The organism is Dysgonomonas sp. PF1-14 (genome assembly GCF_029892965.1).
Taxonomy (GTDB): domain Bacteria; phylum Bacteroidota; class Bacteroidia; order Bacteroidales; family Dysgonomonadaceae; genus Dysgonomonas.
The window spans coordinates 1-87,374 of sequence record NZ_JARXWN010000019.1 but is presented as its reverse complement, the minus strand read 5'-3'; the positions used below and the strand labels follow the sequence as shown (position 1 = coordinate 87,374).

Below are 87,374 nucleotides of genomic sequence, written 5' to 3'. Positions count from 1 at the left end.
TCTGATAAGTTAAAGGGTTAAACTTTTTGTTTATTAAGCAATACAAACTTAATTGTTTGCCCTTTAACTGTCAGATCAGATCGAAACTATTTCACTATAGATGAAGAAAAGAAAGAAGTGACTCAGATTCAATAGTACACTGAACCACTTCTAGTTGTCTGTTATTCTGTGTCTTTCGGTTCTTCACCTTCAAACTCTTCACCCTTCTCATAGTAGAATTCAGGGTCGAAGTCCTCTTCTTCGTCATCCCAGTCTTCTTCAAGGTCGTCTTCCTCGGGAATGTATTCTTCTTCCTCACTGAATTCGACAGTCTTGATGTCCAGATTGCGGTGTGAAATGTCGAATGACTTCCTGTATTCGCCATCGGCATTCAGTTCGCGCCACAGCAGGTCTTTGAGTGCTGTGATATTCTGTCCGGTAATGGATGATATGAATATGTGAGGTATCTCCGGCAGGTCGGCTGCCAGTGCTTCCATCAGTTCATCGTCCAGCATATCCGATTTGGAGATAGCCAGTACTCGGCTTTTGTCGAGCAGCTCAGGGTTATATTGAGCCAGTTCGTTGAGCAGTATCCTGTATTCCTGATGTATATCGTCCGCATCAGCAGGCACCATGAACAAGAGAAGAGAGTTACGCTCGATATGACGCAGGAAGCGCAGTCCCAAACCTTTGCCTTCGCTGGCTCCTTCTATAATGCCCGGTATATCGGCCATCACAAACGACTTGTAGTCGCGATAGCTGACAATCCCGATCTTTGGCTCCAGTGTAGTAAACGGATAGTTGGCTATTTTAGGCTTGGCAGCACTTACAACCGAGAGCAATGTAGACTTACCTGCATTAGGGAATCCTACTAGCCCTACATCGGCCAATACTTTGAGCTCGAGTATTACCCTGCGCTCTTCGTATGGCTCACCGGGCTGTGCATAGCGTGGAGCCTGATTGGTAGATGTCTTGAAGTGGTTATTTCCGCGACCGCCTTTACCACCTTTCAGCAGGATCACTTCCTGTCCGTCTTCGGTTACGTCACAGAGGTATTCACCTGTTTCGGCATCATAGGCAACAGTACCACATGGCACATCTATGATCTTCGATTCACCGCTTTTACCTGTACTTAGCCTTCCCGATCCACTTTCGCCATGCCCGGCTAGTATATGGCGTTGGAACTTCAAGTGGAGCAGTGTCCACATATTACGGTTTCCACGAAGGATTATATTTCCTCCGTTCCCTCCGTCACCTCCGTCAGGCCCGCCTTTAGGAATGTACTTTTCGCGGCGGAAGTGGGTTGAACCTCTTCCTCCTTTTCCCGAGCGGCAATATATTTTGACGTAGTCTATAAAATTCGAATCTGCCATATGCTGTGATGTCTTTTTAGATAACAAAGGAAGTTATAAGACCGCAGGCGGCTTATAACTTCCCCGATATAATTTGATATTATTATTTTACCTTATCTACGGCCTCTGCTATGAGGTTGAAGATTTCGTCAACCGTTCCCACTCCTTTTATTGAAGTCAGTTTGCCGGTTGTCTTATAATGTTCCTTAAGCGGAGAAGTCTGATTCTTGTAAACATCAAGACGGGATTTGATGGTTTCCAGATTATCGTCAGAGCGTCCCGATTGTTGTCCGCGTTTGATGAGGCGGTCTATCAGTTCGGGCTCTTCTACTTCGAGGCTTACCACAATAGATACTTCCTGTCCTCTGTCTTTCAGCATTTTCTCGAGTGCGTCGCTTTGTGCGATAGTGCGTGGAAATCCGTCGAAGATAACGCCTGCGGAACCTTTCTTACTGTCAAGCACATTTGCCAACATGCCTATTACTACATCATCGGGAACCAATTGCCCTTTAGAAATGTAGCCTTCGGCTAATTTGCCAAGTTCTGTACCGTTCTTCATTTCGGCGCGTAGGACATCTCCTGTAGAAATATGTGCAAGGTTATACTTTTTAATAAGGTTCTCACTCTGAGTTCCTTTACCGGAGCCGGGAGCTCCGAAGATTATAATATTCAGCATGATATATTGTTTTTATTGATCTTTCAGTTTATAGATGTCGGAGAGGTTACGGCCATACCCATCATAGTCAAGCCCATATCCTACAATGAAATCGTTCGGAATTTCTAAAGCTACATAATCCAGTTGTACCGGCTGTTTCAGGGCATCGGGTTTTAGCAACAGTGTCGTTACCAGTATTTGCTTTGGTTCATCGCAGACAAGTTGCTCCAGCATGAGAGTCATCGTGTGACCGGTATCTACGATGTCTTCAACAATGACTATTGTGCGGCCTTTTATATCTTCTTCGAGCCCGTATATCTCTTTTATCTTTCCGGTTGAGGAAACTCCCTTGTATGAAGATACCTTCACAAAAGAGACTTCGCAGGGAATAGTTATCCGTTTCATCAATTCTGATGCGTACATGAACGAGCCGTTCAGAATGCAGATGAATAAGGGGTCTTTGTCGGCAAGGTCTTTGTTCAGTCTTGCTGCCACCTCGTCTATAGCCTTTTCTATTCTGTCCTGTGTCAGAAATAGTTCAAATTCTTTATCTCTAATCTTCACCGTTTTCATGGGCGCTTCCTTTTCTTAAATATTATTAAACTGCAAAAGTAGTATATTTAGCTTAATTGTTCATAATGAATTGCTTTTTAAATATCCGAAAAAGGACAAAATATTTTCAAATAGTTTAAAATATGCCCGAATATGCTATGTTTATCCCGCCTTATTATATATAATACTATTAAAATAGAGGACAAAAATTTACACAATGACTAAACGTCCGGAATTAAAAAGGGATTCAATACAGAATCCCTCTCTATTATTACAATGCGTATTATTATTGTGGCACGCCGTACACTTCTTCACATGGTTGGATGATTACCCAGCCATCTCCTTCAAACATCATCTGGAAGCTCTCACCGCTTCCTCTACCGATAAATGTTTTAAGAGAAATGTCTGTTTTCATCGTAGGGGCCAGATTGCCAGACCAAGCAACTGTTGCATTAGGGTCAGTAAATACAGGCTGTCCCGGTTTTACGATCAGTGTCATCGGGTTACCATGAGTTGTGATAGCAATATGTCCTGTTCCGCTAAGACGAGCTTGGAACAGTCCGCCACCCATAATGCCGGCAACACTCTTCATCATTTTCACTTCCGATTTCACCGACTCTTCATGTGCAAGGATGTCGTTACCATTCACATTGATCGATTCGTTCTCAAGATACAGTATGCGCACTCTCTTTTCGAAATCGGCAGCATAAACTCTACCGTTACCGGTTGTTTTCATCATTGTAGTACCTTCACCCGATACAGCTTTTTTCAGCAGGTTACCAACACCTTTGCTGAGCATGCCTTCTCTCTCAAACTTTATATTTCCTGTATAAGCTACCATTGCTCCTTTTTTCAGCATTACCATTTGGTTGCTGATATTAAGTTCCAGCATGTAAGGGCTTTCGAGTTGGAAGAAATCATTTTTAGATTCATCTTGTGCAGTCTCTTCAATAAAAGCTTTAATTGAATACTTGTTCATAGGGTTAAAGTGTTTTTGATTTATAATATAATTATTGTGTGTTGTTAAATTTCAATGGATCTCTTAATTAAACGTCTAAAATAATATTTTTTCCGGTACTACAAAAAAAAGCAAATTTTTTATTTACACAAAATCTATAATAGCAAATTTATTCTTCCACCAGAGCAAAGTCTAATTGCTTCCGCTCCAGATTAGCTTTCGCTACTTTTATCTTCAACGGATCGCCCAGACTGTATGTACGTTTATTGCGACGTCCGCGTAGGCAATAATTCTTCTCATCGAACTCGTAGAAGTCATCATCCAGATCGCGAATAGGGATCATGCCTTCACATTTGTTCTCATTTATCTCAGCATATAGCCCCCATTCGGTAATACCCGAGATAACAGCATCGAATACCTGCCCCAGTTTATCGGACATGTATTCCACTTGTTTGTATTTTATAGAAGCACGTTCGGCATTAGCAGCCAGTTGTTCCATGCTCGAACTATGCTCGCATTTGCTTTCGTATATTTGTTTACTTACACTACGTTCTCCGCTCATATACTTGGTCAAAAGCCTGTGCACCATCATGTCCGGATAGCGGCGGATAGGCGAAGTGAAATGCGTATAATATTCGAAAGCAAGCCCATAGTGCCCTATATTGGCTGTAGAGTAGATTGCCTTAGCCATAGCACGAATAGCAATAGTCGATATCAGGTTCTCTTCGGGTGTACCGCCTACTTCGTCCAACAGATGGTTTATCGATTTCGATACAGCAGTTTTTGAGCCGTCTACTTTAATCTTATAACCAAAACGACGGATAAATTCGGACAGATTTTCCATCTTTTCGCTATTTGGCAGGTCGTGGATACGATAAACGAATGTCTTGGCTGTTTTGCTTTTCGGCACTTTACCTACAAATTCTGCTACGGTGCGGTTTGCCAACAGCATGAACTCCTCTATCAGTTTGTTGGATTCTTTCGCGTACTTGAAGTAAACACTCAGCGGCTTACCTTTTTCATCTATCTCAAATCTTACTTCGTGTCTGTCGAATGCAATAGCTCCACTATCGAAGCGTTTGTCTCTCAGTTTCTTTGCAAGGTCGTTTAATTTTAGTACCTCTTCTTTGAAGTCACCTTCGCCTGTTTCTATAATATCCTGAGCTTCTTCGTATGTAAATCGCCTGTCGGAATGGATAACTGTGCGTGCAATACGGTACTTTTTTATATTAGCTTCATCGTCAATGTCGAAGATGACAGAGTAGCAAAGTTTATCTTCATGCGGACGCAATGAGCACAGATTGTTACTCAGTCGTTCGGGAAGCATCGGAATAGTCCTGTCTACAAGGTAAATAGAAGTTGCACGGCTTTCCCCTTCTTTATCTATGATATCGCCTTCTTCTACATAGTGGGTAACGTCTGCTATGTGTACGCCAACTTCCCAAAGTCCCTTTTTAAGTTGTTTTACTGACAGTGCATCATCAAAGTCTTTGGCATCGCGTGGGTCGATGGTAAAGGTAGTAGTGGCACGCATATCTTCGCGTTTGGCAATTTCTTCCTTTGTGATTTCATCAGATATTTTGTTTGCAGCCTCTTCTACCCTTTCCGGATATTTATAAGGTAGTCCATACTCGGCAAGGATAGCATTCATTTCTGTATTGTTCTCTCCTGCCTGTCCGAGTATATCGATAACCTTCCCTATCGGATTCTTGGCTTTTTTAGGCCATTCTACAACTTCTACCAGTGCTTTGTCGCCATCTTTTCCGCCATGCAGCTCATCTTTCGGGATGAAAATGTCGTTAGCCAGTATTTTGCTGTCCATTACAAGGAATGCGAATTGCTTCTGCACATCCAGCGTTCCTACAAATGTATTTTGTTTACGTTCGAGTATCTCTACTACTTCTGCTTCGGGGTCACGTCCTTTGCGTTTGGCCAGCATCTGTACTTTCACTCGATCGCCGTTCATTGCATGTGCCGAGTTGCGTTCGGCTACAAATATGTGAGAAGTCTCTTCGTCTTCGCCATCTGCATTAAAGAAATTCTTACCATTGCTGCGTCTTTCAAAAACACCTTCGAGGAACAGTCCCCGATTGTTCGATTTAAACTTTCCTCTTGCAGTTTCTATGATAAAGGCATCTTCTTGCAGGTCGAAGAGTATATTGTTTATCAATTGTTTTTCTGCCGGTTTTTTATAGCCTAGCTTTTCTGCTACCTGTTTGAAACTGAACGATTCCGTAGAATTCCGGTTGAAGAAGTTTACGACTGTATTTATCAGATCAGTTTTTGTTTTTCTTTTTTCAGTTTTGTGAGTCACTTTTTTCTTACTCATAGTATTCGTTATATCTTTTATATATTTTTCAAATAAATAGCATCTTTTTATTTTTAACTAAAACCTGACAAAGATGACATAAATCAGAAGCTTTTAGCCGTTAGCTTTTATGCCTTTCTCTCTGCGCCTTCGCGCCTTTGCGTGAGGTGAATTTTAACTAAAACCTGACATTTCTCACAAAAAATTCAATCTTTTAGTTTTTGAACTTTATATCCTTTAAATCGTATGCTTATCAAAGACCGCTTTTGGTTGTTAACAGTTGACTGATCGCTGCTAACTGATATATAGATAAAGGATAAATAAAAAATGCAGGGTCTAATACCCGTTGGTATTATTCAATTATTACAACATTTTCGCATCCCGAATGTTTTATATCCATGTTGTAAATCTCATCTTCAAATGTACAAAAAAGAATTAGTAACTGTTTAAATTTGATTGGCAATCTTATTTTGTGTTATTTCAAATATATTTTTTTCTTTTTATTCGAAGGTTTAGCGGGTTAAACCAAGAATGAAAAGTAGAAAATAGAGAAGAATGAATAAAAATAAGAGCCAAAGAATAATAGGAAACAGTTATATGAAATATTTTCGGTCAAATTTAAACAGTTACTTAATGTTGCTATCTGAAATTCTACGAATGAGAGATTATTCTAATAAAATATGTAATTTTGCTCTCCATTTAAACTATAAACAATGTCTTGTATCATCAATATAGAAACTGCTACGGAAGTATGCTCTGTAGCCGTATCGAAAGATAAAGAAATTATTTTCCTGAGAGAGGAAGAGAAAGGTCCTTCACATGCTGTTCTTCTCGGACAATTTGTAAATGAAGCTATCCAATACCTTCGTTCGGCAAACATATCGCTCGATGCTGTTGCTGTCAGTTGTGGGCCGGGCTCATATACAGGACTGCGTATCGGTGTGTCCGAAGCCAAAGGGCTTTGTTTCGGGCTGGATATTCCATTGATTTCGCTTAATACATTAAAGATTATGACATACGGCGTCCGCAAGAATAATAATCCGGAAGATGGGACATTGCTATGCCCGATGATAGATGCCCGCCGTATGGAGGTATATGATGTGCTATACAATAATGAGTTACAGGAAATTAAATCCGTTTCGGCAGATATAATCGAAGAGGGTTCGTTCAGTGAATATCTGAATGAAGGCAAGGTATTATTTTTCGGTAATGGAGCAGATAAGTGCAAAGCAGTACTTAATCATCCGAATGCCTTATTTATAGATAATATCCATCCTCATGCTTCGTATATGGCAGATCTGGCAGATGAGGCTTATCGGAACAGGTCGTTTGTTGATGTAGCTTATTTCGAACCTTTCTATCTTAAAGAATTTGTAGCTACCACTCCTAAAAATAAAGTATTACCTCTGACCGGAAAGTAAATTATTCCGTAAAATAATATTCGAATTATTTGGATTATAAAATATTATAACTACATTTACGAAAAAATAGTAGACCTACTAAATATAAATAAAATGGAAAAACTTACCCATCAGGAAGAATCTGTTATGCTTCATATCTGGCAACTTAAAGAATGCGTTGTAAAAGATATAGTGAACGAAATGGAAGAACCCAGACCTCCATATACAACGGTGGCGTCTATCGTGCGCAATTTGGATCAGAAAGGTTATCTCAACTCGAAGAAGTATGGTAACGTATGGGTTTACAGTCCCAGAATAGACGAGGATGAATATAAGAAAACCTTTATGTCTGATGTAGTGAAAAGCTATTTCGAGAACTCCTATAAAGAGCTTGTCTCTTTCTTCGCGAAAGAAGAAAAGATATCTCCGGACGAATTACTTGAGATCGTAAAAATGATAGAGAAAGGAAAGTCTTAACCTCAAATAATGCAAGGGCATGGATAACACAATAATCATATATCTGATAAAAGCTTCACTAGCCCTCATATTATTTTATGGGGTATATATGCTTTTCCTTCGCAAAGATACATTCTTCACGATCAGACGATTCTATTTCCTCTTTGCCGTATTCTTCTCATTGATATTTCCCTTAGTCAGTATAGAAATACCGATAGCAAACGAGGCACAAATGCAGATTCCTGTTTACTGGCTCTCCGAGATAGATGCAGTTACAGTATCGCCAAAAGAAAACCCCTCATTGAGTATGACAGTTTACTTCCTGATCGGACTGTCTGTTATTTCTGCATTATATGCCTGCCGGTTTATTGTACAAATACTCAGTCTACTGAAAGTGAGAATGAAAAGTGAGTCCGAAAAAACAGGCTCTTGCAGGATAATAAAACTGGAAGGCAAAGAAACCTCGTCATTCTCCTTTTTCCATTGGATTTTTGTCGCACCTGAATTATACAACACCTCCGGACAGGATGAAATTGTCGCTCACGAACAGGCACATGCCCGGCAATACCATTCCGTAGATGTACTGATATTCGAGGTACTGTGCATCTGCTTCTGGTGGAATCCTTGTGTATGGCTGCTAAAAAGGGAAATGAAAATCAATCTTGAATATCTGGCCGATCAGGGAGTGCTGAAAGCCGGATTCGACCAGAAAGAATATCAATATATATTGCTCAAAGCATCAAATAGAAGTACTGGTATACCACTTATTAATAATTTCAATGTCTCACAACTTAAAAAACGTATTACCATGATGAATAAACAAGAAACGTTTATAGGCAAAGCCTCCAAATATCTGCTGGTTGTTCCGGTCGGGCTGGCTTTACTATTGGGAAATGCCGCACAGGCATCGCCTGATCTGATAGATGTTATATCTAATAAAACTGCCATATCCGATGATTATTCTCGGGACGATCTTCAGGTTCCTCAAAAGAAGGACGGTGTTTATGCTTCAGTCGAAAAAATGCCGCAATATCCGGGTGGAGAGTCTGCCATGTTCGAATATCTGGCAAAAAATCTGAAATACCCTACTGAGTCCAGCAAAAACAAGATTCAGGGGAGAGTCACCGTTCGCTTTATAGTGAAAAGTACAGGCGAAATATCAAGTGCCACTGTGATACGCGGAATCGACCCCTTATTAGACGCCGAAGCTTTGCGTGTAGTAAATGCTATGCCCGCTTGGATACCAGGTAAGCAGAAAGATAAAGCCGTAGATGTTTATTATGCCCTGCCGATTGTCTTTAAATTGTCAAGAAATAACGCTGCCCCCACATCGTCCAAAGATAAGAACGAGGTGATGGTTGTCGGGTACGGAGACGATGCCTCCAATAGCAAGGTCGGAGTGGCTGGGCTGAAAAAAGGAGGATCTGGTGATGACCGTAAAGCTTTCGTGACCGTAGAACAAATGCCGAAATTTCCGGGCGGGGAATCTGCTATGCAAAAATACATCGGGGAAAATCTGAAATATCCGGAAGAAGCCAGTAAGAATAAGATACAAGGACGGGTTACTATTCGCTTTGTTGTGTCCGAAACAGGGGCTATTACAGATGCTGTTGTTATCAGAGGTATCAGTCCGGAATGTGACGCCGAAGCCCTGCGCGTGATAAACGCTATGCCGAATTGGACTCCGGGCAAGCAGAATGGTAAAGACGTTTCCGTATATTTTACCTTGCCTATTGTTTTCAGGCTGAAAACAGATAAAGCGCCCGTCACTAATCAGTTAAGCTCGGAGCCTATTAGTAAAAGTCTCTTTGTATTAGATGGTAAAGTTATTGATAATGAAACATACCTGTCTTTAAATACAAGCAAGATAGAATCTGTCAATATAAAAAAAGATGCAGCATCACTGGCTAAATACGGCACTGCTGCTAACGGAAAAGAAAACGTAATAGAAATTACGACAAAGAAATAATCACATTCAATACATCCCTTCTTATAAAACAGGGGCTGACCGCTCTTTTGGAACTACCCTCCAAAAATTAGACTGATTAATTCTTAAATTAATAACGAAAGGGTTCGGTTTGAGAAAAGATTTAAATTATTAGGGACAAAAGGCAAAAGTTAGCATACTTAAACAGCTGACATTTAGATATATAACCCAACGCGAGTTCGATGTAAAAATAGTATGTAATCAATTGTTTTCCAAAATATATGGTGCAAACTTCGTGCCCTTTGTCGTTTTTCTTTGTGTCCTTTGTGGTAAAAGAAATAAGATTTAACCACAAAGAGTACAAGGTTTTACACAAGGCTCACAAAGAAAACATATAACTAGCTGATATTTAAATACTATTATTTCGAACTCACGTCATTTTAACTAAAACCTGACAAAACTATTTTTTTGCTACTCTCTCTGTAGCCTCCCCTTGGGGGAGGTTTGGAGGGAGGGTACTGCTAACTGACATACAGATAAACTTCCCCGATTGCCTTCACATTCATTCAGATATATAAAAGTAATGGAGGAAAGCATTACTCTCCTCCATCCTTTATAAATGTGTTATGATAGAAGACTATTACTTCGCAGACACAGGATATTTGTTTCCCTTGTAGCTTTTCAGCATAGCGCGTGTAGAACCGAATTTCAATTTAGTATCGAGCCTCACCGGCATACGGTTGTCATCATTGGTTATGTATACTTTCATCGACTCCTCCTTGTCTTCAAAGGCATCGGTCTGTATGCTCAATACGAGTTTCATACAGCTATACGTTTTTTCGTCATTAGCTTTAATGTTTTCCAAACCTTGATATTCGATCACCATATACGATTTCTTCTTGCCCGATATAAAGTCAACACGGGTTTCACTGCCTTTGCTCATTTGAGAGTAGTCGAGGGTGCGAGCATAGAATACGATACTTGCCATGTCATATACGCATCCTTTGGCAGTCATAGTCTCATCGAATTTCTGTTGGCCGTCCCTTACTCTTTTAGTATGCACACTTACTCCCGTAGCATTGTAGGTATAACTCATATTCTCTATCGTATGATTCTTACCCTCTTCTGCGTTCTTGTAGAAGGCAAGAGGTACAAGCTGCTTGGTCGTATAGGCAGTGATGGTATCGTTTATGCTGAATATTTTCTCTACCATACCCGACGATTTGGCAACCAGTGTAATTTTATAGGCATCCTGTCCCGCATATTTCAGCGATGTAGTATTCAGAGTTGAAGTACCGGCTTTCATATTTACCAGGCCTTTTTTGAAGTAAAGGTCATACGTTAAGGATTCACCTGCCTGAAAGTATTTATTATCTACTTTACATTGATTTTGTGCACTCAGATTTACCGAAGCTAAAAGAATTAATGCTATTACTGTTACTTTCTTAATCATAGTTTTGTCCTTTTATTGTTCAACCATGTCTTAATATTGGTTGCTGTTAGACTGGTTGTTGTAATAATTGTTGTTTCCTTGTCCCTGTATCTGGTTATTGGTGTTCGTATTTCTGTTCCTTCTTCTGTTTTGTTCGTTATTTTTCTGCTCCATTTCTTCCAGTTGCTTACGTCTCGATTCTTTTTCCTGAGGTTTTTGTTTTGTTATTTCCAAAGGTTTCTGATTTATCAGCGATGTCGGATCTATCATCCACACATCTGCTTCGTCGTACTCGAAGAACGCTTTTATTTCAAACACCTTGGGCGAATAACAAACCATCTCGGGTTGAAGATTCTTTTCGTAGTCTCCTGTGTCCCAGACACCGTTGTTGTTTGCATCCAATATAATGCGGGCATAATACGTTCCCGGATTAAGATCCCGGAATAAGGCCGCATTATCTTTGACTCGTGCTTTTCGAATTGGTTTATCCGACTTATCTAAAAGTTCTATAAAAGCAGGTATGGTATCTACCCCGCCAACCCTTATAGCCAGCTGTCCGTACTGGTCTTCGGATTTTACTTTAAATTTCTGTTCCAGTTTATTATTCCACAGTCCGTATATGCCATGAATAGCTGCCGAGTCTATTTGCAGGCGGAATTCATTTTCGTATACCCACCGGTGCTTTATTACATATTTTCTTGGATTCAGAGGATCGGTTTCCAGTTGTAACGGCACATCGAGATATACGGAGTCTTTCAGTTGCTGAAAGCTAATCTTTGAAGCCAGACTGTCGGGATGCAGTATTGGTTGGTCAAATTCTAAAGTGATGTTCTTATACGTATCCCACGCCGCTGTCAGGTTATTGGCTACATTCAGGAATGTTATTTCGGGTTCTTCACCTTCCTTTCTCTTCTTTTTCTCTTCTTTTTCTTTCTCTTTCTCCGATTTCTTCCTTGTGCGGTCTACAAATCGCAGTGTATCGGTGAAAGGGACGGACTGGTTCAGGGAGTCTGTTCTCAGATAAGTGATGCGCATATTTATCGTATCCATCGCTATCACATCCTTATCTTTGAGCCAGTATGTGAGTGTGTCGTTTTTCACTGAACGTTCCAATATCGCCCAGTCTGCACTACCATCGAAGCTCAATGGTTCCAGCTCGGGCATCTCGGTGGGTGCGCCGAAGAAGATGGTAAGTTTATTTGGTGTACGCTCATACTTTTGCAGATATTGTCGCTGAAAGCTCGATTTAAACGATCTCAGCACAATATTGTCGGGTAGGAAGCGCGTATATTCTATTGCTTTGATGGTGTCTATGACCTTTTTTGAAGTGTCTACATACAATGTGTCGTATCGTGTAGCCCTTGTCGATGTAGGTTCCAGTATCTCATCCAAAAAAGCGATCGCCTCACCCGGATTATCGTACATATAGTCGCGGTTGGTATCATCGAGTGCAAACAGCCTGTAATTACCATGCGCTACACCCCTTATCGTAAATGCTCCCGCATCATTCGTGCGCGATATACGTTCAAATTTCGTCTTTGTAAATGCCGTATCGTTCATGTTGGAGTGTAGTCCTACATAAATACCTTTCACAGGTTCCAGATCTTCTGCATTCAGTACCTTACCCGATATTGCTAATGAATCGACGACATCGCCGGTAGAGAATGAGAAAGAGAAGTTTTCTACAGGGTTTTTCTCATTGTTGTCCACTATCGAATTGGTAAAGTCAATGGTATATGTTGTGTTCGGGAGCAAAGTGTCTCTCAGTTCCACAGTCACCCGCTTGTTTACGGTGTTGATTATCGGAAACGATTTCTGCGGCGGGGTAATAATAACATTTTCGGATGGCTTCTCTATCGTTACATTTTCATCGAACTCTATTACTACCTTGCCTTTGGTCACATTCGTGGCATTGAAAGCCGGAGAACTTTTCATTACTTTCGGCGGTTCGAGGTCGTAAGCACCTCCGCTGGGAGTAGCCATATTTGCACATGCTGTAGCTATAACGGCAACCAGAATCAGAATTACCGATAGAAGAATGTTATTCTTAAAAAACTGTACCATCCGGTTATTTTATTTTAACGCAAAAATACAATGTTTTAAACATATATATGTCGTGAAGTCTATAAAATAGCTTAATTGAGGACTTTTCTGACCGATTTCCCGAGTACGATCTGGCTTTCATTCCCCATGTTGAACAACAGGTCGACAATACTCACATTAGGTGTAAAACCGAGTTTTTGCCCGAATACCTGATAGTAGGGAGTGGGGGTAAAATCAGAATCGAGGGCTCTCCAATCTTTCTTTGGATGAATAAGCTCCCGCATATCAAGTTCATTATCGGCAAATTCCGTTTTATAATTCTGCGTATGATTTATTGCAGGTAAGTCTATATTCAGCAGTTCCAATATCAGATGGTGTAGCCCCTCGTTGAAGTCAAATAGAAAAGTCTGTTTCTGATGAAAAAACGGATGAAAATCGTCTCTGTAATACTCAAAAAACGGAGTAGAATTGTATGCCGATACGATTGCATTCCAATGCATGTGCTGCCAGTTATCGTGATCGGCGATACGTATATCTTTCATCAGAGTTTTCTCTTTCGAAGAATGTACGACCGGTATAGACAACGATATTGCTCCGTTTGCCGATACAATGGTGCATCGGTTACGATAGGTCTGTTTTATGTAATTATCCCATTGCTCTATATAAACAGTTTCGGCAGAGAGGAATTTTGTATAATACTGTATGGGAGCCAGATATGCTGAAGATAGATAGATATTCATGTGCTGAAAAGTTTATTCTACAACTGACAGACGACGTTCTTCATCGGGACTGTACCAGACAAATTGCGCTTTGCCTATAACACTCTTGAACGGAATAAAGCCTAGTGTGCGCGAGTCCAGAGCGTTTTCGGTATTGTCTGACAGCATCCAGTAGTAGCTATCACGGAAAGTATAAGTTCCTTGCTTGATGCCGTCTATTATTAATATGCCTTTATCGAAAAATACATCATTGCCCTCCTGCTCGAGAAGAATGATTTGCCTGTATATAATAAGGTTGTTTTCGCTCAGCTCTATTGTCTGTCCTTCGCAGGGAATTGCAAACTTGTAACCGGTAAGTGTATCGGTGCTGTAAATCTGTAGCTCCGTACTGTCAGGCAGATTCTTGCTGAGCAGATAAGCTTCGTAGCGGCTCATTTCCATAAAGAGGGTGTCGCCTATACGGTCTACGCCGTCGGCTTGGATGCCGGATTTGTCTATAATGCCTTCTATGTTTTCGTTTCCGGCAGATGCCGTTATCCGGTACTTGTATATTGTATTGGGTGACGCTGTGTATGTGTTGTTGTTCACTGTGAATATTCCATCTGTAAGTTGAATGGTATCACCCGGCAATGCTACACACCGGCACAGTATGAGGCTTCGTTTATCCAATGGCTTGTCTGCTTCGGCAGGGTTGTTGAACAGGACTACATCGTTTTGTGAGATATCACGAGAGAGGAGCCTTTTGTACGGAGCCTGTAATGCAGTGGAATAAGTATCGAAAAAGAAAGGTACACTAAATATAGTTATGGGCATGCGTATGCCATAAGCAGTTTTGTTTATCAGTATTTTATCTCCTTTTTGCAGAGATGTTTCCATCTGCGATGATGAAACGGAATAAGATTCGAACAAAAAACAACGCACAAATAAAACAATGAGCAAAGTAACCAAGATTACTTTGCCCAGATAGATGTATATGTTTTTCTTGTTTGAAGACATTATTTCATCCCTCAATCAGATTTACTATTTATCATTTCTTATTACCCGAAGTGAAGAGTCTGCTCCAACGGATTTTTCCGCCAAACCAACTCTTGTCTTTGTCCAGTGACAACCATACAAACAGTGGTTTACCCACAATATGATCTTCGGGGACGAAGCCCCATGCGCGAGAGTCGGCTGAATTGTCTCGGTTGTCACCCATCATAAAGTAATAGTCGAACTTGAAGGTGTACGAGTCTGCCTGCTGCCCGTTGATATATACTTTTCCATCACGAGAGTCGAAGTCGTTATGCTCATAGTTCTTAATGCAGCGTACGTATGCAGCCACTTTATAGTCGACATCAGTATCAAATGTGATCGTTTCCCCACGTTTCGGTATCCATATCTTAGGGAAGTCGCCCGGATAGGCGTCCTGCGTATAGGTGATAGGATAGGTAAAGTCTGCCGGGTTTACATCCAGCCTTTTCATTCCTGATTTCTTATAATACAGGTTATAGGAAACCACAGAAAGGATGAACGATTTTTTCTCCAACTCATTTATCATCGCCTTTGTAAGGGGTAATGGATATACAAGTCCGAAGCTACCGTCTCCCGCCTTGAATCCTACGTTTGTCCGAGCCAGGCTGTCAGTCGCATTTTGTACATTCAGCGAAAGTGGATTCGTTATGTCGTCATTGCTGATGCCCAGTTCATCGAACATGGCAGGAGTTATTGCCGTACCATCAGTTTGTACAAAATACATCTGCTGTTTGTTTTCGGGACTGGCGATAGGCTGATCATTGATGAAAACAGTATCGTTTCTGATCTCGAGATTGTCTCCCGGCAGTCCAATGCAGCGTTTCACATAGTTCTCGCGCCTGTCTACAGGACGGTAAACGACATCGCCATACTCGGATTTATTACCCCATACCACGTTTCTTCCATCGCGTTTACATATTGCATAATAATCGGCATTCTGGTAATTGAGTGCTACCGTATCGCCCGACGGATAGTTGAATACTACAATGTCGTTACGTTCGATATGGCCTGTTCCAGTAAAGCGTTTGTACTCCAGTTGTGGTTTCTCCAGGTACGACTTGAATCCAAAAAATGGAAACGTATGTTGCATCAGGGGTAGCGAGAGTGGTGTCATTGGAGAACGTGCCCCATAACTCACCTTGCTTACACATAGGAAATCGCCTACGAGCAGTGACTTCTCGAGTGATGATGAAGGTATCTGATAATTCTGAAAAAAGAATGTATTGATAATCCATACACCTACCAGAGCGAATACAATGGCATCTACCCAGTCGAGAATTTTTCGTGCGGCAGGATTTTTGGCATTACGCCATGCTCCCCAAGGAATATATTTTGTGATATATATGTCGATGAAGACAGGGATAAGGATAAGTACAGCCCAGTAGCCTGTCCAGATGACAAACAGGACTACAAGTATGCAGGCCAATATGCCATATACCCACTGTCTGATGCCGGGTTTACGCTTTCCCTGTGTCTGCTCCCTGTTGTTAGAGGTATTCTTTTCCATATTTTGTTTAAAATTTAAGCATATCATTCATTCCCAGAAAACCTTTTTTGCCATACGTGAATTCGGCTGCAACAACTGCACCCAATGCAAACCCTTTACGGCTTTTGGCATCGTGTTTGATACTGATTATGTCGGCCTCCGACTCGTATATGATCTCGTGTATTCCCGGCACTTCACCCTCACGTATGCAGTGTATTGCTACATCGGACGGTTTTTCTTCTGTTTCCAGATTCCAGCGTTCTTTACGGTCTACATTGTCAATGATACCTTCTGCCAGTGTGATAGCTGTACCACTAGGGGCATCCAGTTTGTGGATGTGATGTATCTCCTCCATTTTTACATCGTAGTCGGAATATTGATTCATTATTTTTGCCAGATATTTATTCAGTACGAAGAAGATATTTACACCCAGACTGTAGTTAGATGCATAGAAGAATGTCTGATTATCGTCGCTGCACGCTTTTTTCACCTCATCCATGTGTTCGAGCCATCCGGTTGTGCCGGCTACTACGGGCACATGTGCGGCAAAGCATTTGCGATAGTTGCTGATTGCGCTCTCGGGAGTAGAGAACTCGATGGCTACATCTGCGCTTTTGAATGCAGGTGAGTCAAAGTCAGCAGCATTGTTTACATCTATTATCGATACGATGGTATGTCCTCTGGAAATAGCGATCTTTTCGATCTCATGCCCCATCTTTCCATACCCTATAAGTGCTATATTCATGTTGTTTGATAGTTAATAATTCGCTAAAGGCTACAAATATACGCAAAAACTTATTTTTAGAAGACTTCTGCTGCTATTTATCCTCTATACTTATTTATTAGTTGGAAAGAATCTGTAAAAATCACCATGTGGAGATTCTAAATATTTAAATATTAACCCGTAGTGCATATAAGCAATTACGGTATTTAATTTGTTAATATTTCGGTTATTTAATTTATGATCAGGTCGATAAATCAGGATACGTCACGGATTCGTCACACCTATAAAAACAAAAAACACTTACATTCCTGTAAGTGTCTCTTTTTCAATCGTCGGGATACCAGGATTCAAACCTGGGACCCCCTGCTCCCAAAGCATAATTTTTGACATTTCATTACTTTTCAAAAAGCATCATTCCGTATGCTATATATTTAACAATCAGCATATATAAGCAATTTTTTTTGTCTTTATAATTTGTTCCGTTTCAAACAATCACTATATTTGCATGCAAATTGCATGTACACTTTTCTGCATACATAATATAAAAAAGCATGTTTAAATATACTAAAGATGGAGTATCTGTGCTAACTGTACTTGATACTCGCCGAACAAAACAATCCGGACTATTTCCAATAAAAGTACAGGTTGTATATAATAGGAAGCAGAAATATTATTCGACCGGTAAAGAATTATCATTGAATGAATGGGAGATTATAGCCGAAACAAAAAGTAAAAAACTTATATCAATACGAGCGGATATTAAAAACTCATTTGATAAAGTAGAAGATGCTGTTCGTACATTGGTAGAAAATGGGAACTTCTCTTTCGATGCCTTAAATATATACTTGGGTAAGCATGTTGGGGATACACTAAATATGGCATTCGAGACAAAAATAAAAGGATTGATTGAGTCCGGCTCAATTGGCAATTCAGATGTATATACATGCGCATATAACTATTTGCAGAAATATGCGGGAAACAATTTACCCTTCGAGTCCGTAACAATTGATTGGTTGAAACGATATGAAAAAGCCATGTTGGAAGAGGGCAAAAGCTATACAACAATTTCAATTTATATCCGGTGTGTCAGAGCATTATTTAATGATGCCAAATCTATTGGGATAATCAAAGAAGCCCAATATCCTTTTGGAAGAGGTAAATATGAAGTGCCATCGGGGAAAGGTCGTAAGTTAGCTCTGAATCTGAATCAGATAAAGCAAATAATAACATATACAGATGGCTCTGAAGCTACAGAGCGTTATCGGGACTTATGGTTTTTCTCTTATTTATGCAATGGGATTAATGTGAATGATCTACTCAAACTCAAATTTTCGAATGTCGATGGGGACGAAATACATTTTTATCGTTCAAAGACTATTCATACAACAAAGGATAAGAAAGAGATTGAAGCTTTGCTAACCCCTGAAATGCGCCTGATAATTGACAAGTGGGGAAATTCTGACCAAAATCCCAATAACTATATATTTCCCTTTCTGACAGGAGAAGAGACACCTTTGGAACAAAAAAGAAAAATACAAGATGTAACCCATCGAATAAATAAACGGCTAAAGAAAATAGGCGAAGCTATCGGAATATCAGGACTGAGCACATATACAGCGAGGCATTCGTATGCAAGCGTTCTGAAAAGAAGTGGAGCCAATATCGCTTATATCTCGGAGAGTTTAGGACATAGCGACCTGAAAACCACAGAAAATTATTTAGCGTCCTTTGAAAAAGAAGAACGCATTAAAAATGCAGCATTTTTGACTAATTTTGAAGATTAAATCTATAAAACACTATCTTTATCTCTAAATATAAACTTATGTCCGATATTCAGAAAATTAGAGCTATTATTGCTCAGGGAGAAGGGATTGAAATTGAGTTCAAGAAATCCTATGAGTTCTTACCTCATAATATTTTTGAAACTATCTGTGCTTTTCTTAACCGGAAAGGCGGACATATATTGTTAGGAGTCAGAGACAACGGGCAAATAGAAGGAGTCAAGGAAGATACTATACAAACTCAGTTAGATTCTTTGGCCAGAGGAATGAATAACCCACAACTAATATCTCCTACATTTTATCTCGGTACGGATGTTATTGAAATTGAAGGGAAGAAAATCATTTACGTATATGTACCGGAGAGTTCTCAGGCCCATTCTTGTAAAGGGGTTATTTATGACAGGAATCAGGATGGAGATTTTCGATTAACAAATCAGCAATTAATCACAAACCTGTATTTACGTAAACAAGACGGATATACAGAAAATAAGGTTTTTCCTTTTTTACGAATAGAGGATTTTGAAGCAGAACGTTTTGATGAAGTCAGGAAGTTAGTTCGCATAACACGCCCGGATCATCCTTGGCAAAATATGTCGAATGAAGAAATTCTTCGTTCGGCCAGAATGTATTTGCGGGATGTTCATACAGGACAGGAAGGATATACTTTGTCTGCCGCTTTAATGTTTGGAAAAGAAAATACAATCGCTTCAGCTTGTCCACATTACAAAACGGATGCTTTATGCCGTAAGGAGGATACCGAAAGGTATGATGACCGTGATGATATTCGATGTAATCTAATTAGTGCATATTCCCGTTTATTGGCTTTTGTCAATAAGCATACTCCCGACAGGTTTTATTTGGAAGGCATTCAGAGAGTGAGTATAAGAGGTGTCATATTCAGAGAAGCCATTGCAAATTTTCTTGTACATCGGGAATATTCAAATCCATTTCCGGCAACCCTAACAATATATAAAGATGTTGTGGTAACTGAAAACTGGAACAGACCTTACATGATGGGACGTATTACTCCTGATAATTTGAAACCGCATCCTAAAAATCCTACGATTGCAAACTTCTTTAAACAATTAGGTTGGGCAGAAGAATTAGGTTCCGGTGTACATAAAATGTTCAAATATTGCCCTATATATGTAAAAGGGACTCTTCCAATTATAGAAGAAGGGGATGTATTCAAGCTGACCATACCTTACGAGGACAAAAAGAACGGTAACTATGATGGTAACTATGATGGTAACTATGATGGTAACTATGATGGTAAAATTTTGAAATTTTGTATTACGCCTAAAACAAGAAAAGAAATAATGGATTATTTGGGAATTAGTACACAGACCAAAAATTTCAATACGCATGTACTCCCTCTTATTCAAAAGGGGTATCTAGATATGACACTCCCTGACAAGCCAACAAGCAAAATGCAAAAGTATATCACAACCGAGAGTGGAAAAAAACGGATATAATCATAATGAATTAATGGACAGCCTTCTCCCCCTTCTCACAACCTACAATACCCTGCTCAAATACCACATCAAAGCAGAGGCGGAAGGTCTATCCGATGAAAGAAGAATAGATGTCCACTTCGATAATCTATCCGATTTATCAGCATTTAAAGCAGAGATTCTGCAAAACTTAGAATCCCAAGACTACAACGAAGACTTTGTTCGTATAGTAAACCGGCTTTACCAACTCAGCCAGACCAACAGCGATTTAGTAGCAGTACATAACCCTGCCTTCAAACAAATTCGTAAAGAATATCCTTTTTCGACAGAGTTAGAAACATTATCCTTCGGTATCTATGAATTTATCCGGGATGAAATATTCAGAGCAAGGGATGAATACGAAAGACCTGTTGTCTACAAAGGATTTGAAGATATAATGACCAATATCGCCGAATATAGGTTTAATCAAAACCCGTATATCCTGTGGCAGACATACTATTTCGTTCCATCGGTTCTCAATCCCTACCTGAAACAGCAACTAAAAGACGTAAAGAATCAGTTGAGCTTTCTTTCTGATACTAAAATCGATAGTTATTTACAGGAGCAGAAAGACCTACATCTGAAAGAAGTAACTGATTTGTCCGCAGGATTTTGCGACCGTAATTTTGTTTTCGATTACCTGAAAGGCAATATCCTGATTGACAGGGAATACATTATCGGATCGGTTTTATCCGATATGCTCGAAAACCTGAATGCTGATGAATATGCCCGGTATATACGGTTGGATTATCCGGCATATACCCGTTTTCAATGGGAGTTCGAGAAGAAAGATTTATCCGGCTATCAGGAACTGGCAGCACTGCCCCGATTCGAACATCTTATCCGTTTGTTAAGCAGCGTCTTTCTGCTCAAAGAACTCGAACAAATACAGACCGCTGCTGATAGTACTCTCCCGAACAAGAAAAAGAGTTCTCTATCCAAGAAGAAAGATAAGGCAGAGAGCGGTAATGAAAATAAACCGGAAGCGGCGATTGAACATATAGAAACTCAGCAAGAAGAAAACATTTCTGAAAAAGAGTTAGCTGTAAAACAGCCGAAAGCAGACTATCTGCTCGACGCCTCTCTCTTAATTGAAGTCTATGAAGAATTTAACGCTGCTTTGTGGGAAGATATAGGTTTGCCCGATTTTCTGAATGTCTTTCGCAATACTATTGAACCCATACCCGGCTTTAAAGTCAAGGATGTCAGCCGTTTCTACTTTCTGCTCAAACAGCTGTGGAAGAACCGTTCTGATATGTCCCTCCATCGCTATGAAAAAGAATGGCTAATTCCGTTTTTAGAAACATACAACCTGTCGCATTCTTCCTATTCCAATCAGTTCATCGAAAAAGAAGGAGCATATAAGCACCGTGCCTTTATCGAAATAGTTGAAGACATCTTCAAAGAATCCCAAGCAAGGACATCAAAATAATCGCCTGATTCATATTAATTCACAGAGCCGGTATCCATTTATCGGCTCTGTGTTTTTTATGCCTATAATAATCAAATAGATACGCTATGAATAAATAGTTCGGAAATACCCGGTTCAGGCAGATTAATTCATAAACTTCTCACACAAAGCCTACTTAACTTTGCCTGTACACTTAGGTGAGTTAAGCGGGGACGCCCGCAGGTATTCATGTTTAATCAGGTTATTGTATGAAAGAATTTATTTTGACGACTCCCGAACAATTGGACGAGATTGTTCAGAATGCTATCAAGAAAGTCCTTCCTGATAAAAAGAAAGACAAGCCCCCAAAGATACCGGACACCTATTCGGTAGAACAAGCCCTGTCCTTCCTCTTAGAAAACGGCTACAAGCTGAGTAAATCGAAGCTGTATAAGATGACGGCGGACAAGCTCTTACCATTCCGTTATTTCGGGCGCAGGATTATCTTCTCGCGCCATGAACTGCTGAAATGGGTAGAACAACAAACCGTTGCGTCTTCCAATAAGAATGAAACACTTTTAGCCATAGCCGAAAGTGCACGGAAGAAATCACGCAAATAAGTATAAGCCTTTAAAACATATTTTGCTATGTCGAAGAAAATTAATAATACAAAAGAATCGGAACAATTCAATATTGAGGATTTCATAGGAAATAAGAAATCTAAGGTAAGTGAACAATCCCAACCGGATGCACCGAGTGAGCCCAATGATGAAGAAGCAGGTGCGGAGAATACTATTGCCACTGAACCTATCGAGGACAATCTGCCAAGTCAGCCGACTAAGAAGCCGCTATCCAGCAAACAGCGTAGAGCCAATCTATTGGACTACCAGCAGACCTTTCTGTCCGTCCCCAAGATAAGCGACCGCAAAACAGTCTTTATCAGCAATGAGCTTCGGGAACGTATAGTCAGCATAGTCCGTCGGTTCGGCACTGAGAAGTCGAGTGTTTCGGGCTTTATCGAAAATTTGGTTATCCACCATTTGGAAGAGTACAGCGAAGACATCGAGAATTGGAAAAAGCTGTAAAAAGCAATGAGTACACTTTGCTGAGTATGTAGACCTTCGGGTATATAAAGCACCCTTTTGCGATGTCAGCGGAGCGAGGTTATGTTTTCATTGCATGAAAACCCTCGCTTTGGCGATAAGCCAAAGGAAAAATTGCTCCCGTTGGTCGGCAATTTTGAGGAAAGAATAGGATATAGAAACTGCTATTGTTATAAGCGATTGAATCAGAATAAATCAGATAATAAGAAGAAAGGAGGACGCCCTAAAAAGAGTTCTACCGTTCGGAAGAGCAAGACCATCGGCGTCTGCTTTTCCGAGCCGGAGCTCTATGCGATAAAGCACCGGGCTAAACAGGCAAATCTCCCGGTAAGTATCTATTGTCATGACGCGATTCTGAACGCTGAGGTAAAAGAACCTATCAAAAAAGAAGATATGGAAATGCTGAAAGGACTGGCGAATATGGGAAATAATCTCAATCAATTTGTGAAGACCGCACGCTTTGCAAATATGGAAAAACTCGAAAATGCAGCAGTAGATATACTTCAAGACATTAAAAACATCATAAAAAAACTGTCCGATGATTGGAAAAATAGTAAAAGGAAAAAGCTTTAAAGGATGTATCTCTTATGTGTTAAATCCAAAAGATGCAGAACTGCTGTTGAGTGAAGGGGTACTGACAACCGACACAAAATCCATTACCAACAGCTTTTATATGCAAAGCCTGATGAACCCGAATCTGGCGAAGTGCGTAGGACATATTTCTCTTAGTTATTCCAAAGAGGACACAAGTCTATTAACTAATAAAATGATGGTACAATTAGCAAAGGAATATATGCAGGCTATGAAAATAGAGAATACACAGTTTATAGTTATCCGGCATAACAATACGGATAATCCGCATTGCCATATCGTATTTAATCGGATAGATAACGAAGGAAAAACCATATCCGACAAAAACGACCGTTACCGGAACGAGAAAATCTGTAAACAAATCAAAGATAAATACAGGCTAACTTACGGGCAAGGAAAAGACCGAACTAATATCCAAAAGCTAAAGGGAGCGGAGCAAACCAAGTATGAAATCTACAAGGCCATCAAAACATCTTTGTCTATGGCAAGGAATTGGCAACAATTCGAGCATATTCTGAATATACAGGGAATAAGCATTGCCTATAAGCACAAAGGGCAGACCAATGAGATACAGGGTATATCTTTCAAGAAAGGCCAACATTCCTTCAAAGGCTCGGATGTAGACAGAAGTTTCAGCTATTCGAAGTTGAATAACCAACTAATCGAAAAGAACAGGCTGGACAACAACAGCCAATCGGCAAGGCAGGTACAGCCCGAACAGAAAGGGGCTTCTATTGTGGAATCGGTTATAGACGGTCTGGCGGGCGCATCGTTTATTGAGACGGGAAGTGGAGAGGACTTCCAGGAAAATGCGTTCAGGGAGCGAATGGAGTACGAAGAACAGAAGCGCAAGAAAAAGAAGAAGCGCAGGGGGGGCGGATTATAAGATTCTAAAAATGAAAAATATAAACTTATAAAATTTAAAGCATAACAACATGGCAAAATCAGTATTAAACGAATCTATTTGGGAGAAAATCTCTGAAATAGACGGGAAAATAAATAAAGTATTGGGTAATCTATCTTCTGTAAAGAATGAAGATATTATCGCTGCTATCGAGGAATACGCTGAATCTAATAAATCGCATTTTGCGACGAATCGCAAAGAAATGGATATTCTGAACAAAGGTGTGTCAGAAATAAAGGAAATGATTGAGAATATACAAGCCCCACCCTTAAATCCGACAGATTCGGGTTTTATGAAAGCGAGGAAAGCATATCTAATATTTGCCATACTCGGTATATTGATATTTATCCTTACCATATTCAGCATGAAATTGTACAGTGATTCCCTTATCTATCAGAATAACTATTACAGGCAAAGCACAATTGTCAGAGAGTTGCAGACGGAGAATGATAGTCTGAAAGTTAAGATTGTTTCGGTGGTAGATAAGAGAAAAAGGAAATAGTGTGAGTGTTGTTTCGCTCTTTCATCTTCTATACAAAGATATATTCCGATCCAAAACATAAGACCAAGCGTTGTTTCGCTGCAAAAATCTTCCTTCTTGTACCTCGAAGCGTATTTTTGCCGAAAGTCTTGCTTATTTGGCTCAATATATAAAAGGTGTATATCAGATGTAAGATAGAAAATAAGCTTTTGCGAGACTGTTAAAGTAATTTCTTAAATATTTGGTATCTTTGCTTTATTATATTTTAACACCAATGGGAGATACCTTATGATTAGAGAAGCCCAAATAGAAGAACAATTTATAAAAAAGCTCAAAGAGCTCAAATATACCTATCGCGAAGATATTCGTGATAAAAAAACTCTTGATAAAAATTTCCGCGAGAAATTTGAAGCTCTTAATCGGGTAAATTTGACGGAGAGTGAATTTGAACGCCTTAAAGCAGACATTATAAACCCTGATGTTTTTGCCGCTTCAAAACTACTACGTACTCGAAATTACTTTCAACGTGAAGATGGCACCCCCTTACATTATACTTTGGTAAATATCAAAGACTGGTGTAAAAATGAATATGAAGTAATTAACCAGTTGAAAATTAATACGGACAACAGCAACCAGAGATATGATGTCATAATCCTAATCAATGGGATTCCCGTTGTTCAAGTGGAACTAAAGACATTAGAGGTTCAGCCACGTAAAGCCATGCAGCAAATTGTTGATTATAAGAATGAACCTGGCAATGGCTATACAAATTCATTGATGTGTTTTATGCAGTTGTTTATTGTAAGCAATAGAAGCAACACCCTTTACTTTGCCAACAACAAGATTCAGCACTTTAGTTTCGATGCAGATGAACAGTTCCTGCCTGTTTATCAATACGCTGATGAACAAAATAAAAAAATCACACATATAGATTCTTTCGCTGAGAAATTCCTTCCCAAATGCACATTGGGAGAATTAATTAGCAAATACATGGTTCTTATCGAAAGTGAGCAAAAACTGTTGATAATGCGTCCATATCAAATTTATGCTGTAAAAGCTATTGTGGACTGTATTCACCAAAATAGAGGAAACGGCTATATCTGGCACACTACCGGAAGTGGTAAAACTCTAACTTCTTTCAAAGCTTCTACGCTGTTAAAAGACAATCCTGATATTGAAAAATGTCTTTTTGTAGTTGACCGCAAAGACTTGGATAGACAAACCCGTGAAGAGTTCAATAAATTTCAAGAAGGTAGCGTAGAGGAAAATACAAATACCGAAACGCTTGTAAGACGATTGCTTTCTACTGATTATGCCGATAAGGTAATCGTTACTACTATTCAGAAGTTAGGATTGGCATTAGACGAAAATAACAGGAGGAATTATAAAGAACGATTAGAGCCTTTGAGTAAAAAGAGAGTCGTTTTCATTTTTGACGAATGCCACCGTTCACAGTTTGGAGATAATCATAGAGCGATTAAAGAGTTCTTTCCGAATGCACAGCTCTTCGGATTTACCGGCACCCCTATTTTTGATGACAATGCTACCTATAATATCCGTGAAGGCGAACAGGCTTCTTACAAAACCACCGATGATATTTTCGAAAAACAATTGCACGCTTATACTATAACACATGCAATAGATGATAAAAATGTATTGCGTTTCCATGTCGATTATTTCAAAGGGCAAGGTAATGTTCAGGCCAAACCCGGAGAAGCGATTGCTCAACAAGCCGTGGTTGAAGCTATTCTTGACAAGCACAATGCTGCCACCAGTTCAAAACGTTTTAATGCTGTTTTGGCAACCGCTTCCATCAATAATGCAATAGAATATTACCGTCTCTTCAAAGAAATTCAGATACAGAAGAAAACTGAAAATCCGAATTATGTTCCAGTCAATATAGCTTGTGTTTTCTCTCCTCCTGCTGAAGGGAATAAGGATATTCAACAAATTCAAGAAGACTTAGAACAAGAAAAAGAAGACAATAAGCATAACCCAGATGAGAAGAAAGCAGCATTAAAAACTATCATTAATGATTATAATCGGCAATACAAAACAAATCACAGCATTAATGAATTTGATTTGTATTATCAAGACGTACAAAAGCGTATAAAAGACCACAAATATAGCAATGCTGATTATCCGCATGAGAACAAAATCGACATAACAATTGTGGTTGATATGCTGCTCACAGGCTTTGACTCCAAATATCTCAATACACTCTATGTGGATAAAAACTTGAAATATCATGGATTAATACAAGCCTTTTCTCGTACTAACCGTGTACTTAACGATACCAAACCGTATGGGAATATCTTAGACTTCCGCCACCAACAGGAAGCTGTGAATACGGCTATTGCTCTATTCTCCGGAGAAAAAGATGATGATGAAGCACGAAAAATATGGTTAGTTGATTCTGCCCCGGTAGTAATAGAAAAATACAAAGAAGCAGTAGCTAAGTTAGGTGATTTTATGGAGAAAAACGATTTGGTCTGTGAACCTGATGCTGTCTATAATCTGAAAGGAGATGCGGCTCGTATAGCATTTGTCAAAAATTTCAAAGAGGTACAGCGATTAAAAACCCAGCTTGATCAATATACAGATATAGATGAGGATCAGCAAGCCCAAATTGAGGCAATACTACCAGAAGAAACTTTGCGCTCATTCAGGAGTTCTTATATAGAAACGGCTAAACAATTCAGAGAAATACAACAAAAAGAAGGCGATCAAGCTCCAGTTGAAGTACAACAACTTGATTTCGAGTTTGTCCTTTTTGCTTCTGCTTTAATCGATTATGATTACATTATGGAATTGATAGCAGATAGTACCCAAAAGAAACCTACTAAACAAAAAATGACAAAATTGCAGATAATCAGTTTGCTTACTTCTAGTTCAAATTTGATGGATGAGCAAGAAGATCTAACTGATTATATCAACAGTTTGGACTGGGATAGTGGTCAGGATGTGAATATGCTGCGAGAAGGTTATGAAACGTTCAAGATAGAAAAAAATAACAAAGAATTAGTGACCATAGCCCATAAACACGGGATCCCAGTAGTGATGTTAAAGAGTTTCACGGATCAGATAACTAACCGAATGATTTTTGATGGAGAAAAACTAACAGATTTGTTAGAGCCGTTGGAATTAAGCTGGAAAGAACGACGGGTAAAAGAACTTGCCTTGATGGAAGACTTAGTTCCCCACCTAAAAAAACAAGTTCAAGGACGTGAAATATCAGGCTTAGCAGCTTATGGGTAATCAAGTTAAAATACACAATTTTAAAACTTTGTCGCACCTTGTAACTAGATTGCGCGATGATCTGAACAATTCGGATTTTGTACTGCTATATGCCTATAATGGAACTGGAAAAACCCGAATCTCGATGGCATTCAAAGATAAAGGCAGACAGCGAGGTAATTCCGATACACTTTATTTCAATGCTTTTACTGAAGACCTTTTTAGTTGGGATAACGATTTGGACAATGATACAGAACGGATTCTCAAAATAAATACGAAATCAAATTTCTTCAATGGTTTTAGAGAGCTGGCTTTGGAAGAAAAGATTTTTGCTTACTTGGAACGGTATGTTGAGTTTGATTTTAAAATTGATTATGAAAAATGGGAAGTCGTATTCAGTAAAGAGGTAAAGAACCCCAAATACAGACCAAATAAAGAAGAACCAGAGTATGTTATTCAGAATAATATTAAAATATCTCGTGGAGAAGAGAATATATTCATATGGTGCATTTTTCTTGCAATTTGTGAGTTAACTATTGACAACGCTGAAGCCTATAATTGGGTTAAATACATTTATATAGATGACCCAATATCCTCTTTAGATGATAATAATGCAATTGCTGTGGCAAGCGATTTAGCAAAAGTATTAAAGAGAGGAGCAGGCAGATTAAAAGTCGTTCTTTCTTCTCATCACAATCTGTTTTTTAATGTAATGTGCAACGAATTGAAGAAGTATAACCATAAGCGTTACTTTTTACACAAGAATGGAACTGATGGGCACACCTTACGAGTAACTGATGATACTCCCTTTTTTCACCATGTCGCATTACTGAGCGAGTTAAAACAAGCGGCAGATTCTAATAATATTAGCACCTATCATTTTAATATGTTACGTAGTATCCTAGAAAAAACAGCAACATTTTTTGGATTTGATGATTTTTCTAAGTGTATTTATGGAGTAAATGATGAAACACTATACGCTCGTGCTTTAAATTTGTTGAGTCATGGGAAATACTCTATATATGAACCGATAGAAATGGGAGCGGATAATAAGGAACTTTTCAAAAATATATTACAAGAGTTTCTTCGAAGATATGATTTTTATTTACCGGAACTACTTGTTAAAGAAGCAAAATAATTATGACAATACAAGATCAAAAGCAATTGGGGAAAACCCTTTGGGATATAGCAGACCAACTACGAGGAGCAATGAATGCGGATGATTTCCGGGATTATATGCTTTCATTTCTTTTTCTTCGCTATTTGTCTGACAACTACGAAGAAGCTGCGAAGAAAGAATTGGGGAAAGATTATCCTCAATTAGAAGATGATGATAAACATACCGCTTTGGGGTTATGGTATAAAGCAAACGAATCCGATGTGCCTGATTTTGAAAAACAAATGCGCCGAAAAGTTCATTATGTTATAAAACCGCAGCATTTGTGGAGTAATATTGCTGAATTGGCTCGCACGCAAAATGACGAACTCTTAGTAACTCTTGAAGAAGGTTTTCGATACATAGAAAACGAGTCTTTTGAAAGTACATTTCAGGGATTGTTTTCCGAAATCAATCTAAACTCCGATAAGTTAGGCAAGACGGCTACAGAAAGGAACAAAAAACTTTGTACCATTATCCAAAAAATAGCAGAAGGTATAGCCTCCTTTTCCACTGATACGGATATATTGGGCGATGCCTACGAATATCTCATCAGCCAATTTGCAGCAGGTTCAGGCAAGAAAGCCGGCGAATTTTATACCCCACAGCAAATATCTACAATCCTTTCTAAAATTGTTATCTTGGATAGTCAAAACCCTGAACTTGGCGAGAAAGGCAAATTGAATAAAGTCTTGGATTTCGCCTGTGGTTCAGGTTCTTTGCTATTAAATGTCCGTCGACAATTAGAAGAAAGTGGAGGTAGTATTGGCAAAATATACGGACAAGAGAAAAATATCACTACCTACAATCTTGCTCGTATGAATATGTTATTACACGGACTGAAAGATACGGAATTTGAAATTCATCATGGAGATACACTGTCAAACGATTGGAACATACTAAACGAAATGAATCCCGCAAAGAAAATGGAATTTGACGGTATCGTCGCCAATCCTCCTTTTAGTTTGCGCTGGGAACCTAATGATACAATAGCCGAAGATTTTCGTTTCAAAAGTCATGGCTTAGCTCCTAAGTCTGCGGCTGATTTCGCATTTCTATTGCATGGTTTTCACTTTCTATCCAACGAAGGAACAATGGCGATTATACTTCCTCACGGAGTTTTATTCCGTAGTGGAGCAGAAGAGCGAATCCGTACTAAGTTTTTGAAAGACAATAATATTGATACTGTAATCGGATTACCTTCTAATTTGTTTTTTTCCACAGGTATTCCAGTCTGTATTTTGGTATTAAAAAAGTGCAAACGGTTCGATGATGTTCTTTTCATAAATGCAAGTGAATGCTATAAAAAAGACAAACGCCAGAATCGTTTACGAGAAGGAGAAGATGGTGCTCCTAATGATATAGAAAAAATTATAGACACATATCAATTTCGCAAAGAAGAAGAACGTTATTCTCGCCGAGTTCCATTGAGTGAAATTGAACAAAATGGCTATAACCTTAATATTTCCCGATATGTCAGTACATTTGTTGAGGAGGAGCCTGTCGACATTCATGCTGTGATGGAGGAAATCAAAGAGCTTGAAGCCAAAAGAGCAGAGTTAGACAAAGAAATAGAAGTGTATTTAAAAGAGTTGGGTTTAGTATTTTAATTTTTTTGCTTTTTACAAATCCTTAATGCGATAGATTAAGAATAAAAATGACTGAGATGACAGAAGAAAAGAAAATAAAGGGCAATTTTCCAAATTTGAGATTTCCGGAGTTTGAGGGGGAGTGGGAAGAGATACGTTTGGATGATTCTTGTGATAAAATAGGGGATGGTATTCACTCTACGCCAAAATATGATGATACAGGAGATTACTTCTTCATTAACGGGAATAATTTTGTAAAAGGTAAAATTATAATTTCAGAGTCAACAAAAAGAATAACTAAAACTGAAGCTGAAAAATACAATGCACATACTTTGGTGGAAAATACTATTCTAATTTCTATAAATGGCACAATAGGAAATCTGGCACTATATAATGGTGAACCTGTCATGTTAGGAAAAAGTGCTTGTTATATAAATCCTCAAAAAACTCAAAACAGGCTATTTACTTTTTATCAATTAAGTACAAATAGAATTAGCAACTATTTTACCTCAGAACTTACTGGATCTACAATTAAGAATCTATCTCTCAAGTCAATAAGAAATACAATACTATATTCGCCTGTTAGCGAAGAACAAGAAGAAATAGGAGAGTTTCTCTCACTCATCGACCAACGTATTGAAACCCAAAGCAAAATAATTGAAGATTTGAAGTTGTTAAAGAGTACGATTGGTGAAAAGTTATTCAACAAGGAACTTTATATCAAAAAAATCTCTAATTGGAAAATGACAAGACTAAGCCATGTATTAACCATTCCTGAGAGAATAAAACCTACATATATAGATAAGAATAAATTGCTTACTGTCAAACTTCATTTGAAAGGTGTCGCCAAGAATGATAATACAGAGACATTATCAATAGGAGCAACAAATTATTATATACGAAAAAAAAGCCAGTTTATTTATGGGAAACAAAATTTGTTCAATGGAGCTTTTGCAATAATTCCAGATGAGTTGGATGGCTATTTGTCTTCTGGAGATGTTCCTTCCTTAGATGTTGATGAAACAAAGATAAATCCATTGTATCTTATGTATTATTTAGGACGAGAATACATTTATAAACAAATAGAAAAGCTGGCTATTGGCTCTGGAAGTAAGCGAGTACACGAATCAACACTATTGAATTTAGAAATACCATTATCTACAATTGAAGAGCAATCTTATATTGTAAAACCTCTTTATACTCTTGACCGAAAGATAACTATTGAAGAAAAAATGCTATCTTGCTTGCTAAAAGAGAAAGCGTACTTTCTCCGAGAAATGTTTATATAAACATTTCTCGGAGAAGATATTTCTTTTGGTTGCATAACAAAATACAAAGAGAACTTTCTACTTCTATTTTACGATCAAATGCAAGTAACAGTCTTGCTATTGAATTCTGTTTCTCAACATCGGGAACAGAAACTTTTATATCTTCTACTTCCGAAATGTAATGACGTTTGTGCTCATTAGATGATAAACTTAGATAAGAAAAATATTCAAACATATATCTCAAATTAATTTCAGGTTTTGGTGTCAAAATTTTTATTGCCGAGGATTTTACCTTAAAAGAGAACTTAACATACTTCATATCCATTGTAAAATCATCAAAAATAATACAATCTCCTTTGTCATAAACTCCATATTGTTCATCAGTATATCCCAAAACAAATGCTTTATTTGCAGTAAGAACTGGAATTAATGTTGGATTTTCTGAATAGTCTACATTCTCAACTATATACTTAGTGGGTTGCTCATGTTCAAGCAAATCTCTAATCTCTAACTTTTTGAAATCTGATTTTCTTATTTTTTCAAATATTTTGTTCCGTATCGTACTCCCAAAGGATAAAGGATCCTTAATTAAAGGGATTATAGATTCTCTTTTCAGGGACAAAGAGAAAGATGTCATGTTAAAAGACTGCCTTACCTGTCATTCATCTGCTCTAACAGAAAGTGAAGTCTTGGCAAACGAAGGTATATATCCAGTTTATGGAGCAGCTGGGATTTTCGCTCATTTCTCTCAACACCATGTAAATGGAGATTCAATTTTAATAATAAAAGATGGATCAAATGTCGGAAAGCTGCAATATGCTTCTGATAAATACTCCGTCATTGGAACTCTAAACTATCTTATGGCAAAAAATAAGATATGCCTGAAGTATATCTACTACTATATGCAAAGTCTTAATTTTGAAAGATATAAAGTTGGGTCTGGGATTCCACACATCTATTTTAAGGATTATGGAAATGAGTTAATATACTGCCCTGAGTTTACGAAACAAGAAAAAATTGCTAATGTTTTATCCTCTATTGACCAGAAAATTCTTGTTGAGAAAAGTATCCTTGCAAATTTCTATAGACAAAAGAACTACCTGCTTCAAAGCCTTTTCATATAAACATTTGTTGAAGTAAATATTCTTTCTGTTTCACAGATGTCTGTAACAAGCATTTTTCAATAATAATTTTCTCTTGTAATAATCTTAGTACTTTCACACTTTTCCTTTGTTCTTCTAATGAAGGGATTTCAATTTTTGCATTCCTAATTTCATTATAGTGTAAATGAATAATTGTACTACCTTTAGCATACTTTGCTAGTTCTTGTTTATATATATAATTAAACAAATAGCTGAGATACTCATTATTGAAATTCTCGTTTATATGAATGCCAAACATATCTCCCCCTAAAATAATGTCTTCTTTAAGAATTGCTGATGGAGATATCAAAGAGTATGCGTCAACGGTCGTAGAGGATGGAAATAATAAATCATTTCTTGAGCTAAGCGTTAATTTACAATTATCTTTTGTTGTTCTACTTTTTACTTCATTGATGACACACCCATATGTGGTAAATAATTCTCCATATAGAATACATTCCTTTCCGTTATCAGATAAATCTCCTTTTGAAAGATTCATTACATTAAAGTATTCTCCTAACTCTTTTATAAAAAAAACATTACGCCTAGATTTTTTAAAATGGAAATCCATAATCCCTTTAATTAGGGACTCATATTTCTCAATTATTTTGTTTTGGGTTTCGATACGCTGATCGATGAGAGATAAAAAAGAGGCTATTTTATTCTGTTCTATTGGTTTTGGAATATATAATCCTATTTCTTTTAGTTGAGGTATTCCCACAACATTTTTTATAGCACCTCCTGCCGATTGAGACAAAAGTTTATTTTGGATCTGAGGTAGTTCTAAAGCAATCTTAATAAATTTATGATTGAAATTCTCTTTGGAGGTTAATTTCAGAAGAGCTTGATTTATTACACCTTTTTTTGATTTCTCTGGTATAATTGCAAACTTTCCCATAGTTCCAGAACAACTCATTATAATATCTTTGGGTTCAACAGAAAATCGCCTTAAACTGTTGAATTTTTCTTCTGAGATATAATATCTAAAAGAATCAAAGTTATTGTGTATTGCATGAGATTGTTCATAAACTGCATAACCGTCATTAATGAAAAACTCTTTTTTGAGAGCACTTCCAAATGGGCCTCTTACGAACTTACAGATTTCTCCGAGTTTTTTCTCTTCCCACTCCCCCTCAAACTCCGGAAATCTCAAATTTGGAAAATTGAGGATATTTGTAACTTAAAACTTTCTGTATGTTCTTTTAATTAAAAATATAAAATCAGAAAATTATGACAGAAAAAGTAAAAATCAGTAGAGTTATCGACCTTTGGAAAAATGACAAAAAGCAGTATGTGAAGAAATCAAGCTATTCCGCATATACGCTTTTGATTGAAAACCATCTATTACCAAGTTTTGGCAACCAATTTAGCGTGGAAGAGTCTGATGTTCAGAAATTTGTACTCATGAAACTGAACGGAGGGTTAAGTCAAAAAACGATTAAAGATATTTTGATTGTCCTGAAAATGATTTTGAAGTTTGGTGTTAAAAACAAACTTATAGAGTATCAGCAATTTGACATCCAATTCCCGACGGAGAGGGAAAAATACGAAATTGAAGTTCTAAGTAAAAGCAATCAAAAGAAAATCATGAATTATGTTCAAGAACATTTTACATTCAAAAACTTAGGAATTTATATCTGTTTAAGTGCTGGTATTCGAATAGGAGAGATTTGTGCATTAACATGGGAAGACATTGATACTGATATGGGGGTTATTAATATTAGAAAAACGATCCAGCGAATTTACATTATTGAAGATGACGATAGGCGGACTGAACTTATCATTGATTCTCCTAAAACAAAAAATTCCATTCGGGACATTCCGATGAGCCGAGATTTGCTAAAGATGCTAAAGCCGATTAAGAAGGTAGTGAATAACTCCTTTTTTCTATTAACAAATGATGCTAAACCAACCGAACCACGAACATACAGAAATTACTATAAAAAGCTAATGAAAGAGTTGGATATGCCAGAGCTTAAATTTCATGGCCTTCGACACAGCTTCGCCACTAGATGCATCGAAAGTAAGTGTGATTACAAAACGGTTAGTGTTATTTTAGGTCACTCTAACATAAGTACCACATTAAACTTATACGTCCATCCAAATATGGAGCAAAAAAAGAAATGTATAGATCAAATGTTTAAAATATTGAGATAAAAAGAAGTGTATATCAGATGTAAAAAGAAGGAAGTATATGAAAACTTGACGAAGGATCCCTGCACTCTCGTGTTTCTTTAGATGCTAAAGTTTCGTATCGAATCCACAAAGTTGCATGCAAATTGCATGTACATATAAAAACAAAAAGAGTTAGATTTTTCGTCTAACTCTTTCTTTTTCAACCGTCGGGATACCAGGATTCGAACCTGGGACCCCCTGCTCCCAAAGCAGGTGCGCTAACCGGACTGCGCTACATCCCGTATTTGCCTAATGCGGTGCAAAGATATTATATTCTTTTATTAATCCAAAATAAAATGAGAGAAATTATACTATTTGGCAGCTATTTGTTTTCAGCAAAGGATTCTGGCAATGTTTTGTCTTTCTGTTAATAACTTTATCTAGTTAATGATGAATAAGTAAGCATACAATATTAAATTTTGTCTATTTTTGCAGCTTAAATATAAAAATCTTGTACGTATGATGAAAAAAGCATTCTTCTCAATCATTCTGTTCATTGCTTCTCTTGCGATGTATTCACAGAATTTGCAGTTACACTTCGATCCTCGACATGCGTTGCATGGTGATCAGCTTTCACAGAAAAATTACTTTACAGCGACATTTGAAATATTTAAACCCGATAAATGGGGGTCTACTTTCATGTTTGTCGACCTCGACTTTAATCAGAGCAGGGGAAATATAGGCACAATGTATCTGGAAATAGCACGTGACATAAAGATTGCTAAATCGCCCATCATGGCGCACTTAGAGTTTAATGGAGGAGTAGGCAAATCAGAGAACTTCGGATTCTCCATTGCCAATGCCTATATGGTAGGGCCATCGTATGCTACAAATATAAAAGGAGTAAACCTAAGCACTTATCTCGTGTATAAGTACAATGCCTTCGAAAAGGTGAGTAACGATGTGCAATGGACTATTATATGGGGTACAAACCTCTTCAACAATAAAGTCACTCTATCCGGATTCCTTGACCTGTGGACTCAGAACAAGAATACCACACACGGAGAAGGTAAAAGCGGCAAGAAAGTCATCTTGCTTACAGAGCCGCAATTCTGGTATAATGTAACAGAGAACCTTTCGTTCGGTACGGAGATAGAAATAAGTAATAACTTCCTGACAGCAGAGAAGAACCGTACATACGTGAACCCAACTATTGCGGCTAAATGGAATTTTTAAGTTTGAACAACAATGAAAAATCTTCTTGAACGCACATTTAAGTTATCAGAGAATAAGACTACAATACGTAAGGAACTTCTAGCTGGTCTGATCACCTTTCTTACCATGTCTTATATACTGATCGTGAACCCAAGCATCCTGTCGGCTACAGGAATGGACAAGGATGCCCTGTTTACAACTACGGCTCTGGCCACTATCTTTGCCACGTTATTGATGGCATTTCTAGCCAAACTACCAATTGCACAAGCGCCCGGCATGGGACTTAACAGCTTCTTTGCATTCTCGGTAGTACTGGGTATGGGCTATTCATGGCAATTTGCCCTGACGGCCGTATTCATCGAAGGTATTATATTTATCCTGCTCACATTCTTCAACATACGTGAACTGATCGTAAAAAGTATTCCTAAGGTACTTAAGGATGCTATACCTGTGGGAATCGGCCTCTTTATCACACTGATAGGACTGAAAGGTGCGGGTATAGTCGTAGCAAACGAAAATACCTTACTGACAATAGGCGACTTCTCCCAACATAGTGTCTGGATTGCATTGCTCGGATTGCTGATAACAGCTGTACTATTTGTGCGCAATGTGAATGGTTCTATTCTTATCGGTATTGTTGTCGCCACCCTGTTCGGTATCATATTGGGAGACGTAAAACTACCTGAAGGAGCAGTGGTAAGTATGCCGCCGTCAATTGCACCTATCTTCGCCAAATTTGAATGGAACCATATATTCACTTTCGATATGTTGATTGTAGTATTCACATTCTTATTTGTGAATTTGTTTGATACAGTAGGCACGCTGATCGGAGTAGTCTCTAAAGCCGGACTTGCAGACGAAGATGGTAACTTCCCACAGATGAAAAAGGCTCTGTTTGCCGATGCTCTGGGCACTACAGTAGGCGCCGTATTGGGAACAAGCACAATCACATCATACGTAGAGAGTGCTTCGGGTGTAGCCTCCGGTGGACGAACAGGTCTGACGGCTGTAAGCACAGCTATGATGTTTGTACTGGCGTTGTTCTTTGCCCCTTTATTCCTGATGGTTCCCGCTGCGGCAACAGCTCCGGCATTGGTTATTGTAGGATTGTTTATGATATCGTCGGTAGCAAAGATCAACTTCAACGATATGAGCGAAGGCTTACCTGCATTCCTTACCATCGTGTTCATGCCGTTTACATACAGTATTGCTGAGGGTATCGTTTTCGGCATGCTGAGTTTCGCATTCATCAAAGTCTGCTCAGGTAAATCGAAAGATGTATCGGTAACCGTTTATGTGATTGCCGTATTGTTCCTGCTAAAGATAATACTGGATGCCTCACACTTGCTCGGACATTAAATATATAATAGCCAGAAGGAAGATGTGTCTGAAAATATTTCTAGTTTCGTTATATTATTCTGACTAGAAGGAAGGGTCTCTTTTGATAGAAGAGACCCTTCGCATTATTTAGAAAACGAAGAAGCTCAAAAGATCTATTGTTATAAAAAACAACCAAGATTGTATGTACACAAACTGTAGTGTAATGAATAATATGTATGACTAGCCATCAACTACCACAAAAATCGAGTTTTCGTTTTTTCAACAGTCGCAGAGAGTATATCATGCGCTTTCTTTACGTCTATATATTAAGTGTCAAACTAATGACAATCTTAAAAGATGAGAAATAAAGAAAGAATCTTCCTCTACTAGCCGTTTTTACCTTATTTACCTTTCTGTCATGAATAGCTACAATGAATATATTCATCGATGGAATGGCTGCCCAACCGGAAAAATCACAAACTGAGAATTTCGAGGTATAGAACAACAGATTAAACTATAAGGAGCAAATAATGAAAATGAATACGACTTTAGTCGAACCTATTTTGGCTAAAGCCTTTCTATGGATACTTTCTTTATTCTCCACTTAAAAGTGGAGGCAACTAAAACTCTGATAACAATATGTATATAATCGTATTGAGTATAAACCCTATTGGTATTATCTGAATAATCGATGCTTGTAGTGGTAAATGACTATTCGTCCTTACAAGTTCTGTAAAACAGATTATTCTACATATAATACAAGTCCTTTAAGATATTCACCTTCCGGATGATAGATATTGATAGGATGATCGGCAGGCTGGCTCAACTGATGCAATATCCTCACCTTTCGCCCCGACATAGCCGCCGCACTGAATACCGCCAGACGGAAAGCCTCTTTGGTAATCACCTGCGAACAGGAAAACGTAAACACGATACCTCCCGAAGCTACTTTATCAAAGGCTACGGCATTGAGACGTTTATATCCTTGTAATGCGTTTCTGATAGCACCTCTGTGTTTGGCAAAGGCAGGCGGATCGAGAACGATAAGGTCATATGCTCCTTTATCTATATTACCTAAAAACTTGAAAGCATCTTCTGCATAAGCTTCGTGCCGTTTATCGTCAGGAAAATTGATCTCTACATTCTTATTGGTCAGCATTACTGCTTTCGATGAGCTGTCTACCGAATGAACCAGTTTGGCCTGTCCACGCATGGCATAGAATGAGAAACCACCTGTATAGCAAAACATATTCAGCACAGAACGGTCTTTAGCATAACGCTCCAGTAAAGCCCTGTTGTCGCGCTGATCGACAAAAAATCCGGTCTTTTGTCCTTTCACCCAGTCAGGGTAAAATTTCAGACCGTTCTCCAATGCTATTTCATTTACATCCATACCTCCGTATAGATATTCATTCTCCGCACCGAGATTGGCCTTAAAGGGCAATGTAGTTTCCGATTTATAGTATATATTTTTCAACGTATCACCCAGCACTACCTTCAATGCCTCGCATACAGCCAGACGATCTTCGTGCATGCCTACCGAATGCGATTGAATGACAGCCGTTTCGCCGTACACATCTATTATCAGTCCGGGCAGATTGTCTCCTTCACCATGAACAAGGCGATACGAATTGTTGGCCGATGTCACCAATCCTATAGATTTTCTCAGTTCAAAGGCAGCCGACAGTCGTTTTTCCCAGAAAGACTGATCTATTGCCTCTTCTTCGAAAGAGAGTACCCGTACTTCGATACTTCCTATCTGAAAATGCCCTACGGCAATAAATTCATCATTGGCAGTATATACGTTAACCACCTCTCCTTCCTCTATACTATCGGTTTTTGGCTGCACTGCTCCCGAAAATACCCAAGGGTGAAAACGCCTTAAAGATTCTTCTTTTTTAGGCTTAAGCTTTATTTTTTTATAATTCATGCCTTTTTAAGTTACGAGTTACGAGTGACAAGTTACAAGCATTCTTCCTCTCAGTCAACCGGTCGCTACGAACTATAAATGAGGCACAAAATTACAACTTTATTTTCAATGAAGCACCCCAACGTGCCGGTTTTGATTTCTGTGCATAGTATGAACCCATAGATTCGAACAAGAAGGCGTTATAATCCCTGTCGAGAATATTCTTTCCCCAGAACTCAAGGGTAAAGATGCTTTTCTCCAATGCCAGATGTGCATTCAGCGTTCCGTAAAAGCCCTGTGACATTTCATTGTCTTCTGCCCAATAAATTTTTCCGACTCCGGAAAAATTGGTATCAAACGTAAAACGGTCGAGTATCGTTTTATGTTTGAAATCGTACGAAATACTGCCGCCGACACTGAATGTGAAGCCGGGTGCAAACGGAATGTGATTGTTAGTATAATTCTCAACAATATCCCCCTCACCATCTTTTACCAGATAATCTTTGAAACGGGCATCGGCAAATCCGTAATTGGCATACAGATAAAAGCCATTGCACGGACGAGCTTTCAATCCCACCTCGAAACCTTTACTTACTGCTTTTCCGGCATTACTGACCATGCGGCCACCACGATTGTTGATAAATTGCGTGATCTGCACATCGCGCACATCTATGTAATATAGGGCGAAATTGGTAGACAATGTATTACTGATAATATCCGCCTGACCACCAAGTTCGTAATTCCAGCTATATTCGGGTTTGTAAGCGATGCGGCTGTTTACCTGTTCTTCTGTCATTTCACTCTGACGCATAGCGCCTTCGAGAGCCTCCTGTAACAGATCGGCAAATATTTGTATATTGTTCCCTCCCGCTTTGTAACCGCGCGAAGCAGAAACATACAGATGTGAAGCCGGATTTATCTGGTATTTTATAACACCTTTTGGTAACAGTTCGAGGAAATCGTCGGACGAACGTCCTTCGAGCAATGCCTTCGCTACCTGAGGGATGGCAACGGGCGAGCCTTGCGGCTTGATCGTATAATTTGCCAATGCATCAGAATAATATTTCAGTTCTGTCTTTTCATAGTCGAGACGTAAGCCGAGTGTAACCGACAAACCGGGTGTTGCAAACAGGTCATTGAAAGTAGACTGATGGAATGCCGCCGCGCCATAGATTGGACGTCTGAAATTACTGTTGAGATCGATAACATTGTCCGTAAACTTAATCTCGGGCATCATCGGATTTCCGGCATGCGCATTATCAAGCGGCTTTTGTAGGTACTGGGCAATTCCGTCTTCCATCATATACACCGGCGATGTGGTATGCAGGTAATCATAGAAACCGTATCCTCCAAAAGACCATTGGTATCGGGATTTGGATGTAGATTTAATAGTTACTTCCTGACTAATTGAGTTCTGGCGCTGACGCTGATTGATCTGGAAATATGATTTAGGCGTATAGTCCTGATCCATATTCATATCATCGTTCAGATACTGATACCCTGTCGTAGAATTTATTTCATAACCCTTCCCTGCATAACGAAGAGCAAGCCCATTGGTTAGTAGTTTCCGCTTATAGTAGCTGTCTGAATTGTAATCTATCTCGGTTGTCTCTATATTGGCATACGGAAAAGCTCCCTGATCTACATAATCGAAGCTTACGGAATATGTTGCCGAAAAACGGGGAGTAATTTCCCATGCAAACTTAGCACGACCGCCTCCGTTTTTCAGATCGTCCACTTTCTTTCCGTTATACTGGTTTGTGAAATAACCGTCATCCTGCTTGTAGTAAGCTCCTATCGAAACCCCCATCTTACTGCCTAAACGCCGGTAATGTGAAGCATTCCCTGAAAGCTGGCCATGGCTTCCACCTCCGACTTTTATAGTAGTGCCTTCATAATTGAGTGGAGAAAAAGTATAAATATTGATAATTCCACCCATTGCATTCCGTCCGTACAGCGTACCTTGTGTACCGCGTAACACTTCTACCCGCTGAATATCGAACAGCTCGGCGTCGAATGAGGTAGTATTGAAGTATGGTACATTGTCTACATACATACTTACTGTCTGATCTCCCGAACGCGCACCAATACCGCGTATATATAACGGACTTGTCATTTTAGAACCATAATCGGCTGCAAAATAGTTGGGTACTATCGAGCTGAGGTCTTTCAATGAATACACTTGTAATCCTTCCAGATTTTTAGGAGAGAATACCGAAACGGCCGCAGGCAACGATTTCAGACTATTCGTTTCTTTTGTGGATGAGAGGATTACAATATCTTTCTTCAATTCGGTATAAAGTGTGTCTTTCGACAAACCGTCTTTAGCATAAATATTGGGTAAGAATAGAAAAGAGAGGGCACTTAATAATACAATTTTTGTATAAATATAACTTTTCATACTTTGATTTATTAAAACGACTACAAAGGAAAAACTTTGCAATCGCTTTATCAATCACTAGATGTAGTGATTTGAATTATCGGCATTTGTTGTGTAGATCGGTGTTTATGAGGATGAGGGAATTTTATCTATAAGATTTTGAAGGGGCGTACCCTTGTGGTCACTCGATAGGGAAAAGTGATCTTTGAATTGATAAATCGGCGGAGTAAAAAATGAAAAAATGTGCAAGGCTTGTCAGGTTTTAGTTAAAATTAGTCTCACGCAAAGGAAATACTTGTAACTGCCCGTAAGGTATAGTAAACTTGTAACTATTGTCAGGTTTTAGTTAAAAAGAGAGATAAGCTGTATTGCGGAACACAACCTATACTATTTATTGCATGATATTTACAAGATAGGTTGAGCAGTGTAACTATTTTTCTTAATTTTGCAACCTGATAATTTGAAATAATACAAAAACCCGATATGAAAATAGAAAATAAGCTACAGGAATTCGTTGTTAAAGCCATTGACTCCTTATACGGACAAACAGTATGTGCAGAACAGGCATCCCTACAAAAGACCAAGAAGGAATTTGAAGGGCATCTGACACTGGTTGTTTTCCCTTTTCTTAAAATTTCGAAGAAGAGTCCCGAGCAAACAGCACAGGAGATAGGTGAATGGTTGAAAGCAAATACAACAGAGGTAGCTGACTTTAACGTTATAAAAGGGTTTTTGAACTTGTCGGTAGCTACATCGGTATGGATAGAACAGCTAAACGACATTCATGCAACGACCAATTACGGACTGAGAACTGCCAATGCTAATTCTCCGTTGGTGATGATCGAATATTCGTCTCCTAACACCAACAAGCCGTTGCATCTGGGACACGTCCGCAATAATCTGCTTGGGTTTGCCTTGTCGGAAGTAATGAAAGCAAACGGGAACCGTGTGGTTAAGACCAACATAGTAAACGATCGTGGTATCCATATTTGCAAATCCATGCTGGCATGGCAGAAATGGGGAAATGGCGAAACTCCCGAATCGAGCGGTAAAAAAGGAGATCATCTTGTCGGCGATTATTATGTACTTTTCGACAAACACTATAAATCCGAGTTAGCTGAGCTGAAAGCTAAAGGACTATCCGATAAGGAAGCAGAAGCTGAATCTCAACTGATGGCGGAAGCCAGAGAAATGCTCCGCAAATGGGAAGCCGGCGACATAGAAGTGGTTGCCCTGTGGGAGAAAATGAATGCGTGGGTATATACCGGATTCGACGAGACCTACAAACGACTGGGTGTTGATTTCGATAAGATATATTATGAATCGCAGACATATTTGGATGGCAAAGATACTGTGATGGAAGGCCTGAAAAAAGGCGTATTCTACCAGAAAGAGGATGGCTCGGCATGGGCAGACCTGACAGCCGAAGGGCTTGACCACAAACTGTTGCTGCGTAGTGATGGTACTTCTGTGTATATGACACAGGATATAGGTACGGCAAAACTTCGTTTCGATGACTACCCGATCAATAAGATGATCTATGTAGTAGGAAACGAGCAGAATTACCACTTTCAGGTTTTGTCTATATTGCTGGATAAACTCGGATTCGAGTTTGGTAAAGGATTGGTACACTTCTCGTACGGAATGGTAGAACTACCTGAAGGCAAGATGAAGTCGCGCGAGGGAACGGTTGTAGATGCCGATGACCTGATAGATGAAATGGTATCTACAGCAAAAGAGACATCTCAGGAGTTGGGAAAACTGGACGGGCTTTCAGAAGAGGAGATCAACAATATCTCACGCATAGTGGGTATGGGGGCACTCAAATACTTTATATTGAAAGTCGATCCGAAAAAGAATATGACTTTCAACCCGAAAGAATCTATTGACTTTAACGGCAATACAGGCCCTTTCATACAATATACGCACGCACGCATACAGTCGGTTATCCGTAAAGCTACCGAGCAGCAAATCAACATTCCGGCATCTTTGCCTGCAAACATTGTGTTAACCGTTAAGGAGGAGAACATGATACAGCTTGTGGCCGACTACGCACCTATTGTAAAACAGGCTGGTGACGAGTACAATCCGGCTCTGATAGCAAACTATATATACGATCTGGTAAAAGAATACAACCAATTCTATCACGATTATCCGATCCTCAGAGAAGAGAATGCCGATCTGAAAGGGTTCAGGCTTATGCTATCGGAAGAGGTTGCTAAAATAGTGAAGAGCGGTATGTCGCTACTTGGTATTGAAGTTCCGGACAGAATGTAAATCACTCGCTATCATAAACTTCATCACCATTAATATTACCGAAGTTATCCACTCCGAGTTGTTCTTTTAGTTTTGGAGTTCCCTTGTATCTTTTTATCAGGTCTTCCCGGTAGGCTATTATTTTTAGAGCCAGCTCGGACTTACTCGATTGGGGCAGTTCATCAAAAGCCGTTTTTATCCATGACACTGCACGCTCTATATTATCGAGGCATTCCTGAGCCAGAGCTACATTCGACGCTATCTTGGCGCGTTTACCGGCATTCTTTTCAGTGGAATACAACCCTTCCCAGATATCGGAAGCTTCTTTCCATTTACCGGCTTTAACGAGGGCTTCAGCTTCTTTCATACTTGACGAACCATCCACATAATACCAGCGTTCATGGCTCTTCCATGAGGGTATAAATTTACCAGTAAGGCGATCTGCCCCAATAATAGACATATCGGTAATCAGCGTATTGATCTCATGTATGTTGTTCCGTCTGATATCCCATTGAGCTCCTCCCTCACTGAATAGACTGTCGACATAGGCTATAGGCATAACTTCCCGCCCATCTTTTGTATATACTCTGAGTACAGTTCCCAGCTTTGCACTGAGGAAGTTGTAATTGTTGAAGTAATATGTATTCTCCGATTCAATTCGGGCAGTCATCACAAACAGGTCGAGCGCAATCAGAGCATCGGCTTTAGTATTGTTGCATATAGATTGTACTTTTCTTGGCGAGAGAGGCCTGACATCTTCAAATGAGACTTTACTATTAGTCCGATAAGGATGCAGGCTAACCTTAGTGAAGTAGTTCTCTTCGCCCATAAATTGCTGTAAAGAATTCAGCATAATCGTTCTGACACTATCCATAGACAGGATAGATGTGCCGGTTTGCCCTTTCTTATTGTTTGAATCCTCCTCTGCATCTTCAGTATCTCCCAACGGGCTATTGTCAACAATGACGACATTGGTTACTTCGGGAGCAAAGGTCACCTCAGCCGGCTCCAGTGTATCTATACTGATAAAATTGATAGATGACGCACACGAGCTCAGCAGTATAGCCGCTATGATGTTGATATATATATACTTCATATTAGTAATATTAAAGTCTTAAAAATGAATCCGACCATTGTATATTTGCTTTTATCGGACTTTCGCGACTCTCGCCTCTTTAACTGCTAAATGTACAAAAATAAGCTTTATATTTGCAATAACAATCAACAAATAATGGAACAATCTCCCGCGAATACAGTTTTCAGTCTGGCTGCTGATATAATAGGCAATACTTCCCATAGCGTTTTCCTCACAGGTAAAGCAGGTACAGGGAAGACTACCTTTTTACATCATATACGCAACCATACTGACAAAAACGTCATAGTGGCTGCACCAACAGGTGTTGCCGCGATTAATGCGGGGGGAGTAACGCTGCACTCATTACTACAGCTACCATTCGAGCCTTTTATCCCCAACTTTGAAGGGAAGAAAAAGCTGGACTACCATTTCAAACTAAGGCGATCGAAGATAGAGATGCTGCAAGAGCTCGACTTACTCATCATAGACGAAGTAAGTATGCTGCGAGCAGATGTACTCGACGCTATCGACCATATGTTGCGACGCTATCGCAACAGCCAGCAGCCTTTCGGTGGCGTTCAGATGCTCTTCATCGGCGATATGTTCCAATTACCCCCTGTTGCACAATCAGCTGAATGGGAACAGTTAAAACACTATTATCCGTCTCCGTTTTTTTTCCATGCTCAGGCATTAGAAAGTTTTCCTTTGCTATATATAGAGCTTAAGACCATATACAGACAGCAGGATCAGCTATTTATAGACATACTCAACCGTATCCGCAACAATTGTATTAATCAGCAAGACTTGCAATTACTCAATCAGCGCTATAATCCATCTTTTAGGTTACCCGAGAAAGACCGTTATGTGGTGCTGTGTACACACAACTACAAGGCAGACCGGATAAACAATGAAGAGCTTGCCCGCCTGACATCTAAAGAGTTTATATACAAGGGACAAATTACAGGCGACTTCTCCGAGAACTCCCTTCCCACAGAACATGATCTGGTACTGAAAGAAGGGGCGCAAGTGATGTTTGTAAAAAATGATACAGGTGAACACCGTCGCTATTATAACGGGAAATTAGCTACCATAAACCGGCTGAAACCGGACAAAATAGAGGTCTGCTTCGAAAACGGTGACCTGATGGAACTGGAAAGTGAAACATGGAGCAACATACGCTACAATCTGAATATGGAATCGGGCGAAGTAGAGGAAGAAGTGCTCGGTTCGTTCACCCAGTACCCTATCAGGCTGGCATGGGCTATCACTATACACAAAAGTCAGGGGCTGACATTCGACAGGGTAGTGATAGATGCCGGACAAGCCTTTGCCGCAGGACAGGTATATGTAGCCCTCAGCCGCTGTACATCACTCGATGGCATTGTTCTGTATTCGCGTATAACAGCCCAGAGTATAAGTACGGACAAATATGCAATAGAGTTTTCAACAAAAGAGCAGGACATAGCCTATCTGCAAGAGATACTGAGACAGGAGAAGCCCCGATATTGCGCCGAACAACTAAAGAAGTATTTCGACTGGTCACCTTTTATCCGTAGCCTTCATAGCCTAAACGAGTTGGCTACTGACAAGAAAATACCGAAGCAGGAAGAAACTCAGGCTGCTATAGCCCTTATGTGTAGCCGTGCCATAGAGCAGCAGGAAATAGCTCAGAATTTCATTAAGGAACTGAATCGCATATTATCCGCTCCTAATCTTGATATAGACTATTTGAAAGAGCGTGTACGAAAGGGAATTCTTTACTTTCACCGCGATGTGCAGCAATATATCATTGTACCTATAGAAGATCACCTGAATAGTCTGAAAAATGCGTCTAAGGTAAAGTCATACCTTAAGAAGGCTACTAAAATACACACTACCCTCCTTCGCCTGCTGGAACGGCTCGAACATGTCCGGTACGGAGATCTTGATCTTACCGGAGATCTGAACTTTGAACGAATAGCCTCTGCTCAGAAAGAGTCGTCGGATGCTGAACCGGAGAAAAAGAAACGTCCCGAAAAAGGGGATTCACAACGCCTTACCCTATCTTTATTTAAGGACGGACTGCCTATAAAAGATATAGTCAAAGAACGTAACCTCACTACATCTACCGTAGAAGGACATCTGGCCGGATTTGTTTTGACAGGAGAGCTTTCAGCAAATCAGCTTATAAGTGAAGAAAAGATAAGCTATCTGTCGGAAAAACTGAAAGGTATAGATCCTAAAATGTCCTTATCGGCAGTTAAAAACACATTACCACGTGAATATACTTATCTGGATATAAGAACTGTTATAAATCATCTACGCTTTCTGGCTAAGCAACAAGCCCTATAAAATTATATAGATAGCAATCATATGGCATATACTGCCACCCAATACAAACAGGTGAAAAACAGTATGCATATATCGCTTTTTGGTCCACGAATAGAATAATGCCCCCACAATATAGGAAACACCTCCGCCTATCAGCCAATACAGAGAGGCTAATTGTCCGTTTGCAGATAATACATCATACAATGGTTTGAATGCAATCAGTATAACACCTCCCATGAGGACAAAGCAAACCGTTTCCAAATTACTGTGATCTTTCAGATTTGTAAAACTGACTATCAGGCCCGCGATTGCTGCTAGACAAATGAAAAAGAACAACGACCAGCCCCAAGCTCCTTCATTGCGAAGGACAAGTAGCGTAAAAGGAATGTAAGTTCCGGCTATATGCAGGTAGATGGCTCCATGATCAAATTTGCGGAGAAGTTCTTTACGGTGTTTTTTTTCAGGAGGGCATCCATGATAACAAGTTGAAGTCACATAAGAGGCCAGCATTCCGAACAAATAGGCAACGACGCTCCCAACCGACCAATTGTTGCCGCTAATAAATGCTTTCGTAAGTAACACATACCCTCCTACTATACCGAGTATAATGCCTAAACCATGCGATATTGTATTAGCTATTTCTTCTCCCTTAGTATAATATTTTATGCTCATTTTTATATTTTGATAAACTTATTTGATCCTCATCACAAGTCTATAAACAAAAAGAGCGGAAAAGTCTGTACTTCTCCGCTCTTTATTTCTTAAATGCCAAATTATAGAGCAGCTAAATCTGAGCCAGCTTTAAATTTAACAGTTTTTTTAGCAGGGATATTGATAACTGCTTTAGTTCTAGGATTAATACCTTTTCGTGCAGCTTTTTGAGTTACAGAGAAAGTTCCGAAGCCAACTAGGGCAACTTTACCACCGTTTTTAACTTCTCCTGTTACTGATTCGATGAAAGCCTCCAGAGCTTTTTTAGAATCTACTTTGCTCAAGCCTGATTTTTCAGCAATAGCATTGATAAGTTCTGTTTTGTTCATAATAAAAAATGTAATGATTTAATTAAACATTATATAACTGAGATTACTTTTTCTGGTGTCATTTCTGTTCTAGGATTCAAATATAAGTGTTTTATTTAATAATCATAAAAAAAAAGGGGAAAAACTCACTCTAAATCAGAAAATATCTAAATGGAGAGACGTTTTTCGGGTGAAAGACAAAAAATATCTGTATTTTTGGACTTTCAAAAGTAAATATTTAGGATAATCAGAAATGAATCAGAATAATACGGGTTTTATGGGAGGTATTCCTCCTGTCACACGAAATCTATTAATCATAAATGCTCTGATATTTTTTGCACAATATCTATTGGGCATAAATAAGGGACAATTTTCCATTATTGATTGGTATTGCGCACTATTCCCAATCAACTCCGAATACTTCTTTCCGCACCAGATTATAACCTATATGTTCCTGCATGGAAGTATAGGGCATGTATTCTTTAACATGTTTGCAGTTTACATGTTTGGACGTACCCTCGAAATGGTATGGGGATCGAAGAAATTCTTCATTTATTATATCATAACAGGTATAGGCGCAGGTGCAGCACAACTGATAGTTACCTATCTCACAGGCTCTCCATATCCTACAGTAGGCGCCTCCGGTGCCGTATTCGGCATACTTGTTGCTTTCGGCATGCTGTTTCCTAATGTAGAACTCATGCTAATATTCCCTCCAATACCGATCAAGGCTAAATGGTTTGTAATCGGATATGGAGCATTAGAACTCTTCTTAGGATTTGCCGACAGAGCCGGCGACAATGTTGCACATTTTGCGCATTTGGGAGGGCTTTTCGTCGGACTTATTATTCTATTATACTGGCGCAAAAAAGGATTTATGACCAATGGGAATATATTCAAATAACATAAAACCGATACTCAAGCGTAAAGATATACTGATACGACTGATAGTTATCAATATCGGAGTGTTTCTGCTATTGGCTGCTTTCAATATATTGAAGCTGTTCCACATCGATATCGCAGATACCATCATAAGCTATATTGCACTACCTGCGCGGTTAGATGTGCTGTTGACACGCTTCTGGACTCCTCTGACGTATATGTTCGCACACCAGAATGTACTGCATATTCTGTTTAATATGTTAATGCTGTACTGGTTCGGGCAACTGTTTCTGATGTATTTCAATCCAAAGAACCTCGGCAGCTTGTATATTATCGGAGGACTGGCCGGAGCAGCTTTATATCTGCTTCTGTTCAATACAATTCCGATGCTCGTAGAGATGAATTACTCCATCATGCTGGGTGCGTCAGCCTCTGTAATGGCTATTATCTTTGCCGTTGCTTTCTATAAGCCTGATCAGGAAGTTATGCTGTTCATCTTCGGGCGGGTAAAGATCATATACATTGCACTCGTGCTTCTTGTCCTCGACCTTATCGGCATCAGTAGTATATCTAATGTTGGTGGGCATATAGCTCATATAGGAGGTGCTATTGTCGGGTACATATATGCAAAACAGTACCTCAGAGGAAAAGACATAACAAAGTGGCTCAACAAAACGATAGACTGGATTGTTAATCTTTTCAAACCTCGCAATACATCAAAAAAAATGAAGGTTAAATACAAAAAACCGGAAACAGACTACGAATACAATCAACGACACAACAACGAAGCGGAAGCCATAGACCGTATACTGGATAAAATAAAAGCATCGGGCTACACAAGCCTGAGTGCAGAAGAAAAAAAACGATTATTCGATGCCAGCAACAGAAAGTAATACATTCACAGGGCGAAAAATAGGGAAGGTCATAAAATATATTGTTTTTGCCACTAATATACTGGCAATACTCTTCCTGCTATTGTCTATCCTTGCATGGACAATATTACCATCCAAAGCAACATTCATAGCCTATCTCGGACTTGTGTTCCCCATCACGCTATTTGTCAATGTAGCGTACCTTATTCTTTGGACTGTCTTCTGGAGATGGCGATACGCACTTGTACAACTTATTGTTATCTTATGCTGCTGGCAACCCATCTCTACCAGTTTTCCCATACACTTCAAGACAGATAAGCTACCGGAAAACAAAATTAAAGTCCTTACTTATAATGTAAGAGGATTCAACTGGCTGAAAGGCAAAGAAGCCCGTAAAAACCCTATTTTCGACTATGTAGCAAATAGCGGAGCCGACATTGTTTGCTTTCAGGAATTTGCCGTATCCACAGATAAACGGAAGAATAATATCATCACCGAAGAAGAGATAGACAAGATAATGAAGGACTACCCCTATAAGTCTATTATAAGGCTGGGGAAAGCTCGTAAAAATTCGACATACATATATGGAATAGCCTGCTATTCTAAGTTTCCCATACTCGAATCGAGAAAAGTAGCCATAGAAAGTGACTACAACGGATCAGTCATCCATACCCTTGATATGCAATACAAGAAAGTAAGCCTTGTGATCAATCATTTGGAATCGAACAGGCTTACTGCCGCAGATAAAAAGTTGTATAAAGACTTCCTAAAAACGCGTGACAGGGAATCGTTCGATGAAATGTCCCAAACTTTGCAGGAAAGACTTAGTACAGCCTATAAAGTGAGGGAAGAACAGGTAAATATCATTAAACAGTTTATGGATTTGCAAAATACCGATGCCACCATTGTCTGCGGTGACTTCAACGATACGCCAATGTCGTACGCTTACCATACTATCAGTAAAGGGCTTATAGATGCTCATGCAAATACAGGGTTCGGACAGGGCATTACATACCACGAAAATTATTTCCTTGTAAGGATAGATTATATCCTACACTCCAGTTCCTTCCAGTCTTATAACTGTACAGTCGACAAAGTGAAATACTCTGATCATTATCCGGTATGGACTTATTTGGCGTTCAGATAGTAGCTACATTTTAATAAAACCTGACTTCCCAAAAATAAATCCGCCAGCTAATGTTTAAACGGCGAATGAGAAGCTATTATCTTATATCAGATATTTACCTCCAGTTCTTTCAGTTTGTCGAGACTATCGAGAATAGCATCTGTATTAGCCTTATACATCCGTTTATACTCCCAGTATGCTCCTACTATACCTATTATTACCAATACTCCGATTGCTACCCAACGCCACAATTCCATATTAGGAGATATTATACAGGCAACAATTATATCAGTCTGCCCAATGCTTTTCCTGATTTTGAACGTAGCATTTCCTTTATAATCGTTTCTTTCAATACCTCCTGCTTTTGCAGCCGTTCATCGAGTGATGTCCATGTATTTTTTAATTCATCCAGTTCCATTTTTCTTGATTTTAAAGATTCGACATTTGCCTCAATTTTTTCTTGCAAACCAGATAAACTTTTAACAAAAAATCCTCTCACATGTGCGTAAGAGGACTTTAAATATATATGATAAATGTTTTACGCTGCTACTTTCTTGGCATCTATCCGTTTCACTACTTGCCCGTATATTACTAATGCGATGGCGGAGACAAGTCCTATACCCACAAATACATACCAGATATAGTGTGCATTAGCCGTTGCTGCTGCATATTCGGTAGCCGAAGCAAAACCTTTAGGATCGGGGCAGAATTTTTCGAGAAGGAATCCCGATAGCCCGAATGCAAACAGATATGAAAAAAATGAATGTAGATGACTGAATCCCAGATACAGCCCTTCCTCACCTTTGGGCGATTGCAGGGAGAAGTATTCGAGGAATCGCGGCGAAATAAAACATTCTGCCAAAGCCTGCATCGCAATACCTATAATCATCATAAAGGCAACAGGGTGCATTCCCAAGATAGGTTCTCCTCCAAACAGATTGCCAAAAGACATAACCAAGGCTGAGAACGGAATAATAAGCATGCCGATGGTCATTGAGTTCAGTGCTGTGTACTTTTTCATCAAGGTGGTAATAAGATTAACACAAAGGAAAACGACGAATGGATTTACATTTGCATACCAACCCGGAGAAGCATCCTCGCCTATCAGGCGGATCACATATTTGGGCATGGTGGCGTACATCTGGCTCTGAATCATCCAGAATCCGCTGATAATAAGTATTAGTGCGATTAGCCGACCATTTTTACATACTTTCCATAATGCACTTCCTATCTCCGTAAAGCTTTTACCCTTACCTTCCGTTTTAACCGATTTATAAAAGAAAAATACAGCTATCAGCGCTATGAAAGTCATTGTCGCAGCAAAGAAGTTGAGGTATACAAGCCCTTCGTCTCCCATGCTTCTGCGCAATGGGTCTACTACCGTTTTTCCGGTAAAGGCTCCGATGTTTACCATCATATAGAAAATGGAATATCCTCTGGCTCTGTTTTCTGATGTGGTTTCGCGGGCTACAGTTCCCGATATTACCGCTTTGATGAAAGCCCCGCCTATTACGATCAGTACCAGAACGGGAGCAATACTCCAGCGGAGCATACTTGTTTCCAGTCCGGTAAAGGTGGTCTTCATATCGTAGCTTACCAGTCCTGCGCTTTCGAGCATGGTAGGGAGCAACCCTAATCCGCCGTAGCCGATAGTCAGCAAAGCGAAGGCCAGCATAATAGATGATCTAAATCCTATTTTGTCGGCATAAGCACCTGCAAAGGTTGGGAGAAAGTACAGTGAAGCGGAGAAGATACCGGATATGATACCAGCCTCAATGTCTGAAAACCCCCAAACATTTGACAAATAAAGTGTTATAACTATAAATACAGCATAGTAAGCCAGTCGCTCAAGTAATTCGACGGAATTGGCTACCCAAAAAGCTTTAGAAAATTTAGTCATCAGATAATTTTAGAATTGTTAAAATACAAACGAATTGTCACAAAAATAGGAAAATAATCCGATACTAAAAGGTTTTTAACTATACAGATGTTCTTATTTTGCCTTTTTTAATTCAATACAGAAAGTTGTCCCTGTATCTATTTCGGAAGATTTTACATAGATTTTTCCTTTATGATAGGAATCTATTATTCGTTTTGCCAGTGACAACCCAAGCCCCCATCCTCTGGTCTTTGTAGTATAGCCAGGATTGAATATAGTATTGAACTTCGATTTCGGTATTCCCTTACCTGTATCTTTTATGTCGAGGCTGATGATCTTCCCCTTTTCGTACAGACTGAATGTGATCTTTCCCTGTCCGCCCATCGCATCCACAGCATTCTTTGTCAGATTCTCTATTACCCAGCTCAGTAGAGGCTCGCTAACATCGGCATAGAGTGCTATATTAGACAATTGAAGCTCGAAAATTACTTTCCTTGAAATTCGTTTTTCGAGATAGGTAATTGTTTGCCGCACTATTTCGGTTATGTCTTTTTCCTCGAGGGCAGGTGCAGATCCTATTTTGGAGAAACGGTCAGTTATCATTTGCAATCGGTCTACATCTTTCTCCATATCTATGAGGATGGATTGATCTGCTTCTTTCAGCTTCAGATATTCGATCCATGCCAGTAAGGATGATATAGGTGTTCCCAACTGGTGTGCTGTTTCTTTGGATAATCCAACCCACAGCCTGTCCTGTTCCATCTTCATGGTGGTGAAGAGAGCAAAGAATGCTGTCAGCATAAAGATCAGTAGTACGGCAACCTGTATATACGGATATAGTTGCAAGCGTTTTAGTGTATATGAGTCGTCATAATATATGTACTGGTCGAAATCTTCTACTTCTATGATGATGGGTTCGTGGCTCTTTGCAAATTTGTCGGCTTTTTTCCTTAGAAACTCTTGTTCTTCTGTTTCGGGAAGTTCTATATTAATGGATATGTACAGGTTCTCTTTTTTATCGTGTAATATAACAGGTATAGAAGTGTTACTGCTGAGTACCCGTAAAACAAGCCCCATATTGGGATTTTCGGCGCTGTTGGCAGCCTCTTTGGTGGCCTCAGCCCATATTTCCATTTTGTTGCGCTCTTCTTTGGCAAGGTCTTTTACGAAATAGTGAGATATAACAAGCGAACCGAGTGCTATCAACATAGCCACGATAATAAAAAGATACCGTAGTAAGACTTTGTTATTTTCAACTATTTTCATGTGCTAAAGATAGCTGTTTTTTATTTTTGTAAACGCGGAAAGCGGGCTTATCTTTTGTCTTTGTGTGTATTGTAAAGTTCAAAAATTCTTCAACTCCTGATACAGCCGTTGTATAGGTAAGCCCATAATGTTGAAATAAGAGCCAGAGATATATTCTACGGCAATATACCCTATCCATTCCTGCACACCGTATGCACCAGCCTTATCCAAAGGTTTGTATTTGTTTACATAATATTCGATTTCGTCCTCTTCCAACTGTGCGAAACGCACTTCGGATGCTACACCAAATACTTTCTGTTTAGCCTTTGTGGTGATGCATACCCCTGTCAGCACTTCGTGCGTTTTACCAGACAGGTCACGCAGCATTTGCTTTGCTTCGCTTTCGTCCTGCGGCTTGCCATATACTTTTCCGTCAAGTACTACAATAGTGTCGGCTGTGATCAGTAACGTATCTTCTTTGATATGATCACTATAGGCATCAGCTTTCTCTTTTGCTATACACAAGGCAATATCCATTCCCTGCAATGTATCGGGGTATGACTCGTCTATATCGGGTAACGTTTTCACTTCATAGCTAAGGTCTAAGCCCGACAGTAGTTCTTTCCTGCGTGGGGAGTTCGATGCCAGTATTATTTTGTATCGGGATAGGTCGAGCATAGGAAAATATCTTTATTGCGTAATTCTAATTGTAACAAATAGCGTTTTACATCTAGTCCGTAGGCATATCCGCCCAAGCCTTTTCCTTCATTCACTACGCGGTGGCAAGGTACTATGATGGCAATATTGTTTCGCCCGTTGGCAGAACCTACTGCACGACAAGCATTGGCAGAGCTTATAGCTATGGCTTCGTTTTTGTATGAAACCGTTTGTCCGTAAGGGATGGTATTGAGGTAGCCCCATGCTTTTTGTTGAAAAGGTGTTCCTTCCTGTTTAAGTGGAAGGTCAAATTCTTGTCTTTCTCCTGCGAAGTATTCTTCCAGTTGGGATATCGCTTTTTGGAGCAGGTGGGTGGGTGCAACATTGTTAACTGAAATTGCTTCGCTTACAATTCTGACCGCAGAGATATATCCGTCAGACTCTGTTATTTCTATTACTCCTACGGGAGATTGTAAAAAAGCCTTCATTTCTTTTCTTCGGTTTGTTTTCGTTCTTCGTCCAGCTCCAGTTTATCATCTGGCGCAGCCGTTTGAGGAAGCGTTTCGATGGTTTATCTCTCAGATACGATTCTATATGTCTTTTCTTTTTCTCCTCCAGTATTTCATCTACATTGATGAGTATGCCTGTTTCCTCCACATTGCCGAAAGTGTCGTTCACTGCTGTGCCAAATACTTTCATCTGTGGCGACAGGCTCATATATGCATTTACCAATGGGGGAATATTAAGATCAAGTTTTCGTACCGATGTGTTTAATATCTTGTAATCGGTTTTGAACGATTCACCGTCGAATAGTTTCTTCAGTTTCTTTTTGTCAGTTTCTATCTGAAGTGCCTGTTTAGGCCATACCAGTGTGTCGGGATCCGGGAAGTACTTGTTGAGAAAGTATAGGATCATGTCCCTTGCATTGGTATTGTATGTATCGTACATTGTCACCTTGCCAAAGAAATACTTCATAGAAGGATCGGCGACAGACAACGCTCCCAGCCCATCCCACAGATTGTCGAGCGCAAATATTCCTTTCGATCCGGCCAGTGTAGACTGGTATTCGAGTGTAACGAAAGACCGTCCCAGTTCGAAAGTGTAGGGCAGGTATTCTTTTATAAACTTCTTGGAGAAATGAAACAGGTGCGATGTTGCCAACACAGGCTCACCGTTATCATCGAAACAGATGTCCGGCCCGCATATAAATCTGTAACCGCCTATTATCTCCTCAGCTTCAGGATTCCATACAATTAACTGCTTGTATGGGTTGTCCATCGTATCGTATTCGTCGATGTCTACCGCTTTACCGGTACCACCCCCGTAGTAACGGAACGCAATCTCGCGCAGACGCCCGATCTCCTGCATCACATACGGCGAATTGTGATGAGTAATTATATAGATTTCATTGTGAGCCTTATTTGTATGCCTGAGGAACTTATCCTTAGTCAATTCGGCTTTCAATAAAGTCTTATCAATAGGTGCGATGATTGTTTCCATCTATTATTTGTTTGTATTCGCTAGATTATACGCCTTTTCCTTTACATATCCGGCCCACTCCACAGCACTTTTTGTGTTGTCGAAGAAGGCATAAGGTATGGGCTCACCAATGGTGATGGAAAATCGCTCGTTTTTGTTCTTAAACATCTCGTCCGGTAAAAAGACCAATTCTACATTGAACTTTACCCCCAGTTTTTTCCTAATATTTGCAAATCTATAAAAGAAATTTGAATTTTCCCCATTAAAGTAGACGGGAACTATGTCTCTTTTGGTTTCTATAGCTTTTATTATGAAATTCTTTTGCCATGTCAGGTCTCTGATCATTCCCTTTTCACGACGCGAGCACAGCCCCGCCGGAAAGGTGACTATCTGGTCATCTGAGTTATAAGCTTCATTTGTTGTATTTGCTGCTTCCCGCGACTGTTTCCCATATTTGTTAACAGGCAGGAATATCGGCTGTAGGTTGCGGATGAAGTAGAGAAAATCGTTTACCACATATTTTATCTTCTTATCGAAATGTTCTCCTATTACTGCCGACAGGCAAATCCCATCGAGCCCTCCCAGCGGATGATTGGATGCAAAGATATAGCGTCCGTTCTTCGGAATATTTTCTAATCCGTTAACATCGAGTGTGAGATTGAAGTACCCTACAACAGCCTGCATAAAGTCTACACCTTGCTTGTCTGCATAGATGGTGAGTATTTCGTTCAGTTCGTCCAGATGGATCTTTCGCTTCAGGTAATTTAGAACAAAACGCGGCATCTTGCTATAAATGTCAGGCGCCTTTTCCTGCAATATTTTGTCTAAATCCAGTATCTGGGGTTCTTTATTCATGTCTGAATGTTGATATACCTTTCTTTATACAAAAGTAATTCATTTTACTGTATCTATACTTTAAAAAATGTATAAATAGTGATAAGAGTCGATATTTAATAGATTAAAGCTATTATATTTGCACTGATATAAGTATAAAAAATCAAAAGAGATTATGATAAATAAGATAAAACTAGCCTTGTTTGCATCAGTCATGCTAACCATTGGTTTCCCCCTATTGACACAGGCAAAGGATAAGCCAAAAGAAAAGTCCCCGGTGGTGATTTTGTCCACATCTAATTATGCTAAAGAGACAGAAAAAGGCCTTGTGCTGGTCGATTTCTGGGCGGCGTGGTGTGCCCCTTGCCGCCGTATAGCACCTCTGCTGGAAGAGATTGCCGTAGAATATAAAGATTCGGTGAAAATAGCTAAACTGAATATAGATAATTACAAAGGGTTAGCTGTAGGATTAGGTATTCAGGCGTTGCCTACCATCGTGGTGTATAAAGACGGAAAGGAAGTGACACGTCTGAAAGGGCTACAGTCAAAAAACGATCTGATAAATGTAGTGAAAACATATTCCGGGAAAACTACTGACTGATCCAGTCGAAGCGGAGGTAAGGAATAACTGTTTTTGCGATTTCGATCATAAGAGGATAAGTGTGGGAGGCTTCGCGCACATCCTCTTTTATTATGCTCTTATTCTGGTCAAATTCTATGAGCAGGTTCAGTAATATGCTGAATATGACAATCCACTTTGCTGCGGAGAAGAGCCCTCCTGCCAGCCTGTTCAGTGTATTCATTTCCAGAGCGTCGGCAAACGATTCCAACAATTTACCAGCAAAGAAAAGTGCTACCAGAATAGCAATAAATGCTACTATATATGACAATGGGCCTATGATGTGAGGAGTAGCGTTTGTCAACTCCGCCAGTTTAGGCGCAATGATTTCCGATAATTTTCCGGCAAAGATAGCACCCAGTATAATACCTGCAAGCGATGCAGCCTGCATAATAAATCCTGAAAAGCACCCCCTGATAAAGGCTGCTACGAACAGTATGACAACAAGAAGGTCGAACCAGTTCATAATATATTCAATTATCTATAAACAACAAAAGTAAGGATTTTATCAATCCTTACTTTGTCGTATGCTTAAAATTTCGCTTATTCCTTATTATTTAGGAAATTCGTCAGAAACTGTAAGTTTTGCTCTTCCTTTAGCTCTGCGTGAAGCTAGTACTCTGCGTCCGTTTGCAGTAGCCATTCTTGAGCGAAAACCATGTTTGTTTTTTCTCTTTCTGTTAGATGGTTGAAAAGTTCTTTTCATCGCTATATGTATTTTCTGTTATTATTTCTTTCTCGAGTTTCGGGTTGCAAAAATAGGATGTTTATTTAATATAAGCAAGAATATTAACGTTTTATTTTCTGAAATGTAATAAAACTATATCCGTATTTATGCTTCTCGTCCGGCTCATGATCTTCTTTCGACATCTCTTTCCAGACTGCCATATCCACATCGGGAAAAAATGTATCCGTACCCTCAAACTTGTGGTGTATGCGCGTCAGGTACAGCTTGTCGGCAATCTTAACAGCCTCTTTATAAATAGTGCCTCCGCCTATAAAGAACAGTTGAGGCTCATCCTTGCACAACTCTATGGCTTCGTCAATGGACGATACCATTTCGCAACGTTCAAAGTGCAAGTCTTTGTTTCTTGTTATCACTATGTTCCGCCTGTTGGGCAGCGCACCTTTGGGCAACGACTCGTATGTTTTGCGCCCCATAATTACGGGATAGCCTTCTGTTACAGACTTAAAGAATTTAAGATCGTTGGGCAGATAGCAAAGCAGGTTGTTGTCTTTACCGATGGCGTTGTTTTCGTCTGCCGCTACTATGATTGATTTTGTAGTTGTCATATCTATTAGTTCTTTTTAGGTTCCAATCCTATCTTCTTTGCTTTCTCCATCAAATACTGATACGCTGCCTCATATTCATTAGGTATCACTCCGTCCAGAATAGCGTCTTTTACGGACGATTTCAGGCGGCCGACTTCGGCGCTTGGTGCAAGTCCGAATATCTCCATGATCTCTTCGCCCGATATTGGCGGTTGAAAATTGCGTACATGGTCTTTTTCCTCTATGTCTTTCAGCTTTTGGCGAACAATCTTGAAATTGTTGAGATAGCGGCGTACCTTGTCCGAATTTTTAGACGTTATATCTGCTTCGCATAGCACCATCAGATCTTCTATATCGTTTCCGGCCTCAAAAAGAAGGCGGCGTACAGCCGAATCGGATATTTCCTCATCTACCAGTACCTGAGGACGCATGTGTAACGTCACCATTTTTTGCACATACTTCATTTTTTCGTTCAGTGGCAGTTTCATCCGGCGAAAAATACCCGGAATCATTTTCTCTCCGATGAAGTTATGGTTGTGGAATGTCCATCCCAGTTTTTTATCCCATCTTTTTGTTGCCGGCTTGGCTATATCGTGCAATATGGCAGCCCAGCGCAACCATAGGTCATCGGTCTTTTTCGCTATATTATCCAGTACGGCAAGTGTATGATAAAAGTTATCCTTATGCCCTACTCCATCCTTTGTTTCAGCACCTTTCAGGGCTACAAGTTCAGGAAATATCAGTTGCAACAACCCTGTCTGGTCGAGTTGCAGGAAGCCAATCGAAGGTTTTGGTGACAATACTATTTTGTTCAGTTCATCTATTATCCGTTCTTTAGAGATTATCTCTATTCGTTCTTTATTGCGGGTGATGGCATCGAATGTCTCCGGTTCTATATCGAATCCCAGCTGCGACGAGAAACGGATAGCACGCATCATACGCAACGGATCGTCGCTAAAAGTGATGTCGGGGTCGAGCGGTGTACGAATAATGAGGTTCTCCATATCCTGCAATCCGCCAAAGGGGTCGAGTAATTCACCAAATCTCTCACCGTTGAGGCATACAGCCAGAGCATTGATCGTAAAGTCTCTGCGATTCTGGTCGTCTTCGAGTGTGCCATCTTCCACTATCGGTTTGCGGGAGTCTCTTTGGTACGACTCTTTACGCGCTCCTACAAATTCTATCTCTGTATCTTTATATTTTATCTGGGCTGTCCCAAAACTCTTAAATACAGACAGTTTCGCTTTCCTCCCTAATTCTTTGGCGATGGCTTCAGCCAGTTCTATACCTTTTCCTACAGTGACTATATCAATGTCTTTCGATGGGCGATGCAAGAATATGTCGCGCACATATCCGCCTATAGCATAACATTCTAGCTGCATATTGTCGGCTGTTTGCGAAATGATCTCAAATATTTCACCTGAAAATTTTCCTTTCAGTATATTCTGTATATTATCGTTGTCGTGCAAATCGTTGTACGTGTTTTATATTATGACTAATATTGAACCGCAATAAACGGTTTTCTGGCTGTAAAGATAATAATTCTGTTTGTTAAATATGGTTTGAGGTCGTACTCTTAATCCGGATAAACTTTCTGTATTGAAGTATGACCGCTTCATATATAACGAAGCGCAAAACAAAACATTTTGTCACATATAAATGTTAAAGGACATTATAAATATAGCTTTCGTGCTGTATTTGATGGAGATTGTTTATTCCCCCCTCTTAAGGAGTCAAAAAATGTTAGTGATTATGTGCATTTTAAGTACAATAATGATAAATTAATGTATAATAATGTCTTAAAACCTAAAATAATTTGTAATTTGGTACCAGATTACAAATTTTACCCAGAATAATTCTTTGCGAAGCGTATGACAGTGTGGAGTTATATTAGAAATGCATTAGTATTTCTGTCAGTCTTTTTTTTTGCATGTGGAGCAAAAGATGATGGTGCCAGATTAAGGCTGGATACAGCCCGACATTTGTACGAACAGAAAAAGTATATAGAAGCTAAAGAGGAACTGGACAGTATAAAGATATTGTATCCTAAATCGTTTGATGAAATAAGGGCAGGATTAGCTTTACTGGATACGATAAGGCGTGCCGAAAATGTACAAATTATCACAGAATGTGATTCGTTGATAACCTTGTATAACCCGCAACTGGAAAAAGCAAAAAGACAATTTATCTATCAACGGAATAAAGATTATCAGGAGTCGGGGGCATATGTTCCGAAAGAAACAATATCGGGAGAGGCTATTACGGCTACTACCTTGCGTTCGGGGGTGGGCGATGATGGTGTGTTGTATATAGAAAGTGTATTTGTAGGAGTACAAAAACACAATAAAATAAGAGTTGCGGCAAGAGACGGCTCTTTTATGGAATCACTTCCTGTAAACGATGATGGCCTCAATTACCGATTCTCTAATATGGATAAGAGTTATGAAATTATCAGATTTGCCGGAGCTAACGAAAACGGAATCGGAGGATTCATTTATTCACACGAAGACAAACCACTGACTGTTACCCTCGAAGGACAGGGTAAGTATTCATATATTTTATCACAAACTATAAAATCTGCGGTTTCAAAATCTTTTCATTTATCAAACATGATGCTCCAGCTCGACAGTCTTAAAACTGCGAAAGAAAAAGCGGAATATCATATTTATTACCTTGATAACAAAAAGAATAAAGAAGCTGGGGATAATATTAAATGAGAAAATCCTTAAGCTTATGCAAAAAGAAAAATCTACTATTATAGCTCATGATCAGGAAATATTTATTCCGAATATTTCTGTCGATTGCATCATTCTCGCTTTTCATGGAGGCCGCCTTAAAACGCTACTATGTAAGTTTAAGGTAAGCGACAGATGGATGCTTCCCGGAGGGTTTGTCGGCAAAGACGAAGATCCGGACGAAGCAGTTCTTCGTGTGCTGAAAGAAAGAACAGGGCTGGATGATGTATATTGTAAACAATTCTACTTTTTCGGGAAAAAGGGACGAATTAAGCCTGATGAAAATGAAGAGATGCTGAAAAGATTTTACGTTGCACCCAGCAATGGACATCAATCTCCAAACAGATACATCAGTCTCGGCTATTATTCATTGATAAAATATGGTGAAGCCCATGTAGTAGCCCATGAGTATGAAGATGTGGAGTGGTTCGATATAAATGAAATTCCCCCTCTATATGCCGACCACAGCGAAATATTGAATACGGCAATACAGACTATTCGCAAGCAAATCGGATTTGTTCCTGTGGGATATGAGCTATTGCCCGAAAAGTTCACAATGCCGGAGCTAAGGACAATATATGAAGCAATATTAGGACGCGAACTGGATAGGCGTAATTTTCAACGTAAGATGTTGTCCATCGGTTTTATACAGCCCCTTAATGAAACCCGTAGAGCCGGAGCACACAAGTCTCCTAACTTGTATAGTTTTATAAAAGACAAATATGAATATGCCGAAAAGAACGGCATACAGATAATGAGCAATAATTTCTAGGTCATTATTTCTTGAATACAAGATATACAGCTGCTATCAGAAATACGAAAGCCAGCAGGTGATTCCATTTAAGGTCTTCTGTCTTGAAGGCCAGCGTACTGAACAAAACAAATACAGTGAGGGTGATCACCTCCTGTATTATTTTTAATTGCATCAGAGAAAAAGGGCCTCCATTTTCCTGAAATCCGAGTCGGTTGGCCGGTACCTGAAAGCAATATTCAAAAAAGGCAATTCCCCAACTGATGGCTATCACTCCAAAAAGTGGCAGGGCAGCAAACCATGAATATTCTCTCATCTTCAGGTGTCCATACCATGCGAAGGTCATAAAGATGTTGGAAACGATCAGTAATAAAACTGTATATAAACCAGCTAAGTTCATGTGTCTTATAAATCTAAATTTTTGCGATGCAAAAGTAAACCAATTTCCTAGACTTGTAGCATCTTGTTGTATAAATTCTTATCTTTGAAACCGTTAATAATCGGAAGAATATTATTATGAAACGTTTAGCATTTTATATATTACTTTCAGTCTGTTGTTTACCGGCTCTGTTTTCACAGACGCTCGCCGAAGCAAAAGATCTCTATCTGAAAGGTGAATACGCGCAGGCTCTACCTGTTTTTGAAGCTGAATATACAGCCAAGCCTACAGATGCCAATCTTAACCAATGGTACGGGGTATGCCTGTACGAAACAGGAAGTGACCTAACTAAGGCGGAAGAATGCCTGCTGGTAGCATCAAAAAAGAATGTACAGGATTCGTTTTTCTATCTGGGGCAGATATACACACAGGAATTCCGTTTTGAAGAAGCTAAAGAGGCATTCGACAAATATGAAACTCTGCTATCGAAAAATCCAAGAAGGAAAAAAGAAGATTTAGAGAAATACGAGGCTAACTCTGCCCGCCTGGAAGACAAAAAGAAGCAACTATCGCGCCTCAACAGAGTAGTATCTAATACAGAAGATGTACAGATAATAGACAGCCTCGTTGTAAGTAAGGCAGAATTCTTGTCGGCATACAAACAAAGTCATAGTACAGGGCGCCTCGATTATTTCGAAAAAGTGTTTAAAGCAAGTAAGCCTGTAAAATCGACTGTTTACTTCAACGAGAAAGAGACAAAGATATATTACGGACAACCCGGAAAGGACGGAGTATATGCCCTTTATTCGATGGAGAAGTTATTGGATGATTTCGGAAACGAAAGGAAATTGTCAGATAATAATTTTGGACTGACAGGAGATGTTAATTATCCGTTTATGATGGCGGATGGGGTGACCATTTACTTTGCTGCGAAAGATTACGATTCGCTGGGAGGGTACGACCTCTTTGTCTCCCGTTACAATCTGAATAACGATACTTACCTGACACCGGAGCGGCTGAATATGCCTTTCAATTCTATATACAATGACTATCTGATGGTAGTAGATGAAGAAAAAGGTGTAGGATGGTTTGCTTCAGACAGGTATCAGCCGGAAGGTAAGGTCTGTATATACACCTTTATCCCTAATAAAACTGTAAAAATACTGGAAAGTGATGATGAGCGTTATCTGGCAAACAGGGCGCGTATCACTTCCCTTAAGGATTCATGGGTTGCAGGACAGAATTATTCATCTTTAATAGCCTCTGCGCGCAAAGCCCCTAAAGAAGTAGTGAAAGTAGTGAAAGACTTTGAGTTTGTTATAAACGATGACTACACCTACTACAAACTGGCAGATTTTAAAGACAAAGCAGCTCGTGACATATATTACAAGGTAGTGCAAAAGAAAGCGGATGAACGCGATCTGACAAAAAAACTAAACGAATCGCGCACAGCATATAGTATAGCATCTGCCGACAAAAGGCGTAATATGACTACCGAGATACTCAATTTGGAAAAGCAGATAGAGCAGCTACAAGCGGAAATACCTATACTTGAGGTGCAAGCCCGTAATCAGGAGATAGAAAAACTGAAATAGTTTCTTTCTATTATTTAGTATTACAGTTATTCCTTTAGCTCCAGATTTATCCAATACAATAACCAGATATTCGGCAATAAAGTAAAGTTATTTCCTGTAAGTTCGACGCTATTGTTTTAGCTTCGGCGTATAATGTATTTACATAGCAGAAGATTAATAATCTTACTTTCATTTTTGTCTTTAATTAATTGATCCTATTGCTTTCATTTACAATGGCTATTGCCCTTTCAAATACTTCGTCACGTCCTTCTTTTATTCCCTGTATAGTGGGTTTAACAACCTCATCTATTCTAACGCCTTCTCTTTGCAAATTATTCCCATCCGGATAATAAACTCCTCTTCCGGATATTATCATTCCCACTTTTCCCGGCAGACTAAACCTCGCTATGGCACCGTCTGCTCCCGATGTCGTAGATCCTATCACAACTGTATTCGGTGCTAGCTGGAATCCTAATATAATATCTTCTGCTGCACTCTGCGTGTATTCATTTACCAGTATGACTATCTTATTCGGGTAAGGATTAGAGTTTACTCTAGGCGTTCCGATATTGTCATACCATTTCCCGATGAAGAAATATCCGGGATATGAAATATCGCTATGGGTAACCAGCGAAAATATATAAGAAGTGGGATTCAGCCGTTCTAAGAACGGAAAGGATATATAATCCTGAGGGTAACACCTGAAATCTATTATTACCCCTCTTGTTCCGTTCAATACTTTTTTTATTCCTTCATTTCTATTTTCTACTGTACATTTTGGAGGTAAGACAAGACCTATATTATTTTCTATAATGCTGTATCCTTCCGCATCCTTCGGGAAAGGGTTGTTGTAATCAGGGAATTTTAACTGATCTTTACCATAGCAGGGAATCTCCATTTCAATAGATTTTCCGTCTCTGAGTACAGTAAGAGAAACTGAATAGTTATTGCTTCTTAGAATTTGCCATGCGATTCCTCTTTGTTTCACAGCGTAATTGGAGGCAGGAGTGTAAGGTAACATTTTCTCTACAACGTCTTCTGTTTTCTCTCCGTTTATTTTCGTAATAACATCTCCTATCTGTATTTTCTTTTTTGTGTTTTCCTCATCACCTGTATAAAGAGTGACCACCAGTTTGTCTTCTATAAAACGTGTTTCAAAGGGAACTTTATTTTCCCCTATTATCGAAGACATGCGATTGGATTCTATATAGGAGGCATGCGAATCATCTGCTTTTGTAGCTAGTCGAATACACGCACGCATATATTCCTCTTCACTTTTAGCATCAATGAAAACAGGTAGCATCACTGGCAGTACCTCCGACCATTTCTGATCACAGAGATTTCTGTATGGGAAAAAGTAATTGATAATATTCCAGTATCTGAACAAAGCCAATAATCTGTAAGACTCATCGGGATATGTCATTTCTTCATAATCGGGCTCATTCGTGATATTTAGAAGGGCATCCTGAATATTGACATAATGGTTCGTAGTGACTTCTCCGTTTTTTAGTATGTGCTTTACTTTTTCGATAGTCTCAGGCATGAAGTAGTCTGTATTGAATAATTCTCCGTAATCGGGCTCAACTTTCATTCTTAGAGTCGGAAATTCCCGTATTTTTTCTTCGACAGACGGAAAGCTATTCAGCCAGTCATCTAGTTTCGTCTTCCATGCAGTTTCGTCTTCAGAATCTCGTATTTCCGGAATTAGTTTTATCAGTTCCATGTCCCAGTCGTATTTTCCGATCGCTATTGTCGGATGATGGTATTTGAGAAACCCCCATAATTGACCGAGTGCAACTAATGATTTTTCTTCATTCTCCGACAAGCTGGTCTTTGTGTTTTCAGAAACCTTTTTAGAGGAATTATTACACCCTGTTGCAAAACAGGATATAAGGCACAATAGTATCAGTAATTTCTTCATTGCATTTGTTCTATATTACTTTATAGCTTTTTATTTATCAAATTGATTGTTGAAAATGACAAAAAGACTTTTCTATTTGATTTATCATTACTATTTAAGCATTTATTAATTATACTTTAATCCTATTACTGATATACCCGAAGCAGGCAATATATCCGAAACATAACATTGGAACGATAAACCCCAGATTCATTCGCTCAGCACCTATATATCCCATCAGGGCAGGAGCTATGGCACCACCTACAATGGTAAGTATAAGGATAGATGATGCCGTTTTTGTCTTATTGCCCAGTCCTCTGATGCCCAGAGCAAATATGGACGGGAACATGATGGACATAAACAGGTAGCAGGATATCAGTGCTATCACTCCGAAACGATCGTGACAGAAAATAACAAACAGCATCAATAGTGTATTTATCAGAGCAAAAGTACCGAGTAAAGTACCCGGCTTTACTCTCTGCATAATAAAACTTCCTGTAAAGCGACCTATGGCAAACAAAGACATACCGCCCAATCCGAGCAACAACCCACCTTGCATTTCATTCAGTCCCAGATCTTTTACTTCAATCGTATAATTGATGAAGAAGCTGCCTATTCCCGTCTGTGCTGCTACATATAAAAATTGAGCTATTACTGCCAGTACAAAATGTTTCTGTTGTATCAATGACTTATCCTCAATGCCCATATTCTCTGTGGTTGTTCCGTCTTCAGGATTGATCTCCGGCAATTTGGCAAAGAGGAAGAGTACCAATACAAGCACAACCAGAATCCCTAATCCCACATACGGAAGCATTAAGGCTGAGTTGCTTGTGTGTTCTTCTACAGCCTGTGTTACGCTTTGTACGACACTACCTGTACCCAGAAATACTTTTTCTACGGCATCGGCAAAGAGTTCAAGGATAGATTTTTCCGATTCGTTCCTGAAAATCAGTATCGAACCTACGAGAGGGCCGAGTATCCACCCGATAGCGTTGAATGTCTGAGCCAGATTGATACGGCTGGCAGATGTTTCCGCAGGCCCCAATACGATGGTATAAGGATTAGCAACTGTTTCCAGAAAGGTCAGCCCGCAAAACAAGATCAGCAGTCCTAGCAGGAAAGCCCAGAATGTGTTAATCGCTACTGCCGGCACAAACCAGAATGCACCCAAAGCGAAGAGTACAAGACCTGTGATAATCCCCGATTTGTATCCGAATTTCTTCGCGATTATTCCGGCCGGAATCGCCATGAGAAAATATGCGCCATATGCTGCTGCCTGTACAGCTCCCGACTGGGCTTTGGTCAGATGTAATGAATCCTGAAAATGTTTGTTCAGGACATCCAGCAAACTGTGAGCAAATCCCCATAACAAGAAAAGGCTTGTTATCAGTATGAATGGGAAGAGATAGCTTTGTCCATCTTCTCTTTTGAATAGAGAACTTTTATTATTGTTTTTCATGTAGTTGTCTGTGCCTGATAGCCTTGGTTAAAAAGTCTTGTTATTGTTTAGAACATCGGTAAGAGAGAAGATGCGTTCGACGAGTTGCCATTTCTCATCAGAGCGTTTCCCTTCGCTACCCTGTTGAAATTGAGAAACAAACTCTTCCCACTCGGCTTGTCTTTCATATGTTGCTAGACGGCTGAACGATTCGTCCCAATTGAAGTCCGGTACTGTTTCGACGATCATGAAAGCCATATCGCCGAAAGTATATATTTCCATATCTGAGATACCTGCTTTACGGATACCTTCGGGTATTTCTTTCCATATATTTCTGCTGTCGTGCCAGTATTTATATTGGTCTAATGTATCAGGATTTAGTTTAAGAAACTGACAATAGCGTTTTACCCGTTTCTCGGAATCCCTGATGTATCCGTCTTTGGTTCCCATAATGTAAGTGTATATTAAAGATTCGTAAACAAAGATAAAAGGAATACAGAAAGTTCGGTTGAATATTCCAGATAAAATACAGATCTGTCGAATACAGATATATTCTGCAATTACTGCTTACTGCCTGATAGCAATCATTCAGCATGACTTAAAACTGGATAGAACAACATATGAAGTTCTTCAAATTCTAAGCATATCACTTACGGATAAAACTTATTTGAACGACCTCTTTAACAAAACTAATTTCAAAAATATCAAAGAACGAAGCGGTTCAAGTGAACCAAATTTATTTAATTTTTAATCGTCCATTTTTTAGTGGACAGTAGTGTAATAGCTATATAAACTAAGAATTTAATTTGTCCCAATATATATAGTTATTCCTAATCGTATATTTTAAATAAAGTCTTTTTTCAGCTAAAGGGTTTATTAACCTAAATTCAACTGCATTTTGCTTATTTGTCCCACTATTAACAAAAGCATCAATACATATTACGGCTAATACATATTTAGTCCTGATTTTCCTATACTCTTCTTTTATTCCTTGTTCATAGAGATTAATAAGATACTCCGATGTAGGATATTCATCCTCTATATTTGAAGATATAATGTTAACTACACCTTCTTTATCCATTATCATTGCAAATGGATCGAAGGATTGTTCTTCTTTTAGAAAGCTTTCTAGATAGGGAATAGTACTATCTATTAAAAATTGTTCATTCATTCACAGCAATTTATAAAGTTAAATATATCCACTCCTCTCTTTTAATACTTTCCTGATGCCTCTGAATATTTTGTTGTTCTTGTATCGGATTTCCAAGAGTAGGTGTAGATACTTTTATATTACCTGAGGAAATTACAGAAGAATTACCGTATGTTGATCTTTCAAAAGAATTTTGTAATGGTTTCGTTAATTTTGCATCTTTATTTATATGAAGTATTGGCTTTTTTCCATTTTCGTTGGATAGCTTTTCTTGCAATCTCAACTGCCTAGATAGACCTTGTTGTTTAACGTTCTTGATTTCTACGGTTTGTCCATCTTTTATTGCATCTGGAATAGTCGTTCCCTCTTTTCCTGTTTTGGGGTCAATCCTAGTAGAAAATTCAGTATTTTTTTCTAGTCCTAATTTCTGTAATTGTTCCGCCTCTACATTTCGTCCTGATTGAAGCCTTGTTTGATTAAGTTTACTTTCACTTGTTTTAGACGTAATCCTTACCATCTTGTCAGCGGTACTTAGCATTCCAATGTTTCTACCCATAGGTAAAATCGGATTGCTGTTTCCCAAAAGAGTAGCAGGAAATGGGAATGGTAAAATACCTTGTTTTCCGTCAGGATCAATGTATTTCAACGGATTATTCATCACATATGCATACGGACTAATCGAATAATAGTCTTCCGCTAACGGATCCACCGTTGTAAACCTACCCAATGCCGGATCGTAATGCCTTGCCGAGTAGTCGTACCAATCCAGTCGGTGCATCTGGTCGAGTTCCTTACCGTTGTACTTGTACGGCTGCTTGCCATTATCTTTTGTGTTCTCAGCAAATCCTGCCCCGAACGGATAGTAATACTTACGCTGGATAAGGGTACCATCCTGATCCTGTACTACACGAGTATTACCCAGGTGGTCTTGCTGGAAGAAGTAGTATTTACCATCTTCCCAGTAGCCACCATCAACCAATAGTCGCTTGAGTTTATCGTTCTCATAGATATTATTGCCGACATAGTCGGTTTCTTTTTCCTGAGTGAGCAGGCTGAGCGTAACATCGGAACCGATAACGGGTGCCGTAGAGAAATTAGGTTTGTAGGTATGCTTTACTTTCAGCTTCACGCCTGAGGCTGAATAGGTAAATCTAAGGATTTATTTTAACTAAAACCTGACAAAGATGACGAAAGTTGCTTGTAAAATTCTATCTTGCTCATTAGAAACTCACTCCTGCCAATGATACGTTGGCAGGAGTGAGTTTAATCTTTGAATAGATAGTATACTTGTCGCAATTCTAGTATTTATTGAAATAAAATCAATATATTATATATTATTATAGTGAATACTAAAGGTGCTAAACAGATATACAGTAAATAACCTTTTTTTATTTTTACATTATTATTTGTAATAAAATATTTCAAATTAATCGTTATTAAAATACAGATCGCAACAAGTTCTAATAAAAATTTATCAGTATTACTACAATAAAATAAAAAATAATACCAAACCATTATTTTTAATAATAAGATACTGAAAGAAAAAACATTAAGAATAATCCAGCAAAAGTTACTTTTTTTTCTTAAATAGAAAATAGACATTATTAGTATTACTGCATATATCCACTTTACAATGTAGAGAAATAAAGGTTTGCTTGGCAAATGTAAAATAGAAAGATCTGCATTATATCTATCATTAAAATAGAATAATGATGTATCGAAAATATAAAATACAATACATATAGAATACAAAAGAAGTAGAATATTTTCTATTGATTTACCAGTTACCTGTAGCTGCTTTATACTCTTTCTCATTATTATAGATTTTATATGTTAGATTTTTATTTTTATCTACACTAACTGTCATATAATATGTCTTTTCTGAGGTAATCGTTTTACCTGTCTGATATCCGAATCTATTAACTTCTTTTTCATTTACTCTTTTAACATAACTAAAACCATAGCTTGTTTTATCTTTATTATTTCCGATAGTAGAGAAATTTGATATTTTTTCATTTCCATTTGTTGTAAATTGATTAAAATTTCCATCTATATTTGCATATTTGTTTCTAAAGTTTGTGTCACCATAGACCTCCCTCAAATAATTTTCAAAACTTACGGCTCTTGGTTCAGTATATTCACCACTTGCCCCTGCATTTTTATAATTAAATGCATTGTAACTATGATCATATCCATGCATTGTTTCATGTCCCATCGCAATGAATGATTTCAGCCAACCTCCATTTGTTCGTGACATTGGGTTGCCAACATAACTGATTAATCCATCTCCATTTTCAAGAGCCTTGTACGCACTATCATCACTCCAAAATACAGAATTCATTGTATATGTTTCATTTCTAGAGATTAAACGGCTCATTATTTGTCCACCAAAAGTAGTTGCTGCAATTTTCGCAACATTCTCCATTGCTCCCGCTAGATTATTAGCAATTCTTATCTTTCTTCCATCAGGGTCAATGTATTTCAACGGGTTATTCATCACATACGCATAAGGACTAATACTATAATACTTCTCCGCCAGCGGATCGACAGTAGTAAACCTGCCCAATGCCAGATCATAATGCCTTGCCGAGTAGTCGTACCAGTCCAGGCGGTGCATCTGGTCGAGTTCCTTACCGTTGTACTTATACGGCTGCTTGGCGTTATCTCTTGCTCCTTCGGGATAACCTGCCCCGAACGGGTAATAATACTTCCGCTGAATGATCCCTGCATCCTGGTCCAGTACCATACGCACATTGCCTAAATGGTCATTCTGGAAGAAATAGTATTTACCATCCTCCCAGTAGCCGCCATCTACCAATATACGCTTGAGTTTACCATTCTCGTAGATCTTGTTGCCTACATAGTCGGTTTCTTTCACCTGAGTGAGCAGGCTGAACGTAACATCAGAACCGATAACCGGAGCCGTTGAGAAATTAGGATTGTAGGTATGCTTTACTTTCAGCTTCACGCCTGAAGCTGTGTATGTAAAGCTAAGGATTTATTTTAACTAAAACCTGACAAAGATGACGAAAGTTGCATATAAAACTCCACCTTGCCTATAAGATAAAACACTCCTGCCAATATATGACTGACAGGAGTGGATTTATAGTGGATTGTAAATCCTAATAGTTATTATTTCGGGATTACGAATTCCGGGGGACGACAGGAGTGGATTTCGACAATGTAATAAATCATAAAAATACAAGTTATTATTTATACTTTGACGTATTTTTAACTCCTTCTAAATCTAGTACCTTTATTTTGTTTTCAAAAGAAGACAGTCCCCAAATACAAAACTCCTCAGGATATATAATTTCGACCAATTCATTTTCTTTCCTTTTTGTAAGTTCTTTTTTATATTCAAAAGACGTTTTCTCTCCTGTATGTTTAAATAAAGGAGTATTACTATCCTCCCGTATAATCCAAATCTTATTAAATCTGTCATATATACCTGTATTAATATCATTTTCAACTTCAGAAGGTTTTGCATAGACGATATTGATATCATAACTTTTAAGAGAATCTTCCTTAATTGATACAAAATAAACATACTGTCTCTTATCATTCTTAAAAGACGACATACATGGATGCTCAATAAAAAGAACCGAGTCTATTTGATCTAATAACACTTGATCATCCAACTGAAGAATAGGTAAAACAATTTTATTTATAGAAGTGTACTGTGCGCTTAAATCTACTGACAAAATCATCATCATGAATATTATTACATATTTTCTCATCTTCTTAATTATTTATTTTTTCCAATAATATTTAGGCATTCTGTTAAACCCATTTTGAGTCGAATTAATATGATATCTTCTATATCCATTACCAGGAACATATATCCTAAATTGAGGAATTGGTTGGAGTTTAGAAATAGCATCAGAAGTATATCCTTTGGCAAAAGGGATATCCCCACCTTTAGTATATCGCGATCCAGGTAATCCACTTGGAAAAGAAGGACCTCCAGGATGGCTATGATCATGACTTAGTAAAGCACTATCATATAACTTTTTATCTATAGACAAATAGGCAAGACCGCTTTCCATCGCATTATCATGGCTTGTTGTAACAAAATGAGATATAGATCCATCTTTATTTTTAAATGTTGAATTTGATAATTCCACAGTTGTATTATCAGCCAAAAATTCAAATATCTCTTTGCTATTCGCCTTAGAATTCACAGAAAGATAAGCATATTCAGGTCCATCCTCCTTTCCTTGTAAATTCTGTTGTCATCCTCCTTGAAGAGTTCCTAACTTATAAGTTCTCGATTTAACTTCGCCTTTTTTGTTTGTTATATGAATAATATCACTCTCTCCTCCTTTTCTGTAATCCATATACCCCTCATGATTAACATAAACTGTATCCATACCATTCGGATCAATAACATTAATAGGGTTATTAGCTGCATACGCATAAGGAGAAATATTATAGTATTTCTCTGCATGCGGATCCACCGTAGTAAACCTACCCAATGCCGGATCATAATGCCTAGCCGAGTAGTCGTACCAGTCGAGGCGGTGCATCTGGTCCAGTTCCTTACCGTTGTACTTGTACGGCTGCTTGCCATTATCTTTTGTGTTCTCAGCAAATCCTGCCCCGAACGGGTAGTAATACTTGCGCTGGCTAAGGGTTCCATCCTGATCTTGTACTACACGAGTATTACCCAGGTGGTCATGCCGGAAGAAGTAGTATTTACCGTCCTCCCAGTAGCCGCCATCTACCAATATACGCTTGAGTTTACCATTTTCGTAGATCTTGTTGCCTACATAGTCGGTTTCTTTCACCTGAGTGAGCAGACTGAGTGTGACATCAGAACCGATAACAGGTGCCGTAGAGAAATTAGGATTGTAAGTATGCTTTACTTTCAGCTTCACGCCTGAGGCTGAGTATGTAAAGCTAGTGATTTATTTTAACTAAAACCTGACAAAACTAAAATTACATATAAAACTATGTCTTGCCTATAAAAGATAAAACACTCCTGCCAACCATATATTGGCAGGAGCGAGTTTATAGAGAATAGAAAATCCTAATAGTTATTACTTCAGGATTACAAATTCCGAAGGACGGGGATAAAGAACTTTAATCCTCTCTAGAATATATTAAATGAGGAAGAGGTTTACTATTAAGATCTGTTGTTACTTCAATGTCTTTAACAATTCTATTTTCTTGTACAGCTTCAAACTCAGCACTAATATCATCAATATATTCATACTCTTTCTCTGTTGTAATATCAAGAATTATTTTAATTCTTAAATTTCCTTCATCATCTATGTCCAGAGAAATATTTCTAAAATTATTATTTATATTTCTAACAACAGAATCACATAGCTCAACTATTTGTTCTTTTATAAAAAAATCATTCATAATACTTCAGCCTTTGATAATAAATTATACTTTAACCATGTATATCCAGAAGGAATCCATCCACCCATATTCTCATTAAATTTTTCTTTTGATATATGAATAATTTTCGTTACCACTTCATAGTCATTAAACAGATTATCTACTCTACGAAAAAATGAATCATCCAAATTTGTATTTGATAATAACACAATTTGGAGTGTAATTGATTTTTCATCATAGTCAAAACTAATATCTAATACATTACAAGGTAATTTTACTAGAATCGCATTTATCAAATCAGCTTTAATGCTTATATATTCTTTATAGTTTTTCATAATTCTTTATAATTAATAATTAAGGAGTCCAATTAGGATTGGTTGGAACAACACTTGGAGACACTGTCCCTTTAATCATAAAAACATTTGTTGATTGATTGGATATTCCTGCTCCAAGATTCACATTTGTTCCTGTTACGTTAGTACATTTTACTACTATATGCCCTTGGCTTGATGTTCCTAGATATGTAGCTTGTCCTGAATGAACAGCATCTAATATTTTTTGCGCATCGGCTTGACTATTAAGATAACCTTTACCTGTGGGAGCAGAACCTGCTATGTGGCGAGCCTGCTTTTGAATAGATATTGATTTACTTAATGTTGATAAAAAAGTTTTAGAAAAGCCTCCTGCATTTTTGGCTGCAGATGCTAGTGATGCTAAACTTTTAGTAACATCTTTAGCTGCTTGCCATAGATTTTTCCAGCTACCTCCGCCAGGCATAGGCAAGTGAGCAACAGTCATTTCATTATATCTTATTCCCTTTTCCGCATAATATTCTCCCGTTTCGCGATTAAGTAGAACCATATATGGACCTATGTCTGTCTTAACTATAGCTTGCTTTTTATTATTAAGAGTTTCAATAACCACTGTAGGTAATTCTCCTCCATTAATTGTATCATTAGCAGCCATCCCTGTAGGATCAGTAAATCGTAATGGATTATTCATCACATACGCATACGGACTAATCGAATAATAGTCTTCCGCCAGCGGATCGACGGTAGTAAACCTACCCAATGCCGGATCATAATGCCTAGCCGAGTAGTCGTACCAGTCGAGGCGGTGCATCTGGTCGAGTTCCTTGGCGTTGTACTTGTAGGGCTGCTTACCGTTATCCTTTGTGTTCTCAGGAAATCCTGCCCCGAAAGGATAGTAATACTTGCGCTGGATAAGGGTACCATCCTGATCCTGTACAACACGGGTATTACCCAGGTGGTCTTGCCGGAAGAAGTAGTATTTACCGTCCTCCCAGTAGCCGCCATCTACCAATATACGCTTGAGTTTACCATTTTCGTAGATCTTGTTGCCTACATAGTCGGTTTCTTTCACCTGAGTGAGCAGGCTGAGCGTAACATCGGAACCTATAACAGGTGCCGTAGAGAAATTAGGATTGTAGGTATGCTTTACTTTCAGCTTCACGCCTGAGGCTGAGTAGGTATAAAGATTGCGTCCTTCGCCGGTCGGACTCTTTATATCCATCTGTAACGGTAAATTTAACGAATTATATTTAATATCGGATATACCCTTGTTCAAATCTTTGGTCATTGCGCCATTGGTATTGAAGAAATACTCTGTAGCAGCATTTGAGTTATCTTTGAAATCTTCAGATTCGGCTACCCATATCTTGCCGCTGCTATCAGTTATTTTCTTTAACTGATTGCCTGTATATTCATATATCAGGTTATCTACTGTGTTGTAAATAGGGGTCATATTCACAGATCGTTCTATGCCTTCTCTTATGAGCGTTTTTATGTTGCCATGTTTATCATACTGGTAGCTAGCCGAGTATCTGTCAATTGATGCTTCAGCTCCTGCATATTTTGCTTCTGTATAGTTGGCTTTGGTCAAACGCGAAAGGTTATCATAATCATAAAAATAATTTCTGTTTTTCGAATCATAGGTAGTCCACGACATAGCCGATATATTACCCGTATAGCTTTTCTTGTTACTCACATTATTATTTGTATCCCGATAGTCTTCATTATAGTAGAGTTGCTCGCTGAACCTTCCCCCTATCGTTTTCAGCCACGAACGCACATTGTAGGCATAAGTACTTTTCAAGGCTTCATTATTGTTGCTTTTCTTTGTTTTCAATCTTCCCAATTCATCATAGGTATTTTCAGCAAGCACCATCTCCGTTCCGCCATTGAGCTTATGGGTGGTCTTTGTTAACCTGCCTGCATGGTCGTAGTTGTAGGCATAGTCTTCGGTTTGGGTAGTCTTGCCTGTGGCCGTGTGTATATGCTTCTTCTTAGTGGGTTGACCGGTGAAGTTGTAGGCTACGTACTCTTTTTCTATGCCTCCTGCCAGATGGCTGGTAGAGTGTGACTGTATCAGCCTGCCGCGATTGTCATAATACATGGCTGTGTACAGGTATTTACCCGATCCGTCCAGCAGGGCGGTCAGTGTGCCTGTGAGCATGCCTTTGTGCTTGTACTTGTTAGCATCGGTGTCGTCTCCGTAGCGGGTGTTGTACTGGGTGGCATCGTAAGGCAGCTTGGCAAAGTCTTCTTTTGTCCGGTGGTTATAGTTATCATAATAACTTGCTGTAAGTACACTCGGGGTGGAAAGGGTAATACCTGTAATGTCGTAATACTTGTTTGTTGTATTACTCAGGTTCTGGCTTGCTTTCACCACTGTGTTTATCGGATTGACTGCCGCAAAGTTCAGGGTATTCTTACATGTACCTGTCACCACGATGCGCCCGAAGGCATCGGGTATGGTAAACAGCCATTCTCCTTTGGCGCGCTGTTCGCCGTCTTGGGTCAATATCAATCGGTCGGCCTTGTCGTAAACAAAGTACGTCCAATGGGTACCGGGAAGGCGTTTGGCAATGCAGCGGTTACGTCCATCGTATTTGTACAGGTAGGCATACTTCCGTACCAGATCGGAGCTGTTATTTGCCCAGCTTGTACCTGTCTTCATGGCATCGGCGGCTAGCGGGGGCAGTACCGCCTTCAGGTTACCGAAGTCATCGTAGACATAATAGGTGTCGTGCAGGTCTTTAGTTGATCCGTTACGTACGATCTGGCGGGTCAGTACAACTTGTCCGAGCTTGTCCTTGAACTCAAAGCTGGTATTGCCGTCCTCGTCTTCTATGCGGGTGACATAAATCTGTCCGGTGGGGTAATTCTTCATATAGGTAACAGATACGATAGTATCGCCGGGATCGGTTGGTATGTAATAGATACAGTTCAGGGTATCTACTCCGGCTACATTGATCATATAGGTGGTGCGTACGGCTTTCTTGTTGTTATGCCAGTCGGTTCCGGGCCCGTATTGCTCGAGTACACGGTTCAGGGGTGAGGCTTCGTAGACGGGTTTACTGTACGGAAGTTGATCGGCGGTACCGTTATTTGTATTGGTGGTCTTGGCTGCTGCCATGACTGTAGCGGGAGCGGTATAGGCACCCTTATTCCCTGCAATAGCAGCAGGTAGCCAGCTATTGCTTTCCCGCCCGAAGGCATCATATTCCTGTAGGGAAACCAGGTCATTAAAGCGAGGCGTAATGCCCCACTCAACCTTCTGAATAGGCCGGCCTAAACCATCATAATAATTCATTATATCAATATGATCACTTGCGTCCTTTTTTGTATATGACCTTATATGAATATAGTTATATTTAGAAGCCGTTTCTGGTAAAGGCCTGTACAAAGTTTTTATTGTAGTATAAATGTTCTCATTACGCATTTTTCCTTCCGAGACAACATAATAAACCCCAGATAAAAGATTTTTTATTTTTATTCCGGAAACGCCATCAGCTGTCTCAATAATATTATTTTGATCATCCAGTAAATATATCATAGTACCAGTTGAAGGACCACGGGCTGAGATATCAATATCCATATTTTTAGATAGGTAAAAACGATAATAGATTTCGTTTGTGGATAATCCGAACCGATTGGATGTCTGTGCTGTATTCTCTATAAAAGTCAAATCCGAGGTATTGTTTATATCTCCAATATCAATGACCTTTTTGACAGGTCGCCCTTCAATCATTGTATTAATTATCCCATCATTGCTCTTACCTTCCGATACAATATAATAAGTTCCAGGACTTAAATCGTCGATTTTAAGATATGCTCTCTTTGTATTGGAACAAGCATTAGCCGCGATATAATCATCATTGGAAGCAACACATTTCTCAGAAGCATCTAATAAGTATAAATATGTATCATCCAGTGTAGATTTACAATGCGATATTTCAATTTCCATATTATTCTGTATCGTAAACTTATAAAATGCGTCTCTGGTCGGTAACCCATCATATGAATTACTTGTCTTCCTGGTATCTTGAGTATGTTCTTTAGTAAATGAAGCATTAAATGTACCCATGTCTATTTCAAATCGATAAGGTTCTCCGATAATTGTTGTAGTAATAATTCCATTTTCAAGACAACCTTCCGAGACTAAATAATATATCCCAGTCTCAAATACGGAAGAGCTACGATCTACGGGGTAAGCATCAGGAGGTAATCCCCCTCCGGATCCACCAATTACATCAATTACAATACCTAATTCAGGGTCATCTATCATATCCCTTTTTAATAAGTGTAATTGTGTGCAACTCAAAACTGAACCTGCATGGGAGAAATTAAGTTTCATCGGCACATCCAACTTAAACTTATAAACAATATCATTGGGGGAAAATATGTTATTCCAACGTGGTGGTTTATACGAATCTCTTGTTGTCCTCGTATCCTGTGTATGCGTATAGTTGAAGGCGGCGGTTATATCTCCGTATATCTTTCCTAAATCAATTATAGCTTCATTTGGAGGATAATCTCCTTTTATACTCGTCGTAATATTACCGTTTTCCGATTTCCCTCTGGATACAATATAATATGTACCCGGTAAGAATCTCTGCTTCAAATATGAATTAGTAGAAACCGGGCATCCTCCGCTTAAACTATTCGAATCATCATTATAGGCGACACAACCACCTTTAAAATCCAAAACACTGATATAGGTATCTTTTACCTCCGAGCCGCAGTGCGATATTGTAATATCCAGTGGCTGAGTTAATGTAAGCTTATAAAAAACGTCATTTGTAGGAAAATTAGGAGGCCCGGAATAAGCTTTAGTCGTTTGTTTCGTATTCTGAGTATGAGAATATGAGAATGGACTAGATTTGGAACCTAAATTGTATTCTGTTTTTTGAACTTCTTTACTTGTAATATTAGTAGTTATTACACCATTCATCGAAATACCCTCTGAAACTACATAATAGGTGCCTGCTGTTAACGAAAGGCTTTCCATTGTAGACTGGGAAGCGGATGTAGACTGCACACCGGTACAACTGGTAATAAGATTTCCCGTTGAACTCAACATATATATATATGTATCAGATAAGTTGGAACCTGCATGATTTATAGTTACTGCCATCCATCGGTCAAGAGTGAATTTATAGAAGACATCACTATATCGGGTTCCGTTATAGTTATTTGTATAATTAAACGTATTCTGAGTATTAGAATATGATATTAGTCCATCTTTAGCGTCAACAAGTATAGAAGTAGCCATTGTGTTTTGCGCAATTCCGTTCAATGTTCCGGAAAGGAGCATTAATATTATAATTAAGTAATTTTTCATAGAGTTCTTTTTTATTTGTTTAAATAATTATAATTATATTCTTGAAGGGTATTACCATCTGTATCTTTAGTTCGTATTAAACGTCCGAATGTATCGTACTCGTAATGAGTGGTTACACCTGAAGGGGAGGTAGCCTCGAGCATACCTACCAATGGCTTGTATTTATAGGTGGTAATCATTGCTCCCGACAGGGTGGATACTGTACGCAGTTTGTCGAGTTTGGCTTTATCGGGATTGGTATTTGCTGATAGAGCATCTACAGAAGTCAATCCGACTGAGGCTAAGGCAGCATCAATAGTAACATAATCCGCATTCATAACTTCAGCGACTGGGTATTGGCCGTTGTAAGACCAGAGGTAAACAGTAGATACTCCATTGAAATCTATCTTCTCGATACAATTTCCAAATAAATCGAATTTAGAATAGGACGTTTTTTGACTAAAATCCGACTTCTCTTCTGTAGAGTTAGGTGTGTAAATTTCATCGGTTAGATGTAAGAAACCGGTAATAATAGGATTGTATACCCGTCTTAAATAGAAAGGAGTTTTGCCAGATTGACTTATTGAAATTGGTTCGTTAAGACGATTATAGCGACTATCGGAGTTTAATAGCGAAAATACGTTAAATTAATATAGGTTTAATAGATAATATTTTGCGCCTGCCCTATTCTATCTATATCTTCATTAGGTACTCATTGGACATCTTCTTTACTGGCTCAATGACTTATTTATGTATTTGTCTGGCTCACTTCTAAGCAGGTTGAGCCATTCAGAATACATTTCCTCTGGCATTCGCCGATAGCCTGATTTATGAAGCTCGATATATAGGGATTCCATTTCAGAATACATATTTTTAATATTTTCATCTGAGAAAAGGGCTTCGGGGCTTTTCAGATTCTTAGCTTTCATCAGCGAATGGATATAGTGTTTTTGCGCTTCGGCTTTTGTCAGGATGGCATTTACATTTGTAGGATGGTATTCTAAGACCTTATTGCAGCATTTGATAACAAATTCGGGGTTATCCTTACCATACTTATGTTGATAGCCCTGTGCCAAGTCTATAAGGCAATTGGCTACAGCTTGTTTATTACTAAGGGTATCCATATACAGACCGTTGCGAATGGCATCAAGGGTTACATATCCCGAAGCGATTATCCATGCGTCAATCGGGAATGTCCCACTTGTTAGTTCCGTATTATACCAGCCTTTATTTTCAGAGAATAATTTAATATAGATATGATTAGGTGCAAAGGCTAGATTACAGGGTATATTTAGTTCATCAGCCAGTATTTTGTATAAATAAGGCAATGAATGACAGTTGCCTGTACCCGTTTCCAATAGTTTAGACACAAACATCTTTGACCAATCAGATTGACCTAAAGGGTCTTCAAAATCGTAGGTATAGGGGGTATGTACATAAAAATATGATGAATCTACGGGAATTAGTGTCGTATCTGTAAGTACTTTAAATATGGCTGCATGTTTTGTAATTATATCTTTATCCTTACCTATATAAGAAATCAAATTACCCTTTGAAAACTCTTTTGCTAGATGTACCAATAGCCTATACTTTTGATTTACTTTCTCGATATCAAATTTTTCATCGTTAAAAGCAACTTCTGTATTCAAAACGGCATTTTTAAAATACAAAGGAATTTCATCCTTAAGCATCGTATTAATATAATCATATGATTCTTCAAAAGCATTATAGGATAAGTCATTTTTTCCCTTTTTATGAAAATCAATATACCATTTGCTCGTTATTTTTCCCTGTCTTTCCCATTGATAATAACTGCCAGACATAGGCAAAGTTAAATTTCTAAAATCATTTTTTATTGCATTTTGTAACCACTGCCTATATAGCTCGTAAACTTCATCAACTACAGTTTGATTACCATTTAAGTTAATCACTTCGTTTTTATCTGTCAGTTTGGGTAAAATGGGAGGATAGCCAATCAATAACATTTTGGAAAATGTATAAAGAGATTCTATCTGAATATTAAACGGTTCAATATAGATTCTACTTAAATCTGGAGAATTTATTTTATAAGATTTGCCACTTTTTGCCGTATCGCCCTGAAAACTTAATAATTCTTCCAAAATTTCGATTTTTTGAGAATAAGAATAACCTGAAAAAACATCTCTATCTTCAATTAAAGAGCCATATTTTGCCTTTGCAATAGAATCCACATGGGTAACAGCCTTTAATTCTAAGCAATACCCTCCATTTAGCGATTTCTTTTTCACAAAGTATTTATATTCAATATCTAGGTTCCTTGAGGCAGAAAGCGACAATGTATCTTCTTTAGAGCTTAATAACTCTTTTAGAAGTTCTGCTTTCATAATAGAGTCTTGGTAGGCATTAGTATTTATCTGACTAAAAAGGCAAAACGGATAAAACACCAATAATAAAATGAATATACATTTCATGAGTTTTCAGTATTGATTTTTAATAAAATGTAGTACAGGCTATTGTACCTCTTTCTTCTCTATGTATTTTCAAATAAGAAGCTGTAAATTCTTTGGAAGGTTTGAATAAATGATTTCCTGTAAACATTTTCATATATATTGTTTCATTCTTCCACATGTATGGAGTCCCCTCTAAAGGTAATTTGTAATTTATAAATCCTGTTTCTTTATTCTCAACTAACCATTTCTGATATATGTTATAAATTATTTTTAGTTTTTCTTGATCAGTGTTTACTTTTTCATTTGTGGATTTTTCAATCAGAACTGGTTCACAACAAATATACCCTCCAACTAAGAGACTGGTAAATGTAAAAAGAGCTTCTATCTGAACAGAGAAGTCTTTTTCTTTTGGCTTATACTTTCCATATCCGGGATAAGGGAAATAGCTTTTTGAACTATGTGTTGTGTCTCCATAAAATGTCAAATACTCTTGAAGTATTTTTACGCGAATACTATCATCATAGTAGTATATGACACTCAAATCTGAATTATAATAGTTTTCCTCTTCCATATTAATGGTTTTACCTTTAAAATTCTGAAGCTTTGCTATTATTGAATCAGGTGTATTGTCTCTTATAGCAATATTGTATTCGTTTGGCTTATCAATATTATTATACCAACAACCAAAATCTTTTGATGCATATAAATATTCCAATCCGTTTTTACAGTTTTGGGAATATCCAACTAAGGTATGAAAGATAAGAAAAGATACGATAAAGTATAGTTTCTTAATTATTATTCTTTTTCTCATAAAATACAACTTGTAATTCTTTTACTGGAAGACCTGAAACCGTTCCTGTACCTTTATAATCAACAACACTTTTCAAAGGTTGATTTGTTTTGACAGGTCCATTATTATCCTTTTGAGTGTATGTATTTCCATTATTTTGTGTCCCTGCTGTATGATATGGCTCACTTTCGAAGCCCGGAAGCCCAACACTTACAACATTATGATTTGCTCCGGCTTTTGCATCTGGTCCCATACCCTCTCCAACCTTTGTAAACTCATCCGCTAAGATTGTCCCGGGATCGTTAATAAAAAATTGCCCGTCAGCCATGGCTAATCCATGACAATTTGAAGTAAAATCAAAATCGCCGACTTTACTAAGTTCTGTAGCCGAAAAAGTAGTACTCCTTTTCCCATCTGCTGATACAACAGTAACACTTGTAAGTTGTTCTGCTGATACCTTATTTCCTTTGTCTGTTACTACATAGCCAGTACTGTAATTGGGTGTTAATGAGAATCCATTATGTTTTACAGTCTCCCTACTTACAGATTCTCCTGAAGCATAAAATTTAATATTGCCATTCGGGTCTCTTTCCAATCTTCCGTCCGGGTCAATATACCTCATAGGATTATTCAGAACATAAGCATATGGCGACCAAGAATAGTGTTCTTCTGCTAATGGATCGACTGTAAGAAAACGACTTGTAGTTTCCGCTTTGTATGCAAATTTAGTAGTATCTTCTTCCAGAAATTTAACCACTTTGTTGGTAAGTGTATTAATCAATACTGTACCAACCTGCATGATTTCTTCATTGTAGAACGTTTCCTTATACTTCCCCTTACTCAATGTAAGTGGTTCTTTTGTAACTCCATGCTTCTTAAAAATATCCTCCTGTGCTTGTGTGACTAAGCAGGTAACAAACAAAATAGCTAAAAATAATGCTGCCTTCTTCATATATGGTTGATTTAAGTTATTCTAATAATCTCAATGCACTTTTATATCTAATGTCATGTTCACGTTTTTCTTTTTCTTCATTTATCGAATTTAGCCAACTTTCATATACTTCTTTTGGCATTTCAACGAATCCGATTTCATCCAGTCGACGATAAATAGCATTCCGTTCTTCAAATAGTTTATAAGCATCAGGGTATTGAGCCTTTAAAATGTCCAAAGGTGGTCTGCCAATTTGATTTGCAACATATTGTAATCGGATGCCATGATAATTGGATTTTATTGCTAAAGCAGTTGTGTTTGTTGGAGCATAAGACAAAGCTGAATCTATACATTGAATCACAAACTTATCATATCCGTATTTATGTACATATCCCGAAGCAAGGTCTGATAAACAATGGGCTATTACTTGTTTCTTATCTTGTGGCTGCATATATACGCCATGCTTTATAGCTGCTGCATTGATAAACCCAGAACCAATAATAAAAGCGTCTGTTGTCATCATACCCTGTGTCAGTTCAAGGTTATGCCAGTTGTTATTTCGGTCTTTAAACTTAATATAAGAGTGCTGGGGAGAAAAAGCAAGGCTTGCTTCTGCTCCTACTTTTTCACATAGAATGTGATATAAGAGTGGCAAAGAATGACATTGTCCTTTATGGGAAGATAGTAATTTAGTAACGAATAATTTTGAAAAATCATTTTCTCCCCTAAAATCGTCAAAATCATATTGCATAGGAAAGGAAGTAGATGCTCTTTCTCTCATTGGGAATTTTACATTCAATGTATCAGCCATAACCCTATACAGCATAATATTCTTTGTTGTGGGATTGTTCCAGTTAAGACCGTCCTGCCCTGCTTTTAATCGGGCTATGTTAGCCATTTGGGAAATAGCTTCATCATATATCTTTTTATCTAACAATCCTTCAAAGTAGGCGTTCTCAACAGCAAATACAGCATCTTTGAGATTTAGGGGAGTTTTCCCATTCAGCATATCAAGTAGTTTCCCTGCTGTCTGATAATAATGTTCTGTGCCCTGTGTCCCTGACCAAGATGGTAAATCATATTGTATAGATGAATAGCTTGCCAGTCCTTCTTCAAATTGATTTTGCCTTTGCATTATATTCATACGCTCGACTGTAAGCCTGTCATGCTCATACATATTCAGTTGCTGCTGATTGCGGTTATTGGTAGTTGGAAAAGCAGGGATGGTAGGAGTTGGATTGTTTCGATTATTAGTATATCCAATGATACTATGTAATGGTTTAGTCGGCTGTGGCGTTGTTATCACAGGTACTTGCCCAAATGTGCTAATTGACAAAAGCAAGGGAAGCATCAATATGTATTGATATGCTTTCATGTATTAAAAACAGGTCAAAAAATAAAATAAATATCCTTCTTACTTCCAATAGATAATTGACATAACAAATTATGCACAATGTAAACATTATTTTACAAAGAATAACAAAAAACTCTTTTCTAAATATGAAAATATTCAACAAACATAGATATACTCTAAATTAACCTTGAATATATGTATCACTTCTTTTTCATCCTCCGATATTCCCACGGGGCAATAGGATTTTTCATCCTCCATATATTTAGTTTTTCCTTTCGGGCTTGTCGTTCAAGGCTGTCAAGGGTCGGGTCGTTGCTGTAGTGTTTATAGTGCCATGCAAGACCCTGGCAAACGAGAGCTTCATTTACATTCACTCCATTTACATACAAGACACCCAGCACACGACCATATCTGCCAACACCCTTTTTATGGACTATTACAGGCTTATTGTAGCACATTTCACGGACAAATAGGGTTGCCTTCTGCCCGTAATCCTGCCCTCGTTCTGGTGCGTCTATACGGTCTAACCGTACCCGTATTTGTTCTCGTTGGTCAGTGAGGAGGGTTACAGTATCGCCGTCAGCAACCCTGACCACCCGACTTGATAAAACAAACTGATATGTTGTACCTAATATCAAAGTACAACATAAAAAGATAAGTTTCACAGGGGTTTAGAAAGGTCTGGAAGGATGTTTTTCTTGAACTTCGGTCTCAGATGAATGACTATACGTTTCCTATCATTCTCAAAAGTATACTTAAATGCTGATGCCATCCCCTTAGTCCTATCATGTGCTACAACATATTGGTAATCCCAAAACTCATACTTAACTTCGTCCCATATACTGGTAGTGTAGTCCCGCCTACACTCGCCATTTAAGTTAGAAAATTCATAGGTATATCCAGGCAATTTATAACGTCCTCCCATAGTTGTATCTCCCAATCGAGTAGCTAAGTCCATGAACTTATATTGTAGACTACCATGTATAGCTATAAATATATTATCTTCCGTACGAGATGGACTAAGCTTTACGGATTCCCACTGTAAATAGGCTTCGCCATCTGTATAGTTTTTTGTTGAAGACACTCCAGTCCTTAAATCAATTGTCTCAACTTTTGATATTGAGTATCGCTCCTTAGATTCAGTTACCCCCGCCTGACCCCATAGTTTTGTGGTTAATCCAACTACGAACATTAATATAAAAAAGAAATATCTCATAATGTATAAAGTTTGCGCCTACCAACTCCCCAAATAAGCAGATAATAAAATACAAAGTGTGGGAATCACTGACTTATCTATTCCGAGGTTCTAGCAAAACCCATGTAACAAATAAGCAGCAACCCCACACCCGTATGCAGATGTGGAGT

Annotated in this window: 78 protein-coding genes, 1 tRNA gene and 1 pseudogene; 29 read left to right on the top strand and 51 right to left on the bottom strand. The window is 38.7% G+C overall.

Annotated elements, in window-relative coordinates:
• Window positions 1–161 precede the first annotated feature (161 nt).
• The 5 genes from obgE to rnr form a co-directional block, all read right to left on the bottom strand.
• Window positions 162–1,352 carry a GTPase ObgE gene (gene obgE / locus M2448_RS17895; RefSeq protein WP_280647507.1) on the bottom strand — a complete coding sequence of 397 codons (1,191 nt, stop codon included), beginning with the start codon at window positions 1,350–1,352 and terminating at the stop codon, window positions 162–164.
• A gap of 82 nt (window positions 1,353–1,434) precedes the next feature.
• Window positions 1,435–2,007: an adenylate kinase gene (locus M2448_RS17890; RefSeq protein ID WP_280647506.1), complete on the bottom strand. Its 573-nt coding sequence runs from the start codon at window positions 2,005–2,007 to the stop codon at window positions 1,435–1,437.
• Between the two features lie 12 nt (window positions 2,008–2,019).
• On the bottom strand, window positions 2,020–2,559 hold the full coding sequence (hpt, locus tag M2448_RS17885) for a hypoxanthine phosphoribosyltransferase (protein WP_280647505.1): 540 nt from the start codon (window positions 2,557–2,559) through the stop codon (window positions 2,020–2,022).
• A gap of 265 nt (window positions 2,560–2,824) precedes the next feature.
• The gene (locus M2448_RS17880) at window positions 2,825–3,517 is read right to left on the bottom strand and encodes an AIM24 family protein (RefSeq protein WP_280647504.1); all 693 of its coding nucleotides are present in this window, start codon (window positions 3,515–3,517) and stop codon (window positions 2,825–2,827) included.
• Between the two features lie 148 nt (window positions 3,518–3,665).
• Complete coding sequence (gene rnr / locus M2448_RS17875) at window positions 3,666–5,825, bottom strand: ribonuclease R (RefSeq protein WP_280647503.1); 2,160 nt, start codon at window positions 5,823–5,825, stop codon at window positions 3,666–3,668.
• Between the two features lie 692 nt (window positions 5,826–6,517).
• On the opposite strand from rnr, the gene tsaB reads away from it, so the two are divergent.
• From tsaB to M2448_RS17860, 3 genes are all read left to right on the top strand, one after another.
• Window positions 6,518–7,225, top strand: a complete 708-nt coding sequence (gene tsaB, locus M2448_RS17870; RefSeq protein ID WP_280647502.1) for a tRNA (adenosine(37)-N6)-threonylcarbamoyltransferase complex dimerization subunit type 1 TsaB — start codon at window positions 6,518–6,520, stop codon at window positions 7,223–7,225.
• 93 nt (window positions 7,226–7,318) lie between these two features.
• A complete protein-coding gene (locus M2448_RS17865) occupies window positions 7,319–7,681 on the top strand; it encodes a BlaI/MecI/CopY family transcriptional regulator (RefSeq protein ID WP_280647501.1) in 363 nt (120 codons plus the stop codon).
• A gap of 19 nt (window positions 7,682–7,700) precedes the next feature.
• Window positions 7,701–9,629: a M56 family metallopeptidase gene (locus tag M2448_RS17860; protein WP_280647500.1), complete on the top strand. Its 1,929-nt coding sequence runs from the start codon at window positions 7,701–7,703 to the stop codon at window positions 9,627–9,629.
• A 598-nt stretch (window positions 9,630–10,227) separates the two neighbouring features.
• On the opposite strand, the gene M2448_RS17855 is transcribed toward M2448_RS17860, so the two are convergent.
• The 6 genes from M2448_RS17855 to dapB all read right to left on the bottom strand — a co-directional run bounded on the left by M2448_RS17855 (window position 10,228) and on the right by dapB (window position 17,026).
• Window positions 10,228–11,040: a DUF3108 domain-containing protein gene (locus tag M2448_RS17855; protein WP_280647499.1), complete on the bottom strand. Its 813-nt coding sequence runs from the start codon at window positions 11,038–11,040 to the stop codon at window positions 10,228–10,230.
• A 30-nt stretch (window positions 11,041–11,070) separates the two neighbouring features.
• The gene (locus tag M2448_RS17850) at window positions 11,071–13,083 is read right to left on the bottom strand and encodes an Ig-like domain-containing protein (RefSeq protein ID WP_280647498.1); all 2,013 of its coding nucleotides are present in this window, start codon (window positions 13,081–13,083) and stop codon (window positions 11,071–11,073) included.
• A 71-nt stretch (window positions 13,084–13,154) separates the two neighbouring features.
• Window positions 13,155–13,802 carry a WbqC family protein gene (locus M2448_RS17845; protein WP_280647497.1) on the bottom strand — a complete coding sequence of 216 codons (648 nt, stop codon included), beginning with the start codon at window positions 13,800–13,802 and terminating at the stop codon, window positions 13,155–13,157.
• Between the two features lie 12 nt (window positions 13,803–13,814).
• Window positions 13,815–14,777, bottom strand: coding sequence for a signal peptidase I (gene lepB, locus M2448_RS17840; protein ID WP_280647496.1), 963 nt, complete (start codon window positions 14,775–14,777; stop codon window positions 13,815–13,817).
• A 31-nt stretch (window positions 14,778–14,808) separates the two neighbouring features.
• Window positions 14,809–16,302 (bottom strand): signal peptidase I, encoded by a 1,494-nt coding sequence (gene lepB / locus M2448_RS17835; RefSeq protein WP_280647495.1) that lies wholly within the window; start codon window positions 16,300–16,302, stop codon window positions 14,809–14,811.
• Between the two features lie 7 nt (window positions 16,303–16,309).
• Complete coding sequence (dapB, locus tag M2448_RS17830) at window positions 16,310–17,026, bottom strand: 4-hydroxy-tetrahydrodipicolinate reductase (RefSeq protein WP_280647494.1); 717 nt, start codon at window positions 17,024–17,026, stop codon at window positions 16,310–16,312.
• A 530-nt stretch (window positions 17,027–17,556) separates the two neighbouring features.
• Here dapB and M2448_RS17825 point away from each other — a divergent pair.
• The 12 genes from M2448_RS17825 to M2448_RS17770 all read left to right on the top strand — a co-directional run bounded on the left by M2448_RS17825 (window position 17,557) and on the right by M2448_RS17770 (window position 32,019).
• Window positions 17,557–18,789, top strand: coding sequence for a site-specific integrase (locus tag M2448_RS17825; protein WP_280647493.1), 1,233 nt, complete (start codon window positions 17,557–17,559; stop codon window positions 18,787–18,789).
• Between the two features lie 38 nt (window positions 18,790–18,827).
• The gene (locus M2448_RS17820) at window positions 18,828–20,261 is read left to right on the top strand and encodes an RNA-binding domain-containing protein (RefSeq protein ID WP_280647492.1); all 1,434 of its coding nucleotides are present in this window, start codon (window positions 18,828–18,830) and stop codon (window positions 20,259–20,261) included.
• Window positions 20,242–21,711 carry a hypothetical protein gene (locus tag M2448_RS17815; protein WP_280647491.1) on the top strand — a complete coding sequence of 490 codons (1,470 nt, stop codon included), beginning with the start codon at window positions 20,242–20,244 and terminating at the stop codon, window positions 21,709–21,711. Before M2448_RS17820 ends, M2448_RS17815 begins: the two co-directional genes overlap by 20 nt.
• A gap of 227 nt (window positions 21,712–21,938) precedes the next feature.
• Window positions 21,939–22,289, top strand: coding sequence for a helix-turn-helix domain-containing protein (locus M2448_RS17810; protein WP_280647490.1), 351 nt, complete (start codon window positions 21,939–21,941; stop codon window positions 22,287–22,289).
• 27 nt (window positions 22,290–22,316) lie between these two features.
• The gene (locus tag M2448_RS17805) at window positions 22,317–22,754 is read left to right on the top strand and encodes a DUF3408 domain-containing protein (protein ID WP_280647489.1); all 438 of its coding nucleotides are present in this window, start codon (window positions 22,317–22,319) and stop codon (window positions 22,752–22,754) included.
• A gap of 81 nt (window positions 22,755–22,835) precedes the next feature.
• Window positions 22,836–23,345, top strand: a complete 510-nt coding sequence (locus tag M2448_RS17800) for a hypothetical protein (RefSeq protein ID WP_280647488.1) — start codon at window positions 22,836–22,838, stop codon at window positions 23,343–23,345.
• Window positions 23,311–24,249 carry a relaxase/mobilization nuclease domain-containing protein gene (locus tag M2448_RS17795; protein WP_280647487.1) on the top strand — a complete coding sequence of 313 codons (939 nt, stop codon included), beginning with the start codon at window positions 23,311–23,313 and terminating at the stop codon, window positions 24,247–24,249. Before M2448_RS17800 ends, M2448_RS17795 begins: the two co-directional genes overlap by 35 nt.
• Window positions 24,250–24,298: 49 nt before the next feature.
• Window positions 24,299–24,769 carry a hypothetical protein gene (locus M2448_RS17790; RefSeq protein ID WP_280647486.1) on the top strand — a complete coding sequence of 157 codons (471 nt, stop codon included), beginning with the start codon at window positions 24,299–24,301 and terminating at the stop codon, window positions 24,767–24,769.
• 267 nt (window positions 24,770–25,036) lie between these two features.
• The gene (locus M2448_RS17785; RefSeq protein WP_280647485.1) at window positions 25,037–28,006 is read left to right on the top strand and encodes a type I restriction endonuclease subunit R; all 2,970 of its coding nucleotides are present in this window, start codon (window positions 25,037–25,039) and stop codon (window positions 28,004–28,006) included.
• A 124-nt stretch (window positions 28,007–28,130) separates the two neighbouring features.
• Window positions 28,131–29,123: an AAA family ATPase gene (locus tag M2448_RS17780; protein ID WP_280647484.1), complete on the top strand. Its 993-nt coding sequence runs from the start codon at window positions 28,131–28,133 to the stop codon at window positions 29,121–29,123.
• A gap of 2 nt (window positions 29,124–29,125) precedes the next feature.
• A complete protein-coding gene (locus M2448_RS17775; protein ID WP_280647483.1) occupies window positions 29,126–30,751 on the top strand; it encodes a type I restriction-modification system subunit M in 1,626 nt (541 codons plus the stop codon).
• A 56-nt stretch (window positions 30,752–30,807) separates the two neighbouring features.
• On the top strand, window positions 30,808–32,019 hold the full coding sequence (locus M2448_RS17770) for a restriction endonuclease subunit S (RefSeq protein WP_280647482.1): 1,212 nt from the start codon (window positions 30,808–30,810) through the stop codon (window positions 32,017–32,019).
• Here M2448_RS17770 and M2448_RS17765 read toward each other — a convergent pair.
• Complete coding sequence (locus M2448_RS17765; RefSeq protein WP_280697199.1) at window positions 32,012–32,635, bottom strand: restriction endonuclease subunit S; 624 nt, start codon at window positions 32,633–32,635, stop codon at window positions 32,012–32,014. The genes M2448_RS17770 and M2448_RS17765 overlap by 8 nt on opposite strands.
• On the opposite strand from M2448_RS17765, the gene M2448_RS17760 reads away from it, so the two are divergent.
• A complete protein-coding gene (locus M2448_RS17760; protein WP_280697197.1) occupies window positions 32,634–33,122 on the top strand; it encodes a restriction endonuclease subunit S in 489 nt (162 codons plus the stop codon). The genes M2448_RS17765 and M2448_RS17760 overlap by 2 nt on opposite strands.
• Here M2448_RS17760 and M2448_RS17755 read toward each other — a convergent pair.
• Window positions 33,115–34,293 carry a restriction endonuclease subunit S gene (locus M2448_RS17755; protein ID WP_280697195.1) on the bottom strand — a complete coding sequence of 393 codons (1,179 nt, stop codon included), beginning with the start codon at window positions 34,291–34,293 and terminating at the stop codon, window positions 33,115–33,117. The two genes, M2448_RS17760 and M2448_RS17755, sit on opposite strands and share 8 nt — an antisense overlap.
• 77 nt (window positions 34,294–34,370) lie before the next feature.
• Between M2448_RS17755 and M2448_RS17750 the strand changes: the two genes are divergently transcribed.
• Window positions 34,371–35,297 (top strand): site-specific integrase, encoded by a 927-nt coding sequence (locus M2448_RS17750; protein WP_280647479.1) that lies wholly within the window; start codon window positions 34,371–34,373, stop codon window positions 35,295–35,297.
• 185 nt (window positions 35,298–35,482) lie between these two features.
• Here M2448_RS17750 and M2448_RS17745 read toward each other — a convergent pair.
• Window positions 35,483–35,557, bottom strand: a tRNA-Pro gene (locus tag M2448_RS17745).
• A gap of 217 nt (window positions 35,558–35,774) precedes the next feature.
• Between M2448_RS17745 and M2448_RS17740 the strand changes: the two genes are divergently transcribed.
• Both M2448_RS17740 and M2448_RS17735 read left to right on the top strand, forming a co-directional pair.
• Window positions 35,775–36,491: a DUF5020 family protein gene (locus tag M2448_RS17740; RefSeq protein WP_280647478.1), complete on the top strand. Its 717-nt coding sequence runs from the start codon at window positions 35,775–35,777 to the stop codon at window positions 36,489–36,491.
• A gap of 12 nt (window positions 36,492–36,503) precedes the next feature.
• The gene (locus M2448_RS17735; RefSeq protein ID WP_280647477.1) at window positions 36,504–37,829 is read left to right on the top strand and encodes an NCS2 family permease; all 1,326 of its coding nucleotides are present in this window, start codon (window positions 36,504–36,506) and stop codon (window positions 37,827–37,829) included.
• Window positions 37,830–38,532: 703 nt separating this feature from the next.
• Here the strand turns inward: M2448_RS17735 and M2448_RS17730 are convergent.
• A complete protein-coding gene (locus M2448_RS17730; protein ID WP_280647476.1) occupies window positions 38,533–39,720 on the bottom strand; it encodes a class I SAM-dependent rRNA methyltransferase in 1,188 nt (395 codons plus the stop codon).
• Between the two features lie 91 nt (window positions 39,721–39,811).
• A complete protein-coding gene (locus M2448_RS17725) occupies window positions 39,812–42,100 on the bottom strand; it encodes a TonB-dependent receptor (protein WP_280647475.1) in 2,289 nt (762 codons plus the stop codon).
• A 462-nt stretch (window positions 42,101–42,562) separates the two neighbouring features.
• Here M2448_RS17725 and argS point away from each other — a divergent pair, with 462 nt between their 5' ends.
• On the top strand, window positions 42,563–44,356 hold the full coding sequence (gene argS, locus M2448_RS17720; protein ID WP_280647474.1) for an arginine--tRNA ligase: 1,794 nt from the start codon (window positions 42,563–42,565) through the stop codon (window positions 44,354–44,356).
• 1 nt (window position 44,357) lies between these two features.
• Here the strand turns inward: argS and M2448_RS17715 are convergent, their stop codons facing one another.
• Complete coding sequence (locus tag M2448_RS17715) at window positions 44,358–45,431, bottom strand: DUF6340 family protein (RefSeq protein ID WP_280647473.1); 1,074 nt, start codon at window positions 45,429–45,431, stop codon at window positions 44,358–44,360.
• Between the two features lie 135 nt (window positions 45,432–45,566).
• Here M2448_RS17715 and M2448_RS17710 point away from each other — a divergent pair, with 135 nt between their 5' ends.
• Window positions 45,567–47,741: a helix-turn-helix domain-containing protein gene (locus tag M2448_RS17710; protein WP_280647472.1), complete on the top strand. Its 2,175-nt coding sequence runs from the start codon at window positions 45,567–45,569 to the stop codon at window positions 47,739–47,741.
• Here M2448_RS17710 and M2448_RS17705 read toward each other — a convergent pair.
• A complete protein-coding gene (locus tag M2448_RS17705) occupies window positions 47,736–48,392 on the bottom strand; it encodes a hemolysin III family protein (RefSeq protein WP_280647471.1) in 657 nt (218 codons plus the stop codon). The genes M2448_RS17710 and M2448_RS17705 overlap by 6 nt on opposite strands.
• Before the next feature lie 101 nt (window positions 48,393–48,493).
• Complete coding sequence (locus tag M2448_RS17700; protein WP_280647470.1) at window positions 48,494–48,760, bottom strand: HU family DNA-binding protein; 267 nt, start codon at window positions 48,758–48,760, stop codon at window positions 48,494–48,496.
• Between the two features lie 232 nt (window positions 48,761–48,992).
• On the opposite strand from M2448_RS17700, the gene M2448_RS17695 reads away from it, so the two are divergent.
• The 3 genes from M2448_RS17695 to M2448_RS17685 are packed head-to-tail and all read left to right on the top strand — an operon-like array spanning window position 48,993 to window position 51,640.
• Complete coding sequence (locus tag M2448_RS17695; RefSeq protein ID WP_280647469.1) at window positions 48,993–49,643, top strand: rhomboid family intramembrane serine protease; 651 nt, start codon at window positions 48,993–48,995, stop codon at window positions 49,641–49,643.
• Window positions 49,624–50,514, top strand: coding sequence for a rhomboid family intramembrane serine protease (locus tag M2448_RS17690; protein ID WP_280647468.1), 891 nt, complete (start codon window positions 49,624–49,626; stop codon window positions 50,512–50,514). The genes M2448_RS17695 and M2448_RS17690 overlap by 20 nt, the downstream gene beginning before the upstream one ends.
• Window positions 50,495–51,640 (top strand): endonuclease/exonuclease/phosphatase family protein, encoded by a 1,146-nt coding sequence (locus tag M2448_RS17685; RefSeq protein WP_280647467.1) that lies wholly within the window; start codon window positions 50,495–50,497, stop codon window positions 51,638–51,640. Before M2448_RS17690 ends, M2448_RS17685 begins: the two co-directional genes overlap by 20 nt.
• A gap of 86 nt (window positions 51,641–51,726) precedes the next feature.
• Here M2448_RS17685 and M2448_RS17680 read toward each other — a convergent pair whose 3' ends face one another.
• The 8 genes from M2448_RS17680 to M2448_RS17645 form a co-directional block, all read right to left on the bottom strand.
• A complete protein-coding gene (locus M2448_RS17680) occupies window positions 51,727–51,876 on the bottom strand; it encodes a hypothetical protein (RefSeq protein WP_280647466.1) in 150 nt (49 codons plus the stop codon).
• Between the two features lie 26 nt (window positions 51,877–51,902).
• A complete protein-coding gene (locus M2448_RS17675; RefSeq protein ID WP_280647465.1) occupies window positions 51,903–52,037 on the bottom strand; it encodes a hypothetical protein in 135 nt (44 codons plus the stop codon).
• 120 nt (window positions 52,038–52,157) lie between these two features.
• Entirely contained in the window at window positions 52,158–53,519 is a 1,362-nt protein-coding gene (locus tag M2448_RS17670; protein WP_280647464.1) for an MFS transporter, read from the bottom strand.
• 93 nt (window positions 53,520–53,612) lie between these two features.
• Window positions 53,613–54,764, bottom strand: a complete 1,152-nt coding sequence (locus tag M2448_RS17665; protein WP_280647463.1) for a HAMP domain-containing sensor histidine kinase — start codon at window positions 54,762–54,764, stop codon at window positions 53,613–53,615.
• A gap of 78 nt (window positions 54,765–54,842) precedes the next feature.
• Complete coding sequence (locus M2448_RS17660) at window positions 54,843–55,421, bottom strand: Maf-like protein (RefSeq protein ID WP_280647462.1); 579 nt, start codon at window positions 55,419–55,421, stop codon at window positions 54,843–54,845.
• A complete protein-coding gene (locus M2448_RS17655; RefSeq protein WP_280647461.1) occupies window positions 55,394–55,888 on the bottom strand; it encodes a methylated-DNA--[protein]-cysteine S-methyltransferase in 495 nt (164 codons plus the stop codon). Before M2448_RS17655 ends, M2448_RS17660 begins: the two co-directional genes overlap by 28 nt.
• Window positions 55,836–56,900: a GNAT family N-acetyltransferase gene (locus tag M2448_RS17650; RefSeq protein ID WP_280647460.1), complete on the bottom strand. Its 1,065-nt coding sequence runs from the start codon at window positions 56,898–56,900 to the stop codon at window positions 55,836–55,838. The genes M2448_RS17655 and M2448_RS17650 overlap by 53 nt, the downstream gene beginning before the upstream one ends.
• A gap of 3 nt (window positions 56,901–56,903) precedes the next feature.
• Window positions 56,904–57,734 (bottom strand): 1-acyl-sn-glycerol-3-phosphate acyltransferase, encoded by an 831-nt coding sequence (locus M2448_RS17645; RefSeq protein WP_280647459.1) that lies wholly within the window; start codon window positions 57,732–57,734, stop codon window positions 56,904–56,906.
• A 154-nt stretch (window positions 57,735–57,888) separates the two neighbouring features.
• Between M2448_RS17645 and trxA the strand changes: the two genes are divergently transcribed.
• Window positions 57,889–58,314: a thioredoxin gene (trxA, locus tag M2448_RS17640; RefSeq protein ID WP_280647458.1), complete on the top strand. Its 426-nt coding sequence runs from the start codon at window positions 57,889–57,891 to the stop codon at window positions 58,312–58,314.
• On the opposite strand, the gene M2448_RS17635 is transcribed toward trxA, so the two are convergent.
• The 4 genes from M2448_RS17635 to M2448_RS17620 all read right to left on the bottom strand — a co-directional run bounded on the left by M2448_RS17635 (window position 58,304) and on the right by M2448_RS17620 (window position 61,073).
• A complete protein-coding gene (locus tag M2448_RS17635) occupies window positions 58,304–58,798 on the bottom strand; it encodes a CvpA family protein (RefSeq protein ID WP_280647457.1) in 495 nt (164 codons plus the stop codon). The two genes, trxA and M2448_RS17635, sit on opposite strands and share 11 nt — an antisense overlap.
• Before the next feature lie 87 nt (window positions 58,799–58,885).
• On the bottom strand, window positions 58,886–59,038 hold the full coding sequence (gene rpmH, locus M2448_RS17630) for a 50S ribosomal protein L34 (RefSeq protein ID WP_280647456.1): 153 nt from the start codon (window positions 59,036–59,038) through the stop codon (window positions 58,886–58,888).
• Window positions 59,039–59,121: 83 nt separating this feature from the next.
• The gene (locus M2448_RS17625; protein WP_280647455.1) at window positions 59,122–59,625 is read right to left on the bottom strand and encodes a dihydrofolate reductase; all 504 of its coding nucleotides are present in this window, start codon (window positions 59,623–59,625) and stop codon (window positions 59,122–59,124) included.
• Window positions 59,626–59,630: 5 nt separating this feature from the next.
• Entirely contained in the window at window positions 59,631–61,073 is a 1,443-nt protein-coding gene (locus M2448_RS17620; RefSeq protein WP_280647454.1) for an HD domain-containing protein, read from the bottom strand.
• A gap of 402 nt (window positions 61,074–61,475) precedes the next feature.
• Between M2448_RS17620 and M2448_RS17615 the strand changes: the two genes are divergently transcribed.
• Window positions 61,476–62,321, top strand: coding sequence for a hypothetical protein (locus tag M2448_RS17615; protein WP_280647453.1), 846 nt, complete (start codon window positions 61,476–61,478; stop codon window positions 62,319–62,321).
• A 16-nt stretch (window positions 62,322–62,337) separates the two neighbouring features.
• Window positions 62,338–63,111 carry an NUDIX domain-containing protein gene (locus tag M2448_RS17610; RefSeq protein WP_280647452.1) on the top strand — a complete coding sequence of 258 codons (774 nt, stop codon included), beginning with the start codon at window positions 62,338–62,340 and terminating at the stop codon, window positions 63,109–63,111.
• 4 nt (window positions 63,112–63,115) lie between these two features.
• Here M2448_RS17610 and M2448_RS17605 read toward each other — a convergent pair whose 3' ends face one another.
• Window positions 63,116–63,490: a DMT family protein gene (locus M2448_RS17605; RefSeq protein WP_280647451.1), complete on the bottom strand. Its 375-nt coding sequence runs from the start codon at window positions 63,488–63,490 to the stop codon at window positions 63,116–63,118.
• A gap of 116 nt (window positions 63,491–63,606) precedes the next feature.
• On the opposite strand from M2448_RS17605, the gene M2448_RS17600 reads away from it, so the two are divergent.
• A complete protein-coding gene (locus tag M2448_RS17600; protein WP_280647450.1) occupies window positions 63,607–65,064 on the top strand; it encodes a tetratricopeptide repeat protein in 1,458 nt (485 codons plus the stop codon).
• Window positions 65,065–65,248: 184 nt separating this feature from the next.
• Here M2448_RS17600 and M2448_RS17595 read toward each other — a convergent pair whose 3' ends face one another.
• From M2448_RS17595 to M2448_RS17585, 3 genes are all read right to left on the bottom strand, one after another.
• Complete coding sequence (locus tag M2448_RS17595) at window positions 65,249–66,964, bottom strand: S41 family peptidase (RefSeq protein ID WP_280647449.1); 1,716 nt, start codon at window positions 66,962–66,964, stop codon at window positions 65,249–65,251.
• A 109-nt stretch (window positions 66,965–67,073) separates the two neighbouring features.
• Window positions 67,074–68,402 (bottom strand): L-fucose:H+ symporter permease, encoded by a 1,329-nt coding sequence (gene fucP, locus M2448_RS17590; protein ID WP_280647448.1) that lies wholly within the window; start codon window positions 68,400–68,402, stop codon window positions 67,074–67,076.
• A 27-nt stretch (window positions 68,403–68,429) separates the two neighbouring features.
• Window positions 68,430–68,831 (bottom strand): L-rhamnose mutarotase, encoded by a 402-nt coding sequence (locus M2448_RS17585; protein ID WP_280647447.1) that lies wholly within the window; start codon window positions 68,829–68,831, stop codon window positions 68,430–68,432.
• A gap of 88 nt (window positions 68,832–68,919) precedes the next feature.
• On the opposite strand from M2448_RS17585, the pseudogene M2448_RS17580 reads away from it, so the two are divergent.
• A pseudogene (locus M2448_RS17580) lies at window positions 68,920–69,132 on the top strand (IS4 family transposase); the annotation flags it as partial.
• 42 nt (window positions 69,133–69,174) lie between these two features.
• Here M2448_RS17580 and M2448_RS17575 read toward each other — a convergent pair.
• From M2448_RS17575 to M2448_RS17500, 16 genes are all read right to left on the bottom strand, one after another.
• The gene (locus tag M2448_RS17575; RefSeq protein WP_280647446.1) at window positions 69,175–69,552 is read right to left on the bottom strand and encodes a hypothetical protein; all 378 of its coding nucleotides are present in this window, start codon (window positions 69,550–69,552) and stop codon (window positions 69,175–69,177) included.
• A 10-nt stretch (window positions 69,553–69,562) separates the two neighbouring features.
• Window positions 69,563–70,660 (bottom strand): RHS repeat-associated core domain-containing protein, encoded by a 1,098-nt coding sequence (locus M2448_RS17570; protein ID WP_280647445.1) that lies wholly within the window; start codon window positions 70,658–70,660, stop codon window positions 69,563–69,565.
• A 648-nt stretch (window positions 70,661–71,308) separates the two neighbouring features.
• Complete coding sequence (locus M2448_RS17565) at window positions 71,309–72,499, bottom strand: RHS repeat-associated core domain-containing protein (RefSeq protein WP_280647444.1); 1,191 nt, start codon at window positions 72,497–72,499, stop codon at window positions 71,309–71,311.
• Window positions 72,500–72,740: 241 nt separating this feature from the next.
• Window positions 72,741–73,271 carry a hypothetical protein gene (locus M2448_RS17560; RefSeq protein ID WP_280647443.1) on the bottom strand — a complete coding sequence of 177 codons (531 nt, stop codon included), beginning with the start codon at window positions 73,269–73,271 and terminating at the stop codon, window positions 72,741–72,743.
• A 12-nt stretch (window positions 73,272–73,283) separates the two neighbouring features.
• Window positions 73,284–73,715, bottom strand: a complete 432-nt coding sequence (locus M2448_RS17555) for a JAB-like toxin 1 domain-containing protein (protein WP_280647442.1) — start codon at window positions 73,713–73,715, stop codon at window positions 73,284–73,286.
• Between the two features lie 51 nt (window positions 73,716–73,766).
• The gene (locus tag M2448_RS17550) at window positions 73,767–74,411 is read right to left on the bottom strand and encodes an RHS repeat-associated core domain-containing protein (protein ID WP_280647441.1); all 645 of its coding nucleotides are present in this window, start codon (window positions 74,409–74,411) and stop codon (window positions 73,767–73,769) included.
• Window positions 74,412–74,616: 205 nt separating this feature from the next.
• Entirely contained in the window at window positions 74,617–74,901 is a 285-nt protein-coding gene (locus M2448_RS17545) for a hypothetical protein (protein ID WP_280647440.1), read from the bottom strand.
• Window positions 74,898–75,215 (bottom strand): hypothetical protein, encoded by a 318-nt coding sequence (locus M2448_RS17540; RefSeq protein WP_280647439.1) that lies wholly within the window; start codon window positions 75,213–75,215, stop codon window positions 74,898–74,900. Before M2448_RS17540 ends, M2448_RS17545 begins: the two co-directional genes overlap by 4 nt.
• A gap of 19 nt (window positions 75,216–75,234) precedes the next feature.
• The gene (locus M2448_RS17535; RefSeq protein WP_280647438.1) at window positions 75,235–80,526 is read right to left on the bottom strand and encodes a DUF6443 domain-containing protein; all 5,292 of its coding nucleotides are present in this window, start codon (window positions 80,524–80,526) and stop codon (window positions 75,235–75,237) included.
• Window positions 80,527–80,537: 11 nt separating this feature from the next.
• Entirely contained in the window at window positions 80,538–80,843 is a 306-nt protein-coding gene (locus tag M2448_RS17530) for an RHS repeat domain-containing protein (protein WP_280647437.1), read from the bottom strand.
• Between the two features lie 390 nt (window positions 80,844–81,233).
• The gene (locus tag M2448_RS17525; RefSeq protein WP_280647436.1) at window positions 81,234–82,868 is read right to left on the bottom strand and encodes a hypothetical protein; all 1,635 of its coding nucleotides are present in this window, start codon (window positions 82,866–82,868) and stop codon (window positions 81,234–81,236) included.
• Between the two features lie 106 nt (window positions 82,869–82,974).
• Complete coding sequence (locus M2448_RS17520; RefSeq protein WP_280647435.1) at window positions 82,975–83,745, bottom strand: hypothetical protein; 771 nt, start codon at window positions 83,743–83,745, stop codon at window positions 82,975–82,977.
• Complete coding sequence (locus M2448_RS17515) at window positions 83,723–84,676, bottom strand: hypothetical protein (RefSeq protein WP_280647434.1); 954 nt, start codon at window positions 84,674–84,676, stop codon at window positions 83,723–83,725. Before M2448_RS17515 ends, M2448_RS17520 begins: the two co-directional genes overlap by 23 nt.
• A gap of 16 nt (window positions 84,677–84,692) precedes the next feature.
• Entirely contained in the window at window positions 84,693–86,030 is a 1,338-nt protein-coding gene (locus M2448_RS17510) for a hypothetical protein (protein ID WP_280647433.1), read from the bottom strand.
• Between the two features lie 179 nt (window positions 86,031–86,209).
• A complete protein-coding gene (locus M2448_RS17505) occupies window positions 86,210–86,674 on the bottom strand; it encodes a thermonuclease family protein (protein ID WP_280647432.1) in 465 nt (154 codons plus the stop codon).
• Window positions 86,671–87,093, bottom strand: a complete 423-nt coding sequence (locus M2448_RS17500) for a hypothetical protein (protein ID WP_280647431.1) — start codon at window positions 87,091–87,093, stop codon at window positions 86,671–86,673. Before M2448_RS17500 ends, M2448_RS17505 begins: the two co-directional genes overlap by 4 nt.
• Window positions 87,094–87,374: the final 281 nt, after the last annotated feature.

Excerpts from the sequence above, each read along its gene's own strand:
- argS (WP_280647474.1), top strand. The coding sequence starts at position 42,563 with ATGAAAATAGAAAATAAGCTACAGGAATTCGTTGTTAAAGCCATTGAC.
- hpt (WP_280647505.1), bottom strand. The coding sequence starts at position 2,559 with ATGAAAACGGTGAAGATTAGAGATAAAGAATTTGAACTATTTCTGACA.
- M2448_RS17860 (WP_280647500.1), top strand. The coding sequence starts at position 7,701 with ATGGATAACACAATAATCATATATCTGATAAAAGCTTCACTAGCCCTC.
- M2448_RS17705 (WP_280647471.1), bottom strand. The coding sequence starts at position 48,392 with ATGAGCATAAAATATTATACTAAGGGAGAAGAAATAGCTAATACAATA.
- M2448_RS17710 (WP_280647472.1), top strand. The coding sequence starts at position 45,567 with ATGGAACAATCTCCCGCGAATACAGTTTTCAGTCTGGCTGCTGATATA.
- M2448_RS17805 (WP_280647489.1), top strand. The coding sequence starts at position 22,317 with ATGTCGAAGAAAATTAATAATACAAAAGAATCGGAACAATTCAATATT.
- M2448_RS17625 (WP_280647455.1), bottom strand. The coding sequence starts at position 59,625 with ATGACAACTACAAAATCAATCATAGTAGCGGCAGACGAAAACAACGCC.
- M2448_RS17785 (WP_280647485.1), top strand. The coding sequence starts at position 25,037 with ATGATTAGAGAAGCCCAAATAGAAGAACAATTTATAAAAAAGCTCAAA.
- M2448_RS17715 (WP_280647473.1), bottom strand. The coding sequence starts at position 45,431 with ATGAAGTATATATATATCAACATCATAGCGGCTATACTGCTGAGCTCG.
- M2448_RS17540 (WP_280647439.1), bottom strand. The coding sequence starts at position 75,215 with ATGAAAAACTATAAAGAATATATAAGCATTAAAGCTGATTTGATAAAT.
- M2448_RS17615 (WP_280647453.1), top strand. The coding sequence starts at position 61,476 with ATGACAGTGTGGAGTTATATTAGAAATGCATTAGTATTTCTGTCAGTC.
- M2448_RS17600 (WP_280647450.1), top strand. The coding sequence starts at position 63,607 with ATGAAACGTTTAGCATTTTATATATTACTTTCAGTCTGTTGTTTACCG.
- M2448_RS17855 (WP_280647499.1), bottom strand. The coding sequence starts at position 11,040 with ATGATTAAGAAAGTAACAGTAATAGCATTAATTCTTTTAGCTTCGGTA.
- M2448_RS17790 (WP_280647486.1), top strand. The coding sequence starts at position 24,299 with ATGGCAAAATCAGTATTAAACGAATCTATTTGGGAGAAAATCTCTGAA.
- rnr (WP_280647503.1), bottom strand. The coding sequence starts at position 5,825 with ATGAGTAAGAAAAAAGTGACTCACAAAACTGAAAAAAGAAAAACAAAA.
- M2448_RS17685 (WP_280647467.1), top strand. The coding sequence starts at position 50,495 with ATGCCAGCAACAGAAAGTAATACATTCACAGGGCGAAAAATAGGGAAG.
- M2448_RS17585 (WP_280647447.1), bottom strand. The coding sequence starts at position 68,831 with ATGGGAACCAAAGACGGATACATCAGGGATTCCGAGAAACGGGTAAAA.
- rpmH (WP_280647456.1), bottom strand. The coding sequence starts at position 59,038 with ATGAAAAGAACTTTTCAACCATCTAACAGAAAGAGAAAAAACAAACAT.
- M2448_RS17650 (WP_280647460.1), bottom strand. The coding sequence starts at position 56,900 with ATGGAAACAATCATCGCACCTATTGATAAGACTTTATTGAAAGCCGAA.
- M2448_RS17845 (WP_280647497.1), bottom strand. The coding sequence starts at position 13,802 with ATGAATATCTATCTATCTTCAGCATATCTGGCTCCCATACAGTATTAT.
- M2448_RS17760 (WP_280697197.1), top strand. The coding sequence starts at position 32,634 with ATGTTAAAAGACTGCCTTACCTGTCATTCATCTGCTCTAACAGAAAGT.
- M2448_RS17575 (WP_280647446.1), bottom strand. The coding sequence starts at position 69,552 with ATGAATGAACAATTTTTAATAGATAGTACTATTCCCTATCTAGAAAGC.
- dapB (WP_280647494.1), bottom strand. The coding sequence starts at position 17,026 with ATGAATATAGCACTTATAGGGTATGGAAAGATGGGGCATGAGATCGAA.
- M2448_RS17865 (WP_280647501.1), top strand. The coding sequence starts at position 7,319 with ATGGAAAAACTTACCCATCAGGAAGAATCTGTTATGCTTCATATCTGG.
- trxA (WP_280647458.1), top strand. The coding sequence starts at position 57,889 with ATGATAAATAAGATAAAACTAGCCTTGTTTGCATCAGTCATGCTAACC.
- M2448_RS17645 (WP_280647459.1), bottom strand. The coding sequence starts at position 57,734 with ATGAATAAAGAACCCCAGATACTGGATTTAGACAAAATATTGCAGGAA.
- lepB (WP_280647495.1), bottom strand. The coding sequence starts at position 16,302 with ATGGAAAAGAATACCTCTAACAACAGGGAGCAGACACAGGGAAAGCGT.
- tsaB (WP_280647502.1), top strand. The coding sequence starts at position 6,518 with ATGTCTTGTATCATCAATATAGAAACTGCTACGGAAGTATGCTCTGTA.
- M2448_RS17660 (WP_280647462.1), bottom strand. The coding sequence starts at position 55,421 with ATGCTCGACCTATCCCGATACAAAATAATACTGGCATCGAACTCCCCA.
- M2448_RS17700 (WP_280647470.1), bottom strand. The coding sequence starts at position 48,760 with ATGAACAAAACAGAACTTATCAATGCTATTGCTGAAAAATCAGGCTTG.
- M2448_RS17735 (WP_280647477.1), top strand. The coding sequence starts at position 36,504 with ATGAAAAATCTTCTTGAACGCACATTTAAGTTATCAGAGAATAAGACT.
- M2448_RS17880 (WP_280647504.1), bottom strand. The coding sequence starts at position 3,517 with ATGAACAAGTATTCAATTAAAGCTTTTATTGAAGAGACTGCACAAGAT.
- M2448_RS17800 (WP_280647488.1), top strand. The coding sequence starts at position 22,836 with ATGTTTTCATTGCATGAAAACCCTCGCTTTGGCGATAAGCCAAAGGAA.
- M2448_RS17770 (WP_280647482.1), top strand. The coding sequence starts at position 30,808 with ATGACAGAAGAAAAGAAAATAAAGGGCAATTTTCCAAATTTGAGATTT.
- M2448_RS17595 (WP_280647449.1), bottom strand. The coding sequence starts at position 66,964 with ATGAAGAAATTACTGATACTATTGTGCCTTATATCCTGTTTTGCAACA.
- M2448_RS17820 (WP_280647492.1), top strand. The coding sequence starts at position 18,828 with ATGTCCGATATTCAGAAAATTAGAGCTATTATTGCTCAGGGAGAAGGG.
- M2448_RS17525 (WP_280647436.1), bottom strand. The coding sequence starts at position 82,868 with ATGAAAGCAGAACTTCTAAAAGAGTTATTAAGCTCTAAAGAAGATACA.
- M2448_RS17530 (WP_280647437.1), bottom strand. The coding sequence starts at position 80,843 with ATGAATGCGGATTATGTTACTATTGATGCTGCCTTAGCCTCAGTCGGA.
- M2448_RS17890 (WP_280647506.1), bottom strand. The coding sequence starts at position 2,007 with ATGCTGAATATTATAATCTTCGGAGCTCCCGGCTCCGGTAAAGGAACT.
- M2448_RS17810 (WP_280647490.1), top strand. The coding sequence starts at position 21,939 with ATGAAAGAATTTATTTTGACGACTCCCGAACAATTGGACGAGATTGTT.
- M2448_RS17680 (WP_280647466.1), bottom strand. The coding sequence starts at position 51,876 with ATGGAATTGTGGCGTTGGGTAGCAATCGGAGTATTGGTAATAATAGGT.
- M2448_RS17795 (WP_280647487.1), top strand. The coding sequence starts at position 23,311 with ATGATTGGAAAAATAGTAAAAGGAAAAAGCTTTAAAGGATGTATCTCT.
- M2448_RS17610 (WP_280647452.1), top strand. The coding sequence starts at position 62,338 with ATGCAAAAAGAAAAATCTACTATTATAGCTCATGATCAGGAAATATTT.
- M2448_RS17535 (WP_280647438.1), bottom strand. The coding sequence starts at position 80,526 with ATGAAAAATTACTTAATTATAATATTAATGCTCCTTTCCGGAACATTG.
- M2448_RS17740 (WP_280647478.1), top strand. The coding sequence starts at position 35,775 with ATGATGAAAAAAGCATTCTTCTCAATCATTCTGTTCATTGCTTCTCTT.
- M2448_RS17515 (WP_280647434.1), bottom strand. The coding sequence starts at position 84,676 with ATGAAGAAGGCAGCATTATTTTTAGCTATTTTGTTTGTTACCTGCTTA.
- M2448_RS17635 (WP_280647457.1), bottom strand. The coding sequence starts at position 58,798 with ATGAACTGGTTCGACCTTCTTGTTGTCATACTGTTCGTAGCAGCCTTT.
- M2448_RS17730 (WP_280647476.1), bottom strand. The coding sequence starts at position 39,720 with ATGAATTATAAAAAAATAAAGCTTAAGCCTAAAAAAGAAGAATCTTTA.
- M2448_RS17665 (WP_280647463.1), bottom strand. The coding sequence starts at position 54,764 with ATGAAAATAGTTGAAAATAACAAAGTCTTACTACGGTATCTTTTTATT.
- M2448_RS17775 (WP_280647483.1), top strand. The coding sequence starts at position 29,126 with ATGACAATACAAGATCAAAAGCAATTGGGGAAAACCCTTTGGGATATA.
- M2448_RS17510 (WP_280647433.1), bottom strand. The coding sequence starts at position 86,030 with ATGAAAGCATATCAATACATATTGATGCTTCCCTTGCTTTTGTCAATT.
- M2448_RS17655 (WP_280647461.1), bottom strand. The coding sequence starts at position 55,888 with ATGAAGGCTTTTTTACAATCTCCCGTAGGAGTAATAGAAATAACAGAG.
- M2448_RS17545 (WP_280647440.1), bottom strand. The coding sequence starts at position 74,901 with ATGAATGATTTTTTTATAAAAGAACAAATAGTTGAGCTATGTGATTCT.
- M2448_RS17725 (WP_280647475.1), bottom strand. The coding sequence starts at position 42,100 with ATGAAAAGTTATATTTATACAAAAATTGTATTATTAAGTGCCCTCTCT.
- M2448_RS17675 (WP_280647465.1), bottom strand. The coding sequence starts at position 52,037 with ATGGAACTGGATGAATTAAAAAATACATGGACATCACTCGATGAACGG.
- M2448_RS17750 (WP_280647479.1), top strand. The coding sequence starts at position 34,371 with ATGACAGAAAAAGTAAAAATCAGTAGAGTTATCGACCTTTGGAAAAAT.
- M2448_RS17695 (WP_280647469.1), top strand. The coding sequence starts at position 48,993 with ATGAATCAGAATAATACGGGTTTTATGGGAGGTATTCCTCCTGTCACA.
- M2448_RS17765 (WP_280697199.1), bottom strand. The coding sequence starts at position 32,635 with ATGACATCTTTCTCTTTGTCCCTGAAAAGAGAATCTATAATCCCTTTA.
- M2448_RS17520 (WP_280647435.1), bottom strand. The coding sequence starts at position 83,745 with ATGAGAAAAAGAATAATAATTAAGAAACTATACTTTATCGTATCTTTT.
- M2448_RS17605 (WP_280647451.1), bottom strand. The coding sequence starts at position 63,490 with ATGAACTTAGCTGGTTTATATACAGTTTTATTACTGATCGTTTCCAAC.
- lepB (WP_280647496.1), bottom strand. The coding sequence starts at position 14,777 with ATGTCTTCAAACAAGAAAAACATATACATCTATCTGGGCAAAGTAATC.
- M2448_RS17850 (WP_280647498.1), bottom strand. The coding sequence starts at position 13,083 with ATGGTACAGTTTTTTAAGAATAACATTCTTCTATCGGTAATTCTGATT.
- M2448_RS17690 (WP_280647468.1), top strand. The coding sequence starts at position 49,624 with ATGGGAATATATTCAAATAACATAAAACCGATACTCAAGCGTAAAGAT.
- M2448_RS17670 (WP_280647464.1), bottom strand. The coding sequence starts at position 53,519 with ATGACTAAATTTTCTAAAGCTTTTTGGGTAGCCAATTCCGTCGAATTA.
- fucP (WP_280647448.1), bottom strand. The coding sequence starts at position 68,402 with ATGAAAAACAATAATAAAAGTTCTCTATTCAAAAGAGAAGATGGACAA.
- M2448_RS17825 (WP_280647493.1), top strand. The coding sequence starts at position 17,557 with ATGTTTAAATATACTAAAGATGGAGTATCTGTGCTAACTGTACTTGAT.
- obgE (WP_280647507.1), bottom strand. The coding sequence starts at position 1,352 with ATGGCAGATTCGAATTTTATAGACTACGTCAAAATATATTGCCGCTCG.
- M2448_RS17560 (WP_280647443.1), bottom strand. The coding sequence starts at position 73,271 with ATGAGAAAATATGTAATAATATTCATGATGATGATTTTGTCAGTAGAT.
- M2448_RS17780 (WP_280647484.1), top strand. The coding sequence starts at position 28,131 with ATGGCATTCAAAGATAAAGGCAGACAGCGAGGTAATTCCGATACACTT.